This is a genomic window from Calditrichia bacterium (genome assembly GCA_020634975.1).
Lineage (GTDB): Bacteria > Calditrichota > Calditrichia > RBG-13-44-9 > J075 > JACKAQ01.
The window spans coordinates 230,686-346,028 of record JACKAQ010000001.1 but is presented as its reverse complement, the minus strand read 5'-3'; the positions used below and the strand labels follow the sequence as shown (position 1 = coordinate 346,028).

96 protein-coding genes and 1 pseudogene (2 of these 97 only partly in view) are annotated in these 115,343 nt (G+C 45.7%); 46 read left to right on the top strand and 51 right to left on the bottom strand.

Features of this window, described 5'->3' with window-relative positions; translation table 11 throughout:
- Positions 1-241, top strand: partial view of a hypothetical protein gene (locus H6629_01415; GenBank protein ID MCB9066456.1) — the 3' portion only. The gene continues 1,319 nt to the left of window position 1, outside the view; 241 of the gene's 1,560 nt are visible here — the last part of the coding sequence; the start codon falls outside the window, past its left edge; it ends in the stop codon at positions 239-241.
- A gap of 23 nt (positions 242-264) precedes the next feature.
- Complete coding sequence (locus H6629_01410) at positions 265-993, top strand: spheroidene monooxygenase (protein MCB9066455.1); 729 nt, start codon at positions 265-267, stop codon at positions 991-993.
- A 15-nt stretch (positions 994-1,008) separates the two neighbouring features.
- On the opposite strand, the gene nudC is transcribed toward H6629_01410, so the two are convergent.
- Entirely contained in the window at positions 1,009-1,839 is an 831-nt protein-coding gene (gene nudC, locus H6629_01405; GenBank protein ID MCB9066454.1) for an NAD(+) diphosphatase, read from the bottom strand.
- Between the two features lie 221 nt (positions 1,840-2,060).
- On the opposite strand from nudC, the gene rfbB reads away from it, so the two are divergent.
- The 4 genes from rfbB (at position 2,061) to rfbC (ending at position 7,363) form a co-directional block, all read left to right on the top strand.
- Positions 2,061-3,119, top strand: a complete 1,059-nt coding sequence (rfbB, locus tag H6629_01400; protein MCB9066453.1) for a dTDP-glucose 4,6-dehydratase — start codon at positions 2,061-2,063, stop codon at positions 3,117-3,119.
- Positions 3,120-3,239: 120 nt separating this feature from the next.
- The gene (locus H6629_01395; protein ID MCB9066452.1) at positions 3,240-5,147 is read left to right on the top strand and encodes a hypothetical protein; all 1,908 of its coding nucleotides are present in this window, start codon (positions 3,240-3,242) and stop codon (positions 5,145-5,147) included.
- Positions 5,148-5,407: 260 nt separating this feature from the next.
- Positions 5,408-6,799: a UDP-glucose/GDP-mannose dehydrogenase family protein gene (locus H6629_01390; GenBank protein ID MCB9066451.1), complete on the top strand. Its 1,392-nt coding sequence runs from the start codon at positions 5,408-5,410 to the stop codon at positions 6,797-6,799.
- A 3-nt stretch (positions 6,800-6,802) separates the two neighbouring features.
- Entirely contained in the window at positions 6,803-7,363 is a 561-nt protein-coding gene (gene rfbC / locus H6629_01385; protein ID MCB9066450.1) for a dTDP-4-dehydrorhamnose 3,5-epimerase, read from the top strand.
- A 117-nt stretch (positions 7,364-7,480) separates the two neighbouring features.
- Here rfbC and H6629_01380 read toward each other — a convergent pair whose 3' ends face one another.
- From H6629_01380 to H6629_01290, 19 genes are all read right to left on the bottom strand, one after another.
- Positions 7,481-8,200: a PspA/IM30 family protein gene (locus tag H6629_01380; GenBank protein MCB9066449.1), complete on the bottom strand. Its 720-nt coding sequence runs from the start codon at positions 8,198-8,200 to the stop codon at positions 7,481-7,483.
- A 63-nt stretch (positions 8,201-8,263) separates the two neighbouring features.
- Positions 8,264-8,659 carry a YbjN domain-containing protein gene (locus H6629_01375; protein MCB9066448.1) on the bottom strand — a complete coding sequence of 132 codons (396 nt, stop codon included), beginning with the start codon at positions 8,657-8,659 and terminating at the stop codon, positions 8,264-8,266.
- Between the two features lie 82 nt (positions 8,660-8,741).
- Positions 8,742-9,107: a J domain-containing protein gene (locus tag H6629_01370; GenBank protein ID MCB9066447.1), complete on the bottom strand. Its 366-nt coding sequence runs from the start codon at positions 9,105-9,107 to the stop codon at positions 8,742-8,744.
- 14 nt (positions 9,108-9,121) lie between these two features.
- The gene (locus H6629_01365; GenBank protein MCB9066446.1) at positions 9,122-10,132 is read right to left on the bottom strand and encodes an ion transporter; all 1,011 of its coding nucleotides are present in this window, start codon (positions 10,130-10,132) and stop codon (positions 9,122-9,124) included.
- A gap of 76 nt (positions 10,133-10,208) precedes the next feature.
- Positions 10,209-11,843, bottom strand: a complete 1,635-nt coding sequence (locus tag H6629_01360) for a polyamine aminopropyltransferase (GenBank protein MCB9066445.1) — start codon at positions 11,841-11,843, stop codon at positions 10,209-10,211.
- The gene (locus H6629_01355) at positions 11,827-12,270 is read right to left on the bottom strand and encodes a four helix bundle protein (GenBank protein ID MCB9066444.1); all 444 of its coding nucleotides are present in this window, start codon (positions 12,268-12,270) and stop codon (positions 11,827-11,829) included. Before H6629_01355 ends, H6629_01360 begins: the two co-directional genes overlap by 17 nt.
- An 85-nt stretch (positions 12,271-12,355) precedes the next feature.
- Positions 12,356-13,201, bottom strand: a complete 846-nt coding sequence (locus H6629_01350; protein MCB9066443.1) for a DUF350 domain-containing protein — start codon at positions 13,199-13,201, stop codon at positions 12,356-12,358.
- A 3-nt stretch (positions 13,202-13,204) separates the two neighbouring features.
- Positions 13,205-13,387: a hypothetical protein gene (locus H6629_01345; GenBank protein ID MCB9066442.1), complete on the bottom strand. Its 183-nt coding sequence runs from the start codon at positions 13,385-13,387 to the stop codon at positions 13,205-13,207.
- Positions 13,388-13,402: 15 nt separating this feature from the next.
- Positions 13,403-14,119, bottom strand: a complete 717-nt coding sequence (locus H6629_01340; protein MCB9066441.1) for a hypothetical protein — start codon at positions 14,117-14,119, stop codon at positions 13,403-13,405.
- 111 nt (positions 14,120-14,230) lie between these two features.
- Positions 14,231-14,794, bottom strand: a complete 564-nt coding sequence (locus H6629_01335) for a DUF4178 domain-containing protein (protein ID MCB9066440.1) — start codon at positions 14,792-14,794, stop codon at positions 14,231-14,233.
- Between the two features lie 32 nt (positions 14,795-14,826).
- A complete protein-coding gene (locus tag H6629_01330; GenBank protein ID MCB9066439.1) occupies positions 14,827-15,273 on the bottom strand; it encodes a hypothetical protein in 447 nt (148 codons plus the stop codon).
- A gap of 175 nt (positions 15,274-15,448) precedes the next feature.
- The gene (locus H6629_01325) at positions 15,449-16,993 is read right to left on the bottom strand and encodes a flotillin (protein ID MCB9066438.1); all 1,545 of its coding nucleotides are present in this window, start codon (positions 16,991-16,993) and stop codon (positions 15,449-15,451) included.
- Positions 16,994-17,048: 55 nt separating this feature from the next.
- Complete coding sequence (locus tag H6629_01320) at positions 17,049-17,228, bottom strand: hypothetical protein (protein ID MCB9066437.1); 180 nt, start codon at positions 17,226-17,228, stop codon at positions 17,049-17,051.
- Between the two features lie 11 nt (positions 17,229-17,239).
- On the bottom strand, positions 17,240-17,437 hold the full coding sequence (locus tag H6629_01315; protein MCB9066436.1) for a hypothetical protein: 198 nt from the start codon (positions 17,435-17,437) through the stop codon (positions 17,240-17,242).
- A 50-nt stretch (positions 17,438-17,487) separates the two neighbouring features.
- Complete coding sequence (locus H6629_01310; protein MCB9066435.1) at positions 17,488-18,108, bottom strand: hypothetical protein; 621 nt, start codon at positions 18,106-18,108, stop codon at positions 17,488-17,490.
- A 58-nt stretch (positions 18,109-18,166) separates the two neighbouring features.
- Entirely contained in the window at positions 18,167-18,889 is a 723-nt protein-coding gene (locus tag H6629_01305) for a PspA/IM30 family protein (protein ID MCB9066434.1), read from the bottom strand.
- Between the two features lie 50 nt (positions 18,890-18,939).
- Positions 18,940-19,473 carry a hypothetical protein gene (locus H6629_01300; GenBank protein MCB9066433.1) on the bottom strand — a complete coding sequence of 178 codons (534 nt, stop codon included), beginning with the start codon at positions 19,471-19,473 and terminating at the stop codon, positions 18,940-18,942.
- 16 nt (positions 19,474-19,489) lie between these two features.
- Positions 19,490-19,909, bottom strand: a complete 420-nt coding sequence (locus H6629_01295) for a hypothetical protein (GenBank protein MCB9066432.1) — start codon at positions 19,907-19,909, stop codon at positions 19,490-19,492.
- A 263-nt stretch (positions 19,910-20,172) separates the two neighbouring features.
- A complete protein-coding gene (locus H6629_01290) occupies positions 20,173-21,138 on the bottom strand; it encodes a sigma 54-interacting transcriptional regulator (protein ID MCB9066431.1) in 966 nt (321 codons plus the stop codon).
- 138 nt (positions 21,139-21,276) lie between these two features.
- Between H6629_01290 and H6629_01285 the strand changes: the two genes are divergently transcribed.
- Both H6629_01285 and H6629_01280 read left to right on the top strand, forming a co-directional pair.
- Positions 21,277-21,954: a phosphoribosylanthranilate isomerase gene (locus tag H6629_01285; protein ID MCB9066430.1), complete on the top strand. Its 678-nt coding sequence runs from the start codon at positions 21,277-21,279 to the stop codon at positions 21,952-21,954.
- 50 nt (positions 21,955-22,004) lie between these two features.
- Complete coding sequence (locus H6629_01280) at positions 22,005-23,045, top strand: peptidase M14 (GenBank protein ID MCB9066429.1); 1,041 nt, start codon at positions 22,005-22,007, stop codon at positions 23,043-23,045.
- A 22-nt stretch (positions 23,046-23,067) separates the two neighbouring features.
- On the opposite strand, the gene H6629_01275 is transcribed toward H6629_01280, so the two are convergent.
- On the bottom strand, positions 23,068-25,752 hold the full coding sequence (locus tag H6629_01275) for a DEAD/DEAH box helicase family protein (protein ID MCB9066428.1): 2,685 nt from the start codon (positions 25,750-25,752) through the stop codon (positions 23,068-23,070).
- 105 nt (positions 25,753-25,857) lie between these two features.
- Between H6629_01275 and H6629_01270 the strand changes: the two genes are divergently transcribed.
- Positions 25,858-26,604, top strand: a complete 747-nt coding sequence (locus H6629_01270; GenBank protein ID MCB9066427.1) for an HAD-IIA family hydrolase — start codon at positions 25,858-25,860, stop codon at positions 26,602-26,604.
- A gap of 67 nt (positions 26,605-26,671) precedes the next feature.
- Here the strand turns inward: H6629_01270 and H6629_01265 are convergent, their stop codons facing one another.
- From H6629_01265 to H6629_01250, 4 genes are all read right to left on the bottom strand, one after another.
- Positions 26,672-28,120, bottom strand: coding sequence for an alpha/beta fold hydrolase (locus H6629_01265; protein ID MCB9066426.1), 1,449 nt, complete (start codon positions 28,118-28,120; stop codon positions 26,672-26,674).
- A 71-nt stretch (positions 28,121-28,191) separates the two neighbouring features.
- Positions 28,192-28,509, bottom strand: coding sequence for a YbjQ family protein (locus H6629_01260; protein ID MCB9066425.1), 318 nt, complete (start codon positions 28,507-28,509; stop codon positions 28,192-28,194).
- The gene (locus H6629_01255; GenBank protein ID MCB9066424.1) at positions 28,506-28,958 is read right to left on the bottom strand and encodes a hypothetical protein; all 453 of its coding nucleotides are present in this window, start codon (positions 28,956-28,958) and stop codon (positions 28,506-28,508) included. Before H6629_01255 ends, H6629_01260 begins: the two co-directional genes overlap by 4 nt.
- Positions 28,951-29,544, bottom strand: coding sequence for a sigma-70 family RNA polymerase sigma factor (locus H6629_01250; GenBank protein ID MCB9066423.1), 594 nt, complete (start codon positions 29,542-29,544; stop codon positions 28,951-28,953). The genes H6629_01255 and H6629_01250 overlap by 8 nt, the downstream gene beginning before the upstream one ends.
- A gap of 237 nt (positions 29,545-29,781) precedes the next feature.
- On the opposite strand from H6629_01250, the gene H6629_01245 reads away from it, so the two are divergent.
- Entirely contained in the window at positions 29,782-32,604 is a 2,823-nt protein-coding gene (locus H6629_01245; GenBank protein MCB9066422.1) for a HEAT repeat domain-containing protein, read from the top strand.
- 99 nt (positions 32,605-32,703) lie between these two features.
- Positions 32,704-34,056, top strand: a complete 1,353-nt coding sequence (locus H6629_01240; GenBank protein MCB9066421.1) for an exo-alpha-sialidase — start codon at positions 32,704-32,706, stop codon at positions 34,054-34,056.
- Between the two features lie 114 nt (positions 34,057-34,170).
- On the opposite strand, the gene H6629_01235 is transcribed toward H6629_01240, so the two are convergent.
- From H6629_01235 to H6629_01225, 3 genes are all read right to left on the bottom strand, one after another.
- Entirely contained in the window at positions 34,171-34,518 is a 348-nt protein-coding gene (locus H6629_01235; GenBank protein MCB9066420.1) for a hypothetical protein, read from the bottom strand.
- Between the two features lie 180 nt (positions 34,519-34,698).
- A complete protein-coding gene (locus tag H6629_01230; GenBank protein MCB9066419.1) occupies positions 34,699-45,453 on the bottom strand; it encodes a tandem-95 repeat protein in 10,755 nt (3,584 codons plus the stop codon).
- Between the two features lie 596 nt (positions 45,454-46,049).
- On the bottom strand, positions 46,050-50,561 hold the full coding sequence (locus H6629_01225; protein MCB9066418.1) for a tandem-95 repeat protein: 4,512 nt from the start codon (positions 50,559-50,561) through the stop codon (positions 46,050-46,052).
- 389 nt (positions 50,562-50,950) lie between these two features.
- On the opposite strand from H6629_01225, the gene H6629_01220 reads away from it, so the two are divergent.
- The 29 genes from H6629_01220 (at position 50,951) to secA (ending at position 82,285) form a co-directional block, all read left to right on the top strand.
- Complete coding sequence (locus tag H6629_01220; GenBank protein MCB9066417.1) at positions 50,951-52,006, top strand: tetratricopeptide repeat protein; 1,056 nt, start codon at positions 50,951-50,953, stop codon at positions 52,004-52,006.
- Between the two features lie 385 nt (positions 52,007-52,391).
- On the top strand, positions 52,392-53,165 hold the full coding sequence (locus tag H6629_01215; GenBank protein MCB9066416.1) for a ParA family protein: 774 nt from the start codon (positions 52,392-52,394) through the stop codon (positions 53,163-53,165).
- Positions 53,162-53,515 (top strand): ParB/RepB/Spo0J family partition protein, encoded by a 354-nt coding sequence (locus H6629_01210; protein MCB9066415.1) that lies wholly within the window; start codon positions 53,162-53,164, stop codon positions 53,513-53,515. Before H6629_01215 ends, H6629_01210 begins: the two co-directional genes overlap by 4 nt.
- Positions 53,497-54,042, top strand: coding sequence for a ParB/RepB/Spo0J family partition protein (locus H6629_01205; protein MCB9066414.1), 546 nt, complete (start codon positions 53,497-53,499; stop codon positions 54,040-54,042). Before H6629_01210 ends, H6629_01205 begins: the two co-directional genes overlap by 19 nt.
- Positions 54,043-54,289: 247 nt before the next feature.
- Positions 54,290-55,069 carry a peptidoglycan DD-metalloendopeptidase family protein gene (locus H6629_01200; protein MCB9066413.1) on the top strand — a complete coding sequence of 260 codons (780 nt, stop codon included), beginning with the start codon at positions 54,290-54,292 and terminating at the stop codon, positions 55,067-55,069.
- Positions 55,070-55,071: 2 nt separating this feature from the next.
- The gene (locus H6629_01195; protein ID MCB9066412.1) at positions 55,072-55,524 is read left to right on the top strand and encodes a polymer-forming cytoskeletal protein; all 453 of its coding nucleotides are present in this window, start codon (positions 55,072-55,074) and stop codon (positions 55,522-55,524) included.
- Positions 55,508-55,804: an AtpZ/AtpI family protein gene (locus H6629_01190; protein ID MCB9066411.1), complete on the top strand. Its 297-nt coding sequence runs from the start codon at positions 55,508-55,510 to the stop codon at positions 55,802-55,804. The genes H6629_01195 and H6629_01190 overlap by 17 nt, the downstream gene beginning before the upstream one ends.
- Complete coding sequence (locus tag H6629_01185; protein MCB9066410.1) at positions 55,801-56,196, top strand: hypothetical protein; 396 nt, start codon at positions 55,801-55,803, stop codon at positions 56,194-56,196. Before H6629_01190 ends, H6629_01185 begins: the two co-directional genes overlap by 4 nt.
- Positions 56,196-57,029: a F0F1 ATP synthase subunit A gene (gene atpB, locus H6629_01180; protein ID MCB9066409.1), complete on the top strand. Its 834-nt coding sequence runs from the start codon at positions 56,196-56,198 to the stop codon at positions 57,027-57,029. The genes H6629_01185 and atpB overlap by 1 nt, the downstream gene beginning before the upstream one ends.
- Before the next feature lie 130 nt (positions 57,030-57,159).
- Entirely contained in the window at positions 57,160-57,390 is a 231-nt protein-coding gene (atpE, locus tag H6629_01175; GenBank protein ID MCB9066408.1) for an ATP synthase F0 subunit C, read from the top strand.
- Between the two features lie 12 nt (positions 57,391-57,402).
- Positions 57,403-57,903 carry a F0F1 ATP synthase subunit B gene (atpF, locus tag H6629_01170; protein ID MCB9066407.1) on the top strand — a complete coding sequence of 167 codons (501 nt, stop codon included), beginning with the start codon at positions 57,403-57,405 and terminating at the stop codon, positions 57,901-57,903.
- Positions 57,881-58,456 (top strand): ATP synthase F1 subunit delta, encoded by a 576-nt coding sequence (gene atpH / locus H6629_01165; GenBank protein MCB9066406.1) that lies wholly within the window; start codon positions 57,881-57,883, stop codon positions 58,454-58,456. Before atpF ends, atpH begins: the two co-directional genes overlap by 23 nt.
- 32 nt (positions 58,457-58,488) lie before the next feature.
- Positions 58,489-60,018, top strand: coding sequence for a F0F1 ATP synthase subunit alpha (locus H6629_01160; protein ID MCB9066405.1), 1,530 nt, complete (start codon positions 58,489-58,491; stop codon positions 60,016-60,018).
- Between the two features lie 15 nt (positions 60,019-60,033).
- Positions 60,034-60,894 (top strand): ATP synthase F1 subunit gamma, encoded by an 861-nt coding sequence (gene atpG / locus H6629_01155; GenBank protein ID MCB9066404.1) that lies wholly within the window; start codon positions 60,034-60,036, stop codon positions 60,892-60,894.
- Between the two features lie 202 nt (positions 60,895-61,096).
- Complete coding sequence (gene atpD, locus H6629_01150; protein MCB9066403.1) at positions 61,097-62,491, top strand: F0F1 ATP synthase subunit beta; 1,395 nt, start codon at positions 61,097-61,099, stop codon at positions 62,489-62,491.
- Positions 62,492-62,581: 90 nt separating this feature from the next.
- A complete protein-coding gene (locus H6629_01145; GenBank protein ID MCB9066402.1) occupies positions 62,582-62,995 on the top strand; it encodes a F0F1 ATP synthase subunit epsilon in 414 nt (137 codons plus the stop codon).
- A gap of 71 nt (positions 62,996-63,066) precedes the next feature.
- The gene (locus tag H6629_01140) at positions 63,067-65,673 is read left to right on the top strand and encodes a tetratricopeptide repeat protein (GenBank protein MCB9066401.1); all 2,607 of its coding nucleotides are present in this window, start codon (positions 63,067-63,069) and stop codon (positions 65,671-65,673) included.
- 241 nt (positions 65,674-65,914) lie between these two features.
- Positions 65,915-70,570, top strand: coding sequence for a tetratricopeptide repeat protein (locus H6629_01135; GenBank protein MCB9066400.1), 4,656 nt, complete (start codon positions 65,915-65,917; stop codon positions 70,568-70,570).
- Between the two features lie 14 nt (positions 70,571-70,584).
- Complete coding sequence (locus tag H6629_01130) at positions 70,585-70,944, top strand: hypothetical protein (GenBank protein ID MCB9066399.1); 360 nt, start codon at positions 70,585-70,587, stop codon at positions 70,942-70,944.
- Between the two features lie 96 nt (positions 70,945-71,040).
- Positions 71,041-71,706: a MotA/TolQ/ExbB proton channel family protein gene (locus H6629_01125; protein ID MCB9066398.1), complete on the top strand. Its 666-nt coding sequence runs from the start codon at positions 71,041-71,043 to the stop codon at positions 71,704-71,706.
- A 43-nt stretch (positions 71,707-71,749) separates the two neighbouring features.
- Positions 71,750-72,319, top strand: a complete 570-nt coding sequence (locus H6629_01120) for a biopolymer transporter ExbD (protein ID MCB9066397.1) — start codon at positions 71,750-71,752, stop codon at positions 72,317-72,319.
- 29 nt (positions 72,320-72,348) lie between these two features.
- Positions 72,349-72,834, top strand: coding sequence for a biopolymer transporter ExbD (locus H6629_01115; GenBank protein ID MCB9066396.1), 486 nt, complete (start codon positions 72,349-72,351; stop codon positions 72,832-72,834).
- A gap of 30 nt (positions 72,835-72,864) precedes the next feature.
- On the top strand, positions 72,865-73,914 hold the full coding sequence (locus tag H6629_01110; protein MCB9066395.1) for a TonB family protein: 1,050 nt from the start codon (positions 72,865-72,867) through the stop codon (positions 73,912-73,914).
- 127 nt (positions 73,915-74,041) lie between these two features.
- On the top strand, positions 74,042-75,820 hold the full coding sequence (gene aspS / locus H6629_01105) for an aspartate--tRNA ligase (protein ID MCB9066394.1): 1,779 nt from the start codon (positions 74,042-74,044) through the stop codon (positions 75,818-75,820).
- 96 nt (positions 75,821-75,916) lie between these two features.
- Positions 75,917-76,195, top strand: coding sequence for a hypothetical protein (locus H6629_01100; protein MCB9066393.1), 279 nt, complete (start codon positions 75,917-75,919; stop codon positions 76,193-76,195).
- Between the two features lie 52 nt (positions 76,196-76,247).
- Positions 76,248-77,087 (top strand): LysM peptidoglycan-binding domain-containing protein, encoded by an 840-nt coding sequence (locus H6629_01095; protein ID MCB9066392.1) that lies wholly within the window; start codon positions 76,248-76,250, stop codon positions 77,085-77,087.
- A gap of 175 nt (positions 77,088-77,262) precedes the next feature.
- Positions 77,263-78,294: a PhoH family protein gene (locus tag H6629_01090; GenBank protein MCB9066391.1), complete on the top strand. Its 1,032-nt coding sequence runs from the start codon at positions 77,263-77,265 to the stop codon at positions 78,292-78,294.
- A gap of 210 nt (positions 78,295-78,504) precedes the next feature.
- Positions 78,505-78,984: a transcription antitermination factor NusB gene (gene nusB / locus H6629_01085; GenBank protein MCB9066390.1), complete on the top strand. Its 480-nt coding sequence runs from the start codon at positions 78,505-78,507 to the stop codon at positions 78,982-78,984.
- Positions 78,985-79,315: 331 nt separating this feature from the next.
- Complete coding sequence (secA, locus tag H6629_01080) at positions 79,316-82,285, top strand: preprotein translocase subunit SecA (GenBank protein MCB9066389.1); 2,970 nt, start codon at positions 79,316-79,318, stop codon at positions 82,283-82,285.
- 77 nt (positions 82,286-82,362) lie between these two features.
- On the opposite strand, the gene add is transcribed toward secA, so the two are convergent.
- The 3 genes from add to hisD form a co-directional block, all read right to left on the bottom strand.
- The gene (gene add, locus H6629_01075; GenBank protein ID MCB9066388.1) at positions 82,363-83,391 is read right to left on the bottom strand and encodes an adenosine deaminase; all 1,029 of its coding nucleotides are present in this window, start codon (positions 83,389-83,391) and stop codon (positions 82,363-82,365) included.
- A 21-nt stretch (positions 83,392-83,412) separates the two neighbouring features.
- Positions 83,413-84,096, bottom strand: a complete 684-nt coding sequence (locus tag H6629_01070) for a tetratricopeptide repeat protein (GenBank protein MCB9066387.1) — start codon at positions 84,094-84,096, stop codon at positions 83,413-83,415.
- 547 nt (positions 84,097-84,643) lie between these two features.
- Complete coding sequence (gene hisD, locus H6629_01065) at positions 84,644-85,918, bottom strand: histidinol dehydrogenase (GenBank protein MCB9066386.1); 1,275 nt, start codon at positions 85,916-85,918, stop codon at positions 84,644-84,646.
- A 257-nt stretch (positions 85,919-86,175) separates the two neighbouring features.
- Between hisD and H6629_01060 the strand changes: the two genes are divergently transcribed.
- A complete protein-coding gene (locus tag H6629_01060) occupies positions 86,176-86,760 on the top strand; it encodes a hypothetical protein (GenBank protein ID MCB9066385.1) in 585 nt (194 codons plus the stop codon).
- 391 nt (positions 86,761-87,151) lie between these two features.
- Positions 87,152-89,428 carry a CHAT domain-containing protein gene (locus H6629_01055; GenBank protein ID MCB9066384.1) on the top strand — a complete coding sequence of 759 codons (2,277 nt, stop codon included), beginning with the start codon at positions 87,152-87,154 and terminating at the stop codon, positions 89,426-89,428.
- Here H6629_01055 and H6629_01050 read toward each other — a convergent pair.
- The 12 genes and pseudogenes from H6629_01050 to metH form a co-directional block, all read right to left on the bottom strand.
- The gene (locus H6629_01050; GenBank protein ID MCB9066383.1) at positions 89,425-90,114 is read right to left on the bottom strand and encodes a hypothetical protein; all 690 of its coding nucleotides are present in this window, start codon (positions 90,112-90,114) and stop codon (positions 89,425-89,427) included. The two genes, H6629_01055 and H6629_01050, sit on opposite strands and share 4 nt — an antisense overlap.
- A 132-nt stretch (positions 90,115-90,246) precedes the next feature.
- Positions 90,247-90,840: a sigma-70 family RNA polymerase sigma factor gene (locus H6629_01045; protein MCB9066382.1), complete on the bottom strand. Its 594-nt coding sequence runs from the start codon at positions 90,838-90,840 to the stop codon at positions 90,247-90,249.
- 236 nt (positions 90,841-91,076) lie between these two features.
- Entirely contained in the window at positions 91,077-92,327 is a 1,251-nt protein-coding gene (locus H6629_01040) for a bifunctional phosphoribosyl-AMP cyclohydrolase/phosphoribosyl-ATP diphosphatase HisIE (protein MCB9066381.1), read from the bottom strand.
- On the bottom strand, positions 92,321-93,082 hold the full coding sequence (gene hisF / locus H6629_01035) for an imidazole glycerol phosphate synthase subunit HisF (protein MCB9066380.1): 762 nt from the start codon (positions 93,080-93,082) through the stop codon (positions 92,321-92,323). Before hisF ends, H6629_01040 begins: the two co-directional genes overlap by 7 nt.
- A 35-nt stretch (positions 93,083-93,117) precedes the next feature.
- A complete protein-coding gene (locus H6629_01030) occupies positions 93,118-94,716 on the bottom strand; it encodes a T9SS type A sorting domain-containing protein (GenBank protein MCB9066379.1) in 1,599 nt (532 codons plus the stop codon).
- A gap of 100 nt (positions 94,717-94,816) precedes the next feature.
- Positions 94,817-95,413 carry an imidazole glycerol phosphate synthase subunit HisH gene (hisH, locus tag H6629_01025; GenBank protein MCB9066378.1) on the bottom strand — a complete coding sequence of 199 codons (597 nt, stop codon included), beginning with the start codon at positions 95,411-95,413 and terminating at the stop codon, positions 94,817-94,819.
- Positions 95,414-95,491: 78 nt separating this feature from the next.
- Positions 95,492-96,078, bottom strand: a pseudogene (gene hisB / locus H6629_01020) (imidazoleglycerol-phosphate dehydratase HisB).
- A gap of 238 nt (positions 96,079-96,316) precedes the next feature.
- Complete coding sequence (locus H6629_01015) at positions 96,317-97,699, bottom strand: SGNH/GDSL hydrolase family protein (GenBank protein ID MCB9066377.1); 1,383 nt, start codon at positions 97,697-97,699, stop codon at positions 96,317-96,319.
- A gap of 63 nt (positions 97,700-97,762) precedes the next feature.
- Positions 97,763-99,028, bottom strand: coding sequence for a GNAT family N-acetyltransferase (locus tag H6629_01010; protein ID MCB9066376.1), 1,266 nt, complete (start codon positions 99,026-99,028; stop codon positions 97,763-97,765).
- A gap of 107 nt (positions 99,029-99,135) precedes the next feature.
- Positions 99,136-99,669 carry an orotate phosphoribosyltransferase gene (gene pyrE, locus H6629_01005; GenBank protein ID MCB9066375.1) on the bottom strand — a complete coding sequence of 178 codons (534 nt, stop codon included), beginning with the start codon at positions 99,667-99,669 and terminating at the stop codon, positions 99,136-99,138.
- 28 nt (positions 99,670-99,697) lie between these two features.
- A complete protein-coding gene (locus tag H6629_01000) occupies positions 99,698-100,396 on the bottom strand; it encodes an HAD family hydrolase (GenBank protein ID MCB9066374.1) in 699 nt (232 codons plus the stop codon).
- A 19-nt stretch (positions 100,397-100,415) separates the two neighbouring features.
- Positions 100,416-104,108 (bottom strand): methionine synthase, encoded by a 3,693-nt coding sequence (metH, locus tag H6629_00995; protein ID MCB9066373.1) that lies wholly within the window; start codon positions 104,106-104,108, stop codon positions 100,416-100,418.
- A gap of 431 nt (positions 104,109-104,539) precedes the next feature.
- Here metH and H6629_00990 point away from each other — a divergent pair, with 431 nt between their 5' ends.
- From H6629_00990 to H6629_00975, 4 genes are all read left to right on the top strand, one after another.
- Entirely contained in the window at positions 104,540-105,892 is a 1,353-nt protein-coding gene (locus H6629_00990; GenBank protein MCB9066372.1) for a GWxTD domain-containing protein, read from the top strand.
- 206 nt (positions 105,893-106,098) lie between these two features.
- On the top strand, positions 106,099-107,622 hold the full coding sequence (locus H6629_00985; protein ID MCB9066371.1) for a choice-of-anchor B family protein: 1,524 nt from the start codon (positions 106,099-106,101) through the stop codon (positions 107,620-107,622).
- A gap of 13 nt (positions 107,623-107,635) precedes the next feature.
- Positions 107,636-107,782, top strand: coding sequence for a hypothetical protein (locus H6629_00980; protein ID MCB9066370.1), 147 nt, complete (start codon positions 107,636-107,638; stop codon positions 107,780-107,782).
- A complete protein-coding gene (locus H6629_00975; GenBank protein MCB9066369.1) occupies positions 107,779-108,273 on the top strand; it encodes a T9SS type A sorting domain-containing protein in 495 nt (164 codons plus the stop codon). The genes H6629_00980 and H6629_00975 overlap by 4 nt, the downstream gene beginning before the upstream one ends.
- Positions 108,274-108,361: 88 nt before the next feature.
- Here the strand turns inward: H6629_00975 and H6629_00970 are convergent, their stop codons facing one another.
- From H6629_00970 to H6629_00935, 8 genes are all read right to left on the bottom strand, one after another.
- The gene (locus H6629_00970; GenBank protein ID MCB9066368.1) at positions 108,362-108,904 is read right to left on the bottom strand and encodes a response regulator; all 543 of its coding nucleotides are present in this window, start codon (positions 108,902-108,904) and stop codon (positions 108,362-108,364) included.
- Between the two features lie 65 nt (positions 108,905-108,969).
- Complete coding sequence (locus H6629_00965; GenBank protein ID MCB9066367.1) at positions 108,970-109,425, bottom strand: FixH family protein; 456 nt, start codon at positions 109,423-109,425, stop codon at positions 108,970-108,972.
- 56 nt (positions 109,426-109,481) lie between these two features.
- A complete protein-coding gene (gene ccoG / locus H6629_00960; protein ID MCB9066366.1) occupies positions 109,482-110,930 on the bottom strand; it encodes a cytochrome c oxidase accessory protein CcoG in 1,449 nt (482 codons plus the stop codon).
- Between the two features lie 146 nt (positions 110,931-111,076).
- Positions 111,077-111,649: a c-type cytochrome gene (locus H6629_00955; protein ID MCB9066365.1), complete on the bottom strand. Its 573-nt coding sequence runs from the start codon at positions 111,647-111,649 to the stop codon at positions 111,077-111,079.
- On the bottom strand, positions 111,642-111,839 hold the full coding sequence (locus H6629_00950) for a CcoQ/FixQ family Cbb3-type cytochrome c oxidase assembly chaperone (GenBank protein ID MCB9066364.1): 198 nt from the start codon (positions 111,837-111,839) through the stop codon (positions 111,642-111,644). The genes H6629_00955 and H6629_00950 overlap by 8 nt, the downstream gene beginning before the upstream one ends.
- A 111-nt stretch (positions 111,840-111,950) precedes the next feature.
- Positions 111,951-114,092: a cytochrome-c oxidase, cbb3-type subunit I gene (gene ccoN / locus H6629_00945; protein ID MCB9066363.1), complete on the bottom strand. Its 2,142-nt coding sequence runs from the start codon at positions 114,090-114,092 to the stop codon at positions 111,951-111,953.
- Positions 114,092-114,343, bottom strand: coding sequence for a cbb3-type cytochrome oxidase assembly protein CcoS (gene ccoS, locus H6629_00940; GenBank protein MCB9066362.1), 252 nt, complete (start codon positions 114,341-114,343; stop codon positions 114,092-114,094). Before ccoS ends, ccoN begins: the two co-directional genes overlap by 1 nt.
- A 29-nt stretch (positions 114,344-114,372) precedes the next feature.
- Positions 114,373-115,343, bottom strand: the final stretch of a protein-coding gene (locus H6629_00935) for a heavy metal translocating P-type ATPase metal-binding domain-containing protein (protein MCB9066361.1). It continues 1,489 nt past the right edge of the window; 971 of the gene's 2,460 nt are visible here — the last part of the coding sequence; its start codon lies beyond the right edge, outside the window — the gene reads right to left on this strand; the stop codon is at positions 114,373-114,375.

Sequence of the window (115,343 nt, the reverse complement as noted above, 5' to 3'; positions counted from 1 at the left end):
CCCGCGCTCCACAGGTTCAGAAGTCCACGGATCACTGGAAAGCGGCAAAAAACTGGATTCGGAAATTGCGTTGGGCGGAAAATCCTTCAAAATGCGCCAGCTCTACGGCTACCGGTCGATGGGCAAAGGCGCGCTGCATTTCCGGTTCACCTTTTTTTGCCCGCACAGTGACAAATCCAAAATTTTTGATGATAATGTGAAAACCCTCGAATCACTCGCGAACACGATCGAATGGCTCTGACCGCACAATTGAACAATCCGAAAATCAGCTCGGCGATAGCTGGCGGAACACCGTTGGTGACCGTCACTTTTTGGGGATTCCCGAAAAGCCAGCGGTTTTGGGCGTTGGCGCAAATGGGTATTTCTCGATTGCATCTGTTGCGAATGCGTGATTTGCGCTTCTGGAAATTGATGGGCTGCGGACACGGCAGCGGTTTCAGCTTGCAGCCGGATTGGTCGCGATATGCTTTGCTGTGCGTTTGGGATTCCCCCGAAGCCGCCGAAAATTTCCTCAACAAATCCCGGTTGGTTGCCAAATACAATCGCCACGCAAGCGAAATGTGGACGATATTTTTACTGCCGGTTCAGGCTAACGGACAATGGAACGTACGCAATCCATTTCTGCCGATTGCAAAAATGTCGCCGGACGAGAACCCGGTTGCGGTGCTTACCCGGGCAACCATTCGCCCGTCGCGATTGCGGGCGTTTTGGCAAATGGTGCCAAAAACCAGCGCCGCGTTGGATGCCGCAAACGGTCGAATGCTGTCAATTGGCATCGGGGAAGCGCCGTTTATCCGGCAAGCTACATTGAGTGTTTGGGAAAACGCAGCCGCCATTCGCGAATACGCATACAAAAATCCCGATCACATAGATGCGATGCGCCGGACCCGTTCGGAAAATTGGTACAGCGAGGAATTGTTCGCACGATTTCTGCCCATCGGCAGCGCGGGCAAATGGAACGGCGTCGATCCGTTGGCAAAGCTTTTTCGCTGAGATCAGCTCCGCGATTCACACCACTCCATTTTCAGCCAAAAAATGATCGATCAATTTGCGGGCGATGCTCGGCGGTTGCGATAAATGCGGCATATTTTTCGCGGAAAACCAACCGGCTTCAACCAGTTCATCATCTGCAAGATCAATTTCACCGTCGGCGTAAGTGGCTGTAAAACCTATCATTAGCGCATTCGGAAACGGCCATGGCTGGCTGCCGAAATAACGGATGTTTTCCACGCTGATGCGTGTTTCCTCATAAACTTCGCGGGCAACGGCGGATTCCAGCGTTTCGCCGGGTTCCACAAATCCGGCCAACACGCTGAACATTTTGGCGTTGCGAAAGCGGGCGGATCGCGCCAGCAAAATTTCGTTGCCGCGCGTAACCGCGACAATCACCGCCGGTGACAATGTAGGGAAGTGGCTGGCGTCGCAGCGGCTGCAAATTTTCACATTTGTGGTCAGTTCCGCCGGAAACGGGGCGCCGCAACTGCCGCAAAACCGGTGGGTTCGATCCCAATGCTGCATGTGGTGGGCGCGTCCGGCAATCGAAAATGCGATTTCCCCTAACACAGCGAAAGACTGTCGCAACGGCAGCCATTGGAACGGCGCAGGAATTTCGGCGTCATCTGGTAATTCCGCTGCGACGCACGGGTTATTATTCCAGAATCCGATGCTCAATAATCGCTGTAAGTTTGTTTGATTAAAGGGGTTTATCGATATATCCGGTAACGGATTTTCCGGGTTTTCCGGTGCGAGCAAAATTTTTCCGTTCGAAAAAATAAAGCCGATCGACGGCGTTTTGGGGCGTTCAATTGAACGAAGTTCAGGGATAAATGTATTTTTCATATGCAACAATACTTTCGTGATTCTCGAAAATCAACTCATATTTTGCAACAGTTTACCGATGATAAACCCTTTGCAGCGACACAGATTACCAATCCCGGCGGGAAAAATTTCCCGATCATTGAACTGCCCGCCGAAATTTGAATTTTTAAATTGATCCGATTGTTCGTTTCCGTTATCTTCTGCACACAAAATCACTGAAAAATCAACACCGGGAAGCACCAATGAAAACAATTTTAGTTACCGGCGGATGTGGCTTTATCGGCGCTAATTTCATTCGCTATCTATTTGAAGAATCCGGATTTAGCGGTCGCGTTGTAAACGCGGACAAACTGACTTACGCCGGAAATCCGGAAAATTTGTCGGACATCGCCGAACAATTTGCCGGACGTTATTTTTTTGAACAAGTTGATATTTGCGATTACGCTGCCATCGAACGCGTTTTCGCCAAACATGATGTGGATACCATTTGTCATTTTGCAGCCGAATCGCATGTGGATCGCTCGATTGTCGGACCGGGAGAATTTATCCAAACCAACGTCATCGGGACATTTAACCTGTTGGAAGTAGCCCGCCACAACCGCGAAAAACTGGCGTTGTTCCACCACGTCAGCACGGATGAGGTGTTCGGCAGTCTCGGCGAAACCGGATTTTTCACGGAAACCACGCCGTATCAACCGCGAAGCCCATATTCGGCATCCAAAGCGTCATCCGATCATTTGGTGCGCGCCTACAATCATACGTATGGCATTCCGGTAACGATTTCCAATTGTTCGAACAATTACGGACCGTATCAATTTCCCGAAAAACTGATTCCGCTGATGATTTTGAACGCTGCCGAAGGCAAAGCACTGCCGGTTTACGGCGACGGTCAAAACGTGCGCGATTGGCTGTTTGTGCGCGATCACTGCACTGCGATCTGGCAAATTATGACATCCGGCAAACACGGGGAAACATACAATATTGGCGGCGATAACGAAATGCGCAACCTGGATGTGGTGCACACGATTTGCGATATTGTGGATGAACTGCTGCCGGAATCCGGTGGCAAATCGCGCCGCGAACTGATCACTTTTGTGAAAGATCGTCCCGGTCACGATTGGCGATATGCCATCGATTTCAGCAAAATCCGCACGGAACTCGGCTGGCAGCCGGAAGAATCGTTCGAGAGCGGTATTCGCAAAACCGTTCAGTGGTTTCTCGATCATTCGGAATGGGTGGCGCGAATCAAAAGCGGGCAATATCAGGAATGGATTTCGCAGCATTACGGAAACGACGCCTGATCAATTGCCAACCGGTTGAAAAGTAATGATTTTCGCACATTTCTCCGATAGTTTCGATTAACGGAGCGTGCGAAAATCGCACACGGAAGTTAAATAATTGCGGAAAGCAGGGATTCACCAATGCATTTTCAATCCAATTTTGAACATAGAAAACGCTTTGAAAACCAGTCCTCCCGGGCTTTTACCCGGCAGATTTCCTCGCCGCCAACGGCGAAGCACAGCTTTCCGGCAAGCTTTATTCCCGTTTTTGACCCCGTAATCCAGAATGCGCCAACCTTGGCAGTTGTGCCGCAATATTTGCAGGTGCACGCCTTTGCAAATTCGCTCTATTCCTTTGATAATATTAATATTACGACCAATAATGATGTCTCGGAAAGTTCGTGGCAGGTGGTCGATAATCCGGCGTTTGCCGTGCTGCTGGACGGCCATTTTTATCTCGACGATGTGAACACAATTGATGCCGAAGTGAACCTGCAGAAATTTCTTCACAAAATCAGCGTGAGCACGCTTGCCAAAGGACTGAAATCGATTGCCGGCGGGTTGTTCAATTTGGTGATTGTGGATAAAGAACGCCAGAAACTGCTGGTTACCGGCGATAAATATGGGGTTATGCCGCTGTATTATTGGGAATCCGAATCCGGATTTTTTTTGAGCGGAAACCCGTTTGCTTTCCGGAAAGTGGCTAAACTTTCCGAAGAATCGGTGGTGGAATTCCTGAAATACGGTTATTTACCGTTTGCGAAATCGCTGTTCCAGAATGTGGAGCGCCGGATGCCCGGGCAAACCCTGACGGTGGATTTGGAATCGCAGCGACTGGGCAAAACGCCGCCGGCAATTTTCGAATTCAAACCGCCGGTGTACCGGGAAAAAGAATTGCCCGCCGCCGGTGAAAAAGTCCACGATGCGCTGAGCAAATATTTCAGCAGATTTGACGACGCGGATTATCACATCGGGCTGCGCGACGATTACGCGAGCCAATTGCTGACAACCTGGTTGCAGCGCTTTCGCCCGAATTTATGGAATCGCGGCGCATCCAAATCCGCGTTGAAACTGGCGCGACACTATAATCTGCCGGTTCGCCCGGCGCCGGTCAATTGGGATTTGTTGCCCGATTTTTCGGACAATATTGCACGACATACGCGATTGGCGATCTCGCTGGAACACACAGATGTTTTCGATTGGCAGCATCGCGCATCGCACTCGCCGGACAGTTTTTTTATGGACGAATTGAGCGGCGATTGCATCATGGGCGGGCAGAGCTTTCTGGATTTGCCGAACGACGTTCGCGGAATGATCTCCCACATTCGCGGTGAGGATAAATTTAATACGCCCATCAAAAGCATCAATCATTACCAACGGTTGCTTTATAACGATGTGCATGCGTTGCCGGACGAGGAACTTGGCGGGATTCTCACGCTCGGTTACGAATGCTGGTTTTTAAACGCGGCGCGCGGCATTTTAGAAATCAACCGGCTGGCCGGACACACCCATGAGGATTTTCGGGAATCGTTGCACAATTTCACAATGGCGCGCAGTTTGTCTGTCGCGAAGGCGATCGGCGTTCAGCAGCACACCGCCTGCAGCAGCCCGTTTCTGGATTACGAAGTGCTGCAAAGCTGCCTCGATACCGACAAATCGCTTCGCGCCAGCGACCGGCTCTATAATTATTACTGGAACACTTATTTTCCGGAAGCCGCAATTTTACCGAACGAATTGTGGGGCAGAAATCCGCTGGATGCGCCGCAAATTTACCGGTTTAAAGAAGCCGCACGAATGATCACCCGCCAAAATCTGGTTGGCGGAAAAAATATGGCGACCGGCAAAACAGCCGTAAATCCCGATGCGGAAGCGCGAAAATTCCTTCAACACCCGGCAGTAAAACGCTGGGCCGCAGATGCGATTGACCGGCACGACCGGCGAATTCCGGATTTTATCGCCAACCAAATTCGCCGGAAAAATACAGAAAAACAATTGAATCCACGGTTGATGTTGCGCTACATTACATTATTGAGTTTTCTGAATGATTAATTTTAGCTTCAGTTAAATTCATCTTTTTGGATAAAATTTATAACTGCTTTAAATTGATGCACAATCTTTTCGCGACAATTGATTGTGCAAATCGCTCAATAAATGCTTATCGGTACGATGATCTTTTTTTCGCAATGCCTCTCAATTAATCACCCCGGCAATTTGATCGTATGATGTCAAAATTATTGATGCGCCATTATTTGGTGGTTTAGTCTAATGCGAAAAATGATTCTGCCACATGTTACAGCGAGGTCTTCGACATGAAAATTATTGTTGCCGGCACAGGTTATGTGGGGTTGGTGCACGCCGCAATCTGCTCGGAATACGGGCACGAGGTGCACGGATACGATACCAATCCAGCAAAAATTGATGCATACGCAACCGGAAATCCCGAACGGATTCACCAGTTTGTCAACGAGCCCGGACTGGCGGATATCATTAGTGATAACCTTGGCAAACATCTGTTTTTCACCCATAAAATTGATGAAATTATCGAAGGCACGGACGTTATTTTTCTGTGCCTGCCGGCACCGGCCAATGCGGATGGCTCCAGCAATCTGGAATTATATGATAGCGCCGTGCATAAAATTGCCGCGTTATTGGCAAAACGCAGCGATCTCCGGCGGGTGGTGATCACCGATAAAAGCACCGTGCCGATTGGCACGATCCGCCGGTTGCAGCGCATTTTACACGAACACGGCGCAAAAAACGTGGGCATCGCCACCAATCCGGAATTTCTGGCGGAGGGAACGGCGGTTTCGCAGGCGCGAAAACCATCGCGGGTGGTGGTCGGCTGCGACAGTAAAGATGATTTCAAAATTTTGCGGCGGGTGTATTCCCAATTTGTCAATCATGTGCGGATTAAATATATTGAAACCACGCCGGAAACCGCCGAGGCGATCAAATACGTTTCCAACACGTTGCTGCTCACTTACATTTCATTTTGGAATGGTGTTGGCGCACGCATCGGGGAAAAAATTGCCAACGTCCGGGTGGATGATTTGCGGCGCGGCGTAACCGCCGATGAGCGCATCAGCACCTGGGGATCGTACATGAGCAACGGCGCGGGCGGCAGTTGTTTTGGCAAAGATATTCAGTCGCTTATTTTTCAATTGAAAAAGCACGATGTGAACACCCGATTGTTGGAATCCACTTTCGAGATCAACGAATTCCAGAAAACCTATCTGGTGAAAAAAGCGATTCAGGAAGCTAATTTTAATTTTGAAGGTAAAGTTATATCAATATTAGGGTTAGCTTTCAAAAAACAGACAAATGATATCCGGGATGCGTCATCCCTAAAAGCTATCGAAACGCTGCTCGGATACGGCGTTCGCCGGATTCAGGCATACGATCCGCTGGCAATTGAGGAAGCAAAAAAATATTATGAACCCGAAAAATCACCGGATTATCAGAAAATTGTGTATAGCAAATCGGTCCGGGAGGCGCTGATCGACAGTGATGCGCTGTTTATTTCTACCGATTGGGAGGAATTTCGCGGGCTTTCATCGATTATCGAGAACACGGTTTCGCCGCCGTATCTCATCATCGACGGGCGGCGGATGATTCCCGATTACGAAGATCTGGTTGCGCACGGATACACATATCTGGCGGTCGGATCGCCAACGTTAAAACCCAAACAAAAGAGGCGTTAGTTCATGTCGATTACGGTTGAGCCAACGGAAATTCCGGAAGTTCTGGTTATCAAGCCGCGGGTGTTCCGCGATCCGCGCGGCTTTTTTATGGAAACATTTCATGCGGAAAAATACGCCGAAGCCGGTATTCGCGAAAATTTTGTGCAGGACAATCACTCGTTTTCCACAAAAGGCATTTTGAGGGGATTGCATTATCAATTGAAACGCCCGCAGGGCAAACTGGTTCAGGCGGTTTCCGGCGAAATTTTTGATGTGGCAGTGGACATCCGCAAAGGCTCGCCAACGTTTGGAAAATGGGTCGGTGTAACGCTTTCCGAACGCAACAAATGGCAAATTTATGTGCCGCCGGGATTCGCCCACGGATTTTACGTGGTCAGCGAAACCGCGAACGTGACCTATAAATGCACGGATTTTTACGACGGAAAAGATGAATACGGCATCCAATGGTCCGATCCGGAAATTGGCATCGACTGGCAACTGGATGTAAATCCGGTTTTATCGCCGAAAGACGAATTGCACCCGGCGTTGAAAAATGCGCCGAAAGATGTGTTGCCCGAATACTGAGTATTTTTGGCAAACGATTGTTTGTGGCTCGCAAAAAATCAATTTGGAATAAAAAAGGGGCGTGTGTTAAATACGCCCCTTTTTTTATTAAAAAAATTACAACTGATTAAAAAACAACTATTTGGCATCGCCTTCTTTTAAGCCCATTTTGGCTTTTAGCGCTGCCAGCGAATCTTTTGCGGCATCCACAGACGCACCCGCCAACGCTTTGTCAATTTCTTCGTCAACGGATTTGGTTGTGTCGGCCATTTCGCCGTAGGCTTCCGCCAGCGATTCTTCTTCGGTCACTTTGTCTTTCATTTTTTCGAGCATCGCAACGGTGCTGGATGCATCAACTTGCGCCATTTGTTTGTTGATTTTTTTCATCGATTCCGCAGTGCGGGCGCGGGCGCGAAGAGTGACCAACTCGTTTTCATATTTGGAAATCGCAGATTTCAGTTTGTTCACTTTGTTCTGCAACTGGTCAGCCATTTTCTGCTGCTGCTCGTGATTGGTCATAAATTCCTGTGCGCGGCGTGAGGAATCTTCTTTTTTGGTGAGCGCTTCGGTTGCCAAACGGTCAACTTCTGCGGCGTCCAGTTCGCCGCTTTGGGCGCGTTGGAGCAGCATCATGGCTTTGCGTTCGTAATCGGCAGCAAGCTTTTTCTGGTCTTCGCCGTCTTTGCGCATGCGGATGGACAACGATTTCACTTCCGCCAGGCTACGCATGGCTTGCGCCAAATCTTTTTTCAAATCGCGAATGCCCTGTTCGGTCAATTTGATCGGATCTTCCAGTTGATCCACAACTGAATGCGCCTCCGACTGGAAAATTTTGAATATGCGCGAAAAAATACCCATCTTTTTATCTCCTGAAGTTTGGTTTCAAATTAAATATTATCAAATAGTTAAGCGATAAAAAAATTAGCGTTTTGCGTATTTCAGCAACTCGCTGCCAAATTCTGCAATGCCCATGGAAAGCGCGACAATCGAGGCTTCCAGCTCATTTTTATCGAGATTTTCCAACTGCAGCGTATCGCGATAAATAACGCGTTTGCCTTCTTCATCCAGCACAAATGCGCCGTGAACCAGTGTGCGGTTCATTTTCAGCAATTTTTCATACAAATCACCGGGTTTTTCCGGCACTTCCATAATCAATTGCTCCATAATCACAATCGGGTCTTCGCAATCGATGACCATATTGTTGATGCCATTATCGGGATCATTTACAACCACGATCTCTTCATCCTCATCTTCGCGAATAATCGCAAAGCCGAGTTCCATTAAATAATCCTTAACCATTTCGAATTTGCTAAACATGGCCATACGTTAGCCTCCTGTTGTAATAGTGAATTAATTGTGTTGATTAATCCTAATGAAAACAATTATTTATGATCAATTTTTAGCGTAACTTTTTTTTCAACTCATTATAAGATTGGTTTAATTCCTGAACAAGTTGATTCGCAATTTTCTGTTTTTCGGGATCGCCGGAATGAATATCCGGGTGATATTTGCGCAGCAACGCTTTCCACGATTTGGTGACAGTTTCCAGATCCGAGCCGTACGGCACTTCAAGATTGGCGTAGTGTTTGGCCAACGGATCGTCATTCCGGTGATGATTGGCATCGTTGCGCTGCTGTTTTTGGCGTTGATATTCGCGCTGCGAATCACGAATTTCTTCGTAAACGCTATCGTCGATGTCAACATCATCGCGCCGGAAATTCAGGTTAGCGCGAATAATTCCTGCGATTCTCGAAAAAAGGGACATTTCATCACCTCAAATTACTGTTCGTTTTGCGAAACGATGACCAACTGGTCGTTCGCTGCTACTTTCAAATCCACATCCGGGTTGGAAATTACGATATCCTGATCCCGGCGATACACCGCCAGAACAATGCTGTTCCGGGTGCGTTTCATCTCCGAAAACACAACCAGAAATGATTGATCTGCCAGTTCGCGGGGCACCGGCACCTGATACAAATTGTTGCCGGTGCTGGCGCTGAGCAGTTCGCTCATCACTTTCGAAATACCGTGATCGAGCGCTGCGCGGGCAATTAGGCGGCTGCTAAACTCATTTAAAACAATAATTTCGTCCACATGCGCTTTACGGCAATGCGCCACGTTTTGTTCGTTCACCAATTCCACAATTGTGTAAGCGCTCGGGTTGATGGATTCGATAATCAGCGCAGCGAGCACCACTTGCGCATCGCGGGCGTTGTTATCCAATTTGTCATCGCCGAGAATGACGACCGTTTTTGCAGCCGCAATATTGGCGCGCTGCAAATTTGCTTCGTCCACTTCGCCTTTGATGAAATGGAGATTTTCGTCATTCACCGGTTTTTCGTCGATATCTGCGATCAAAATGATGGGTTGATCCAGCACGCGACTGTCTGAACGCAGCTCTCTCAAAATTTCTTTGGCGCGATAATTCCATTCACAAATAATCGTGTGATTGGTGAAATCGTAATTACTCATTCCGCGATTCACTTTCAGTTTTTGCTCCACAAATACGCTGGCGATGGTTGCCGTGAACATCCCCAAAATGCCGATACCCAAAATCATGATGATCGATCCAACGATGCGCCCGCCGAACGTAGTTGGCGCAATATCGCCATATCCGACAGTGGTCAACGTGACGATACTCCACCACAATGCGTTATCCCAATTGACATTCGGCTCAAAAATCGCCATGCCCACCGCACCGAAAACAATCAGCAACAACATGATCAGCAAAATGCGGTGCAGGTTTTCCTTGATGACAAATTTGATAATGTTATGGGCAATATTTTTCATTGGCTTTTGGCACTTGGCTTTTGGCTTCTATCTATTCGATTTTATTTTGCTGATCAGGTTGTTTATCAATCGGTTCTCAATAAAATTCCCACGACCCATTTTTGTAATAATCAAATAATGCGAGTTCCAGTTCAGAATTAACGCGAATGGCATCGATACCGGCCAGTTCGTTTTTGCCGAAAAGAAGCATCGCCGCCATTGCGTCCCGGTTTAAAAAACGTGTTTGCAAATCATCAAATGATAGTGATAGCAGGTGATTTTTCAAACGATTTTCGTCAATTTCCGCATTCATTGCCAGCACCCAGCCCCATTCGCCGAGTGTTGGAATGTGGTTGTGATAAGGAATCGCAGCCAATCCGGCAGTTCGCATCGTTTGCAATATGCAGAGATACGCTTCCCGTGAAAAAAACGGGCTGCCAGCTTGCGTAACCACAATCCCGCCTTTGGACAGTTGACGTTTCGCCAATTGATAAAATTCCCGGGTGTACAATCGCGCCAGCTCGATGGTTTTCGGGTCGGGCAAATCGATAATAATCACATCGAAAATTTCCCGGGTTTGCTGCAAAAATGTGTATGCGTCCTCGTTGCGAATGTGCACCCGGGGATCGCTGAGCGCATTTTGGTTGAGTTGGCGAAAAACCGGGTAATTCTTGCCGAGTTCCGTCATCGCCGGATCGAGATCGACCAACGTAATTTTTTCGACGTCGGGATATTTGAGGATTTCCCGCGCAGCCAATCCATCGCCGCCACCGAGAATCAGCACATTTTTATGCGCAACGCTCGCCAGCATTGCCGGATGCACCAGCGGTTCGTGATAGCGGTGTTCGTCGTAGCTGCTAAATTGTTCATTTCCATTGAGATACAGCCAGTAATCATTTTTGAATTGAGTGATCACAATTCGCTGATAGGGCGTTTGCTCCTGATAAACAACTTTATCCACATATTTTTGCTGCTCGCCATACAGCACAATCGGCTCCGCCGAAACGGCCAATGCGCCGAGCAAGGCGGGCACGATCAAAAATCCGGCAGTGAGTGTTTTCGGAAATTTTAGCGAATCGCGATGCTGCCAAAATAGCGCCGCCGCGACTGCAAAATTTACTGCGCCGAGCAAAATGGGCGTATAAGTTAAACCGAGGTAGGGGAGGGCGACAAACGCAAACAGCAAGCCGCCGAGCAACGCGCCGTAATAATCTTTTTCCATTACCGAACTGATGTTGATTTTCAAATCCTCAAAATAATCGTTGAGACGGGTTGCCAGCGGAATTTCCAGCCCGATCAGCAAACCGATTGCGAATGACAGCGTGTAAATCAGCGGTGTTATCGGATTCATGTAAGCCGATAAAAAATAGATAGTTGTAGCGCTGATCGCGCATAAAACGGAGAGCAGTAATTCCGTGAAAACGAAGGCATCCAGCAACGCGTCATCCACAAATTTGCTGAAACGGCTGCCAACGCCCATCGCAAACAGCATGATGGAAATAGTGAGTGTCCATTGCAAAACGGAGTTACCGAGCAGATAACTCGCCAGCGTGGACATCACGTATTCCGCCACAATTCCGGATAACCCGGTGGCGAAAATGCAGGCTTTCAGCAACCAGTTGCCGGAGAGATTCTGGATTCTGGATTCTGGATTCTGGACGCTTCGGCTGCGCTCAGCGCAAGTTCTGGATTCCGAATCTATATTTGCAAAAATTTTATTCTGTTTTGTCATCTTTTGTTTCCGGAAAATTCAGATAGTCTGGCATTTCTTCCTTTACATAAATCGATGGTGTCTGATGATTTTTTTGAACCGAGTTGATGAAATTGTTGAGCATTTTACCTAAAGAAATAAGCCGTTCGTGTATGTTTTCGTACAGAATTGAATCAGATAAAGACTTTGTTTCGAAAAGGGTTTCTAAATGATCAATTGTTTCATCGTTAGAGGCGAGCGCATTCAATAAATAACGTATGAAATCCTGTTTATAATAGCGCCTGCCGTATCCTTCCACAATCAAAGATTTGGTCGATTTGCTCGATCTGCGAATTTGTGATCCTGTTTCGAACATCTCAAATTTTGGTAACGTTTCCAGCGTCATTTTGTGAATATCAATCACAATTTCACGAGATAGCTGCCATATCTGCAATTTTTTGTAACTCATTTTCACATTCTGCACTTAAGTTTACATTTTTCAGAGCATCCAGAATCTTCAATCCAGAAACCAGAAACCAGAAACTAGAAACCAGCTATATAACCCAACCAATCAAAAACGACGCACCGATATAGGCAAACGCTTCCACCGCACCGGCACCGATATTCGGATTTGTCTGGTTCACCAGTTCATCGGTAAGTTTTTCGCCGGGGAGCAACACTTTGTCGGTCAGAAAGCGCAAAACCGGCAGCAGCACCAGTCCGAATATGACGAATCCGAAAAACGTGGTGAGATTCTGTTGCCACGAAATAAAATCGCCGGTGGAGCCGATGCGCAAGATGTTGCCGATGGCGATCAGCACACCCGCAAACGCAACGCCCACAGCAACGTTATCTTTTTCGATTTCCGCGTGCAGATCGAACGGCAGAATTTTGGCGTAAACAATGCCTGCGACAATCAGCACGGCTTGTCCCAAAATCCAGAATGTGAGCGCAGTTGCCCAGCCGCCGTAATCGCCGCTCATCGCGCCGGCGATAATCATGCCCACAGCAATGTGGTTGGCCGCTTCCACAACGCCCGTTCCGGCGTTCTGATCATCGATAATTTCTTTGATATTGTCAAATTTGCTGAGGATGATTTTGTCATTGATTTTAATCGAAAAATTCATCAGGACAATCGAAATAATGCCGTAAAAAAATATTTCGAACAGATCGATGAACAATCCTGCGGATTCGCTGGAAAGCACGCCACCCAACGCGATAATCAGCCCGAAATAGTAGCCGATCACTGCCAGCGCCATCGCCAGATTATCTTTTTTCACCAATTCATCGCGCAAATTGATGCGCGGATTGGTTATTCCATAAACCACTTTTCCCAGCCAAAAAAGTATAAACACTGCAATAAGGTAAATTAGTCCGGATATGGTTTGGTCTAAAGTCATTTTTTACTCCGTTTTATCATTTCGGGATTTTACTGTGCCGATTGCCAGACCGATCACAAGACCCAACGAGATGCCAAGCCCGATATTATCCATCGAAACGCCCATTGCCGTTCCGATAGCGATGCCAACGGCAACCCATTTTCCCATTTCTTTTTTATTGTCCTGATTTTGATCGTTATGTTTCATTATTTCCTCATTTGTTTATTTTCCAAAACCACCGCTGCGGCTTCGGGATTTACTCATATTACTGCGGCGTGTGCGTTGTTTCAGCTTATCCGTAAAGGATTGTTTGGACGCCTGCTCGCGCATTTGGCGGCGTTGGAAAAATGTTGGATTCGTTTTTTTCGTTGCGGTTCCGTCGGTGCCCCACTGGCGATTTTTGCCGAAATACGGCTGATTGTTGCGCCGGGAGGTGCGGTAATCGCGCCAGTCATCCTGATAAATCGGGCGATTCCAGCCGCCGAGCAGCGCCTGCAACATGGCATATTTTCCGTAAAATTCCCAAAAGCTGTTGCCGGAGTTATCGGTTCGCCATTGGCCGTAGCGTTCATCGCCAACATATTGGTAGCCCGGCGGTTGCGGAGAGTCGCTCACATCACCTTCAGCAGATTTGGATGCAATTGTCATTCCCAAATACCGTTGGTAATTGCTGAAAAAATCTTCATCTACCAAAATCCATTCTGTTTGATTGGTGAAATATGCCAGCGAATCACCGGCTTTTTCCGCATGAATAATTTTATATTGATGAAAGTAATCCTTAAAAAAAGTGCCTTCCATTTTCATATCTTCCAGAATAATGGAATATTCCGGATAATCGTCCAGCTCGCGTTGCATTTTCTCAACCGGATTCGATGCGCCGCAGCTCGACAGCAGCAACGCAACAATTCCGAAAAGTGCAAATGTAATTGTTTTTTTCAAAACAAACCCCTTTTTTAAGTGTTTGTATTTTATTGATTTAGAAATGTTGTTTTTTATTGTTTAATATTGAAAAAGTCAAAAAATTTACTTTATCCTTTATCCATGCTTCCGTCAAGCTTGTGCGTCCCCCGACGGCAGGATGTTGCTAAACATAAATTCTTCCACATAATAGCCTTGCGATGCTTCAAAATCATCCTCGCCCCATTGCTCGATGCTCACAAAATTTTCATCGTCATCATCAATATATTCCCATGCGATGATACCCTGACCCTGTTGTTGAGTGTTGCCACCGGGATAATAATAGACCGAACCGGATTCATCCAGATAAAACGTTTTTTCCTTCACGGAAATTTGCCCCGGCGGATCGTCGAAATCTTTGACGTGCTGGCGGACATCTTCCGCAATTGCGCCGATTGGCAGCTTTTTGCTGACGGTCCATTCCACTTCGTCATCTTCGCGTTTTTCCAGCCAGATTTTTTCGCGACCGGAGGTCAGTTCCCATTCCTCGCTCCATAAGCCGTCGCCAAAATCGTATTTATTGTATGCGGTAACCTGCCAGGTTTTCAGATCAAATTCAACAAAATACCCGACCTTCATTTTTGAAAGTGTCAAGTCCCGTAGTGGATCAAATTCTTCACCTTCTTTTTTTCCTTTGAAAAAATTTGTGAATCCCAATACTGTGCTCCTTTCAAATATTTTGAGTCTAATTATTTGTTTTTAAGATACTTATAATTGAACCAGCTTTTGTAAAACTCACCATAAGACTGAAAATCTGGTTTAATATAATCATGTCTCCCAATATAAATATCTATTACGAACATGAGTGAATAACCCAAAAGCATAATAATTGCTAATGCGATCGTATCATCTCTGAACCCATGTCGTCCGTAATAATTGAGTGTTAAGATACCTGACATACATGCGCCCCAAACCAAACCCCATAGAACAGCAGTTAGATAAAGTCGAACACGAATGTAATTTCTAATAAAATAGGAAGCCGTAAATGTTGCTATGAAAATTAAAACCGACCAGAATCCTATTTTAATATTATCTACAACTGCACCGTTAAACATCCCCAATAAAAGGCTGATGAATAGCTTTGATAAAATGAGTTTGATTAGTCTCTCTTTTTCGCCTTTTAGCTCTATCTTCACGGCTCAGTGTTTTAGGTTTTTTTCTGTTCATACTTTCATCAACCCGGCAGAAATAGTCTTGTTCTTTTTCATTTTTTGAAAAATTCGATGTATTTCTAAATATTTGTTTTCGTTTGTTTTAACACACCATCAGCGCGGAACAAGCGTTTCATGCTGATGGTGCGGTTTTTTTAACCTACTTCTCATCATCTTTCGCTTTGTCGTGCTCACCGTTGTGGTGGACAATCTGACCAATTTCCGGTTTCTGTTTGAACTGGTTGAGGATGTTCACACCGGTGGCGTTTTCGATCTGTTCCGCCAGCGAAACCACTGCTGCGGGCAACTGGTTGATGAAATTTGCCACGCCGTGGCTGCCGTTTCCGCCGCTGTCGATCACACTCACTTTGTCGATCGTGACCTTGTTCACCGTGTCGGACAGTTGTTTGATAATATCCGGCAACATGTTCAGCATGAATACTTTTTCGCCTTCACCTTTGGCGCTGAGGTAGGTTTTGATCATCTGATCCAGCACTTCGATGTTCGCTTTACCTTTCTCGAGAATCGGCGCAGCTTCGCCGCGTGCTTCCAGCTCCATCGCTTCTTTTTTGGCTTTTGCGGGTTCGATAACGTCTGCCATCAGGCGTTTTTGTTGCAGCAGAATGCGTTCTTCTTCCATATCCTGTTCGTATTTTGCCTGGGCTTTTTGTCCGGCAACTTCCGCTTCTTTTTCCATGATAATGGCTTCGCGTTCCAGTTCCGCTTTTTTCATACGCAGATTGTTGTTCTCAGTTTCGATCTGTTGATCTGCAATAGCGCGAGATACCTTAACCTCTTGATCTGCCTTAATTTGCGATGTGCGAATTTCCTGATCAGCCATTGCTTTTGCGACCTCAGCTTTCCGCAGTGATGTCGCTTCCGCTTCCTTTGCGACGGCTTCCTGCTCCGCTTCCGCCTGACGGGCTGCGGCATCGGCGCGGGCTTTGGCCATCTTCACTTCGCGATCCGCAGAAATTTGCGCCGCTTTAATTTCCTGATCTGCTTTGGCTTTGGCAATTTCCGCAAACTGGCGTGCTTCCGCTTCTGCCTGTTCCGCTTCGGCGGCTTTTGCGGCTTCTGCCATTCGTGCGGTTGAGAGCACTTCGGCGGTTTTGCGGCGACCGATCGAATCGAGATATCCCGCTTCGTCCGCGACATTCTGAATTTTCAGCGTATCGAGTTGCAAACCGAGTTGGTTCAAATCGTTATCCGCTTCTTCGATAAGGCTTTGGGCAAACTTCAGGCGGTCTTCGTTCACTTCTTCCGGCGTCAGCGATGCCAGCACGCCGCGCAGGTTACCTTCCAGCGTATCTTTCGCAATCTGGTGAATTTCCTGCATCGGTTTCATCAAAAAACGCTCGACCGCGTTGCCGAACGCCGGTTCTGTCGAATCAATTTTGATGTTGGCGATGGCATCCACATTCAACGGAATACCGCCTTTGGAATACGCGTTGCGCACCGAAAGCTCCAGGGGAATCGATTCCAGCGACATGCGGGCTGCTTTTTCCAGCACCGGCATGCGCACCGCGCGACCGCCGCGAATGAGCCGGTAACCGACAATCGATCCGTCCGGCAGTTTACGTTTGCGTCCGGAAAGTATCACAACTTCGTTGGGATGGCAGACAATCAGCAAGCGGCTGACCATCATCACCACAACAACCGCGAGGATAACAACGATAAATATGATAGCACTTATGAAATCCATATCACAACCCTCCTAAAAGTTAAGTTGGTTAAGTTGAATTGCAAACAAATGTTTATTATAGATTTATGTAGCCTGCGTAAATCATCATCAGCGCGACTACCGAATAAGTTCCGATACCAAACCAGTAAAAATAAGGACTGTTACTGCGGCGGGAAACGCCCAATTCCCAAATCAAATTTCCGCGATAGAGACAAACCGCCACATAAGCTAAAATCAGTAAACCAACGTATATCATAGCTAACCTTTCTATGATTTTGGGTGGTGATTTTTTTGTTCAAATTTTCTTCTTTTGGTCATTCCGATGATAAAAAATAAGCCGCCAACGGCGATCATCACCGTGCCAATGGTGCCCGAAGAATCCCCCATTGTGGTGGAAATCGACACACCGAGGGCGATCAAAATCATCGAAAGAAATAATGTGCGGTGGTAATCTTTGGTAATCATGTGACATCCTCCATTATTTTACATCTGCGAATTTATAAATAAACGGGTGATCAAATGGTTGCGGAGTTGATAAAGGCTTCTTCCACAACAAATGCAATACCGTTTTTTACGTGCAAAATGTAAACCGATTCACCAACACTGAACTCATCGCGTTCCGATTCTTCTGCCGTTTGGGCGAGGAGCTGCATGCGTTGTCCGACGGCTTCCAGCGATACTTTGCCGCGATGATCCCGGGAAACGTTGATCGTCACTTTTGCCGGCATGCCAACCAACCGGTCGAGATTCAGCGTTTCGCCCACTTCGGTTGCCGCCAGTTGTTTCATCACCCGATGCATAACGGTTGCCGCCACAAATCCCAGCGTAATGGCTGCGCCAAACGTCAACAAAAAGTTGCTGCCAATCCAGGTGAGCAGGCTGCCGGTGAGCCCGAAAAAGGCCACAAAAAACACAAAATTGCGAAAGCTGAGAAATTTAATGGCTTCCACAGTACCTTCGCCGGAAACTTCGACTTCTGCGGCGTCGGCGTCCATTTCCACATCCGTATCCACGTCGATGTCAGTGTCAACATCCACATCCACATCGGCTTCCGCGTCAGCATCCGCGCCAAAAAACAGGGAGATGATGATAAATAAGCCACCAAATAATAGGCAGGCGAGGTATAGTTTTAACATGGTGATTCTCCCATTGAATTAGCTACTCGAAATTGGTTTTATGATCTGTTTCAATTCGCTACTTTTTTTTGCCGTCACTGAGCATCTTTTTCAGCTTTGCCAATTCGTCTTCCACCGCTTTATTCTGGATCATTTTTTCCAGCTCTTTTTCGCTTTCGGCGTCTGCGGATTTCCCTTCCATCAATTCTTCCATCGCCTCGGCTTCGGCTTCCAATTGCAGAATTTTATCTTTTTGCGCTTCGATGGCGTTGATATTCGCGTCCGCACTATTGGTGGCACCGGTGAGCGCTTCCAACGCATCGCGGGTTTTGCGAATGGCGCCGGTGGCGTTCATTTTGCGTTCGGCGGCGAGTTTACGGCGAATCAATTCCTCTTTTTGGCGACGGGCAATTTGCACCTGGTCTTCCAGTTTTACCAAATCCTGTTTCATTTTTTCGGCAAGATAAGTTGCTGTTTCTACTTCATTTGCGAGTTGGCTGTTCTCTTTCTCGACATCGATTTTTTGTTCCAGCAATTTGCGCGCTAAATCTTCGTTTCCGTTTTCCAGCGCGAGTGTGGCTTTTTGCTGGAGATCAGCGGATTTTTCATTGAGCAGCTGCATTTTCTTTTCCAGCAATTTGCGGGCGCCAACGGCTTTTACGGTTTCGCGGCGCAATTCGATGATGCTTTCTTCCATTTCACGAATGATTTGGCGAACCATCACTTCCGGGTCTTCGGCTTTATCCAGCATCGAATTGACGTTGGCTTCGACCAATTTTGTGATTCTTTGAAAAATATTCATGATAAAATCCTCCGAAAAATGAGTGTTGTAAGTGTAATATTATTAAACATTTATTTGTCTATTTTTTCAGCGAGAGCGCTCCGCAGTGCAGCTTCAAATTCTGTCGCTTTTTGCGAGCCGATCAACAATTTTTCGCCATTACGAAACACAAATTGAACACCGTGATTTCCGCTGACCGTGTAGGCTTTGCCGCCTTTCCAGCCCAATCGTACGCCCCAACCACCGTATTCGCCGAGCGGATTGTATTTCCGCGCTTCAAATTCCCGGATTTTCGAGAGCGGTATTTCCCGTTTCGTGAATGGGAAAAAACGGATAAGCAGCATTTCCGAATCGATGCGAACGATTAATTTGCTTTTCCAAAACAACCAAATAATGCCGCTGCAAATCAACACCATCAACGGCATGAACCAGATGGCCATCGCGTTCGGCATCGGTTTGCTGCCAACCGGAATTCCGAAAACCAGTTGCGAAATCATCACATAAATCAAAAACAGTGTAATCGGCGCCACCGTAATGCCGAGCAGCGCCATCAGCCAGGGTTGGCGAAATTGCTGCTCTTCTTCAAATAGCGGTACTGTTTTCATGATGTGCTCCGTTTGCTCAGGATAAATTGTGTTTATTTGATTCTGTAACCGTCACCCGTTCAACGACAATGCCGTCATCCGAAAATCCTACGATCAGTCCGCATTGCAAGTTTAATCTTTTCAGCTCTTTACGAAAATTTAAAATATCGTTTTCGGGAATCACATTACCATTAATAGTTCGCACCAGCATGTTGCCAAAGCAGAGATAATCCTTTTTTAGCCTTCGCGAGGGCAGGTCTTCTTCCGGCTGCGGTTCTTCTTTCTTGAAGCGAATATGATCCGCTTCAAATTCGCGTTGTAATGCATCCAGATAATTTTTTTGATCGGAAACATTGCCCAACCGGTAGTGAACGCGCTTTGCAGCCCGCACAACCAGCAATGTTTTTGCTTCCAGAATGTTCTTCATTTCATATTGAAAACGGTCTTGCTGCACCATAACACACCCCAAAAAACTCAAGCTTGTTCGTTGAAAAAGATATTTCTCAGCAATTGCCGCGGATAAACCGGAAATCTTCCGGTGAGAAAATCTGCCCGACAATTTCTGGAAATCTGTTTCATATTGTCATTTATTTTGGTCATTTAACAGCCCCTTCACAGGCTTCATGCCATAATATTGCAATCTGAATGCCAAAATAAATCTATTGTTTTTATTGAACTTATGAAATCGGGTTGGTGTATTGCGCCAACGGTGTCGGTGTTTTACACCAGATAATCTTCCAACTTGTATTTTTTGTAGAAGTGGCGGAACTGGTCGTAAGACATCCCAAGATTTTCGGCTGCGGCGCGCTGGTTGCCATCAAAATCTTTCAGCGAGTTGAGCAACAGGTTGATTTCGTACGCGCGCACTTTTTCGTAGAAATTACCGCGGATCGGTTCCACAGATGTAATTTCGATCGGCAGTTCCGATGCGTTGATGGTACCGTCTTCGTCGGAAATATAAATGCGCTCGATGATGTTTTTGAGCTGCCGGATGTTCCCCGGCCAATGGTAATTCTGGAGTTCCTGAATCGCGGAAGGCGTAAACGATTTGTGTTCGAGGTTGGGAATTTCTTTGTGGAGTTGACAAATGAAGTGTTCGATCAGCGATGGGATATCTTCCCGTCGTTTTCGCAGCGGTGGCAAAGTGAGCACCGCAAACGATAACCGGTCATACAAATCCGGCAAAAATTCTGATTTTTCCATGAGTTGATCGAGATTGGCGTTGGTTGCGGCAATAATCCGCACATCCACCGAAATCGGTTTGCTGCCGCCGAGCCGTTCAAATTGTTGATATTCGATCACGCGAAGCAATTTTTCCTGAACCGCACGGCTCATATTCGCCACTTCGTCCAAAAACAGCGTGCCGCCGTCGGCCAGTTCCAGTCTGCCGGGACGCGAATCAACAGCGCCGGTGTACGCGCCTTTTTCCCGGCCAAACATTTCCGCAGCAAACAAATCTTCCTGAAACGCAGCACAATTGACCACAACATACGGTTGTTTTTTCCGGTCGCTTTCCAAATGAATGGCGCGCGCCAGCAATTCCTTGCCCGTTCCGCGTTCGCCCTGAATCATGATCGGGCGGGGAATTTTTGCCAGCATTCGCGCTTCTTCAATCACTTGTTTAAATGTGACGGCGCTGCCGATGCCAAATATTTCGTCCAGTTGTGTTTCGGAGATTGTTCTCATTTTCTTCGCTGCAGTTTGTTTTATCGTAATAAATTTAAAGATAAATGTTACTTAAGCGTTAGCAAAAAAGCAAACGGTTGCCGCATGCGAATGCGGAATCCCGGTTGTATTTTCTGCCGCAATGGTTTATCTTGCGAAATGAAACATATCATTCAAATTGCCGGCATCATTGATGCTGCGGAAGCGCAACTGCTGCTCGATTCGGGCGTGGATTGGCTCGGCTTTCCGCTGCGATTGACCGTAAATGCGGAAGATATCAACGATGCAGATGCAGCGGCGATTATCGCCAATCTACCGGAAAATCGTTCTGGCGTGTTGATTACCTATCTCAACACGGCGGCGGAAATTTTGGAATTGTGCAAAATGCTGCACGCCAAAACCGTGCAAATTCATGGAAATATTGAACTTGCAGAATTGCAACAATTGCGGAAATCCGCGCCGGATGTGTTTATTTTAAAAAGCCTCATCGTTCGCGGGGATAATTTGAGCGAGTTGGAAAACATGACCCAAACACTCGCGCCGTTGGTCGATGGTTTTATTACGGATACGCACGATCCGGCAACGGGCGCGGATGGTGCCACCGGGAAAACCCACGATTGGCAAATCAGCCGGAAACTCGTGGAGATTTCCCCAAAACCGCTGATGCTCGCCGGCGGACTGACACCCGAAAACGTGTTCGATGCGATTCGCATCGTTCGTCCGGCTGCGGTGGATGTGCACACCGGCGTCGAGGCTGAGGACGGTCGGAAATCTGCTGAAAAGGTGGCAACATTTGTCCGCGAAGCGAGACGCGGTTTTGCGTTGTTCGGCGGATAATTTTTTACAAAAATCGGAAACCAATAAACGGTCTATCACAAGGTGATTCAATGCTAAAACGTTTCAAATTACCGGAAAATTTTCGCGAAAGCGATGCCGTTCGCGATGAAATCAAACAGTCGTGCGCTGCAAATAGCGATATTGCCGAATATCGCGTTGCCGGAAAGAGCGAGGGCGGTCGTCCGGTTGACGCGGTAATTTTGGGCAACGGCGCCAAAACCGTCAGCCTGATTGCCGGATCGCATTCCGATGAGCCGGTTGGGCCGGAAACGCTGCGCATGTTTATTTGCGAAATACTGCGCCATCGCGAAGCGTTCGCCGATATTCTGGCGGATTTCCGGTTTGTAATTTTTCCGCATATCAACCCGGATGGCGAGGCAAAAAATCAATCTTGGATTCGCAAATGGCCGGATGTTTCTGAATTTATTCACCACGTTTTTCGGGAACAGCCCGGACAGGATATCGAGTTCGGCTATCCGGAAATGCGGTCGGAAAACCGGTTGGCAACGGAAATCTGGCGGGAATTTGGGCCGTTTGATTTGCACATCAGTCTGCACGGAATGGCGTTTTCGGAAGGCGCAATGTTGCTCATCGACCGCAACTGGATTGAGCGAACGGAACGCATTCAGCAAAAATTTGTGCTGCTCGCCAACGAACTCGGATTGCGGCGACACGATCACGACAGGGGCGGGGAGAAAGGGTTTGATTATATCGCTCCGGGATTTACCACCACACCGGAAGGCCGGGCGATGCAAGCGTATTTTCTGTCGCAAAACGATCCGCAAACTGCTGAAAAATTTCACCTTAGCTCGATGGAATTTATCCGCTCGCTCGGTGGCGATCTGCTGTGTTTGGTAACCGAACTGCCGTTGTTTATTGTAGAAAATCCTTCGCTGAAATATACCGGTACGCCGGAGCGATATCTTGCTTTCAAAGAAAAATTGCCGGCGTTGCGCCTCAAATTGGCAAATGGCGAATCCATTGCAAAAGAGATCAAAGAGTTCGGGCTGAAACCGCTGGATTTTCAAAATGCGGTGCGCTTTCAATTGAAAGTGATTCAGTGGGGATTGGATACGGTTCGGGTTTCATGATTGATGAACAACCGGCAATGTTTTATTTCCAAATCCGTTGCCGGTCTATCTTTTTCTGGCGTAACATTTTCAACGATTGAATTCTTGCCTGCAATAAATATTGGCGACCCTCAATTGTTCTTGTAAAAATCAACCTGGCTTTGCCAATTTCCTTTTCCCAATAAGCAATCAAATTTTCTGCAGATGATTTGTGTTTTGCCAATATTTTTGGGACGGTGTAAAATTCATTATTGCGTGGTTTTCTGTCATTTAACAACGCAATCAAATATCGCGGGTTATCAACAGGAGAAAGCATCTCGTGAACAGCATCCAGAAATGTAGCTTTTTCGTGGGAATTTCCACCAATCAGATAACAGGTTATTTCTTCTGAGTTTATGTATTTTATAACGATTTTTAGTTGCTCCAATGGCGTACGGATGAAACCGCTATCAAATAGCGATTTTAATAAAATATTTGCTATCAACTCAACACTTTTGGGTTCTGGTCCGGATGTAAAATAATGCCAAATTTGCCGGGCTGTTATCGGCAAAAGGTAGATGTTTGCCAATCCCGATCCCATTAAAAATACTACACTTAGCCCTTCAGCGGATGTGCCTCCCAAAGCCAGGTAAGCAAGAAAAGTTGTCAAAAAACTGCCCGCTGTGATACCCGCCAGCATTGCTTTTTTTCGCAAATAGCGTATACCAACACCGCTCCTTACAGACTGTTTTGGGGCGTTAATTTCTTCGACCATATTGGCTTTCATGTTACCGGTTGCGAGTGCGGCAGTCCATTTCTTGCGAATTTGGTGCCGCTGCGTTGCTATCGCGAGCATCTGTTGATTGATTTTTGCAACTGTATTTTCATTTAGGTTTAATTCACCCATTCGTTGAATACCGTTGGCAATTTCCGGATCATTATTTGAAATTCCCACAAACGCCTTAAACCGACGTTTGAGTATCATAAAATCGCTGCCGCCGTTGCTCAATTCTTTTTCCGCGCACACCAAATGCCAGATATTTGCAACTTTTTCCGGATCATTTTTTAATATGCGTATTGCCCTGCCACGCATTTGGTTGGAGAGCACGAATGATCCAACGGTGGTTGCTAAAATAAGTGTGTTGATTGCCGGTGCATCCCACCCTTCTCCGAGTAACGATTTCGTTCCGACAATAATGTTTAGTTGACCAGTTGCGAAAAGGTGAGTGATGATTCGGACGATGTGCTGTTGTTTGCCGGAAAACGATTCAATCCGCAAAAATCCCGGATCGTGTGCGAGCGGGAAAGTGCGGAAATCGTTTCTAGCGATTCCAAATTCAATGGCTGCAATTTCAAATTCGCCGAAAACGGTTTCCGGGATGATCACCAACGAACCACTGAGGGCGCAAATCTGAATATCGTCTATAAATTCCCGCCGTAACTGTTCAAAAATTGGTACAACACCCAAACGCTTCATTCCAATATCAGGGAATTCAAAAGTTGGCATATCCGATTTTCGGATAAAATCCGTTAAAATTACCAACCGCAGCCGCTGGCGCAACACCTTATATTCCTCTCGAAAAATTGATACAATGCTGTCCAGTTTGCTCACGCTGCTGTTTAACGCTTTCTGAATTATCTCAGAATCCTGCAATGTCACTTTGCGTCGATAAATTGCACCAGCTTGTTTAAGAAGCTTTTGCCATTTGCTCAACACAGCATCAACGGGTTGATAATGCTCATGATCGTTGTAAAAAATATGCGTTAGAAAAATTTCCAGCCATTCGAGGTCCAGCTTGGGAATATCTGAAATTTCAAATTGATAAATATCTATGTTCTCTTGATTTATGAGATGCCCGGTATGTTTCAGATAAATCAGCATACTGGAATAATAATCCGGTTTATCCAGAATGGCTTCGATATTTTTGAACGGAAATTGAATCCATGGATGAGCCAAAACGAGGTCACTTAATTCCGGCGACAGCTCAATCTCTTCCTGAATTTGCATGACTGCGTTCTGAAATTCCCGGATAGTTTGTGTCTCTGCCTCGCTGGGAGTCGAGAAATATATGAAATCCTGATGTGGTGATAAATCACCGGATATCATTAGTTCCGGCACAGAAATTTCAGCATCAACCTCGCCGCAAAGGTCTTGATAGCGTTGCCATTCCGCATAAGAAACATCGTATGGCGGTGTTGCGGTTAAGGCAACAATATGTGGTTGGGGAATATGTTCGACAAAACTCATCAGACTTTTCCACCACTCATTTTTGAGGTGATGCGCTTCATCGACAATGATTGTTGAAATCCCTAATTTCTCGATTGCGGTTAAAAACGTTTTTGTTTTGTTTGATCCGGAAATAGGCGGGTTATGATCAGATTCAATGGGTGCCGGATCCTTTTTCATTCCGGACATCACTGCGTGCAAGCCCTGATAAGTAGAAACAGTTACAAATTTGGGATTGTGAATAGAGTGCGAAATCCAGTCCGGGCGGTTGTTTGTTTGCAAAAAATCTGTCATCAGCCGTTCGATCCATTGATTGCGTATCGTGATTGTTGGAGAAAGAATCAGCGTTGGACGGCCAATGCGCAACATAGCCTCGATCCCCAAAACGGTTTTTCCCGAACCCGGTGGAGCAATCACATGCAATTTTCGATCATTAAGATGAGATGCGAGTTCATCCAAAACCCGTTGCTGGTAATTGCGCCACGGATGCCGGAACTGGATGCTTTTTGGAAAACAATCCATGATAAGTCTCATGTGAACAGATTATTATTGAGTTGTAGAATGCAAACATCTATTTGTAAGTTTAACGATTGAAACGAACAATTGCAATATTGATCTGGGAGCAAAATGAAAAACGTCATCTGCGACATTGACGGGGTGTTACTGCACAACAACGCACTGATTCCCGGTGCGGATAAATTTATTGCACGACTGTTGAAACAGGGCAACCCATTGGTGATTTTGACCAATTATCCGTCGCAAACGCAACAGGATTTGCAAAACCGGCTGGCGTCTGCGGGCATCAAAGTTCCGGCGGAAAATTTATACACATCGGCAATGGCAACTGCGGATTTTCTGGAAAAACAGGACGGGAGAAAAGCATATGTTATCGGTGAGGGCGCTTTAACGCATGAATTGTATAAAATCGGTTTTACGATTACGGATATCGATCCTGATTTTGTAATTGTCGGGGAAACGCGATCATACAATTGGGAAATGATCCGGAAGGCATCTTACCATATTATGGAAGGTGCACGGTTTATCGGCACCAATCCGGACGTTGCCGGACCGAAAGGCTATCCGGCTTGCGGCGCGTTATGTGCGCCGATTGAGCGAATCACCGGCAAAAAACCGCTGTATATGGGCAAACCGAGCGCATGGATTATGCGAGCGGCGCTCAATAATATTGATGCGCATTCGGAAAACACCGTGATTGTCGGGGACAATTTGCAGACAGACATTCTGGCAGGCATTCAAGCCGGACTGGAGACGATTCTGGTGCTCACCGGTGTCAGCACCCGCGAAGATATCGACACAGTTGCATGGCGTCCGCACCATATTTTTGCCTCCGCCGGTGAAATTGATGTGGTTTAGTTCAACAAAAAAGCGTGCAAAACTGCACGCTTTTTTGTAAACATTCATTTTATCCTGCCAAAAGAATCTATTTCACAAACCGTTCGACGATCCATTCTCCCATAAAATCCAGTGCAACCGGGGCAAATGTTTCCTCGATATTGCCATATTCATCCGGTCCGCCGGTGGTCGATGTCTGAAAAAGGTGGTTGAGTTTTAGAAATTCTTTTACGGTTACATCGCTGTTTTTACCGGATTTAAGCGCGGTTTCTATTGCTGCCAGATTTTCCTTTGGTGGCACTTGCAAATCCAGCTCTCCGTTAATTGCCAAAACCGGGCACTGTACTTTTGCAAGCGTCGGTCGCGGATCGTAACTCAAAAAAAAGCGAAACCAGGGATTGGTCAAAATTTGAATGTTTTGCTCGAGCTGCTGTTTGGGATCACCGGATTTTTGCGCTTCAGCTTTTAAAGAATCGCTCATTTTTTCCCAATTTTCATCGAACAAATCGCGCAGTTTTTGGGCTGCTTTTTGATTGTCCGGCTCGGTCTTGATAATTTCATAGGTTTTATGGCTATTTTCTTTGGTAAACGTCAATAATTCTTCACTGAGCCCTGATTGTTTTCCAATAAGTTGATATTGCATTTCCAAAATCTGGTCGCCGGGCAGCCCCGGACCGGCCAGCATTACGATAAACGCGATTGCGTCCGGATGATCGACTGCGACAATCGGCGCGATCAATCCGCCTTCGCTATGCCCGATCAGCCCGATTTTCCCGCGATCAATTTCCCCGCGCGATTGCAAAAATTTCACCGCGGCAAAGGCATCCGTTGCAAAATCTTGGCTGGTTGCTGCGCCAAAATCGCCGGTGGATTTGCCGACACCGCGATCGTCATATCGCAAAACAGCAATGCCGCGCCGTACCAAATCATCGGCAATCACCCAAAACGGTTTGTGCCCGAGCAAAAATTCATCGCGATCTTGCGGGCCGGAGCCGGAAATGAGCACTGCCGCCGGAAAAGGGCCGTCGCCGGTGGGAATGCACAGCGTTCCGGCAAGTTCGATTTTCGCTGGATCATTTTTGAATGTCACATCTTCCGTTTGGTAGGGAAATGGTGGCTGCGGTTCCTGCGGCCGGTTGAGTTTGGTTAGTTCGCTCACTCGCTTCATTTCCAACGGAAATTCCATCCCGCTCTGCTTCCATTTGCCGTCCACTGTGTTGCCGTCCGGCGATAGTGTGCCGCTGTAAGTGCCATTAATTGTTGATACTTCGATAGCCAATTGATCGCCATTCACACTCACATTGCTCACCGGAATGCCGGTTGTCCCCTGATCCGGGCTGTCCATTTCGGCAGTCACTTTTTCGGCGGTTTTCGCGAAACGGAACACCAGCCGCAGCTCCATCGCCTGCACTTTCAATTTGCCTTCCCAGTTGCCTAAAACGGCGTCCGGCACATCCTGCGCGTTGCCGTTTGTGCCGCAGGCAATCACGCCGGCGAGAATTCCGATTGCCAGCAAGGTTGTGATTAACGGTTTCATTTTTTTCTCCGAAGCGTAAAAAAGTTGTGTGTTGCGTATTGCCGGGAACGATCGCAGCCGTTCCGCAATGATTATTCGACAAAAACGGCGGTACCGTACGCCAAAATTTCCGACGCAGAACCCATTACGTAAGATGTTGAAAATCTGACATTTACAATTGCATTTGCGCCGAGTGAACGGGCATCTTCGATCATCCGGTCAAGTGCTTGCTCCCGTGCTTCCGCAATGAGTTTGGTGTATTCCTCAATTTCACCGCCGATAATTGTTTTCAATCCTGCCAGAATATCTTTGCCGATATGCCGCGCCCGGATCGTGTTGCCTTTGGCAATGCCCAAAGATTTTGTAATGGTTTTTCCGGGAATGTTATCCATTGAACTTAGCTCGATCATCGTTGAATCTCCTTATATTTATCGTGTTTTCGCAGCAAAATTTTCTCGCGGAAAACCGAGAAAATCAGAATAAGTGCGCCAAAAAACAGGGCGAAAATGCCAAATCGGAGCGCAACAGGCATTGTTGAATCTGCCATAAGTTGCGACAAAAATTCCCACAGTGCATAGCCCAAAACAAGAATTGCACCGATGGAAACGAGAATCCAGGCGATGCCGCGTTCCATCCGGTTGTATAATTTTCCCCAATAATCTTCCCACACCAGCTCCGGCAAGTGATGCGATTTCATAGTTTGTGCTTTCTCTTTTGCCGTTTTTAGCATGTTGTATTCCGATTGCAGCTCCGGATTTTCCGACAATATTTCAGCCAGTTCCTGTGCTTCGCCGGGTGAAATTTCTCCGTCGATCTGTTTCATCATCAATTCTTTGTGGCGATCGATCGATCTATTCATCCTTTACCTCCTTTTCCACCAATTTTGCCAGCTTTTTGCGGGCATAAAACAGACGGGACATCACCGATCCGGCAGGAATATTAAGCATTTCGCTGATGTCTTTGTATGTGTAATCCTGCACATCTTTTAGCAAAATAATTTCGCGGTCCGGTTCAGAAAGCTGTTGCATCGCCCGGCGAATCTGGGCTTTTTGCTCGTCGATTTCCAAATCGGCTTCGCCGGAATTCGTATCGCTGCCGCCAAAATTTTCCACAAATGTGCTGTTTCTGTTCACCAAAAAATCCGTGAACACCAGCCAGCGGCTTTTCTTTCGGGAATTGTGGTTCCAGCTCAAATGTTTCACAATCGTGTACAGCCACGCGGCGAACGATTTTTCAATGTCAAAAGTGGCAATATTGCGAAAGATACGTACAAATGCATCCTGCGAAATATCCATTGCCGCATCGCTGTTGCCCGTCCAGTAAGTTGCCAGTGAAATTGCCTGTTGGTAGTGCAACTGCACCAATTGCGAAAAAGCCAGCTCATCGCCTTGTTGGCTGAGTAAAATGAGCTCGCGTTCTGCGATGTCTGTTGGTTTTGTTTCCATGACATCTAATATTACCCGTGCCCGGATGAATTATTCAAATTTATTTTTTTTAAAAAGTGCCGGTGTTGCCAGTCGTTGCATCCTGAGCTGTTTTAAAGAGGCGCATTGAAGGATGTAATCCGGGATTCCGGATTTTTCATCTTTTATCCTTTCTTCATCCATCTTGCAATATTCAATGGCGCTTCGTATGTTTGTCAGTCACCAAAACAGACCACAGAGCGGGAAATCGCGCATCAAATGAAAACGCTGTTCCAAAAATTGTTCGATATTCGCGATGGTGAGTTAAAACGTGCATTACTGATGTTTGCATACGTTTTCTTGATCATCTCATCGTTGCTGATGCTCAAACCGGTGCGCAACTCGCTGTTTCTGGACCGGTTCAACGCCAGCCAGTTGCCGTATGTTTTTATTCTGGTGGCGATTGCGGCGGCGGTTGTCTCGACTTATTACACCCGTTTTTCGAACCAGTTGCGGTTGAATAAATTGATTCGCGGCACGCTGGTTATCGTGCTGGTTTGTTTGCTGGCGTTTTGGGCGTTGCTCAAATTTGATGTTCAGCAAAGCTGGTTTGTGTATGTGTTTTATGTGTGGGTGGCGATTTTCGGGGCGATCACCACATCGCAATTTTGGGTGATGGCGAACTACGTTTTTAACGCTCGCGAGGCGCGGCGATTGTTCAGTTTCATCGGCGCGGGTGCCATTTCCGGTGGGATTTTCGGGGGATATTTAACCAACCTTGCGCTGGTGATCGGCACGGAAAACCTGCTGCTGATTTGTTTCGGATTCGTGAGCATTTGTTTGTTCATTTTGCGCATTGTCTGGCGGGAACGCCCCACCGATCAACGGGTTGAAAAAAATTATCAGCAACGGCAATTTCAGCAAAAGTCTGCCGGAAACCCGCTCACTATCTTCAAAAATTCCAACCACTTAACGGTGTTGGCATCGATTGTCGGTGTCAGCGTAATTGTGGCGAATTTGGTGGATTACCAATTTAACGCAGTTGTGGAAGCGAGCATCGGCAGCAAAGATGGACGAACGGCATTTTTCGGGGTTTGGCTCTCTAATTTGAGTATCGTTTCGCTGGGCATCCAACTGTTTCTCACCCGGCGAATGTTGAGCAAATTGGGTGTGGTCGCTTCGCTGCTGTTGCTGCCGCTCGGGATTTTTGTGGGTGCGGTTTCCATCCTCATTTTCCCGGAATTGTGGGCGGCGGTGCTCATCAAAGTAGCGGATGGCAGTTTCAAACAATCGATCAATAAAGCCAGTTTCGAGTTGCTGTATTTGCCGGTGCCGTCGTCGGTTAAAACGCAGGCAAAATCGTTTATCGATGTTTTTGTGGATAGTCTGGCGACCGGCGTTGGCGGCGTTATGCTCATTATTTTTAACGTGTGGTTGGGATTTTCCACCGGACAGGTCAGTTTGCTGATCATCGGATTGATTGTTATTTGGGGTGCGCTGATTTGGCAGGTACGCCGCGAATACATCAATGCGTTCCGGCTGGCGATTGAAAAACGAACCATCGATTTGGAGGATTTTTCAGTGAACCCGGAAGAAGCGGCGCTGTTCGACAGTCTGTTGAAAATTCTCGAAGGTGATAATTCGCGGCAAATTTTGTATGCGTTGAAATTGCTGGAAAACGTTAAAAATCAACAATTTGTCGAACATTTGAAACGATTGCTGGATCACCATTCTGCAGAAATTCGGGAACAGGCGTTGCGTTTGTTGAGCAAATACGAAACGGTCGATATTTCCGAAGCGGCAAACCAACTGCTTTCTGATGAAAGCCAGAGTGTCCGTTTGGAGGCGGTTGGTTATCTGGTGCAAAAAGCTGTGGGGAAACAAAAAGTTGCTGTTCTGCAAAATTTTTTACAGTCGGATGAATACCGCGTAAACGCCGCAGCGCTGATGTTTGCGGCTCGGGAATACGGCGAAAATCCGGATATTCGCGAAGCGTTTGATTTGCCGAAATTGATCGAAAAAATGTTGTCCGGAACGGAAACGCTGGCAGATCCCGAAGCGAAATCATACATCCGCGTGAGCGTTGCCAAAGCAATTGGTGAAGCGCGATTGCCGGCACTGCAACCGTTTTTGCGGCAGTTGATTGCGGATCAACATGTCGAAGTGATCCAGATGGCGGCAACCAGTATCGGCATTTTGCACGAAAAGGCGTTTGTTCCCAAACTGATCGATCTCATCGGCGATAAATCTGTCCGGAAATTTGCCCGCGAAGCGCTGGCGGAATTCGGCGAACAGGTGTTGCCGGAATTGAGCGCGCGGCTGACGCATCCCGAAACAAAACGGAGCATCCGGATGAATTTGCCACGGGTGATCAGCATGATTGGTGTGCAGGAATCAGTGGAAATTCTGGTGAACCAGCTCGATCACGATAAGCAGCTGATGCGCTACGAAGTGCTGCGGGCGCTCAATAAAATGCGTCGCGATTTCCCGATGCTGAAATTCCCGGAAAAAACCATCGAATCGATTATTTTGAACGAAACGCACGATTACATGGATACGCTTTCCGTGCTGAATGTGCAGCAGCACAGCGCCATCGCCGATGGCGAACAGAGCGTTGCAGCCTCGCGGGTGTTGCAGGCGCGGCGGCTGCTCATCAAAGCGCTGGAGGAAAAACTGGACGCAAATCTGGAACGTATTTTCCGGCTGCTGGGGCTGCGCTATCGCCCGCGCGATATGTATAACGCCTATTTGGGTGTGGTCAGCAATCGGCAGGATATTCGCGCGAACGCGGTTGAATTTCTGGACAATGTGCTGGATACCTCGCTAAAACGGCTGATTATCCCGATTGTCGAAAATAATTCGCTGGACGCACTGATCGAAATGAGCCGCCGCGAATTTGCCATCAGCGAACTTACCGAAGATGAGTGTTTCGAGAAAATGCTCGCATCACCCGATGAGTGGCTGAAGGCCTGCACGCTGTATCTGATCGCGGAATTGAACGAAACGCGTTTTCACGAACAGGTGGAAGCGCTGCTCACCAGTTCCGACCCGATTGTCCGGGAAACCGCAAATTATGCGATGGTTCGGATAAAAAATCCGTAGTGGCAATTCACGAATCGCCGTAATTCACGAAATGCCGTAATTCACAAATCGCCAAAAAATCACAAATCGCCGAAAATTAATAACAGTCGGAGAATCCCAATGAAACATCTGTTTTTTGTTATGTTGCTCAGCCTGTCGGTTGTTGCGCAGAATTATCACATCGCAACGCTTTCTGAGGATTGGTTCAAACGTCCGGTGGAGCCGTCCATCGCCATCAACCCGACCAATCCGGATAATATTATTGGCGCGTCCATCCGCTATGGCGACACAGACGCGGGCGAAACCCGGGTAGTGAACATGCGCTATCACTCCAGCGACGGCGGCAAAACCTGGAAAATTATCACCGAAATGAACCCGGAACAGCGCGTTCAGGGCGACGATGTGATGACCTTCAACGCGGATGGGATTGCCTATCACTGCTTTATCGCGTTTCGCGGATTGCGCACCAATCTGCGCAAAGCCAGCGGTATTTGGGTGACCTATTCTGACAAAAATACCGAAAATTGGAACGGTCCGGTGAAAGTGGTGGATCACGATAATTCGCTGCGGCCGCACGAGGACAAACCGTGGATGATTACGGACAACGCCGCGACATCGCCAAACAAAGGGAATGTGTACATCGCGTGGACGCGATTTGATGCCTATTACGGCGCAACGCCGTACGATTCCACCCAGATTTTCTTTTCGCGATCCACCGACGGCGGGAAAACATTTGATTCGCCGTATCGCATTTCGGACATCGGCGGCGACTGCAAAGATGACGATTACACCGTGGAAGGCGCGGTTCCGGCAACCGGTCCGAATGGGGAAGTGTATATCGCCTGGAGTGGTCCGCGCGGGCTGGTGTTCAAAAAATCGTTGGATGCGGGCGTCACTTTCACCAAAGAAAAAGTGCTCACTGAACTGGTTGGCGGCTGGAATATTGACATCGAAGGGATTTCCCGCTGCAACGGATTCCCGGTGACCAAAACGGATTTGAGCGACGGGCCGCATCGCGGCAGCGTTTACGTCAACTGGATCGACGAGCGCAACGGCGATCCGGACGTGTTCCTCAAATATTCCCGCGATGGCGGCGAAACCTGGTCAAAACACATTCGCGTGAACGACGACCCGATTTTCAACGGCAAAGCGCAGTTTTTTACGTGGATGGCGGTTGATCCGGTGGATGGCTCGGTTAATATCGCGTATTACGATCGCCGCAACTCCAACGATACAACCACCGAAATTTATCTCGCCCGCAGCCTCGACGGCGGGCAAACGTTCACAAATCATAAGCTCAGTAAAATCAAGCCTTTCCAGTGTAATAAAGAGGTGTTTTTCGGGGATTATCTGAATGTGGATGCGTTTGGCGGACGAGTGGCAGCCATTTTTGCGGTATTCACCGGCGAGGAAACAACCGCCATCCAAACCGCGGTTTTCGATTTCGTTCCTGGAACGCAGAAAACGAAATGATTTCGTAATATTTTATGCTTTATCCTTTATCCTTTATCCTTGCCTGATAACAAACATAAAAAAAAGGGACACGGCATGCCATGTCCCTTAAAATATTGAATCCGATACTGATGTCTAAAACGGTTTATAAATTGCCATAAATGCGGCAATCGCAGCAACTGCGAATGATGCGTACCAGAGCAACATCGCTTTATCCGGCATCTTTTTGATGAGCGTCAGCATTCCGCCGAGAACCACCCACAGCACAATTTTGGTGATCACCCACCCGGAAAAATTCATTCCCAATTTGGCGAGCGCGCCAAATCCTGCGACCAGCATTATCAAAATGCCAATACCGTGCAACATCCCGTAGAGCTTTTGACCGGCAGCTTTTACGGCGCTATTGGCAGCGGCAGAGCCCAACGCCATCAACACTAAAATCGCGCTGATGATATGCAAAAATTTGTAAAATTCTAATGGCATTATCTTCTCCTCATATTTTTTGCAGAAAATACCGCATAAACGATTCCCGGTCAACCGATTTGGAAATTGACACAAAAAAAGCCCTGCAAATGGTTAAATTTGCAGGGCTTTTTGTAAAAACTCAGATGTTGCAATCACAGAACTTGCAGTGTTTTAATTCTGCAAGTTCCATAAAATCAGTTACTTCATCAAGGTCATCTTCATCACTTTCACGAACTTGCCGGCTTCGAAGCGATAGATGTAAACGCCGGTTGCAGCGCGCACACCGTAATCGTTCATACCGTCCCATTTCACTTCGTGATAGCCCGCCTGGAATTGCTGGTTAGCCAGCGTGCGGACTTTCTGACCGAGCACGTTATAAATCACCAGTCGCACATCCGTTGCGGTCGGCAACTGGAATTTGAGCGAGGTGCTCGGGTTGAACGGGTTCGGATAGTTTTGGGTGATGTCGAACGATGTCGGCAGCGCCGTCGGGTCGTCGAAAATACCTACCGTCGGTTCAACAACTACCGTAAGTGTTTGAGATGCACTCAGTTCGCCGTCGCTGACGGTGAATTCCAGCGCAACCGTTCCGGTAAATCCGGATACCGGCGTGATGGTTACATCACCGGTATTTTCGTCGTAAGTGACGAGCAACGAATCGGGATTGCCGCTGAAGGTATAGGTCAGAAGTGCATCCTCTGTTTCCGGATCTTCGACGATTTCCCAGATATTGCCACCGATGGTGGAATCCTGTTTGACAGTGTCCGATTCAAATTCAACCAGGAAGTAGGGCGCATCGTTTACCGGCAGGATGTTGAAGTCCAGCGTGTCGCTGTCGCTCAATCCGCCGATATCTGTTGCGGTAACATATACCTGACCACCGAGGTAGTTGAAGTTTTCATTCGGAACCAGTGTGATGGTGCGGGCAACCGGATCCAGAACCAGATCCACATTATCCGAAATAACCGGATCAGACGGTGCGAGACTGAACACAATTTCCTGAATCGTGTTGTCCACATCCGTGACCAGCGTATCGAGGAAGAATGTGATGCTGTCATCTTCCGCAAACTCGATAGCTGCGGGCAGATTGACCAGCACCGGTGCGTCGTTCACCGGATTGATGGTGACATCAAACGTATCATCCACGGCAAAGGTGCCGTCGTCTGCGCTTACAACCACGCTGATAGCGCCGAAGTAGTTCAGCGAGGAGGTAACATACAGGCTGTCGTTGGAAATCGATACCTGAATATCCGGATCATTTGATGCTGCAAAGAAGGTCAGCACGGTACCCGGATCGGGATCGCTGAATACTGTATTCAGGTTTCCGGCTGCGACAACCGGTCCGCTGTCTTCGTCGAAGGTTACATCGGCGATGGCATTGGCAACTGCCGGCGGATCGTTTTCACCGGAGATGGTTACGGTAATTGTATCCGTATCGGTGAGGTTGCCCGGATCGCTGACGGTGAACTTCACGGTGAAGATACCGCTGGTATCCGAAGTTGCGCTGAAGGTTGCCACGCGGGTTGCCGGATCGATCGTCACATCCAGATCGGTCGGGTCAACAGAAACGCCGCGGGTAACGCCGGTTGCTGTGAGCACTTCAGCGGTCCAGAGCATTGCGCTGGCTGCGTTGTCCACGTCGGCAACGTAATCATCGAGGTTCAGCGTTGTGCTTTCGTCTTCACCGAATGCCACATCCGGCATCGCCGGGGTGATTTCCGGTGCGTCGTTCACGCCAACCACGGTTACGCCTACTGTGTCTGTAACGCTGGCAATGCCGTCACTTGCGGATACAAAAACCTGTGCGTTTCCGAAGTAGTTCGCAGCTGCGCCGACGATCAAACTATCGTTCGAGATCGTTGCAGTCACGTTTGCATCGCTGGTTGTGGCGGTAATTTCCAGTGTTGTTCCCGGGTCAGCATCGCTGAACACAGCGCTGAGGTTAGCTGTCGCGGTTACCGGCGCTGCATCTTCGTTGAAGGCAACATTGGCAATCGGGTTGACAACCACCGGCGCGTCGTTCACACTTTCCACGGTTACGGTGATGGTATCCGTATCGGTCAAATTACCCGGATCGGATACGGTGAATTTCACGGTGAACACGCCGCCGCTGTCCGCTGTTGCGGAGAAGGTGGCAACGTTGTTTCCGTCGATCGCTACGCTCAGGTCGGACGGATCGATCTGCACGGCTGTGCTGCCGCCCGTAGCGGTGAGCACCTGTGCTGTCCAGGTCAGTTGAGCGTCGCTGTGATCCGCATCGCTAACATAATCGTTGAGCGCCACGGTGGTGCTGCCATCTTCGGGGAAGCTGACATCCGGGATTGCCGGAGCGATCACCGGTGCATCGTTGATGCTGGCGATGGTCACTGCGATCGTATCCGTATCGGACAAGTTGCCCGGATCGGTTACGGTGAATTTCACGGTGAACACGCCGTTGGAATCCGCGGTTGCGGAGATGGTTGCGACATTGTTCGCATCGATGGCGACCGAGAGGTCTGCCGGGGTCACTTCGCGGGTGCGTCCGTCTTTGGTGAACGTTCCCGATGCAGTGAGCACTTCGGCTGTCCAGCTCAGTTCGCTGTCGAGGTTATCGATGTCATTCACATAATCATTCAGCGCGACCGTTGTGCTGCCATCTTCGGGGAAGCTGACATCCGGCATCGCCGGGGCAATCACCGGTGCGTCGTTCACATCCGCGATGGTCACGGAAATCGTGTCCGTATCGGACAGATCGCCCGGGTCGGTTACGGTCAGCTTCACAGTGAACACGCCGCCGCTGTCTGCCGAGGAGGAGAAAGTCGCCGAATTATTGGCATCGATCGCGATGGTCAACTGGTTAACATTGCCGGTGAGCACTTCGGCTGTCCAGTTCAGTTCGCTGTCATTGTGATCGATATCGGTGACGTAATCGTTCAGCGAAAGGGTGGACGAACCGTTTTCCGGGAAGCTGATATCCGGAATTGCCGGAGCAATCACCGGTGCGTCGTTGACGCTGTTTGCTGTCACCAGAATGGTGTCCGTATCGCTGAGTGCGCCCGGGTCGGTCACGGTAAATTTGACGGTGAACACGCCGTTGGAATCCGCCGATGCGGCGAACGATGCGACGTTGTTTCCATCAATTGAAACGGTGAGATCCGACGGTGTAATCTCGCGGGTAACGCCGTTTTTGGTAACCGTACCGGCAGCTGAGAGCACTTCGGCTGTCCAGCTCAGTTCGCTGTCGAGGTTATCGATGTCGTTGACATATTCGTTCAGACCGAGCGTTGTGGAGCCATCTTCCGGGAAGCTGATATCCGGGATCGCCGGGGCAATCACCGGTGCATCGTTCACGTTGGCGATGGTCACGGTGATCGTGTCCGTATCGCTGAGCGCGCTCGGGTCGCTGACGTCGAATTTAACGGTGAACACGCCGCCGCTGTCCGCACCGGATGCGGAGAAGGTGGCAACGTTGCTGCCGTCGATATCAACAGTCAATGTTCCGGAAGTTGCGGAGAGCACCGTTGCTGTCCAGCTCAGTTCGCTGTCCAGGTTGTCCGGGTCGGTGCCGTAATCGTTAAGTGCCAGCGTGGTGGATTCACCCTCTGGGAAGGAGATGTCGGGCATTGCCGGAGCAATTGCCGGCGGATCGTTGACCGGGCTGACGGTTACGCTGAACGTATCGGTAACGGATGCGCTGCCATCGCTGGCGCGAACCACCACGTTGCCGGTACCTGTGTAGTTAAGTTGCGTGTTTACAGTCAGTTGACCGTTGCTGATGCTCGGCAGAATGCCGGCATCCGCGGTTGCGGTAAAGATCAACGTTGTGCCCGGATCGGGATCGGCAAAGTTGCTGTTCAGATCCGCCGATGCAACCACCGGACCCAAATCTTCAACAAAAGATACATCACCGATAGCCGATGTCACAAACGGCGCATCGTTGACCGAACTGATGGTCACGGTAACGGTGTCCGTATCTGACAGGTCACCCGGATCAGTTGCGGTCAATTTAACGGTGAACACACCGTTGGAATCCGCAGAGGCGGAGAAAGTCGCGACGTTGTTGCCATCGATTCCTACGGTCAGGTCTGCGGGTGTGATTGCCCGGGTTCTGCCGTTTTTGGTGACTGTGCCGGAAGCGGAAAGCACTTCAGCAACCCACCCGATTTCGGAATCGAGGTTATCCACGTCTGCAACATAATCGTTGAGCGCAACGGTGGAGCTGCCATCTTCGGGGAAAGAAACATCCGGGATGGTGGCAATTACCGGTGCATCGTTGATTGCATTTACGGTGACAGCAAACGTATCGGTGACGCTCAGTGCGCCGTCGCTGGCGGTGACGACTACGTTTCCGGTGCCGAAATAATTGGCGGAAGCGTTGACGGTCAACTGGCTGCCGGTGACGGTGGCAGTGATGTTTGCGTTATCCGAACTTGCTGTGTAATTCAGGGTTGTGCCCGGATCGGGATCGCTGAAGTTTGAGCTCAGTGTGGTTGTTGCGGTTACCGGACCTTCATCTTCGTTGAAGGTTACATCGGAGATCGGCGTTACAACAAACGGCGCATCGTTCACCGAACTGACGGTAACAGTGACGGTATCGGTATCGCTGAGCAGACCCGGATCGGTTGCGGTAAATTTCACGGTGAATACACCGTTGGAATCCGCAGTCGCAGAGAGGGTTGCCACGTTGCCGCCGTCTATCGAAACGGTCAGGTCTGCGGGCGTAACTTCGCGGGTAACGCCGCCTTTGGTGACGGTACCGGAAGCGGAAAGCACTTCAGCCGCCCACGAAATTTCGCTATCGAGGTTGTCCACGTCACTCACATAATTGTTCAGTGCGACGGTTGTGCTGCCATCTTCGGAAAAGGAAACATCCGGGATGGTTGCAACCACCGGTGCATCGTTCACCGCGTTAACGGTGACGGCAAAGGTGTCGCTAACGGTCAGCGAACCGTCTGAGGCGATGACAATCACGTTGCCGCTGCCGGAGAAGTCGGTTGAAGCATTAACGTTCAACTGACTGCCGGAAAGCGCCGCGGTGATGTTCGCGTTATCCGAGCTGACCGAATACAACAGGGTCGTTCCCGGATCGGGATCGCTGAAATTGTTGTTCAGGTTTGCTGATGCAATTGCCGGGCCTTCATCTTCGTTAAACGCGAGATCGGGAATGGCAACTGCCACAAACGGTGCATCGTTCACCGAGCTGATGGTCACGGTCATCGTGTCAGTATCGCTGAGCAGCCCGGGGTCGGTTGCGGTAAATTTCACGGTGAACACACCGTTGGAATCCGCGGTCGCGGAGAAGGTCGCCACGTTGCTGCCGTCGATCGAAACAGTCAGGTCTGCGGGTGTGATCGCCCGGGTTCTGCCGTTTTTGGTGACGGTGCCGGAAGCGGAAAGCACTTCAGCCGCCCACGAAATTTCGGAATCGAGGTTGTCCACGTCGTTCACATAATTGTTCAGCGCAACGGTTGTGCTGCCATCTTCCGTAAATGAAACATCCGGAATATTGGCAACGACCGGTGCGTCGTTCACTGCGCTAACGGTGACGGCAAATGTATCGGTCACGGAAAGCGAACCATCGGAAGCAGTGACAATCACATTGCCGGCGCCAAAAAAGTTGGCTGCGGCGTTGACGCTCAATTGGCTGCCGGAGAGCGACGCAGAGATGTTCGCGTTATCCGAACTTGCCGAGAAGAGCAGGGTTGTGCCCGGATCGGGATCAGCAAAGTTGCTGTTCAGGTTTGCGGCTGCGGTTACCGGACCACCATCTTCGTTAAACGATACATCGGCGATAGCAGATGCCACAAATGGCGCATCGTTCACCGAATTAACCGTTACAGTGATGGTATCGGTATCGCTGAGCAGACCCGGATCGGTTGCGGTAAATTTCACGGTGAACACACCGTTGGAATCCGCGGTCGCGGAAAGGGTCGCCACATTGTTACCGTCGATGGAGACGGTCAGATCTGCGGGCGTAACTTCGCGGGTGACGCCGCCTTTGGTGACGGTGCCGGAAGCGGAAAGCACTTCGGCTGCCCACGAAATTTCGGAGTCGAGATTATCTACGTCTGTAACGTAATCGTTCAGCGCAACGGTTGTGCTGCCATCTTCGGAGAAAGTGACATCCGGAATATTGGCAACCACCGGCGCATCGTTCACAGCGTTAACAGTGACAGCCACAGTATCAGTAACCGTCAGCGAACCGTCGGAAGCAGTCACCAAAACGTTGCCCGTGCCGGAGAAATTTGCGGCGGCGTTAACGTCCAGCGCATTGCCATTGACGGTGGCGGTAATATTTACGTTGTCTGAACTTGCTGAGAAAATCAGAGTTGTGCCCGGATCGGGATCGCTGAAGTTTGAGCTCAGTGTGGTTGTTGCGGTTACCGGACCTTCATCTTCGTTGAAGGTTACATCGGAGATCGGCGTTACAACAAACGGCGCATCGTTCACCGAACTGATGGTTACGGTAACGGTGTCCGTATCGCTGAGCAGACCCGGATCGGTTGCGGTAAATTTCACGGTGAACACACCGTTGGAATCCGCAGTTGCGGAATATGTCGCAACATTGTTACCGTCGATAGTAACGCTCAAATCTGCCGGGGTCACTTGACGGACAAATCCGTTTTTGGTTACCGTTCCGGAAGCGGTGAGCACTTCTGCAACCCATGTAATTTCTGAGTCGCTGTTGTCCACATCAGAAACATAATCGTTCAGTGCAACGGTTTCGCTGCCATCTTCGGGGAAGGAAGCATCCGGAATGGCGGAAATAACCGGCGCGTTGTTTACCGGCGTAACCGTTACCGTAATGGTGTCGGTATCGGCGAGTGTGCCGGGGTCGGTTGCGGTAAATTTCACGGTGAACACACCGTTGGAATCCGCGGTCGCGGAGAAGGTCGCCACGTTGCTGCCGTCGATGGTGACGGTCAGATCCGCCGGGGTCACTTCGCGGGAAACGCCGCCTTTGGTGACAGTGCCGGAAGCGCTGAGCACTTCAGCAGCCCAGCTCATATCTGCTGGCAGGTTGTCCACATCGGTTACATAATCATCGAGAGAAACCGTTTGCGAACCGTTTTCGGAGAAACCGACATCCGGAATGCCGGCAACTACCGGCGCATCGTTTACCGCGTTTACGGTAACGGCGAATGTATCGGTTGCGGCAAGCGAACCGTCCGAAGCGGTGACGACAACATTTCCGGTGCCGAAGAAATCGGCTGCGGCGTTGACGGTCAATTGGCTACCGGATACGGTTGCCGTGATATTTGCATTATCCGAAACCGCCGAGAAAACCAGCGTTGTTCCCGGATCGGGATCGCTGAAATTGCTGTTCAGATTTGCCGAAGCCGTTACCGGACCAGCATCTTCGTTGAATGCAACATCGGCGATGGTTGCTGTGCGGAACGGTGCGTCGTTCACCGAGCTGACGGTGACGGAAACAGTATCCGTATCGCTGAGCAAACCCGGATCGGTTGCGGTAAACTTCACGGTGAACACACCGTTGGAATCCGCGGTCGCGGCGAAAGTTGCCACGTTGCTGCCGTCGATGGTGACGGTCAGATCCGCCGGGGTCACTTCGCGGGTTACGCCGTTTTTGGTGACGGTGCCGGAAGCGGAAAGCACTTCGGCTGCCCACGAAATTTCGGAATCGAGGTTGTCCACATCTGCAACATAATCGTTGAGCGCAACGGTGGTGCTGCCATCTTCGGTGAAATTCACATCCGGAATGGTGGCAATTACCGGCGCATCGTTAACGGCGTTGATGGTTACGGCAAACGTATCGGTGACGGACAATCCGCCATCGGATGCCGTAACGACCACGGTTCCCGAGCCGCTATAATTGAGTGTGGAGCTGATGAGCAGGCTGTCGTTGCTGACGGTTGCGGAGATGTCCGCGTTATCAGAAACAGCCGAGAAATTGAGGGTTGTTCCCGGATCGGGATCGGCAAAATTGTTGTTCAGATTTGCCGAAGCGGTCGCCGGAACATCATCTTCATTATACACCAAATCTGCAATTGCGGAAGCGACATACGGTGCATCAGCCGTTTGGTTAACCGTAACGGTAACCGTATCGTTGCTGCTGAGTGCGCCCGGATCGCTGACGGTAAACACAACGGTGAACACGCCGCCGCTGTCTGCCGTAGCGGAGAAATTCGCCAGCGTGTCGCCGGTGACGTTTACAGTCAGATCCGCAGGTGTAATCTGGTAGCTGCTGCCGCGTTTGCTCGGCGGCGCCTGTGCAGCGATAACCGTTGCGGTCCAGCTCAGTTCGCCAACCAGGTTGTCGATGTCGCTGCCATACGGTTTCAGATTTAATGTTGTGGATGCATCTTCGTTGAAATTGACATCCGGTACATTTGCCGCAACCGGTGCATCATTGACCGGATCGATAGTGACCAAAAATGTATCGCTGACGGTATCCGCATCGTCATCTGCGGTGACGATTACGTTGCCGGAGCCGACAAAATCTGCGGTCGATGTTACTGAAAGCTCGTTGCCATTCACGGAAACCTGGATATCCGGGTTTTCGGATACCGCGGTAAATGTGAAAATGGTGCCGATGTCGCCATCACTGAACACATTGTTCAGGTCAGATTCGACAACCACCGGACCGGAATCTTCATCAAAATTGAAATCCGGAATAGGTGCGGAAACCACTGGCGGGAAGTTGCCGATGTTCAGCGTTACCACCATTGTATCGGTATCGCTGCCGGTCAACGGGTCGGTTACGGAGAACACTACCGTGTAAATGCCACCGCTATCTGCATTGGCTGTAAAGGTTGCAATCGAATCCGTAATCGCAACATTCAGTTGAGAAACATCAACTAACAATGCCGGATTGCTCACTTTTGAAGTGGGTAACGGCTGTGCGTCAATCACCGTTGCTGCCCAGACCAACGTATTTTTGTCGTGATCGACATCGTTGGTGTAGGTTCCCAAATTCAGCACTTCTGTGCTATCGTTGTCAAAAACAAGATCGGGTAGACCGGTGATAACCGGATTATCGTTGATGCTGTTTACAGTAACGCGAACCGTACCAACGGTGCTTCCGTTGAAACCGTCAGCTACTGTGTAGGTAAAGCTGTCTGCGCCGAAGAAATTTGCATTTGGCGTGTAGGTAAATGAGCTATCGCCAAGTTGGGCAACAACGCCGCCGGTCGGCTGCGTGAAGCTGGCGATGGTCATCGGATCGGCATCGCCATCGCTGTCGTTGGCGAGCACGTTAACGCTGGCGGCAACTTCTTCATCGGTGGTGATGCTGTCTACTACAGCAACCGGTGCAAAGTTGTCGCGCTGGATTTCGGTCAACATCACACTGCTGTCCGTGTAAGCCAGATTGTAGGTGTGACCGGGAAAATCAACTGAGCTGAATGTTCCGGTACGGCTGCCGTATTTAACAACGTGGAACGTATCCGTCGGGACGGGATGAAACCCGTTCACCCGCGACAGAGACAGAACGCCGCCCAGTTGGGCGCTGCCGTTGACCAACAATTGGTCGTATGCGCCCGGCGTGTTGCCGCCAATCTGGATATCCAGATCAGTTGTGGATGTTGTGTTTACATAATTGCCCACAAAATTTAAAGCACCGAGCGTATCGCCGGGATGGAAAGCGCCACGATTGGTGAAGCCTGCACCGGCAGATACATCCAGAAATCCGACACCGGAAACGGCGCCGCTGTCGTTGTTGGTCAGTGATTTGGTAAATCTCAAAGAGTCACTTAATAATGAAATTTCACCATTGTTGACAAAGGGAACATTCCAGTTCGTTTTGCCGCCACCGTTTTTAACGACGGTGCCGTAGTTGGTGAACAATCCTGTTCCGCCAACCAGTGAAAACGTTCCGGCACCGGTAATCAGCATTGTGCCGGTTGTATCGTTGATGATATCGCCGCCGGCTTCGAGGTCAACTATCGAGCTGTCATCCCAGGTGATTGTGCCTTTGTTGCGAATCAACCGTGCGATATTTTTTGGTTGCGGCGAAACGAGACCGAACGAACCGCCCGGGTTAATCAAAACTTCGCCGGTACCGCCGATCCGGGTTCTGTCAAATTGAAACGTACCGTCAACAACCACATTGGCTGCGCCGGTTATTTCGGATGACTGCAAATAGGTGGTTGCCCCACTTTGCGTAACCAAATCGTTGTTTAATGTAATTGTTGCGTCTTCGATTAAGGAAACACCGGAGCCGCTGGTTACAAGGCTGTCCACTGTGAAACCGGCACGCCGGATCCAGATGACTGCACCACTGGCAAGATTATGGGTGGCTTTTGTGAATACCCCGCCAACGCGAACATCTAATGTACCTGCATTCACATTAACAGTCCCCTGATCGTTAAAAAACAGGCTGAACTGCGTAATCGGCGATGCCGCCGTATTTGAGAAATTGATTGTGCCCAGGTTCTCAAAAATTGTGAATTCGCCGCCGAGCAAGTTCCTGTCTGTGGTCATCGTAATATTAACGATGCTGTTATTCAGGAAATAGCTTTCTCGGGTTGAGGTTAGGTAGGTTAAATCGAAGTTTCCGGCTGTCCAGTTGAAGGCGCCGTTGTTGACAATGGCAATATTGTCTGCATTCTTTTTGCTGCCGGTGTTCATTTCCAACGCAGCACCGACTGCAATTGTCAGCGTATCGTCGATGCCTGTGGTTAATGTATCACCTAAAATGTAACCATTATCCCAGGTCATCGTACCGTTGATCGTCAAATTACCGGTCATTTCGATACGCGTATCCCCTCCGGATACTTGCGAGATGTTGATGTTGTTTATCGTACGATCAACACCGTTCATCCGGAGAATACCATTGGAAATGATGACATTATCCGTTGTGCCGGGAATACCGTTGGGCGACCAGTTCGTAGCGGTATCCCATGTGCCGTCTAACACATTCCACGTATATGTGGTTTGTGCAGCAGCAGTCATCCCGACTAGCAACAGGAAAAACAGCGTGAGAATCACACCGAATCCTTTGTCTCGTTGCATCATTGCGTCCTTTCAGTTGATTAATCTTATGAGATAGGTTGTAGTTTTAAATAACATTTGAAATCTCTGGTTTTATCGATCATTTCATCTATCGGACAAATATTTTAAAAATTGACTGAAAATTCATTTTTTTGAATCTTTAGTTAAACTGTAACACCTTTGCAAATACTGTTGAATCGGCGTTACCGGAAAAGTTTTAGTAGTAATGGTAGTGATGTGATTATTGCCCATACAATTCACCAAAAAACCCACTCCAAATCAACACGCCTGTTGATATCGTAAACCAATTCCGGTTTAATGCCTTTTAACCTGCCAAATATCCCGATTGTTGAATTTGCACGATCTAAGTAGAATAACCACTATGTTTTTGTAAATATTAATCTACAACAATGTAGGTATTGAGGTTAGGGGTGGAATGACAGACAGCACAAACTCTTAATTTGAGAAAATGAATTCTGTTGGGGCGATTGAAGGTGAATAAAAAATGTGCAAAATGTGTGATTTGGCAACGCATCGATAAACATAATTTCACAAACAAACCGAATAAAAAGCCGGCGATTGTTAAAACCACCGGCTCAGAAATTTGTCGGTTCAATTTATTTCATCAGGATCATCTTACGGATGAGGTGTTGACCTGTAACAGTTTCGTTAAGCCCCGCGATTTCCATCCGGTAAAAATAAATGCCGCTGGTTACGGGATTGCCGCGATCATCAAATCCATTCCAGCGAGCACTGTGGTAACCGGCTGCCAACGCCGTATTCAGCAATTCGCGAACTTGCTGACCGAGCATATTGTAAATGACCAACCGAACAGTTGTCGCTACCGGTAACTGAAATTTTATGGTAGTTTCCGGGTTAAATGGATTGGGATAATTTTGATGTAACGCAATACTTTGAGGAATCGATACAACATCATCGATGCCCGAAACCGGTTGAACCGTAACGCTGATCGTATCGCTGGCGGAGGCGTTTTGCGAATCGCTAACGGTTACGAACAAATTCGCGGTTCCGCCGAATGCCGGGTGTGCAGAAAGTGTTAAATCGCCATTTGCTGCGTTAAAGCTGAACAGCACTGAATCATTCGTTGAAGAAAAGGAATAGCTTAAAAGCGAATCTGCTGTTTCGGGATCAGACACTGCGATCCACAAATTGATCGTCACAAATGCGTTTGCCGGGAAAGTGAGTTGCTGTGCCAATCCGCTAATTTGCGGTGGATCGTTGACCGGCAGAATTGTTACCTGCACCGTATCGCTGGCGGTAGCGCTGCTGTCGTCCGTTGCAGTGATAAACACCGAGCCGCTCCCGTTGAAATCGGGCGGATAGCTGATTTGCACGCTGTCGCCCAGCACAATTGCCACAATATCCGAACGGTTCGAACTCACCGAAAATGTCAGTGTCTGGTTGATATCGGGATCAAAAAATACGTCGCTCAGTTTTGCCGGCAGCCGTTTTGGCGATGCATCTTCCGGGAATTGCGCATCGGGAACCGGGTTGACAACCATCGGCGCAGTGTTCACAAAAAATTCTGTGACGCTGACAGTGATAGTATCCGCAGCGCTCAAACCGCCGGGATCCATTACGTTAAATCTGGCGCTGTAAGTGCCAAAATTACCTGATGTTACAGAAAATGCCGCAACGTGTGAAACCGGATCGATTGATATCGTGAGATCGTTGGGATTTCCGGTGGTCGAGGTGAGTACTTGCGCTGTCCAAAGCAGCACTGCGTCCGGATTATCTACATCAATCACAAAATTGTCGAGATCGAGTTGGTAAATATCATCCGCCGGAAACGCGACATTTGGCAAATTGACCACCGGACGATCGTTCACCGATAAAACAGTCACCAAAAAAGTATCCGATGTGCTGATCGTGTTATTGGCGGAAACGATAACAGTGCCGTTGCCATTGTAATTTTGCGATGCCACTACCGACAGCTGATCGCCCTGCAAAATTGTCTGAATATTGCTGTTTAATGACACCGCGCTGAAAACGAGCGGCGTCGTTTCCGGGTTGCTGAACACCGTGTTCAAATCGTTAGCAACCACAACCGGTCCGCTGTCTTCGTTAAATACCGCGTCGCTGATGGGATTGACCAGCACCGGCGGCGACAGCGTACCGGTGACCGTCACAGAAATGGTGTCCGTATCGCTGAACCCGACCGGATCGGATACTGCGAATCTAACAGTAAATACGTTCAGCCCTACAGAACTGCCCGTAAAACTGGCGATATGTGTTGCCGGATCGATGCTGATTTGCAAATCCGATGTATCGACATTCACCAATTCAATGGTTGCAACTTCCGGTTCCATCGCTTCCGATTTTGTTACTGGCTTCCCGTCCTGTTTTTGGGCTGTGAGAACAGTTGCAGACCAGCTCAGCTCGTTGTCGCCGTGATCGGCGTCGCTCACAAAATCATCCAAATCGATGGTGTAAGTTTCTGTTTCATCAAAAGTTATGTCGGGTAGTGTTGTAATCACCGGCGGATCGTTTGCTGGTTGAACCGTGATGTAAACGGTTGCGATATTTGTTGCGTTATCCGGATCGCTCACTTCGTAATCGAACGAATCCGCGCCAAAAAAATTTGCCGCAGGCGTATATAAAAATGATGTATCGGCGACGACGCTGACAGTGCCATGCGCCGGGGAGGTTACCACGGAAACGCTCAACGGGTCGTTATCCGGGTCGCTGTCGTTCGCCAAAACATTCAGCAGCGATGGGTGATCTTCCAAAATGGTGAATGCATCATCGAGCGCCACTGGCGCAGCATTCAGCAAATTGATGTTGGTGATGTAAAACCGGTTATTTTTGTATCCCGAAGAAAATGTGCTGCCGCCCGGACCGGTAACATTGGCGAAAGCACCGCTGTAGCTGGCATAAGTCATCACAAAAAACGTATCCGTCAGTGCCGGCGTAAATCCGCTTTTAACGGAGAATTTCAGTGTTCCGCCCAAAAATGCGGTGCTGTTTATCTGCAACTGATCGTAAGTAAAACCGGGTGTAACACCCTGTATTTCCAAATCGATAACGCTGCTGATGGATGTCGGTAAATCGTTAACGACTCGCAAACTGCCGACCGGATGGCCCGGACGAACCACGCCATTATTGGTGAATGTTGCGTTTTGCACATTCAGCGTATCCGTTCCGGAAATGATGCCGCTGCCCGCGTTGACAATTTGCTGATTGAAACGGAGCGTTCCGCTGCGAATGGCCATTTCACCAGAATTTTGCAAATCCGCTTCTATCGTTGTGGTGCCTTCGCTGAGTGATTTGATGAGCGTACCGCGATTGGTAATGAGCCCGCCCAACGGCGCGCCGAATTCTTTGAGCACATCTGCGTCCGTCTGAACGGTCAGTGTTGCGCCGGTTTCGTTGATAATTTCCGCATCGCGGTTCAACCGCAAATCGGCGTTACCGCTCCAAACCAGGCTGCCTTCGTTGATGACAGTGCGATCGCGAATATATTTGACATTCGATGAAGTGCCGATCATCGCGGTAGTGGATTTCAGCCGGATGTCGCTATCGCCTTCGATATCACCGTCCAGCCAATTGAACGCACCGGCAACAACCAACGCGCCGTTGCCGTTTAACGTGCCGCCGTTCATCGATAATTGTTGCACCGTATCCGGCTGATCAAATGTGACCACGCCGCCGTCGATGCGAAATTCTCCGGTGCCGTGATATGTTCCGTCAAATAAAACGGAATCTCCCGAAATTACCAACAATCCGGGACCACTGATTCGGGCGTTTTCGAGAAATTTGTGACTGCCGTCCAGCAATTCCAGGGTTGTTCCGCTGTCAATTTGGATGGTTCCCGTTGAGTCGCGGGTTTCTGTCAACTGGATGCTGCCGCTGTTGATATTGAACGCGCCGCGATTGTGCAACTCGAGCCCGATGGTGGTGTTTCCGGTTGTCTGCGTTTTGCTGACCGTTCCGTTGTTGATCAACTTACTGCCGGTGCCGCTGCTCAGCAAAATGTTCCCATCGCCAATAATATTGAAAGATGCGGCTGGCGCGTTGGTCAGCGAAGCGCCGTTTTCAAAATTGAGACCGCCGCCCTCCGTCCAATCGATGATGCCGTTGTTGACCAGATTTTTACCAATGGTTTTGCTCCGGTCGCCGGTAATTTGAATGAGATTATTGTTGATGATCGCACCGTTTCCGGTGATTTTTCCACGATTCCAGTTGAGAACGCCATCGATAACCAGATCGGCATCGCCGGTCAATGCCGTGCCGCTGCTGAGCAGCGATAATGTAATGCCACTGCCAATGGAAATGTCGCCGGTGCCGAGGGTAATTGGTGCATCGTTGATCGTTACTGTGCCGTTGCCGGAAAAAACGGCGCTATCCAGCGAAAATGGCTCATCGCGGATGAGCAACTCACTGCCGGAAACAACAGTTGCCGATAGATTAGCGAGGCTTCCGCCGCCGTCCAGTTGCAGGCTTCCTGCGTTGAGATCGATATTTCCGCTAATTTCCATCAATACTTCGATGAAACTACGGCTGCTACCCGCCGATTTAACGAGTGTCCCGTGCGAAATAAACATTCCCGGATCAGGTTGCACTCCCTTTATCCGGCGATCGCTCTGCATCTCAAACGTTGCCGTTGGTGTATTTTCGAAAATGGAACCACGGGCGAGTTCCAGCGAGTTTGATGTGTTCCAGGTGGTGTATCCGTAGCTACGGATGTAAAATTTGGCAACGTTGCGTGCACCCGAACCCTGAATGATAAAATCTGCATTTTCTCCGACCTCCACAGTATCCGTTAGTGTAGCAGAAAGAGTATCGCCGAGCATATTGCCGTTCAGCCAACTGAACCGTTCGGTAACAGTCAGTTTTGCGCCGGCTGCGGTTAACGTTCCGCCGGAAAGCGTAATTTCCCTGATGGTTATCGTGGCGTTTTCCATCGAAACAATGCCGGAACCGATGATCACACCATCGTTGCTACCGGGAATGCCTGTGGGAATCCACATGTCGGCATTTTGCCAACTACCGATGCTGTCGCTTTTCCAGGTGTAGGTTGTTTGGGCAAATAATTTGCTACCGGAAGAACAAGTCAGAAATAGCAAAAATATCAGCCATTTTGCAACCAATCGTGGTTTCTGCCACATAGATGCTCCCTTCAATGACGCATTTTATAGTATATGATTTTGTTCTATATCTTTGTTTTTTAATGAGATAACGAAAATGAAAAATATAAAAAACGATAATCTCCAATTATCGAAATAATTTTGGAAATCGTGACTCAAAAATGCAGGTTTATGTAAATGACCGGGAAGTTGTGCTGCAGGAAGCGTGACTGCCAACTATAAAACAGACAAATAGTTATCGCAAATTGCACTGCATTTGCTCAAGCTTAAAACTTACGCAGAAAACGGTTAGGGACATTGACTCATTGCACAATCGCGGAAAATCTAAAATTTTTCATTTTGAATTTTGAGGGATTCACAGTAAAATGAGTATCTGTTTTACCAACGCATAACATCGCACGGATGCCTTAATGTCATATATCAAATCTCTGAAGTTTTTCTGTTTTTTTACATGGTGGATAACGTTTTTTGTCGCTTTCTCCGCGACAAATGCACAAACGCTGACGGACTCACTCCGGAAAGAGATTCATTTGGGAATTGATGAAACGATCAACAACCAATTTAGCAAAGCGGAAATCCGCTTTCGCAGGCTGATCGCGAGATACCCGGAGCATCCGGCTGGATATTTTTACACCGGCGCCACCATTCAGGCAGAAATTCTGGATCGGGAAGATTACGCCCGTCAACAGGAATTTGATGATCTGATGGAAAAAACCGTGCAAACTGCGGAAGCGTTATACGACTCGCTGCAAAACGATCCCTGGTTGTTTTTTTTGGAGGGGAGCGCCCATTTGTATCGCAGTTTTATGAGCAGCAAACGCGGCAAATCCTGGGCAGCTTACCGGAACGCAACCCGTGGCGTGAATCGTTTGGAAAAAAGTTTGGCCATCGATTCCACCTTTTTTGATGCCTACATGGGTGTCGGCAGTTATAAGTACTGGAAAAGCAGTAAAACCAAAGGGTTAAGCTGGTTACCTTTTGTATCGGATGATCGTGAAAAGGGCATTCGAATGGTTAATACTTCCATCGAAAATGGTGAATTTGTCAGCTCGTTCGGAAAGGATCAACTGGCGTGGATTTATATCGATGCCGGACGGATGGAAGATGCCGAAGAATTGGCGTTACAAAATTGTCATCGCTATCCCGAAAGCCGTTTTTTCAAATGGACATTGGTGGAAATTTATTTTCGCAGCAAACAATTTGACCGGGCGTATCAATTATATCAGGAATTGCTGGATACCGTGCGATCGATCGATGGCAACAATCATTACAACGAAACAGATTGTCTGCTGAAAATGGCAGAAATTGACGTGCAGCGCGGGGATTTTTTGCTTGCCGAAAAAAAGCTGGATGAATTACTGGCAATCACAGTTCCGGAAGCCATGCAACAACGACTTGAAAAACGTTATAAACGGGCCCGGGAATTAAAAAAACATTGCCGAAATGAACTTGCAAAATCGGAATAAAAAACGTAAGTCAGAAATACCGATTCTGATCACAATAATATTCCCGATTTTGAAAGATTATGCTATATCATTGTCTGCATCCGCAGCAGGGACACATGTTCAGCCAGGATGGTAAAATCAACGCTAACGTTTTGTTAAAGCAAGTGCTTACCTGTAAAAAAGGTTTAGCACCCCGGGATTATCGAGTTGCCGGGACCGTATGGATTGTTGCTTCCCAGCTACCCGAATTCTGGCTAGGGCAGAATATTTTTTCAAAATGTCGTCTTTGAGTAAATCGATAAAAAACAAAAGCTTGCACTGCCTTTAACGATCAGGTTTTAAGCTTGTATTTCAGAGGGCAGACCTTTATATTTTCGACGTTAAATAATAAGAATGAGTGAGTACTATGGGGATCATTGTAGCAGTTGCAAATCAAAAAGGCGGCGTAGGTAAAACAACCACCGCAGTTAACCTGGCTTCCTGTCTTGCTGTCGCAGAAAAAAATGTTCTGTTGATAGATGTGGATCCTCAGGCTAACGCAACTTCCGGCTTGGGTATCGATAGCCGGGGGTTGGAGAAGAGCGTTTACGACGTATTTGTCAATAACGAAGACATTTCGAAAATTGTTATGTCTACCAAAGTGCCCAATTTATCGTTGATACCATCCCACATTAACCTTGTGGGCACAGAAGTGGAATTGGTGCAGGTTATTGCGCGTGAGAAAATCCTCAAAGAACAGATACGCACTATTCAGCAGGATTATGACTACATCATAATAGATTGTCCGCCCTCGCTGGGAATCCTCACCTTGAACTCATTAACCGCAGCAGATAGCGTACTCATTCCCATTCAATGTGAATATTATGCATTAGAAGGATTGAGCAAACTGCTGAATACCATTCGTTTGGTTCAACGGCACCTCAACCGGAAATTGGGAATTTATGGTGTATTGCTTACGATGTATGATCGACGGTTGAATCTTTGCAATCAGGTTGAAAAAGAGGTTCGTGATTATTTCAAAGAGAAGGTGTTTCAAACAGCAATTATGCGAAATGTACGATTGAGCGAAGCACCCAGCTTTGGCTTGCCGATTGTGATGTTTGACGCAACATCCAGCGGTGCGGAAAATTATATGAAATTAGCAGAGGAAGTTTTAGCCAAAGAAAGTGTTATTCAATGAGAGGTAAAGCGCATCTCGGCAAGGGGCTTCACGCACTTATTCCAACCGACATCGAAACAGTGCCGGCCGTTACCGGCGAAGCCATTCAGGAATTGGAAGTTGCACTTATTACAGCCAACCCGTTTCAACCACGAATCAATTTTGATGATGCCGCATTTGAAGATCTGAAACGCTCCATTCGGGAAAAAGGTGTGATTCAGCCTGTATTGGTTCGTCCGATGGGTGATGGGAATTTTCAGCTGGTTGCCGGGGAACGGCGGCTGCGTGCAACAATCGATCTTGGTATCAAAAAATTCCGGCTTTCGTCAAAGAAATTACTTCGGATGAGGAAATGCTGGAAATCGCATTGATCGAAAATGTGCAGCGGGAGCAATTAAATCCCATCGAATTAGGCAAAGGTTACCAACAATTAATCGATGAATGCGGCTTGACCCAGGAAGAAGTCGCCAAAAAAATAGGCAAAGACCGGACGACAGTTTCCAATGTTATTCGCTTATTAAAATTGCCATCGAAAATTCAGGAAAGCTTGCAAAAAGGCAGTTTGCGGGAAGGTCATGCCCGGGCATTGTTGAGCGTTGCCGATGAAAAAGAGCAGGAAAAAATCTGGAAAAAAGCGGTCAACGAAAATCTATCCGTTCGTTCGGTTGAACAGCTTGCCCGAAAAGCCCAGGAAAAAGTAAAAAGCAAATCGCCGGAAAAAACCGCACAGCAACGAAAATCCGCTTACAATAATCGAATTGAAAGTAAATTGCGTGAAAAATTTGGCACGCAGGTAAAATTGCGCACCAAAAAAGAAGGCGGCTCCATCGAGATCGTGTATTATTCGAGTGAAGATTTGGAGCGTTTGATGGATATTCTGGATCAAATTAAGTTTTAGCCTTTAAATTTGTATAGAGTATGTTAATCTCATCACGTAATCCTATCACAAATCATGGTATTATTCCCGCCTGTCTAATCCGGAATAGACTTTTCCGGCATTGATAAATCAAGAAAAATTTGGAAGATTTCAGCAATCCTTTGATCGGGCTCTGCAAAAATTATGTGAAAATGTATTAGGAAAAATTGTATCTTCAATATTACTTTTCTTACTATGATTTTCGTTGACTTAACTATTTGGGTTTGTTGTGCATAAGAAAGACAAAAAAAAGTATTTAAACATATTGTTGGTGCCGGATAATCAGGAAGCGCCGCCTAAAAGTTTCCGTCTGAAATACTCGACGCTCAATTTTATTGTTGTGTTTTTGGCTGTTGCTTTGGTTAGTGTTGTGTTCGGTATCGTCACGTATAGTCGCGTTTTACAAGCTGCACTCGAAAAAGCAGAACGTGAAAATGAACTTACTCAGCTTCGTGAGCAGTTGAAAGTTGGGTATGAATTGCAGGCTCAGCTCGATACAATCAAAGCATATAAAGATAAGGTTCGCAATAGTTTACAAGGTTACATAAAATTTGCCGAGCGTGCCCGGGAACAATCTTATGATCCTGAAACGCTGGTTGAAACGCAAGCAAAAGCTACGCTTTTAACCACACTTCCGCTAAAATCGCCGGTTGTCGGATTTGTATCTCAAGAGTTTCGCTGGCCAGAACATCCCGGATTAGATATTGTTGCCAAAGAGGGAGTGCCTATTCAGGCTGCAGGTGATGGAAAAGTGCTGTTTAGTGGGTGGACAAATGATTTTGGATACTCGATAATTTTATACCATCCGGGCGGGTATTTAACGTATTATAGTCACAATTCGCAAAATTTGGTTAGTATTCACCAGGAAGTGAGCCAGGGTGATGTGATTGGTTTAGTGGGTAATTCCGGAATTTCTTCGGGTCCCCACTTGCATTTCGAAATTTGGAAAAATGGTAAACCGCAGAATCCTCGGTTATATCTCATGGATTTGAACAATTTAGGAGAATAAGTATGGCATTTCAGAAAATCGGTAAAAGCAATACGGAATATACCGGTCAAAACGAATTGAACATCATTAACGCAGGCACCTTCCTCGAAGGTACGATTGAAACCAAAGGCAGTGTGCAGATTAATGGAAAACTTAAAGGACTTATCAAAGCCGGAGATGAAGTCCGGGTTGGTCGTTCCGGCGAAATTTTTGGCGAAATTTATGCGAAAAATGCCCGGATTGCCGGTAAAGTTGAAGGCAATATATATATTGAAGAACGGTTAACGTTGGAAGATACATCTTCGCTGAACGGTAATTTGTCGGCGGGTAAATTGATTATTGATGAAGGCGCATTTTTCAACGGGCACGCCGATATGTCCGGAAACAAACTGAAAGCGCTGACAAATGGTAAAGGCGATTACGAGAAAACCGGTGCTGGCAACAAAGAGCAAGCCCGTGATGATGTCCGCAAATAACGACGGTGGCGCTCCGGTCAAAAATACGGACAAGTCGTATCGAAAAAGAGGGAAGAAATCGTTTGTCGAAGTGCTGCGAGAGGCTGCGCCGTTGCTGCATTTCGGATGGACATTGGTTACTTTGATCGTTGTTTTCGCCTACCTTGGAAATTATCTGGATGGAAAATGGGAAACCGGCCCGTGGATGATGTTGGCCGGTTTAATTTTTGCTATCATTGCCGGGTTTTACATTTTTTTTAAACTGGTTTCTAAATTCAATCAAAACACTTCCAAGAGATGAAATTCACGACATTTTTGGTAGCGAGTTTAGCTGTATTGTTATTGTGCGTGTTAGCGGCAATTGGTATTGTTGCTGATTCTGTGGATCGTGAAACAAGCCAGGCAGTTGCAACCGGAATCGGTTTGGCTTACCTGAATGCAATATTGGGATACGCCATAATAAGCTGGGGTTTTGAAAAACCGCCACGCCAATTTATGGTATCTTTTTTTGGCGGTATGATTTTTAGATTTTTGTTGATTTTTTTAACATTATTTGTTTTAATTAGGGCTTTAAAAATGCTAATGGTACCACTAACAGCATCTCTCGTTTCAGCGTATTTTGCATTTCTTTGTCTGGAAGTAATGGTGGTTTACTGGAACGCAAATAAAAATGAGGCACAGAGGGGTATTTAATGAGTGCGGCTTTCCTCTTGAGTGGCGGCGAAAGCAGTCACGCTGAAAATATGACGCTTGGCGATTGGATTATGCATCACCTGCAGGATAGTAACACTGTTTGGGGGATTCACCTTCCCACATTTCCGCCGGTTGATATTTTTGGTGTTAAGGTTGACCTTTCTATTACATCTAATATAGTAATGATGTGGCTGGCGCTACTGGTTTTAGTTGTTGTATTCAAGCTTGCTTACAGGCGAAAAGATGTTGTGCCAAAAGGTATGTCCGGTGCATTGGAGGCAATGGTGCTTTTTGTGCGTGATGAAATTGCCATTCCGAATATGGGTAAATCACTCGGACGAAGCTTAACTCCCTTTTTATGTAGTCTTTTCTTTTTTATTCTCACCTGCAATCTACTCGGATTAATCCCCGGAAATTCAACAGCCACAGGCAATATCGCGTTAACTGCGGCGCTGGCTACTGTTTCGTTTGTGATGACTCAATTCTATGGAATTAAAGAAAACGGAATTGGTGGTTATTTGAAACACCTCGCTCCAAGTGGTTTGCCTTTACCGATGTATTTGATCATAGTTCCGATCGAAATTTTGGGACTTTTTACAAAACCGTTTGCATTAGCAATGCGACTTTTTGCTAATATGGTAGCGGGTCACACGGTAATTTTTGCGTTGTTGGGATTAATCATCGTTTTGGGCAATGTCGCAATTGCGGCAGTTTCTGTGCCTTTGGCAGTGGCTATTAATATGCTGGAGCTTTTTGTAGCTTTTTTGCAAGCCTTTATTTTCGTTATGCTTACGGCATTGTTTATCGGGATGTCTGCTCACCCCGACCACTAATTTGATTTATAGTTGTATTATTTGTGAAAAATCTTACGACATTAGGGTTTTGGGGTGTAAGTTACCCACAAATAAACTCATTAATAAAAACCGTAAAACACACACAAACTATTAAAAAGGAGTGACAAAAATGACAAGTGTCGCTTTAGCATGGTTGGCAGCAGGTCTTGGAGCCGGATTGGCTGTAATTGGCGCTGCAATTGGTATCGGACGTATTGGTGGTCAGGCAGTTGAAGGAATGGCACGTCAACCGGAAGCCGGTGGCGATATTCGTACTGCAATGATTATTGCTGCAGCGTTGATTGAAGGTGCTGCATTCTTTGGATTGGTTATCTGCTTCTTGCTCGGAACCAAAGTCTGATAGGGGTTAGCTATGGAATTATTAAGCTTAAATCCCGGTATGTTCATTTGGTCGGTTATTACGTTTGTTGCTGTCGTTATTGTTTTGCGGGCAGTGGCGTGGAAGCCGATTTTGGACGCCGTGGAAAGCCGTGAGAAAACTATCAGTGATGCTTTGCAGCGAGCGGAACAAGCTCGAACTGAATCTGAAAAGTTGCTTGCGGAACAACAGCGTCAGTTAAATGCTGTTCAGGATGAAATTAAGGCAATGCGCGATGAAAGCAAAAAAGTGGCTGAAAAAACAGCCCAAAGTATTGTTTCTGAAGCGCAGGCCGAAGCTACAAAGCTCATGCAGCGTGCAAAGGAAGATATTGACAAAGAACGTCAGTCGGCTGTTGCATCGTTGCGGCAGGAAGTAGCGGACATTGTGGTTGATGCCACATCCAAATTGATCGGTGTGGTCGTCGATAAATCACAACATCAAAAACTGATCGACGATTCTATCTCGTCGTTTGGTAAGAAAAACGTTAATTAGAAGGAAGTTCGCAGTGAAAGGGTCCCGTGTAGGCAACCGGTATGCAAAGGCTTTGTTTGAGCTGGCAGTTGAAAAAAAACTGCTGTCATCTATTGAAGCTGATTTGAAACTATTGGCAAATGATTATCAACAAAGTGCGGAATTTCGTACAATGATGTCTTCGCCTGTGATCCCGAGCAGCTTAAAACGCAAAACCTTTGCCGAGCTTTATAAAAAACGCCTGCAGCTACTCACTTTTAACTTTGTTCAATTATTGTTCCAAAAAAACCGGGAAGCAAATTTGCCGGATATTATTGGTTCATTTGATCAATTAATGGATGAACACAAAGGCATTATTCGTGGTGAAGTGCGTAGTGTAGCTACACTTTCGCCGGCACAAATTAAAGCCCTGAAAGCACATCTGGACAAATTGTATGGGAAAGATGTGCAGTTGGAACAGCATACCGACCCGACCCTGTTGGGTGGTTTTATTGTAAAAGTGCAAGAGCGAGTATTCGACTCAAGTTTGCGCAATCAACTCAAAACATTGCGAACTTCGTTGGCTGAGTCGTAGTTAAGTAACGCTTTTTAAAAGAGGAATACTATATGGCCGTTGATGTAAAACCGGAAGAAATATCTGCAATTATCAAAAAGCAGCTGGAAAGCTTTGATAAGCAGTCAGATACCTATGAAGTTGGTACGGTATTGCAGGTTGGCGACGGCATCGCGCGTATTCATGGTTTGGATAAGGTGATGGCCGGGGAACTGGTTACCTTTGAAGATGGCGTAAACGGAATGGTGTTAAACCTGGAAGAAGACAGCGTTGGCGTTGTTATTTTGGGTGAAGATAAAAACATCAAAGAAGGCGCAACCGTGAAACGCACCAAGCGAATTGCATCGGTGCCGGTAGGCAAGGAATTGCTCGGTAGGGTTGTCAATCCGCTCGGAGAACCGATGGACGGTCGCGGCCCGATCAATACCACTCAATTTATTGAAGTAGAACGCAAAGCACCGGGTGTAATTTATCGGCAATCAGTGTTTGAACCGTTGCAAACCGGTCTGAAAGCCATCGACTCGATGATTCCGATTGGTCGTGGACAGCGGGAGTTGATTATCGGCGATCGCCAAACCGGTAAAACGGCTATCGCAATCGATACGATTATCAACCAGAAAGATTACCAAAATTCTGATAAGCCCGTTTATTGCATTTATGTAGCTATCGGGCAAAAAGCATCTACCGTTGCTAAAGTTGTTAAAATACTTGAAGATAACGGCGCAATGGAATACACCATCGTCGTTGCCGCAAATGCTTCAGAATCTGCAGCGTTGCAGTATATCGCACCATATACGGGTGCCGCAATGGGCGAATATTTCCGCGATAATGGCATGCACGCCCTTGCCGTTTATGACGATCTTTCCAAACACGCAGTTGCATATCGTCAAATGGCATTGTTGCTCCGCCGTCCGCCCGGACGTGAAGCATACCCCGGCGACGTTTTCTACCTGCACAGCCGTTTACTGGAGCGCGCGGCAAAACTCAGTGAATCGCAAGGTGGTGGTTCATTAACAGCATTACCGGTGATCGAAACTCAGGCTGGTGACGTATCCGCATATATCCCGACAAACGTGATCTCTATTACAGATGGTCAGATTTATCTTGAACCGAACTTGTTTTATTCCGGCGTTCGCCCTGCGGTAAACGTGGGTATTTCGGTCAGTCGTGTTGGCGGTTCGGCTCAAATTAAGGCTATGAAACAAGTTGCCGGGAGCTTGCGTTTGAACCTTGCGCAATACCGATCTTTAGAGGCGTTTGCAAAGTTCGGTTCGGATTTGGATAAAGCAACCCAGGCGCAGTTAACGCGCGGTCAACGACTTGTTGAATTGTTGAAGCAGGGGCAATACGTACCAATGTCGGTTGAAAAACAGGTTGCGATTATCTTTGCCGCAAACGCCGGTGAACTGGATAAATTGCCGGTAGACAGCATGGGCAAATTCCAGACTGAATACATCGAATTTTTGGAAGCACAGCGTCCTGCCATTTTGGAAAATCTGCGCTCCAAACAAAAAATCGATGATGATCTTGATCAGGAAATGCGGAAAGCACTCAGCGATTTTCTGAAAATGTTCAAACCGTGATACAGAGGCGAGTAAATGGCAACCCTGAGAGAAATAAAAACGCGCATCAAAAGCGTTAAAAATACCCAGCAGATCACAAAAGCCATGAAGATGGTAGCTGCCGCAAAGATGCGCAGAGCCCAGGATCGCATGTTTTCCGCCCGTCCATATGCTGAAAAAATACGGGAATTAATCCAGAACCTGACTGCCAGTGTGGAAAATCCACAACTGGAATTGTTAAAAAGCAGACCCGTTCAGAACGTAACGTTGGTTGTTATTACATCTGACCGGGGATTATGCGGTTCTTTTAATACCAATGTTATCAAAAAAGCGGTTATGGAGGCGGATGCGCATCGCGATCTGAACCTCTCGATCGTTACGCTCGGTAAAAAGGGATATGATTTTTTTCGCAAACGCGGATATAATATTGTTGACCGAAAAGTGGATTTTTATAATGATCTGCAATTTGCACATGCAAATGAAATTGCAAATTCACTGATCAAACGCTTTATAACCGGCGAAACAGATGCTGTTAAAATTATTTACAATGAGTTCAAATCGGTCGCCAGGCAAAACTTGGTAGTCGACAAGTTGTTGCCGATCAGTCTGGAAGATTTCGAAACCCAGCAAACGGGCGATTATATTTACGAACCCGATCAGGCGGCTATTTTGGAAGCGTTGCTTCCACGGCATATCCGGACCCAGGTCTGGCGTGCATTGCTGGAATCATTTGCATCCGAACAGGCTGCCCGAATGATTGCAATGGAGAATGCAACAGATAATGCCAATGAAATTATCCGGCAACTGACGTTGCAGTACAACAAAGCAAGGCAAGCAGCGATTACGAAAGAAATTTTGGAAATTGTCGGCGGTGCCGAAGCATTGAAATCATCTTAAATCACATTTCGTTTTTGATTTGAGAAGCAAGAATGCAAAAACGCAAAGCATGTTATCATTTTAGTTACATGACTTTTGTGTTTCACGGCGGATTTTTTAAACTATCAACAGTGTGACAATCTGATGTCGCAAAACCGCCAAAATTTATCAATATGTAAAATTGGAAAATCAAGCGGTTGTTTAAACAGAAGGACCAATTATTATGAGTAAAGGTGTGGTAAAACGGATTATTGGACCAGTTGTGGACGTAGAGTTCCCGGAAGAACACCTGCCCAAAATCTACAATTCGCTGAAAATTGAACGCGAAGACGGTTCGGTTTTGGTTCTTGAAGTGCAGCAGCATCTGGGCGAAAATATGGTTCGCACCGTTGCAATGGACAGCACAGACGGGTTGGTTCGTGGAACCGAAGCCAATGACACAGGTCTGCCAATTACCGTTCCCAGCGGACCGGGCGTATTAGGTCGTTTGATAAACGTCGTTGGCGAACCAATTGATGAAAAAGGCGAAATTGAAGCAAAAAAATATTTACCCATTCACCGTTCTGCACCTGATTTTGATCAGCTTAGCACGGAAACGGAAATTCTTGAAACCGGTATTAAAGTGATCGACCTTCTTGAACCGTATATGAAAGGTGGTAAAACCGGTTTGTTTGGCGGCGCTGGCGTCGGTAAAACAGTGTTGATTCAGGAATTGATTCGTAACATTGCCACAGAACACGGTGGTTATTCGGTGTTCGCTGGCGTAGGTGAACGTACCCGCGAAGGAAACGACCTCTATATGGAAATGAAAGATAGTGGTGTGTTGGATAAAACCGCCCTCATCTTCGGTCAGATGAACGAACCGCCGGGTGCACGTCAGCGGGTTGCGCTGACAGCCCTAACCGCCGCAGAGTATTTCCGGGATGAAGAAGGAAAAGATGTTCTTCTGTTCGTTGATAATATTTTCCGCTTTACTCAGGCAGGCTCAGAAGTATCCGCATTGTTAGGTCGGATGCCTTCAGCAGTCGGTTATCAGCCAACGCTGGCAACAGAAATGGGTGAGTTGCAGGAACGTATTGCTTCTACCAAAAAAGGTTCGATTACTTCTGTACAGGCTGTTTACGTACCTGCAGACGACTTGACAGACCCTGCACCCGCAACAACATTTTCGCACCTTGATGCAACTACTGTGCTTTCTCGCCAGATTTCTGAAATGGGAATTTACCCTGCTGTAGATCCGCTGGATTCGACATCTCGAATCCTCGATCCTAATATTGTTGGAAATGAACACTATGCCGTTGCCAAAACAGTTCAGGAAACATTGCAGAAGTATAAGGATTTACAGGACATTATCGCCATTTTAGGTATGGACGAATTGTCTGACGAAGATAAGTTAGTCGTTCAACGGGCTCGAAAAATTCAACGTTTCCTTTCCCAACCGTTCTTTGTAGCTGAAACGTTTACCGGAACCCCGGGAAAATATGTTCCTTTGAAAGAAACCATTCGTGGTTTTAAAATGATTGTAGATGGTGAGTTGGATGATTTACCCGAACAGGCCTTTTATATGGTCGGCGACATCAATGATGCCATCGAAAAAGCTAAAAAAATGCAAGAATAATCAGTTTTATTGATATTCTTCACAAATTTTATTTAGAAATACTTTTAATTAAAGTTCGTCACAATAACAACGATAATTGTGAATAGTGTTATGGCTGAAAAGTTTATCAATATCGAATTAGCCACGCCAAGTCACAAGGAGAATATCGGGCAGGCAAAAAGCTGCTCTGCTCCTGGGGTGATGGGGCGTTTCCAGGTTTTGCCGAACCATTCATCTATGGTCAGCGAACTTGGAGTCGGTGAAGTGAAAATAGATTTACCGGATAAAACTCAATACTACGCAGTTAGCGGTGGTTTTTTAGAGGTGCTAAATAATCGGTTGCTACTTTTGCTGGAAACAGCGGAAGAGGCACAGAGCATTGACATCAGTCGTGCTGAACGTTCGAGAGACAGGGCACGGCAGCGGTTGCAAAACCGGAAAGAAAAAATTGATGTTCATCGTGCCGAGACAGCCCTTGCCAGGGCACTCAACCGATTACGAATCGCCGAAAAAGTCCGCCACTAAAGCCTAACTGACGTAGTTACAAAATTCGTAACTAATAACGTCTGTTGCATAATAAATAGTGGAAGCTCGACATGAGGCGAATGGTTCTTCTAATCGTAGTAATTTGTTTCCAATTCTCCACTATCCTCGCCCAAGATACTCAAACAGACCCCGCAGCATTGAAAGAGTTAATTAATAAAACGGCAGATCTGGAACTCCAGGCTGCCGTTACTAATTATACGTACGATCTCTTTCTGCAGCAGGGTGAAGGGCGGATAGGTGATGAAAAATTTCTGATTAGCCTGATGGAGCTAATCAACCAGGAAATGGCATTCCGTCTGAAAGATCCTAAAGAAGCTCGACAGCGCTATTTTGATAGCCTTGAACAAAAACTGAACGATCTTTATGAGTTTCAGCAGCGCTTGCATCGTGCCGGAATACGGGATTTGGATAACTTTTCCAATGAGTTGTCTTCTCGAATCAAACAAACCATTGAAGATGGTGTTATTGATTTCGAGAAGAAAAAAGTATTTGAGGATGCGCTTCAAATGCTTTATGTCTCTGAGGAAATGATCAAGCTGGATCAATTGCAGTCAAATCCCCAACTGGTTCAACAATTGAATCAATCGCGGGATGAATTAATGGCTGCTTTTGGTGATGTAGCTGCGGGTGATACGCAAAATCTACCCATCAATAAAATGCCGACGATTTATGATCTTTTTGTATCTTGGAAACAAACGGAAGAAGTGCAGTATGAACGCCGTTTGGTAGACGTAAAGCTGATCCGGCAGAATTTTATCAATAATTCCACGAGAGAAGATATCTTGCGTATGTTCAATCGGGAATTGGATTTAGCATACACAATGTTCAATTACGGCGACTTTGTTTTAGCTGATCTGTTGTTGAGCGATATTCTTGAAACATATCCACAACACGGATTTGAAAATTTGGATGATTTGTATTACTACCTCGCTGAAAGCCGGTTTGCAAATGACCAGCTTTTGCATGCCCGTGATGCTTATTTAACCTTGATTAAAGAATATCCAGGATCTGCCTTTGCTCCGAATGCTTATCACAGACTGGTTCAACTCAGCTACAGCCTGAAGAACTTTGCCGATGTAATCGAATATGGCTCATTTAGCCAAACCGTTTCATCAATCGACGACCCATCTTTTGTTGATGTGCCATTTTTGTTAGCGATGTCCTATTACGAGCTAAACGAAAATAACAAAGCCATTGACATTTGGATGAATATGCCGGTCACCAGCCCTTATTTTCAGATTTCCCGTTATTTTATGGGAAATGCATCTATAGAAGCCGGGCAAATTGAGCAAGGGATCCAGACATTTCAGAGTATTGTTAATGATAACAGCAGCCCGGCACATTTGCGGAATCGCGCATATTACAAACTCGGATTAACTGAATATCAGCAAAAAAATTACGATGCTGCGATAAACTACCTTAATTTGGTTGCCTTGAATTTTGAGCGGTATGATAAAATTTTAAATGCGTTGGCCTGGAGCTATCTTGAAAAAGAACGTTCCAAAAATATAGGTGAAACGCGTGATTTCAGTCAAGCACGTGCTTATGCGAATCGCTTACTTGCTGAATATTACGCATCACCCTATCGCATGGAAGCAACCGGATTATTGGCTTACATCAATCAAATCATGGAAGAGCCGACAACTGCGATCAGTATGTATCGCGAAATGTATCAGGAAAAACAGAATAAACGCCCGATTGATGAGTATCTGAATGAGCAGGAACAGTTGCAGGCATTGCTGCTTCAGGCCGAAGGCATGAAAGAAAAAGCACTGCGTCATAATGATAGAGAAGCTTATCTGAAAGCCTCAACAGTCGCGGATCGACTACAAAAAGAAATACAGGATCAGGATCTGGCGGAATCCAGCCCTGCGGGTACAGCGATGTATCGTGAGGCTGAAACAGTTGTTCGCCAAATCAAAGAAGCTAACCAGCTTCGGTTGATGGCAGAAGAGTCCGGCAATACTGCTGTTGTTGAAAGATTGGACAGTCTGCAGGTGCGTTTAACAGCTGTGCTCGAATCTTTCCCGCCGGAAATTTACAACCCGAGTGGTTTTGTGAATTATTTTGATGATTTTCCGGTCGGAAAATATGTTGCTGAAAAGCAGCATCAATATGATCTGATGCTGGAGCAATATGACGCAATCAACAGTGAATTGGGTCGAATCGATAGTTTGGTGAGCGTTACGGATAATCGTATCGCAACCGCAAAATCCGAACGGAACTTCGCGAAGGTTAGTCAACTGGAAATGAAGCGTCGCAATTTGGTTCAGTTACGCAAAAGGTATGACGAGTTATTCGTTGCAGTAAATGAATCTGACGTTGCACCAAATCCTTATCCCGAATTTGATCGCTGGGGCGATTTGGGTGCCTTTGGTATTATCAGTGTTTACTTCGATCAAAAACGGGCTATGCAGGGTGAATTGACTCAAGTATCATCCGTATTGGACGAGGTTAACCAGTCGATCGATCAGAGAAAACAGGTTATCGAAGATAAAATTAAGAAAATTGAAGCTGAAATCCGATTAATGACCATGCGTGCCCGTATGGAAGAACGTGCCCGGCTTCGTGCAGAGCGCGAGCGTGCATTCAAGGAAAGTTATTTCGATACCAGAGAATCTGAAGCATCAGAAGATGAGAACAACCCACAGCAGTAGTAAAAAAATGCTGTTTGTCGGTTGAATTAAACTTGAACTCTTAAAATGAAGAGCAACCAAAATGGAGTTGACTTCTTTGAAAACCAGACTTTTTCAACATATTTGGCTAAGCCTGTTGCTCATAGCCTTACCAATTTCAATTTTTGCCAAAGATGAAACAAAAGCGGACTCTCTTTTAAGCAGCCGCTCTGTTGAAACACTCGTTCGGATGCGAAAAGCACTCGCAAAAGAGAGAGACCGTTTGTTGCGTTCTCAAGAACGAATTCGGGACAGGGGCATTGATGTAACGCAAGAATTTCTTGATGTTACGGCTGAAGAAAACAGTAATCAGGATAAAATTCTAGTCCGGATCGCTGAATATTATATTGAGGAAGCCCAGCTTGATCTCGAACGGCGAATTGAAAACGATTTTGAGCCTGCGTTAAAGGAATATGAAACGCAGTTAGCCGCATTTGAGCGCGGTGATATTCCGGTTGAGCCAACAGTTCCTCAGGAACCACGAATCGACTATTCTCGGGCGATTGAGCTTTATGACTTGGTTATCAATAATTTTCCCAACTCGGAATTGATTGATGACAGTTATTACAACAAAGCATTTCTGCTGAAGAAAATGGGAGAAGAAGACACTGCCGGACAAATATTTCAGCGTGTTATCGATGAATATCCCGAAAGCGAATTTGCTCCCGAAGCTTACATGAATTTGGCTGAACGGTTTTTCGCACCGCAGCCGGACGATTCAAAGGCAGAAACGGTTGTTAAACTGAACAAAGCCATTCAGCTCTATAAAAATGTGCTTCAGTACAAAGATTCACCGAGATACGATGAAGCGCTTTATAAGCTTGGATGGAGTTATTATCGTTTAGCCGGAGAAAACCCGGAAAATTATACCGATGCAATTGTTTATTTTACGGCAGTTGTTCAGGATATTCAGAAATTTAAAGAGATTGACAAAACCGGCGAGTTAATCCGCGCGAATGTTGAACCCGAAGCGCTGGAGTTTGTTGCAGCATCTTTTGTGGATCAACAATATGCTAATAATGGTGTTAATAACGCTCGCAAGTTTGTCGAAAGACTCGGCACGCCTGAATACGGCATCAAAGTCATGGAAAATCTCGGTGACAGGTATGCGAAAATTACCCGCTGGGATGAATCAATCAATGCATATAATTCGCTGTTGGATATGTATCCCAGCTATAAATTTGCGCCAAGTATACAAAAAAAGGTAGCTGATGCCTATGTTGCCTCAACAGAGCCGATCGCAGCATTTGATGAACGCGCAAAATTGTTTGATACTTATGGTCCGAATACAGCATGGTACAAACAGCTTGAAAGCACCGATTCGCCGGATCGCATCGACGCACTTGATGAGGCGTATAGCATTACTGAAGAAGCGCTGAGAACAAATATCACATTTTTGTATGGTATTGCGGAATTGTCCGATGGAGATTCATTGACTACCTCAAGCGATTCACGGCAAAAATATGCGCAATTTGTTGATTTGTGCCAGACCTATCTCCAAAATTATCCGACAGACGAAAATGCCTACGACATAAATTGGTCTATGGCTTTCGTAATGGATACAAAACTGGGACGATTGGAAGAATCATTCACAGAATATATTCGTGTCAGTAACGATTATCTGGAAACTGATCACCAATTGGATGCAGCGATTAACGCAATAACCGTCGCAGATTCGTTGGTAACACTTAGCCGGGCAATTCAAACGATGTCCGACAATAATGATGAGCAGCTTGCCAACCGCCAGGTTCAGGATTTGAGCAAAGAAGAAAAAATGCTGGCGGAAGCATTTGACAACTACATCAAATTGTTCCCGGATTCTCCGCGAACCCCGGAAATTTTGGCATCTGCCGGTCAGCTATACTATGCCCATAAAAAATATGCACTTGCGCGTAAATATTACAAGACAATGGTCACCAAATTTCCGGAATCCCAACAGAAGAATATTGGTCTCGTTTCGCTGATGAACAGCTACTTTTTCCTGGGGCAATATCAGGATGCCGAAATTGTTGCGAAGAAAATTCTGGTGACGGAAGAAATCCCGGAAAGCCAGGTTGAACTGGCCAAAAGCCGTATCGGTGAATCGATATTTAAAAATGGTGAACGGTTAGAGCAGGAAAACAGCTATCTGGAAGCGGCGAAAGAATATCGCCGGGTTTTTGAAGATGCGGCAGCATATGTGGATTTTGTTGATAATGCATTGTTCCGCAGCGCCCGCAATTTCGAGCAGGTAGGGGAGTGGCAACAAGCCATTGAAACCTACAATCTGTTAATTGAAAATTATCCGAATTCCAAACAGGTGTTGGCATCGTTGGGTAATATTGCGGCTGATTATAAAGAAATTGAAGATTTTTCAAATGTTGCCCGGACCAATGAACGGGTATTTCAAACGTTCCCGGGTACACCGGAAGCAGAAAATGCTTTGTTTAATGCGAGCATTTTTTACGCAAAAGCGGAAGCGTGGGCAGATGGTGTTCGGACGAACAATCTGTATATTCAAACGTATCCGAGCAACCCGGAATCCAAAGATTTATTATTTGAAAACGCTAGATTTTATCTGAAAATGGATGATCTGGAAAATGCAAATAGCATTTATGAAGAATTTGCGACGCGTTACCCGAATGACCCAAAAACCATCGAAGCTTATTACAATCGTGGTGAATATTACTTCGATCAAAATCAGATTGAATTGGCTAAAATTGAATTTAACAAAGCGATTCAGCGCAGTGAAGAATTGAAGCGGACGGGTCAAGATCCCAACTTATATTTTGCTGCAGAATCCAATTATAAATTGGGACAAATTCTGAACACGGAATATAGAGCGATCAAGTTGGGTTATCCGCAAGAACAGCTTCGGGCGCAATTACAACAAAAACGGGATCGTCTTGGAGAAGTTGAACAGGCATTTGCGAAAGTTGTTCAATCCGGCTCGATTCGCGGTTTTGAAGCGATGTATCGAATTGCAGAAGCATATGAAGAACTGGCGAATTCTATCACAGAACAAGAATTTCCGCCAAACATGACGACAGAAGAACGACTGGTTCAGGAAACCCAGGTATTTCGGGCTGCTGTTCCGGCATATGAAGAATCTGTCAATCGCTATAAAAATGTAATGGTTAATATCCCAGTGCTTGCAGAAAAGCTCGATATTTCACTGGATAGCTTGCCTGCCGAACCTGTATTGCCAGAACCTGTTGTTGAAGATACTTCAGTTGTGGTACAGAAGGAAGTTGAAGTTGATAGCAGCCGCCAGGTCGCGCTTCGCTGGTATGGTAAAACCAAAGAAAAAATATCGTCGATTCAATTTACCGTTGCCGAACGTGCAGCAGATTTTATTGACGAATATCTCCGTGTTGAAAATCCCAATCAGGGCATGTTGTCCTTGGTTTACGATGATCAGGTGTTGAAAACGCTTGTCGCGCCGCAAGTTCAGGTTACAATCGATGCGCATTTGAAAAATATTGCAGTAGCAAATGAATTAGGGCTTGAAAACCAATATGTAAAAGAATCTCGTCGGAAGGTGTTGTTAACCCGCGGGGTTTTGGGTGATCAATATGGCGATCTGACATTCGAAGCATTGGAAATGTATAAGAGCTCGCTGCCAAACCTGGAAAATCTGATTGAACAAGGTGAATCGGCTGTTGACGATCAAGGTCGTGATTATTACGCATATCAAGATGAATATTTGATGCAAATCATATATAATTCAATAGATTATGCTAAAATTGCTCTTGCACAATATCGCAATACCATAACCCTTGCGGAAGAAAATCAGATTAACAACGACACTCGGGCAACAATCGAACAGGATATGTTTAACTTTGCATATGAAGCTGGTCAAACCATGCTAGATTTAGCCGAAAGTGCTCAACAAAAAGGTGATGTTTTTCTGGAACGATTTGACTCTACTTCAAACGCTAATTTTCAACTCGGTAGCATCTTTTACGGTGATCAGTATTATGAACTTTCCGGAAATGCTAGAAATATTTTTGCAGCAGCATATGATATCAGCAAAGAAACAGGAACGGAAAATATCTGGACGCAGTTGATTTTGGCGAACTTGGTTAAACTCGATCCTGGAACTTATCTTGCGGATATGCCCAGAGAGGAAAAAACACTTTCCAGCGATGTCAGTTGGAAAGCTTCTTCCCGATATACAACGGGTTGGAACCTGTTAAACTTCGACGACTCCGGCTGGAATTCTGCAAAAGATAACGGCTTACCGCCGACAATGATTTTCCAGAAATTTGACTCGCTGGGCGTCTCGCCTACGGCAATTTGGGTTGCATCCATAGAAAGCGGCGCCGGAACCGGAGCATTACAAAATCCGCTGAATATGCAGGACCGCTCGATGGACGATGCAATGGAAGAAGTGCTCATCGATACATCCGGTGAGCGCCAACATTCACCCGATTCTCTGGCAAAATCTGCAATTTCGAACATGGAAAATTTGGCGATCGATGCTGGTGTTTCGATAGAACCTGACACACTAACGGCCTATTTCCGTAAAAAAATCAACTTTGGTTCCAAACCGGTTGGCGGATTTATCGCTATCACCGGGGACAATGGTTATCGTTTATATCTTAACGATGTCTACATCACCGGGGTCGATTCATCCGGTTTCCAAAAGGTCGAAATTGTTAACTTTGATACCTATTCTGAATTTTTACAAGATGGTACAAACTTGTTTGCCGTATCTGTGACAGATGTTGACGGACCACCTCGCCGGGGATTACGTCTTTACTTTGTTGCAGAAATGTTACCCGGTGAAATTTCCAACGTTCTGGAAAATATCCGTTCTAAAATGGGTGAGCAGGATGTTCCTGCTGAGCAGTTGAAAAAAGTAAATACATTGAACAAAAACCGAATTACGAATTGATAAGCGAGGAAAATATGCTAAAATATTTGTTCTGCTGTTCGTTTGTGGTAATGCTTTTGGGCACCTTCTCGGCTACATTTGCCCAAACTGGTGCCGGTGAAGAAGGCCAGCAGCAACCACAACAAAATCAGCAGCAAAGCACAGGTGGGACACTTGAGCTGGGAGGTTTTAATCTCGAACGAAGCCAGGAATTACCACAGGTTCAAATCCTGGATCGTCGGAAGGCTGTTAAATTTGATGAAGTTCGGGTTGCAAAAGATTTTCAATCTGAACTATCAGGTAAATCTGAGGAATTGCAGTTGGCTTCGCGAGCACAACAAACTGTGAAACCGATCAAAAATATCAAAACTTTGCTCAACAAAAGCAGGTTTTGACCGATAATAGTTAATCTGTAATTAAATTTATTTTCAATCCGATAAAAATTGATATACGGTATTAATATCCAACATTACATTTAGGAGAAAATTCTTATGGGTAGCCAGTTTTGGAGTGAATTTTTTCGATCCTTCAACCCCGGTTCCGAGGGCTTTGTTTTCATGTGGTTGATTCTGGTCTTTCTTATAATTGCCATATCCATCGCAGTTGAACGTATTTATTATGTGATGGTAAGATCGAATGTGAATTCCGACAAATTTATGATGGAAATTCGCAAATATGTAACCAGTGGCAATATCAAGCGCGCAATTGAACTTTGCGAAGCAGGTAAACAAAAAGCATTGCCTTATGTAGTTTTGGCAGGGTTAAAGAAAGTTGCAGAAAGCGACAGTCTGGATTTTCGTTCTATCCAGAATGCTGTAGACGAAGGTACTTTAGAAGTGATTCCGCGCCTGCAAAGACGCACCAATTATCTGTCGATGATTGCAAACGTTGCGACTTTGACGGGTTTGATGGGTACGATCTACGGTCTGATCATTGCATTTGCCTCTGTCGGTAATGCTGATATTCCGGAAGATCAAAAAACAAGATTGTTGGCAGCTGGTATTTCTACGGCTATGAATACCACAATCTTTGGTCTGGCAGTTGCCATTCCTACAATCGTGCTGTATAATGTTATTCAGAACAAAACAGCACAGATTATCGACGATATGGACGAGCATCTGGTAAAATTGATCAACCTGATTACTGGCAGTCGCTAATCGTCGCAGAAATTGAATAATTAAAAAATGGAACTGTTAAGCTATGGCTTATAAACCATCGTTACGATCGCATAACAAAATCTCGGAAATTCCACTGGACATTCGTCCGGTTATGAACCTGATGGTTGTGTTGATTCCAATTTTGCTATACAGTGCGGAATTTGTTAAGCTCTCAATTCGGGAGCTTAATTTACCGCCGGCAGCATCCGCTGATCAAAACGGAAACAATCAGCAAAACGCAAACACCGAACAGGAACAGCGTTTTAGCCTGACGGTCATCATTTCCAAAAAGGGATTTTATATCGGTAACAGCGCAGGCTACCTCACAGGAGATGCCGCTACCCAAACAGAAGGTGACAACCGGGAACCTACCATTCCTTTGAAGGAAGACGGCAGTTACGATTATGGTTTGCTGTTGAGTAAGCTTAAGGAAATAAAAGAGAAAATAAATGGTCAGGGATTTATTGATGAAAAAAGCGTCATAATTTCTGCGGAAGCGGATGTCGCTTATAAACACATCATCAAAATTATTGACTACGTTACGGTTTATGTTGATGCGGAAGGCAATCAGCAGGAGCTTTTTCCGCAAATCAATATAGGTCAGGTTATTTAGAATTAACAATTTAACTAAGGAATAAACGAATGGCATTTGCACCATCGCGTTCCAAAAAGCACAAAACTATTGTGCATGAAGAACTGAACCTTACATCCATGATGGATGCCATGACCATCATCCTTTTGTTTTTGCTAAAGACATTTTCAACGTCTGAGGCGATTGTTACACCGTCTAGCGATATGCGTTTACCATACTCTTTAAGTGTGGAAGAGCCGCATGACGAACTAACTGTTTCGGTAACCAGAGAAAATATTTTGGTTGCCAATCAGCGAGTGATGACAATCTCAGACTTAAGCCCGGAAGAAACACGAATTGAGCCTTTGTTCAAAGAATTGATGCGTCGGGCAAATGAAGCAAAAAGAAATGAACGCGATTTTGGCATTCGCTTCACCAATGAAGTGATAGTAATGGCAGATCAGGATGTTTCCTTTCAGACGTTGTTTAAGGTGATTTACACATGTGGATCATCCGAATTCAACAAGTTGCGGTTATTAACAATACGCGAAAAATAACCAAATAGAATTGTATACAGAGGCGTTGATATGAATGCAAGAAATCCAATGTCCCCCGCCGGCCCCGGTTTTCGGTTAGCGGGCTTCCCAAAAGAGTTTGAACGCAGTTTTTGGGATTCAATGGACAAACGCTATTACAGCATTTTACTAGTAACATTTATTGTGCTGTATGGTATTGCGTTTTATGCGGCTTTTCGAGACTGGAGTTTGAGTCAGGATCAATTGGATGCTATCAAACGTCGGGTAATCGAAAAGGTTTATGACGTTCAATTGATTGTAGAAGAGCCACTTGCTAACCAAAGTATTATAAGTGGTGGCAGTGAAGCTTCCCGTCAGGAAGAGCCTGTAGAAGAAGTTAGCGAAAAAGGGCGTGAACGGGTTGAACAATCTCAAACCGAACGTCGTGAACGTCGTCGCGGCACCCAGCAAGATGCTGCTCGCCGTGCCCGGGAAATGCAACAACAAGCCGGTGGAACCGGTATTCTTGCAATCGCAACAGGTGCCGGTGGTTCCGGTTCCGGTCAATTGGCTTACCAAGATGTGTTAGGCGATCTTTCCGGAGGTGCTGGCGGGGTTTCGGATATCGGTGATGTCGTCGAAGGAACATCAGGAATTCGCCCAGCAGCAGGCAGTGGGGAACGATCCCAGCGTGGTGGTAAAGGATCTGGACGATTCGACGGAGAAGGTACCGGGATTGATGACATGCTCGCAACAGGTGGTGCTGGCGGTGGCGGTAATTTCGAAAGACGTGGTGATGTTTCGCTTTCGGCAGAAAACCTGAATATTACCAGCGGTTCGGGATCACGCGACGCAGAGAGCATTACTGCGGCAATCAATCGTCAAAAGAATTCTGTTGAATATTGCTATCAAAAAAGTGCGCGTTTAAATCCGAACATCCGTGGACGAATCGATATCGAAATCAGTATCGCAGAAAATGGAAGGGTAATACGTGCCACCGTTATCAATACAACACTTGGCGACGCAGATCTTGAGAAATGTATAACTCGTGCCATCCGGATTTGGCGTTTCGATTCCGGGGCAAGTGGTCCTGTTAACGTAAGAGTGCCATTTATTTTCTAAATTATTGGTATATTCTGCCAAACTTATTAAGCCTGCCAATTCGGCAGGCTTTTTTATTTGCCCACCTTACTTTCAGCTTGCTTGGACTATCATCCCGACTTAAATTTGCTCCCTTTCATATGAAAACCTGGGGAATGAAATGAGATTTAAACGAACACACTATTGTGGACAAGTTAACGTCGAAAATGCCAATCAAGAAATCGTTGTAAGTGGTTGGGTAGATAACTGGCGTGATCACGGAGGCTTGTTTTTTATAGACTTACGAGATCGAACGGGAAAAGTTCAACTTGTATTTTATCCGGATAACGAAGCTAGTTATCAAATCAGCAAAAAACTTCGGACTGAGTTTGTTATTTCTGCAAAAGGCTTGGTCGAAAAAAGACCGGACGAAGCAATAAATCCTGAACTATCGACGGGCGCTATTGAAGTTCATGTTACGGATGTCGAAATTTTGAATCCAAGCAAAACTACGCCGTTCGAAATTAAAGATTATGTCGAAGTTTCGGAAGATTTGCGGTTGAAATATCGTTATTTGGATTTAAGACGAAAAAAACTGCAAGATTTGTTAATCATGCGGCACAACATCGCTCAGGCAACAAGAAAATTTTTTGCAAATGAAGGATTTATTGAAGTTGAAACACCAATCCTGACCAAAAGCACACCGGAAGGTGCGCGTGATTTTCTGGTGCCATCACGTTTTCAGGGTGGTAAATTTTATGCTTTACCACAATCTCCGCAAACCTATAAACAAATTTTAATGATCTCAGGGTTAGACCGGTATTTTCAGATTGTCAAATGTTTTCGTGATGAAGATTTGCGAAAAGATCGACAGCCGGAATTTACTCAGGTTGATATCGAAATGTCCTTTGTCGATGAAGAAGATGTAATGGGCATGATGGAAAAGTATATGAAATTTCTTTTCCGGGAAACGCTAAATTTAGATATTAGCATTCCTTTTCAACGGCTGACTTATCAGGAATCAATGGAGCGTTTTGGCAGTGATAAACCGGACACACGTTTCGGGTTGGAGTTAAACAAAATTACAGAAATTTTTGAAGAATCTGAATTTAATGTATTCCAAAGTGTTGCGGCCCAAAATGGTTATATTGGTGCTTTAATAATTGAAGAATCAATGGCTAATCTCAGCCGGAAACAAATTGACGATTTAATAAAATGGACACGCAGTATTGGTGCAAGTGGTTTGGCATATGCACGATTTACGGGTGGGGCTTTCGAAGGTGGAATCAGTAAATTTTTGAGCGAAGTTGAACAAAAACAGATGATTAACAAGCTTAAGCTAAAAGAAGACACCCTCCTTCTTGTTGTTGCAGACAAAAGAACGGAATTTGCACAAACGATTTTAGGTTTTCTGCGCAACAAATTGGCGGAAGATTTAAAATTAATTAATAAAGATGCCCACAACCTTCACTGGACAGTTGATTTTCCAATGCTTGAGTATAATGATGAAGAATCCAGATATGTTGCGCGTCACCATCCTTTTACTGCACCAAAGCCGGAAGATGCACATTTGCTCGAAACCGCTCCTGAAAAAGCACGTGCCAGAGCATATGACTTGATTTATAATGGAAACGAAATTTCCGGTGGAAGTATCCGTATCCATACGCGCGAGTTGCAGGAACAAGTTTTTAGCGCATTAAACCTAACACCAGAGGAAGCAGAGTTAAAATTTGGATTCCTTTTGGAAGCATTAAGCTTTGGAGCACCGCCTCACGGTGGCATTGCCTTCGGTTTTGATCGAATGGTAATGCTTTTTGGAAAAGCCCAATCAATCCGTGATGTCATTGCATTTCCCAAAACAGCAAGCGCGGTTGGATTAATGGAACAGACACCGTCCGAAGTTGCTGCAGAACAGCTTAAAGAGTTACACATAAATACAATAAAATAATTACTTTATTTAAATTACTTACTAATCGCTTGACAAAAATTTTTATTTTTAGTACAATTAGAAAGTACGCTAAACATTAATGAGGAGGCTATATCAATGTTCAATGCCAAACGACTTAAAAATGCCATCTTGACAGCTGCGATAGGCGGCTCGCTTTTGCTGGCTGTGGGTTGTACGAAACATCCAAACGATGATCAAATTCGTGTGATGGAAGAAACCCGCCAGGCTGCATTATCAGCCGAGCAAAAATTAAAGGACTTACAGGATAAACAGCGTGAAGTTCAGAATAAGCTTAGCCAAGCTGAAAATGAACTGCAGGACTGTAATGCCAAATCCGCCGCAACCGCCGAACGGTTAAAGCAATTTAATGAATAATTAACGCAATATCGCAGATTTCAAAACAGAATATTCTGGAGGCAATATACCCATGAAAAAAGTATACATATCGTTCATCAGCTTGCTGTTGCTGATGTTCACACTTGGTGTCTTTGCTCAGCAGTATAGTTACGACTATAAAAACATGAAAATGGATGAATACAATGTTGAGTTGAGTAAATGGCAATCACGCGAAGCAGATGCAAAAGCTGCTATTGCAGATTTAGAAGCAAAAATTGCTGACATGGAACAAAAAATAACCGCGACCAATGCTCAAAAAGATGAATGTTGGGCAGGTGTTTACGACATGTTGGGAACTGACAAAGCTGGATATGATGATTTTGTTGCACAATGCAAAGCCCTTGAAAACGATCTCAGTGGTTTTGTGAACCTTTCTCCTCAGGATATCTATGCGCGTCAAGATGAGTTAGAAGCATACAAAGCCCGTTTGGCAGAACTTCGCAAAGACAAACGGAGTGCAGGTCCGGATCCGTTTGAAATTTTAAATCGCTGCGATAGCCTGATTCGCCAGGCTGAAGGCAAGTTGAACTCGGTCGGTTCTAAAAGATATACCGTTTTAAATGGTGATTATCTTTGGAAAATTGCCAAAAAACCTGAAACATACAGTGATCCTTATGCTTGGATCCGTATCTATACAGCTAACCGTACCCAAATCAAAAATCCGGATCTGATTTATCCGAATCAAGTTTTTGAAATCCCACTACTCCGCAAAGCAGGAGAGCATTGGGTAACACGTGGAGAAAGCCTTACTTCTATAGCTAATTCCATGGGTAACGCGTTTACTTGGCAAAAAATTTATGAAGCAAACCGTGATGTCATCGGTGAAGATCCGGCACGCATTTATCCGCATATGATTTTGCGTTTACCGTAATCGAAGACTAAAGCATATTTTTTATGCTTGTGGGTTTGTTATCTTTCTGTAAATATGATTCTATGTATGTTGTTTAAGGAATTTAATTATCAAATTTAGAGAATTGCTAAAGGCTCTTGGGTTTGCCTGAGAGCCTTTATATTTTTAGGATAACAAACTTTTTTGAAAGGGTGGTATGCAGGAAGAGAATGGGGTTTTTGAAATTTTATTCGAAGTCAATAAAATTAATCCCTTAATTCTTTACGGCGTTGGTGACAAAAACCTGCGCTTAATCGAGAAAAATTTTGACGTTCAGTTGATTGCCCGAGGAAACCAACTCAAAGTACGCGGTGCACAACGTGAAGAAGTAGAGCAAGTCGAAAATATTTTGAGCGAAATTGTTTTTACTGCGAATCGAAACAAACATCTATCTATTGAAGATGTTGAAACAATAATCCACATAAATAAAGCTGAGTTTAGTTCCGCAACTGCATTATCTGATGAAAACAGGTTTGCTGCATCTGATGAGCTTGACGAGGTTGTCCTATTCACAAAAACCGGATATATAAAAGCTCGAACAAAAGGGCAACAAAAAATTGTCGGGACTGTAAAACGTAACGATTTGGTTATTGTTGTCGGACCTGCTGGTACGGGAAAAACTTATATGGCTGTTGCACTTGCAGTTGCAGCTTTAAAAGAAAAACGTGTAAAAAAAATAGTACTCGCCAGACCAGCAGTAGAAGCAGGTGAAAGCCTTGGTTTTTTACCGGGCGATTTTAAAGAGAAAATTGATCCCTATTTACGACCTCTTTATGACTCACTTGAGGACATGTTACCCCGAGATTTAATAAAGAAGTATCTAGAGCAAGGTATTATTGAAGTTATCCCATTGGCATATATGCGCGGTAGAACATTAAACAATGCATTTGTTATTTTAGATGAAGCTCAGAATGCTACTGCGACTCAAATGAAGATGTTTCTCACTCGATTGGGGGCTAACTCAAAAGCTATAGTAAATGGGGATGATACGCAAATTGATTTACCCGGAAACCAACGTTCTGGGTTAACCGAAATTCAAATTGTACTTAAGAATGTTGACGGCATTGAATTCATTTATTTAGAAAAAGCCGATGTAGTTCGCCATAAATTGGTTCGAGATATTATTCAAGCATATGGTGAATTCAACAATAAAGCTTCAGATGATGTAACGCAACAACCTGAGAAATAAGTTGTAATCGATCTTTGGAAATAGGAAAAATTTTGTTGCCCAAATTTATTTTTTGAACGAAAGTGGCGAACAGCATGATCTCAGCTCAATTAGGAAACATAATTATTAACGAAATAAATTGTATACCGTTGATTAAGCGCACGATTGAAGAGCATAGTTATGTGTATTCTTACACGTCCGCTTTCTACACAAATGATCAGGGATTGAGATATGCAGTCTAGACGATTGGCGCGAAGGATAGCATTACAAGTGCTTTTTGCAAATGAATTTTTGCGTGAAGATATTGATTCTGTTGCAGAGAGAGTTGGTGAAAGTCTTGAAGAACCCATTTCTTCATTTTCTTTTGACCTGATACGCAAAACAACAGAATTTGAAAATGATCTGAACGACCTTATTCGGAATCATCTACGTAATTGGGATTTCAATCGAATTGCGGTGCTGGATCGTGTGCTCATCCGAATTGCACTGTGTGAAATTATCTATTTCCCGGATATCCCCGTCGAGGTTTCCATCAACGAAGCATTAGAAATCAGTAAAGATTTTTGTAGCCTCAAAAGTCGTCGCTTTGTAAATGGAATTCTTGATTCTATTTTTAAAGAACTCAAAGAAACGAATCAATTGGTAAAATACAATCACATTAAAATTCCGCTGAAACGTGATAAAATTGTTAAAGATCAAGATACGATTTAGAAGTGTTAACCAATTGAAACGATTTTAAAATTCACTTTTTATTTTGAGATTTAATTTGTTTGAATCTTTCTTAATCGAAGTCCTTTCTCAAAACAAAGCATTTGTTTTCCATTCCCCCAAATTATTATAAGCCACTCAATGTATTCATTAATATTTTCTGAAAAGTGATTGCAAAAAAAGCATTCAGATTATAATTTAATCAGTTCAATATTATTATTTACTGAACATGGTATGCTTATTGCAGTTTCTTTGCTTCTATTGGTTGTTGCTATTTATTGACTGTCAAAACGTCGTTTTGGCAGTAATTCTGACATAGAAAACGGGGTTATATATGTTAAGTAATGTCCTCAAAAAGGTTTTTGGTAGTAAAAATGATAGAGAAATAAAAAAAATCCAGCCGGTTCTCGAAGAAATTAACCAAAATTTTGAACAATTTGAAAAGCTTAGTGATGAACAACTTCAAGCTAAAACTCAAGAGTTTAAAGATCGAATTGAAAAGGGTGAAACGCTAGACGAACTGTTACCTGAAGCCTTTGCTGTGGTAAAGCAAGCGTGTAAACGTATGGTCGGTAAAAAATGGATGGCGGCTGGTAACGAGATTGTGTGGGATATGGTTCCTTTCGATGTTCAGTTGATCGGTGGTATTGTGCAGCATCAAGGCAAAATATCTGAAATGGCAACGGGTGAAGGTAAAACTTTGGTCGCAACCATGCCGCTGTATTTGAACGCACTGGAAGGAAAAGGCGCACATTTGGTGACCGTTAATGATTATCTTGCGCAACGTGATGCGGAATGGATGGGCGAGATATTCAAATTCCTCGGGTTGACAGTTGGTGTGATTCTTAACCAAATGACACCCGCCCAGCGCCGTGAGGCTTACAACTGCGATATAACCTATGGCACTAACAATGAGTTTGGTTTTGATTATTTGAGAGACAATATGTCTGGCGCTCCCGAAGATATCGTTCAGGTGCGCGGGCACCATTATGCCATCGTTGACGAAGTGGACAGTGTGTTGATCGATGAAGCACGTACGCCTCTAATTATTTCTGGTCCGGTTGAACATGCAACGCACAATTATGATGAAGTAAAACCTCTCGTTGACGATCTGGTTCGCAAACAAACCCGGTATGTAAATGCTTTGATTGCCGAAGCTGAAAAGTTGATGGAAAATGACGAAAATAACTCAGAGGCCGGACTAAAGCTTTTGATTGCGCAGCGCGGAGCGCCAAAAAATAAACGGCTGGAAAAGCTATATCAGCGTCAGGGCATCAAAAAGTTGGTTTTTGATATCGAAAGCGAATTTATCCGTGATAAACGTATTCATGAAGTCGATGAAGAATTGTACTATAGCATCGAAGAAAAACATCATTCGATCAATCTTACCGAAAAGGGTCGTCACGACTTGTCCCCAAACAATCCGGATGAATTTGTATTGCCGGATCTTGCTGAAGAATTTAGTAAAATTGAGGGCGACGATTCTATCAAGCCGGAAGATAAACAAATTCAAAAAAATGAAATTCAGATCGAATATGCCCGAAAAAATGAGAAATTGCACAATATTTCGCAATTGTTGAAAGCATATAGCCTTTTTGAAAAAGATCACGAATACGTTGTTCAGGAAGGTAAAGTTCTAATTGTTGACGAATTCACCGGCCGAATCATGTATGGACGCCGTTACAGCGATGGCTTGCACCAGGCGTTGGAAGCAAAAGAAAATGTAAAAATTGAGGGTGAAACACAGACATTGGCAACCATCACCCTTCAAAATTATTTCCGTTTATATGACAAGCTGGCTGGAATGACAGGAACAGCTGAGACTGAAGCCAATGAATTCTGGGATATTTACAAATTAGATGTGGTTGTAATTCCCACCAATAAGCCTATTTCCCGGCAGGATAATGAAGATTATATTTATCGAACAAAACGCGAAAAATTAAATTCGGTGATTGAAGAAATTTCTCGATTGCATCATTTGGGTCGCCCTGTTCTGGTTGGTACGGTTTCTGTTGATGTTTCCGAGACGTTGAGCCGGATGTTGAAACGCCAGAAAATCCCACATAGTGTGTTAAACGCGAAGTATCACAAACAGGAAGCGGAAATTATCTCCAAAGCCGGTCAGCCTGGAGCGGTTACAATTGCAACAAACATGGCGGGACGTGGAACGGACATTAAACTTTCGCCACAGGTTCGCGGAAACGGCAAATTTGCCGGCGAAGACGGCACACCCTACGGTTTGCATATTATCGGAACCGAGCGCCACGAATCCCGACGAATTGACCGGCAGTTGCGTGGGCGTTCTGGTCGTCAGGGGGATCCCGGGGCAACGCGGTTTTATTTGTCTCTCGAAGATGAATTGATGCGTCTTTTCGGCTCGGACAGGCTCATCAAAGTGATGGATCGTTTGGGGGCCGAAGAAGGTGAGGTAATCACCCACTCAATGGTTACCAAAGCCATCGAAAAAGCCCAGAAACGCGTTGAAGAGCAAAATTTTTCAATCCGGAAGCGGTTGTTGGATTATGACGATGTTATGAATAAACAACGTGAAGTTGTTTACAAAAAACGCCGTAAAGCGCTTCTCGAACCAGTTTCAGAAGATGATTTGAAGGAAATGATCGACGAGTTTCTCGAAACTCAGTTTGAAATTCATGCAGATGAGAAAAAAGATATTGAAGATTGGGATATTGACGAGCTGAACGACATCATTTTACGGACGTTAACCGTTGATTTCAAAAGCATCGGGGATGAAAAATTGCACAGCATGCAAGCTGAGGATATCCGCGAATATGTGAAAGAAGAAGCATGGCGGTTATATGAATACAAACGCAGCAAGGTTGGCGATGAGTTGTTGCACGATTTCCAAAAATATATCACGTTGCGGATCATCGATGAAAACTGGAAAGATCACCTGCATCAGATGGATTTGTTGAAAGAAGGGATCGGGTTGCGTGCTTACGGGCAAAAAGATCCGCTGATCGAATACAAACGGGAAGCCTTTGAAATGTTTATGGATATGATGGAGGCAATTAACCAGCGGGTGCTCGAAATGATTTGGCGAACCCGGTTTGTGGAAGCGCCGTCGCCGCGTCGCGGATTACCAAGCCGAATCCAACTGGTGCATCAGGATTCAACCAACATGGGCTTGACACAGGGGAAATCTGATATTCAGAAAGCCGGTGAGCAACGCAGCGACAAACCGTCACCGGTTCGTGTGGAAAATAAGGTCGGACGCAATGACCCATGCCCCTGCGGAAGTGGGAAAAAATACAAAAAATGTCACGGTGCAAATGTTGATGAGTGACATCAAGAATTGACTATAAAAAAAGCCCCGCAGAATTATATTTGCGGGGCTTTTTTTGTTTTCAAGACATTGTAAAATTAGTATTTAGCTAACTCTTCATTAACCATGTTCAGCATGATAGATTTTGCCCGGTTTGGCAAAAATGCGCTTTTGAAGCCATCAACAATGATACTTTTGATATCTTCGAGATCCAAATCCAGATGCTTTGCAGCCAGATAAAGCTCGTTGGTCACAGTTGTATCGGAGATCATTCGGTTGTCTGTGTTGATGCATAGCCGCAAGCCGTAATCATAATAAAACCGCAAAGGATGCTTCTCTAAAGTTGCAGCTGCGCCAGTCTGGATGTTACTCAACAGGCAAATTTCCAGCGGAATTCTGTGGTCATTTACATAATTTAGCAGATCGCCGTTTTCAAAAAGACGGGTTCCGTGACCGATCCGGTGAGCGCCGCAATAATGAATAGCCTGGTGAATACTTTCCCAGCCATACGCTTCGCCGGCGTGTATCGTTGTGTTAATATTATTGTTACGGATTAGGTAGAATGCTTCGCGGTGATGTTTCGCAGGATTGTTTTCTTCCTGACCGGCTAAATCGAATGCGACAACGCCTTTGTTTTTGTAGGCTACAGCCAATTCTGCCAGTTTGATGGACGTCTCCGGGTTGATATTTCGCATTCCGCAAATAATAACACCGGTTTTAATATTGAATTTTTTCTCGGCTGCCCGTAAACCTTCATTGACAGCATCAACGATCTCGGTTAATTTCAGGCCTTTTTGGGTATGAAGAATGGGAGAGTAGCGCACTTCCATATACCACACATTCTCTTCAGCCGCATCTTCCGCCAACTCGTACGCGATGCGATAGAGCGCATCGGGTTCTTGCATGACAGATAGCGTAATGTCAAATCCGCGCAAATATTCGCCCAGATTTTTGCATTTTTTGCCACTCATAACAATTTCTGCAAGCGCTTTTTCTTCAGTTGTGGGTAATTCTACGCCTTGCTTTTTTGCCAAATCGATGAGCGTCGGGATCCGCAATGAACCGTCGAGGTGGATGTGTAAATCGGTTTTTGGTAATTTGTGCAGTAAATCTACTGGAATTTCCATTTTATTTCTCGTCTGATGCTTTTATTGAGGTGTCGCACCCGTTGAATCCGGAAGCAAGCCACTTTGTTGATACTCATTTCGCCGCTGAATCCTTTGATTGAGGGCAATAATGCTTTCTTCCGCCCGTGTCGCCCATTCGGTGCCGGTGTAATTATCTCTGGTTGTTTCGTATGCCTTCAACGCTTTCGTGAAATCGGTCATGGATTCATAAAGGGAGCCAATCCGATACTGGGCAAATCCTTTTGCAGACATATTTTCACTGTTGGGATATTCGATGGATTTTTTGTAATAATCAATAGCTGTGTGAAAATCTTTTTCACCGGCTCCGGATAATTCTTCGGAAATGCCGGCGCTTCTTTCATAAAATTCTGCAATTGCGTTGTAAATATCTGGCACTTTTGTGGGAATCAGGTTGTTTTGAAGCAATTCATGCAAAATTGAGAACGCTTTATCATAATTCTCCAAAGCGCCGTAACAACGGCTCAATCCAATTGCCGCGTCGATATATTCCCGGCTAGTTGGGTGATTGTAGTATATAAATCCGTATGCGCGAAAAGCGTTTTCGTAATCTTTATCCTGATAAAACTGGTTGCCAAATTTCAAAAATTCGGCTGGACGTTCTTCTTCGCTGATTTCTACACGCGTCTCTTTTTTTCCACAACCGATCATCAAAACGGCTAAGGTCAAGAAAAGCAAATATCGCATATCCCATTCTCCTGAAATTGTTGAATATTTTCAATCAAAATTTTAACGTTTAATTGAAAGGGTTAATTTGCAACCACTTTCGTTTGTAAACAATTACATTTTACAGAATGATGGTTCTCTTATTGAGATTGCCGCATCATGCAGTTTCTATACATTCTTTTAACAACATATTTTTATCGATCTGAAAGTTAAAATTATCGACAAAAACAGGTTTAACTTGATCGCATTTATGATTTTAACATTGGGTTCAAAATCGACAGAATTGAGCTATAACATGACCAGTTGAAGCTCGTTTATTATAGTTTCACCCTTTTGATAACCTATTAAAAACAATTATTAAGTATCAATCACATTTTTGAAATATTTCGTACAAATATTTTGGAAGACAGGTTAGGGAAAACGCTATAAATTTTTTTTAACGGTGATAATATCGTTAGAATGCCGGGAGTAAATACAGTTACAGGTCACAATTGTAAAAAATCGGGCTTGAAAAACGAGTTAGAATAATCATCCGTTATTTTGAATTTATTTCGTTTGTGAAACTGGTTCAGGCTAATTTGTCCAGTCGAATCCGAACCGATCGGGCATGACCGGCTAAGCCTTCAGCATTTCCCATTGTTTCGGCAACAGGACCAATTTTTTTTAATCCGGTTTCGGTTGTCCGCAAGGTTGTGCAAATTTTTAAAAAATCGTAGACGCTTAATCCACCGCGATATCGTGCGGTAGTGTTTGTTGGTAATGTGTGATTGAGTCCGCTGGAGTAATCACCTAATACCTCAGCACTATTTTGACCGATAAACAGCGAACCAAAATTGGTTAATTGTTTGGAAAAATTGATGGGTTCGTTCACCTGAATCTCGAGATGTTCCGGGGCTTTCCGATTGGAAATTTTGGCAGCTTCGGAAAGGTTCTCTACCAAAATGATGATTCCATTATTTTCAATGGATTGTTCCGCTGTTGCACGAGTGCTGAGCGTTTGCAGTTGCTTTTTGACTGCTAAAACGACGGCGTTTGCAAGATTTTCTGATGTTGTGATCAACACCGGTCGCGCGTCTACATCGTGTTCGGCCTGAGCGAGCAAATCTGCTGCGATAATTTCCGGGTCGGCGCTATCATCCGCGATAATTAAAATTTCGGTCGGTCCGGCAATCATATCAATACTGACAGCACCAAACACTTCTCTTTTTGCCTGTGCGACATATTTATTTCCCGGTCCGACAATTTTATCGACCCGTTTTATACTTTCCGTTCCGTAAGCCAATGCGGCAATCGCCTGCACACCACCGATTTTGTAAATTTCGGTGATTCCTGCGATATCTGCTGCAACCAAAATTGCAGGATGGATTTCGCCATGCCAGGTTGGTGGTGAAACGACACAAATTTCCGGAACTCCGGCCACAGTTGCAGGAATAGCGCCCATTAACAATGTTGAGATGAGTGGAAAATTGCCTCCGGGAACGTAAACACCCACTCTCTCCAACGGGGTAACGCGTTGTCCGGTAAATACGCCTGGCTCAATTTCATATTCAAAATCTGTGATTTGAGTGCGTTGTTTTTCGGCAAATTTTCGAATGTTTTCTGTAATTTGTTGCATCGCTTTTACGGTGGCAGCGTCCACTTCTTTGTATGCCAGCTCAATTTCAGAGGATAACACCGAAAGCGTTAGCAAATCGGTTTTATCAAATTGACGGGTGTATTTTTTGACAGCGACATCGCCATGTTGCCGCACATCATCTAATATGGGCGAAACGGCGTCCAGTTTTTCATCCTTGCCAAATTCAAAAAAATGCCCGGGGATCGATTTAGATTGAATGATCTTCATTACTCTTCAATTTTATGTATCTAATATTTTGTTTATTCAGCTATTAATTTAAATAATAACAGGGCGGAATCAAGAAAGTTTAATAGTTGATGTTTTCGAAGTATTACAGGTTTTGAATCAGTAAATTTTGAAATTTATCTCAAAATAGTGAGCTTTACCTTGAATATTAACAATGTATTGATTATTATTTTATTGAGGTTTGGGTTAAAATCGTATGCTTTTTGCTGAACTGCTTCTGATGATGATTGGGGGAATAGATGAGATTTGAATTCAGCTATTATTTTCTTTCTGCAATCCTAAAATTAAAATTGCTCCCGGTAAAAAAAACAGTTGCTACCATTCTATGGTGTACGGCTTTTTGTAATTTGTATTATTCAACAGTTTTTGCCCAACATTCGGTTGAAAGCCTTGAGATGATCGCCATGCCTTCCATTGAGTTAGCCCGTGAATTTGAACAACACAGCCGATACCGGTTCCATGGCAATGATATCGATAAAGCGATTGAATATATCGAATCCGCTGCGTCTATTTATAAATCAGAGAAACAGTGGACGAGCTATGTAAGTATGAAATACAAACTCGCAATCATCTGGAGGGAGCTTGCGTGGAACAAACCTATTAATTTTAATATTGCCCTAAACCATTTGGTGGAAGCAGAATATTATACTCGCAATATATTGCATAGCCAAAATCTCTTGTTGCGTAAAATTCATTCAAAAAAAATCCATATACTTGTTGATCAAAATGATTTTGATGCAGCCTTTAAAGCATCAAGAGCTTTTAAAGGAAAAAAAAAAGACGGACGAGTATTTATTAGCATTTTTATACTATCAGCGAGGTAGAAGTTTTTAGCTGATCGTATGAGCTAAGTATGAAGAGTCTATATCAATGATTAGTAGTGCCCAACAATTGTTCCTAAGTCAAAATGCTTTGTTTAAGGCGATTCAGTCATATAAGAGAATTGCATGTAACTTACGCATTAAGGGAAAATATGAAGAAGCTATTGAGCAGCTTTTTCGAAGGATTGAAACTTTGCCGCGAAAAAAAACTATTAAATACAGCAAATAAACAGATCGTGGGAGAATTGCTTCTCAGAGTTAGGTAGAGTCTATGGGAGTAAAGGCGATTTTGAAAACTCTATCGATTACACTCAACAAGCTTTAACTCTTTGGGAAACAACGTTGAATCAACTTGAAGGATATGAAGCATATCTTGCTATTTGTAATATAAATATTGGAAATATTTTATATCGAAATTGGTGAATTTGACAAAGCCTTTCAGTTTCTCAAAAATGCTGAAGTCCATATTCTGAATGCATATGGTACATCCGACCCTATTTTAATTGATTGCTACACAAAACTCGGTAAATATTATGCAGCCACAGGTAAACACGATCTTGCCATGAATTATTATTATAAAAACATAGATTGGCTCAAGAAAAACATCAGTGTGCGAACGGATATTAAAAGGCTGATTGCTGAAAACTACATTTTGATCGGAAAAGAAAAACTAACCGATTACACATCAACATCGGCTTTGGATGCGTTTGAAAACGCGTTTTATTATTTTCAGGAAGTTTCTCATCCACTTGGGGCTGCAGAAAGTTGCCAATTAATGGCACGTTATTATTCCGAAAAGAAATTGTTTGACAAAGCGCTGGAATACCACCAAAAAGCATTTACAATTTTATCGAAAGATACAATTGATTACACAATTTCCGGTGAAAATCCTGAAGCCACAGACGTTCCAATGGATATGATTGTCGTGAACATCTTAAAAGAAAAATCTGATGTTTATTTAGCGAAATATTGTAACAGCGGTAATCTTGATGATCTAGTAAAATGCTTCGAAACGTTGGAAGCAGCATCGGAATTTGTTGAAAAATATCGCACAAGTTATCTATCTTCCGAAACAATCTACCAACTCGTTCAGAATACATATTCTATTCTGGAAAAAGGGGTTATGACTGCATACAGTTTGTTTGAAGAAACTAAAAACCCGGTATATCTGGAAAAAGCCTTTCAGATGACTGATAAATCCAAATATGCCATCTTAAAAGATGCAATGAATGCATCAAAATTCAGAGATCAAATAGGGTTGCCGGATTCACTGTTGATAAAAGAGAAGAAACTGCGCTATGAATTAACATCAACGAATATCTTGCTACGAAAGCAATTACAGAAACATAAATTTGCCGACTCGCTGGACAATAAGTTAACAAATCTATACGAAACAATCAGATTTAACTTGCAAAGTGAGTTGGATGGATTGAAAACCAACTTCAGTAAATATCCTGGATTAGAGGATATTTTGAAATTATACTCAACACCGCCAAGATTCAGTGAAATACAAAAGCACCTTAATCCGGAAACATTATTTTTGGAATATTTTATCAGCAAAGATCACTTGTTGATTTTTGTAATCTCTGATTCTAAAGTCTCGATAAAATCGATACCAATTGATGAGAATTTTGCAGCACTTTGCCAATCCTTTATGCAGTCGCTTCGAAAAGATAGCGCGAGAAGCCAGTTTCCGGAATTGAGCTACGAACTCTATCAAAAATTGATTGAACCAATTCTCGGTTCACTTGAGGGAAAGACAGATTTAATTATCATTCCGGATGAAGGATTGATTCAAATTCCTTTCGAATGCTTATTAACCGAAAAACCAGATACGCAACGTGTGAGTGATCTTGATTACAAAAAATTGCCATATTTCCTTTATAAACAAAATATTAGCTATTATTTTTCGAGTGGATTGTTTTTGCGTTCGAACACTGAAAAACAATCACAACAGTTGGTCGAGAACTCCTTTTTGGGAATTGCGCCAATGTTTGATCATGCTAGTTTCGATTCAGATTCACCGTTAGACCTGTCATTTATTTCATCGTTAATCTCAGAAGAAAAAAATGCAACTGACGATCAAAACAATATGTTTTATAAAGCATTGCCAAATTCGAGAAAAGAGGTCAGTGAGATAATCCGTTCATTCAAAAATAAAAACTATGACACAAAGGGATTGTTTTCACAACAAGCTACGGAAGATAATTTCAAAAAACTGGCTGGAAAATATAAATATATTCATTTGGCAACTCACAGTTTTGTTGATATGGATGAGCCTGACTTGTCCGGTATTGCATATTATCACCCATTTTTCTCTGAATCAGAAAATGACGGTGTCTTGTATGCCGGAGAAATATATAATATGGAATTAAACGCAGATTTGTTAGTGTTAAGCAGTTGCGAAAGCGGTAGCGGTTTAATTATGAAAGGCGAGGGAGTGTTGGCTGTTTCACGGGGATTTTTGTTGGCAGGTGCCAAAAATCTTGTCGTGTCCCAATGGAAAGTAGCGGATACGCCCACAAGTGAATTGATGATACATTTTTATAACAATATTTTGGAAGGGCAATCTTATCGTAAAGCGCTGAAAAATGCAAAGATAAAATTATTGGAAAATACAGATACCGCATTCCCCCGATTCTGGAGCGCTTTTATGTTAATTGGCAATTAATTACCAATTGTTGTTTCAACATCCGCAGGTAAAACGACAAATCGTCCAACCAGTTCTGTCTCTAACTCAGATTCAAGAAGCCAGTAATACAAGCCTGGTTCCAATGGTTCAGTTATCATTATTGATGGACTATCCAGCCTTCTTTCGATAATCTTTTCTTCCAACGAATTCAATACAAAAAATGTAAGATATCCCCACTTAAATGCGGATTCGGATAAAGATGTTCTCCATTCAAATTGAATAGTGCTGTTTTTTTGAAACTCGGTGTTTTGGGTAACAAGATGTATCAGGTTTTGCTCTCGATTCTGAAGTCGTATTTGGGATTCAAAATATTCCGAAGTTCTAAAATTGTTGCCATATGCTTCAGCCAATTGCTCATAGTTCACTTTGTTTGTTGGATTGAATAGATTATCCTGATCGAAATACAAAAAAACAGCGAGAAAAACGGCAGCAACAGAGGCAGCATAAGAAAAATATTTTTTCCACACATTTTTTTCGGATGACTGGATTGGCATGGATAAAGAATTTACAGGTCGATAAGCATTTTCACGGATTGGCAGTGTGGATTCTGATCGAATATCCGAGTGCAAAACTTCCCGAAGCGAGATTCGAAAATCCAATTCATCGCAGCAAGATTTACAGGAAAAAAAATGTTCTTCAAAAATAATCATATCTTCATCAGCCATTTTGTGCATGAGATACAAATCAATTAATTCTTCCCGATGAACTGTGCACGTCTTTAATTTATTCTGTAAATTGTTGATTATATTCACTATATGCCTACTTTCTATTTGATTAAATCGTTAAATAATACCCCATTATTCCCGGAGCCCATTACTAAATACAAAGTCCCGTACGAGCCTCAGCGAATAATTAAGTTTGTTGTGGACCTGTTTACTTTCCAGATTAAGCATCTCTGCGATTTCGTCAACACCTTTGTCATGCAAATATCTCAAAACGATTATCTGTCGTTGATCCGGCTTCAGGTTGTTTAGCGCTTTGCCTAATAAATCCTTCAACTCAAAATCTTCGATCGGTGATTTGAACAAATTTGTATTGTTATCATCGATTGAGTAGGATTGCCGGTTTTTCTTGAAATCCTGAGAAAAATTGTAAATTTTATTCCGAATGATACCTTGTAAATAGGCACTTAAACTACCACGCTTCGGATCAAAATGTCCTGAGCGCAAATTATTGACAATGGCTTCGAATACCTCAGAAATCAAATCCCGCAATTCGCTGTGCAGGATTCCGTTGCTTCTACCGTAAACCATGTACTTAATTTTGCGAAATAAATCATGTTCTGAAAAAAAATCCTCGACGGCTTGTTGGTCGCCGGATTTTATTTTTTCGACTAATTCTAAATCTCGATTTTCAAACAAAATGAGGGTCCCGCTTTCTTGGTGCATCATATTTTTTACGGGATATTAGCAAAAATAAATTATAACACCAATTTCAATATTTTCGTAAAGACATAGAAACGTGTAGCCAAAATCAATAAATGCCCTTTATATATATTTCTGAAATTAGCCCAAAATTCTGAATTATTTTTTTTAAATCGTGTATTTTTTTTGACGCAATAAAAAAGCCATCGCATTAATTTGCAGATGGCTTTTTGTAAACTATTGTAATAATTGATTTTACAAAATTATTTTTTTCGCCGGCGCCGAAGTTCGTGTAAAACCTCCTCGGTACCAATATTATGCCGGACAAGTTTCGCGGTAAGGAAAAATAACAGGTCCGCAGCTTCCCAAATCAGGTGATCGCGTTCTTCCGCTTCCACAACTTCCTGCGCTTCTTCAAGAATTTTTTCTGATAGCAAATCACCGGATTTCAATTTAGCAGTGTATGAACCTTCGGGTGAATTTTCGAAACGATCAGCGATGACGGTATATAATTCCAGCCATGAAAAATTCCGGTCACCAAAACAGGAATAATCACCGCGATGGCAGGCAACATTTGTTTGGTCAACAATCGCGAGGAGCGTATCCTGATCGCAATCCGTCCGCAGGCTGTGGAGTCGCTGAAAATGTCCGGATGTTTCGCCCTTTTGCCAGAGTTGATTTCGTGATCGCGAAAAATAATGCATGTTACCAGTGGCAAAAGTTTGCCGCAGCGATTCGCGATTGCTGTATGCCAGCATCAGGACTTGTCCGGCGCGATCCTGCACGATGGTTGGCAGCAGTTCGCTTTTCCGCCAGTTCAGCGATTCGATGAAACTGTCCGCCAGATCGATTTTTCCGGTATATAGCGCCATGCCGAGCTGTTGATCCGTGCCGAGCATCGCCAGTTCGCGAACCTCGTTGAGCGTGCTAACGCCACCGGCGACAGTGACGCGGCGGGTGGTTTTCGCCAGCAGCTTGCGGATCAATTCGTGATCGCTGCCCTGCATCATGCCTTCGCGTTCGACGCAGGTGAATAGAAATTCGGTGCAATAGTTATCGAGTTGTGGAACCGTTTCGAGAAGATCGAGTCCGGTGCGATGTTTCCATCCCTTTGTGACGATTTCGCCGTTGCGGGCATCGATGGCGATGATGATGTGCTGTGGCGAAACCGCATCTGCTAATTCCTGCAAAAACTTATGATTAACTGCATCGTTTTCAAACGCTTTGGAGCCGATGATCACTTTTCGGGCACCCAGACTGATCCACTCTTTCGCCTGCTCAACCGTTTTGATACCGCCGCCAACACGGCATTCTGCAGCTTTCAAAATCGGTTTTATCACATCTTTATTATTACCGTTGCCGAGCGCCGCATCCAGATCGATAATCGCAACTTCGCCGTAGCGGTTGAATCTTTTTGCCAAATCGAGCGGATTTTCCACCTCGAGTACTTTTTCAGCACCCTGTTTTAGCTGCACTGCTTTGCCGTCCATCAAATCAATCGAAGCGATTACCATCGCACAGACACTCCTCTCTGTTCCATCACTGATTTAAAATCGTTAACCGTGTAATCCCCGAAATGCAGCAGAGATGCCAGTAAAACTGCACTGGCTTTGCCTTCGATTGCCGCCTCTGCCACGTGTTCCGGATTTCCCGCGCCGCCGGAGGCGATCACCGGAATGCGCACACTTTCCGACACTTTGCGAGTGAGTTCCAGATCGTAACCCGCTTTCGTGCCGTCCGCATCGATAGAATTGAGCAAAATTTCGCCGGCGCCGAGCGCCTCGCCGCGCTGTGCCCATTCAATCACGTCGATGCCGGTGTCCTGCCGCGCGCCGTGGCTGTAAGCGTGCCATCCCGACCCGTCGGGACTGCGTTTCGCATCGATGGAAAGCACAATGCATTGCGCGCCGAAACGTTCTGCGCCCTCGCTGAGCAGCGCCGGATTTTTGAGTGCAGATGTGCACATTGCCACTTTGTCTGCGCCGGCTTGCAGCGTTTCGCGCATATCCGCCACCGTGCGAATGCCGCCACCGACCGTCAGCGGAATGAACACCTGCCGGGAAACCTGCTCGACCACATCCAGCATAGTTTGGCGGCTTTTGTGCGATGCGCCGATATCCAGAAAGACCAGCTCATCAGCTTTCTGGTCGTTGTAAAGTTTGGCGAGTTCAACCGGATCACCTGCGTCACGGATTTCCGTGAATTTCACGCCTTTGACCACGCGACCGTCGTCCACGTCCAGACAGGGAATTAAACGGGTAGCTAACATATTGTTTATACTTTGTTTCTGTTGATTATGGTTACTTATTTTATCAAAATCATTTTACGGATTTCGGAAAATGGTTTGCCCGAAACGCTGTTGGGATTCGCTGTTAATTGATAAAAATACATCCCGCTGGGCAAATTTTCCGCAACAAATGATTGCTCAAAAACTCCTGCGGGTAACGATTTCTGCAAAATCGTTTGCACTTTTTTGCCGGTCAGATCGAACACTACCAGCGAAACATCCGCTGCTTCCGGCAGGGCGAAGCGAATTGTCGTTTGCGGGTTGAACGGGTTCGGATAGTTCTGCGAAAGCGCGAATGCTGCAGGAAAGCCATCGCTATCTGGCATGCCGATACCGGTAGAAATATTGCCGATGGCTTTCGCGTAAGCATTTAAATATGTTGAATTTAAGCGATTATCCAGCCAGGAAATAAAATAGGTGCTGCCATTTGTTGCGATGTTCACATAACCGGAGCCGGTATTTTGCACATCGGGGATTACGAACACATCACCGAGCGGCGTGCCGTTTGCGGCAAACTGCCGCCCGCGGGCGCGAAACGCGTCCACACCGGAAACGCCGGGCAAACTGTCTGTCCAAACCACCATAAAGCTGCCGTCGGTGCGCACTGCGATTTCCGGGCGATCCCAAATGATGCCGCTACTTTGCGATATCTGGAAATTCGAGCCGACCGGCTGTGCCGACGAATTATACAACTGCCCGAAAATTTCGGGGCTGCCCGTACGCGCATCCGCCCAAACCACCACGCTGTTTCCTGTCGGCGTCATTCCAACAGCAGGGCGCAGGTTTAGCGTTCCGGCTGCATCGCCAGTATTTATTTTGAAATTTGAACCCACCGCGCCAACTGAGTTGTAAAATTGTCCGCTGATATCATAATTATTGTCCTGCCGCCCGTCTTCCCAAACGATCAGTGCGAGGTTATCCGCCAGTGCCAGATCTGAATAAACATGGTTGGCGTTCGGACCCGGATCGGTAAAATGCGGGTTGAAAAAATTGCCGACGGTGTTTCCGGCAGCGTCGAACAACTGCACGGCAACCGCGCTAAAACCGGTATCAAATGTGCGCCCATTCAGCGAAACGGCGAACGAACCGGACGGTGCAACAGCAATTCGTGGATTTTCTTCGCGTTCGTTTTCCACGTTGATCAGCCAATACACCACGCCAATCGTATTGTTGAGATCGAGCAAATTGCCGTTGGCATCCACACCGCCAATGCCCACTTCTGAAGAAAAGCCAAATGTGTCATCGCCGTAGTGCTCCATTGCGATGAGCGCGGTGTTTCCGGGAACCATTGCAATATCAGGATTTCCGATCATGTAATCTTGAATCCAGGCGTTTTCACCGCTGAAAAAATGGGTTTGTCCCACACGTTGCGCGGCTACGTTGAATCGCTGCACCGCAATTCGCGGTAACTGCGCAAACTGGTCGTCATATGGATTGTAATCCAGCCAGGCAATTGCCATGCTGCCGTCCGATCCGGCGGCGATGGCGGTTCTGCCCAAACCGTTTAAATTTGATGCGGGAATATTTACGGAAAAATCCGGGACCAGCACTTGCGAAAATGCGGTGCTGCAAATGAACAATAAAATTATCAACAATTCAATCGCAATTCGTTTCATAATTTTCTCCCAAAATTGATGGAAATTAGGCGTAAATGGCAATAAGATTGCGCATGATCCCCAAAATATGAGAAAATGATGTCGGATTTGAATTGACCAATCACAATTCGATCCAGTTTTTGAGCAATTTCAACCCGTTTTCTGCACTTTTTTCCGGATGAAACTGCACCGCGAAAACGTTGCCGCGCTGAACGATTGCAGTATAAGTGATACCGTAATCCGTTTCCGCAATAATGACATCTGGATCTGCAGGTTTACAGTAGAAACTGTGCAAAAAATAAAAATAAGAACCATCCGGAATGCCGTTGAGCAGGGGAGAGGCTTTGCGAATATTCAGCCGGTTCCAGCCGATTTGCGGCACTTTGTGATGGTCAAATTTGGGCACTTCACCGGCAAAAACGCCCAATCCTTTCGCGCCCGGCGATTCCGCACCGCTGTCGAACAGCACTTGCATGCCCACGCAAATGCCCAAAAACGGCTTGTCCGCAGCGATCCAGTCTAAAACGGGTTGTTCCATGCCGTATTCGCGGAGCTTGTCCACAGCCGCCTGAAACGCGCCAACGCCAGGCAAAATGACTTTTTCCAGCCCGGAAAAATCGGCTGCGCTGTGCAAAATGCGACTTTCAACTTCCAGAAAATCCAGTGCTTTGCGCACGGAACGTAAATTCCCCGCGCCGTAATCGATAATACCAATCATGTTATTTTCAAAGGATAAAGGATAATTGATAAAGGATAAATTTAATAAAAATAACAGGTTCTGAATTCAGTCTCAATCTCAAAGTTTCCCTTTGGTGCTGGGAATATCATTTTTGATGCGCGGTTCAATTTCGCAGGCGGTTTTCAGCGATTTTGCCAGCGCTTTAAACACTGCCTCAATTTTGTGGTGATCCGACCGACCGTAGTGCACTTTTACATGCACATTTGCGGCGAGCGCGTTGGTAAATCCCAAAAAGAAATCTTCGAACAATTCCGTCGGAAAATCGCCGATTGCGGGCGTTGAAAATCCACATCCCATACCAAAAACGGGCGACCGGATAAATCCAGCGCAACACTGGCCAGCGCTTCGTCCATCGGATACATCCAGAATCCGGCGCGTTTGATGCCGCGTTTATCGCCGAGCGCTGCTTTGAGCACTTCGCCCAAAACGATACCTGTATCTTCGATGGTGTGATGGGCATCCACATGCATATCGCCGGAAATTTTTGCCGTAAAGTCAAAAATACCGTGCTTTGCGAACGCGTCGAGCATGTGGGTCAGAAATCCCACCGGCGTTTCAATCTGATTTTTTCCGCTGCCATCGATATTCAGCGTCATCGAAATTTGGGTTTCGCTGGTGTTGCGTTCAATCGTTGCTTTTCGCATGAATCCCTCAGAAAAAGAAAAACCCGCTCACCAATCTGGCAGCGGGTTTTGAAATTGTTGTGGACTTTATTTTGTCAACCACAAACGCTGCCGGTTACTGATCCGTCAGGTGATGATGATGCAAATTGTGGTTAATTGTAAACATACGCTTCTATTTTCTGTTTTGTTAACGCCCAAAGTTAGATAAAAATTCCGTTTTTGCAAACACATTTTGTTTCGGTCGCGAATTTTCCGGTGATCACTGCTCCGGCGTTTCGGCGATGTGAAACGCCTGCTTTCGCCGAAAGTGAAACTGCAGCCGTTCACCAATAAATTTGGCAAACAGCGCATGACCTTTTGGCGTGAGATGTCCCGATCCATCCAGAAAATACAGCGATTGAACGTCTTCAACCGTCATTCCGGATTCTTGCAGCCACGCTCCGGTTTTCCAAAATGTGAGTTGCTGACTGGCGGCGAATTCGCTCAACCTGTTTTCCGGCGATAAAAAATCGTAATTGTTGTAAACCATAGACCAGTTGGCACCGGTTTGGTTTCGGAAAAACACTTCCGGGAAATGGGGAATCGTCACGAAGATCAAATCGATTCCTTTTTGTTCGGAAAATCGCTGCATTTTTAACATTAGTTTTTCGACGATAGCGTATGCTTTTTCCCCGGTCGAATCGACCGGTTGACGAAAAATAAAGGCATCGAAAGCCAGCCCGATGCGGTTGAAATCTTGTTCAACTTCGTCGGCTGATTCTTGCAAGTGTTTGTTTTTTTTCAGCATAAAACGTATTTTTTGAAACACATTTCCAACAATCTGCGGTAGTAAAATGTATCCAAATCCGGTTTTGACCAACTGTCCCGGGCTCAGCGAATAGTTGCTCTCCATTGCGTCAAACAGATCTTCGCGGGCTTTTTCGCTACCGGGCAACAATGCCAGCTCTCCGGAATCATCGAGCGTATAATAAATGTATTCGACCGGTGGTTTGCGCATGTTGGACTCCGCTTCGTGCAGCGAATTACTGAAATCGTTGCCCAAAAACAGGAATACAATTGCTGTTTCCGGCTTCAAATGGCGATATCCGAATTTCAAAATTTCCAGATATTGGGCAGGACCAGCGCCGGTAATTCCCAACGCAGACACCCGGTAAAACGGGTCATCCGGGTTTTTGGAATTGAATGTCGATTCAAGCCGAACGCCGAGGTGTTTTTTCGTGGGAATTTCGTGTGCTTCGATAAAGCTATCGCCGATCAGCGCGATGCGGTGCGCGGTGGAATCTGCATCAAAATTGGCGTAATGCCAGCCCTGGCGATTCATAAATCCATTGCTGAATCCTTCCGCGCTGTGATAGCTGCGCCCAAACGGCGTTCGCCACATGATGCGCATTCCGGGAATAATTCCCGCCAAAGCAGCAATTTGCAACAGAATTTCAATTGCCAAAATGTTGGCGATAAGTATGATTATATATTTGGACTTACGCCTAACCCATTGAAGGTTGAGAAAATAAATGCTCGTAATAGCAATCACGATAAACAGATATTCTTTGTTACCCAAATCCGGAATCAGGCTGATGTGCTCACAAATAAAAACTGTAGACAAAATGGAAATCAGAAAAAATAGTGGGAATATTACGAACATTAAAAATCTATCTTTCACCAAATTTTTCCTCCGAAAATGAACGGTCAATAATATATCATTTTTTTATTCGCTCAGGTTACGCAGCTTTTGAAAAACGGCGAAATTTCCACCCACAACATTGGAAATCCGCAACAGTTGGTGCTGCGTTTTTTTGTGATCCCTGATTTTTTTCAATCGCGTAAGTAATTGAAATTCCATTAAATACAGCAACTGGCTTTTAATATAATCAGAAAAAATAAACACGGTTTTGTGGTGGCGATTTTCTTTTGTCCAATGTTTTTTGTATGCATCATCGCCGCCGCAAAAATCGAATTCCTGACCTTGATTGCGGAAAAAGTTTTCGATAACGATTGTCTGCAACGTGCTGCCAGGCGACAAATCGCGATAATTTTCATCAAATTCCGAGCGCAGTAAATAACTGATATTATTGTAGTTGAGGATGTAGTGAAATGCCACGGGTTTATTATCAACCCGAAGAATCCATATTTTCAGCCACCCGTGAAAGCTGCTGATCCGGCTCAGTTCTGCAAAAAATTTGCGCCGGTTTTGCCCGCTGCCTATATCCGAGTTGATCGGATTTTTCCAACTGTGGCTGCCAATTGATGACAGTGTGTTCATCAACAGCACCGCATTTGCGGGTGAGACATTAATTTCTTCGTAGGTTACGTTGCCATTGGCAAAGGCTTTACGCCGGAACTGGCGGATACTGCGCCGGAATCGTTTGGACAACGTTCCGAGAAAATCATCCCAATTTCCGCTAAATTGGATAAACGGCGAAACGAGCGCATCCTGAAAACCGTGAGCAAATTTTCGTTTGGAAAGGAAGTGCTTTAATGCGATAAATGTGGGGCTAAACGATGAAATATTGCGAAATAAAACCAAATCCCATGACCGGGAATGTCGGCTGATAAAATTGAGTAATCGCGACAAAACAAAAAAATATTTCGGGTGAAAAATAAATTCACAGCGCGGCGATTCGTCATTTTCCATGAACTTGAGGCAGCGAACACTGACAAATCGCAATCGCCATTTGCCGATCATCAGCGGTGCGATGGCAACGAGCTGTTCATCGACATAAACCATCACCACAAAAAGCTGGCTACCGTTACCAAAGTTATTCCACCAGACATCGAACCATTCATGCCGCAAAAAAACGTAATCGTTGAGCGATTGTTCAACCAACGCGTTCCATTCATCCCGGCGTTGCTGAAAATCCTGATAATTGTTGATAATTTGAAATCGGAGGTTTTGGCACTTTTTGTTGAGAAATCCGTCAACAAGAGAAGCGTAATCCGCTTTAGGAATGCTGTATGTGTAGGTTTCGCTCATCACTTCCCTGTGATTTTATCTTACAGATTGATTATCGAACTGAGTCCGTAATCTATTAGCAATTACTGTAGTTTACGCCCGCTTCGGATAAATGATACGCTACAGGATCACAAAACACCGGCAGCCGTTTTGATTTCGCTCATTGTCAGCAATGGCAGGAGTTGCAAATTGGCTTTCGCCAGATTTTCCCGCCCGCCGGATTGCCGGTCGATGACGCAGACAACCGATTCAATTTTCGCGCCGAGCTTGCGCAAATCTTCTGCCGACAGCAAAATTTGCCCGCCGGATGTGACCACATCTTCCACGATCAGCAATTTTTTTCCGGCGATGTCGCCGCCTTCTGCCAGTTTGCAAGTGCCGTAAGTTTTGGCTTCTTTACGCACGAACAGCGCCGGAATGCCGCTCAATTGCGACAGCATCGTCACTACCGGAATGCCGCCCATTTCCAGTCCGGCGAGCAAATCCGTGTCTTTAGGGATCAGTGGCAACAGGTGTTCTGCAACGGCCTTCAGAATTTCTGGCTGTGCTTCGAACAAATATTTGTCAAAATATTCGTTGCTGATCGCGCCGGAGCGCAGCAAAAATTCGCCGGTGATGTGGCAGGTATCGTATATTGCTTTGGCTAATTCTGTTTTGGTCATCGGGTAACCTTTTGATATTGCAAGTTGTTCAAAAATCTGAATTTGGATTGAAAATTTCCGTCAATTTCCTGATACCGGTGACAGTCGTAAAATGGTAATTTGCCAAAATTTCGGGATCGACATGTTCGTGAACCCAGGTAGTGTGAAAAGGAATGTGCACCGCGTTTCCGCCGATTTCCAGCACCGGCAAAATATCCGATTTCAGCGAATTACCGATCATGCAAAACTCCTCCGGTGCTATGTCGTATTGTTCCAAAATTCGCCGGTACACCTCCGGCGTTTTTTCACTAACAATTTCCACATGTTTAAACAGCGGTGCAATGCCGGAGCGGGCAACCTTGCTTTCCTGATCGAACAGATCGCCTTTGGTGATGATCATCAGCGGAAAATCCGCCGACAATTTTTTGATCGTGCTTTCGGCATCCGGTAAAAATTCAATCGGCTTGGTGAGAAGCGATTTGCCCATCTCGATAATTTTTTGGATGTGAACGGTGGTCACGCGATAGTCGGTCAGTTCAATCACTGTTTCGATCAGCGAAAGGGTAAAGCCTTTTGCACCGTACCCAAACACTCGCAAATTTGCCAACTCGCGTTCGTAGAGCAAATCCAGAAATTTTTCGGGATCCACGTAATTGCTTAACATATCTTCAATTGCAGCCTCCACTTCGCGATAAAACGGCTCATTCACCCAAAGTGTGTCGTCTGCGTCGAATGCAATCATCCGGATCTGTTTTCCCACAATCATTTTATACCTCGTATCCTAAAATAGGTGCCAGCCAACGTTCGGCTTCGGTGATGCTCATGCCTTTTCGACGGGCGTAATCTGCAACCTGGTCTTTCCCGATGCGCCCGATGCCGAAATAACGCGATTCGGGATGCGCAAAATAATAGCCGCTCACCGATGCCGCCGGCAGCATTGCAAAATTTTCTGTGAGGGAAATACCGGTTGTGGCGGTCGCTGCGAGCAGTTCGAACAACGCCGGTTTTTCGGTGTGATCCGGGCAAGCCGGATAACCGGGTGCCGGGCGAATACCGCGATATTTTTCGTGAATCAACGCATCATTGTCGAGGGTTTCGTCGGGTGAGTATCCCCATAATTCCTTTCGGACGCGCTCGTGCATCAATTCTGCGAACGCTTCTGCCAGCCGATCTGCCAACGCTTTGGCGAGAATCGCGTTGTAATCGTCATTCTCCGCCTCGAAACGGGCGACCAATTGTTCGATGCCGATGCCTGCGGTGACGGCAAATCCGCCGATGTAATCGGCAACGCCACTGTCCGCCGGGGCAACAAAATCCGCCAGCGACATATTGGATCGATCATCGTTGCGCTGCATTTGCTGCCGTAATGTATGAACCACGGTCTGCTCGTGTTTCCGCGATTCGTCGGTATAAATTTCGATATCGTCGCCAACCGAATTTGCCGGGAAAAAGCCGATCACCGCGTTGGCGGTGAGCAATTGTTTATCGACAATTTCATTCAGCAGTTGCTGCGCATCGTCGAACAATTTCTGCGCTTCGGGACCGTATGTTTCGTGTTCGAGAATTTTCGGGTAGCTGCCTTTCATTTCCCAAGTCTGGAAAAACGGCGTCCAGTCGATGCGCTCGCGAATTTCCGCAAGTGGATAATTTTCAAATACTTTGGTGCCCAAAAATTCCGGTTTTGTGATCTCTTTTTCGCTAAAATTCAGCTTCAGCGAATTGTCCCGGGCTGCGGCGATGGTCGCCAGTTGTTTGTCGCCGTGCTTCCGGCGATGTGCCTCGCGAACCTCAACATATTCGTTTTTCAGCGATTTCACAAAATCTTCGCGCTGGGTTTTGCTGAGCAAATTGCTCACCACGCCAACCGCCCGCGATGCGTCCAACACATAGACCACTGGTTGTTCGTACGCCGGATCGATTTTCACCGCCGTGTGCGCTTTCGAGGTGGTTGCGCCGCCGATCAGCAGCGGCAGCGTAAATTTTTCGCGTTGCATTTCGCGGGCAACGTGCACCATTTCGTCCAGCGATGGCGTAATCAATCCGCTGATGCCGATCACATCCACGTTGTGTTCTTTGGCTGCTTTGAGAATTTTATCCGCCGGAACCATCACGCCGAGATCGATAATTTCGTAATTATTACACGCCAGAACGATGCCCACAATATTTTTGCCGATGTCGTGCACATCGCCTTTGGCGGTTGCCAGCAACACTTTTCCGGCGGTTTTGGCGGCGTTTTCCGCTTTTTCTGCTTCCATGTATGGCTGCAAATACGCCACCGCGCGTTTCATCACCCGGGCGCTTTTGACCACCTGCGGCAGAAACATTTTTCCCGCGCCAAACAGATCGCCAACCACGTTCATTCCGTCCATCAACGGACCTTCAATCACTTTTAGCGGTCGCTCCAGTTTTTGGCGGGCTTCCTCTGTATCGGATTCGATAAATTCCACGATGCCTTTGATCAGCGCGTGTTTCAATCGCTCCTCAACCGGCAATTTGCGCCATTCCGCATCCGCTACGGTTTTTTTGCCCTGCGATTTCACAGTTTCAGCGAAATCCACCAGTTTTTCTGTGGCTTCGTTGTTGCGATTGAGCAGCACATCTTCCACCAATTTGAGCAAGTTTTTGTCGATGTCTTCATATACCGTAATTTGTCCGGCGTTGACGATACCCATATCCATCCCTGCTTTGATGGCGTGATACAAAAATGCCGAGTGCATCGCTTCGCGAACCGGATCGTTACCGCGAAACGAAAATGAAATATTGCTGACGCCGCCGCTGATCAGTGCGCCTTTCAAATGCGTTTTGATGTGGCGCGTCGCTTCGATGAACTCCACGGCGTAATCGTTGTGTTCTTCGATGCCGGTTGCGACCGCGAAAATATTCGGGTCAAAAATAATGTCCTGCGGGGGAAAACCGATTTCCTCGGTGAGCAGACGAAAAGCGCGGGTGCAAATTTCCGTTTTCCGCTCAACCGTTTCTGCCTGACCTTTTTCGTCAAAAGCCATCACGATCACCGCTGCGCCGTAGCGCCGCGCCAGTTTGGCGTGTTGCAGAAAAACGTCCTCACCTTCCTTCATGCTGATCGAATTGACGATGCATTTGCCCTGCGCGCATTGCAGTCCGGCTTCGATTACTTCCCATTTTGAGGAATCAATCATAATCGGCAGTTTGGCAATATCCGGTTCAGAAGCGATGAGGTTGAGAAAATGCACCATCGCGGCTTTGGAATCGAGCATGCCTTCGTCCATGTTGATATCGAGAATTTGCGCGCCGTTTTCCACCTGTTTTTGCGCGACATCCAGTGCTTCGTCGAACTGATTGTTTAATATGAGTTTAGCGAAACGGCGACTGCCGGTAACGTTGCAGCGTTCGCCCACGTTCAGAAAATTGCTGTCCGGGCGAACGACCAACGGCTCCATCCCGGAAAAACGCGGGTAGGGGGGAAGTTCGGGAATCTGGCGGGGCGATCGGTTTTTCATCGCCTCGGCGATGGCGCGGGTAAACGCCGGTGTGCTGCCGCAGCAACTACCGACGATATTCAAAAATCCGCTGTCCGCGAAATCTGCCAGCAGTGCCGCCATTTCTGCAGGTGTTTGGTCGTATCCGCCAAATTCATTCGGCAAACCGGCGTTCGGGTAGCAGCTTACAAACACATTCGCCATGCCGGAAAGCTCCTCGATATACGGGCGCATTTCCTGCGCACCGAGCGCGCAGTTGATGCCGACGCTCAGCAAATCCGCGTGATTGATCGATGTCCAGAATGCTTCCAGCGTTTGCCCGGAAAGCGTGCGACCGCTGGCATCCACAATTGTAACGGACGCCATAATTGGCAGGCGTTTGCCGGTTGCCTCAAAATATTCGTCGATGGCGAACAGCGCGGCTTTGGCGTTCAGCGTATCGAAAATGGTTTCCACCATCAGCAAATCCACGCCGCCTTCCACCAATCCGCGAACCTGCTCGTAATATGCGTTGCGCATGTCCGCGAATGTGGCGTTGCGAAATGCCGGGCGATTCACATCCGGCGACATCGACGCCGTGCGGTTTGTCGGGCCGAGCGCACCGGCAACCCAGCGCACCGCACCGGGATTTTCCGCAACGAATTCATCGCGCGCTGCGCAGGCAACTTTCGCAGATTCGTAGTTTATCTCATAAACAAGATCGACCATATTATAATCGATCATCGAAATACCGTTGGCGCTAAAGGTGTTTGTTTCAACAATATCTGCCCCGGCATCGAAATATTGGCGATGGATTTCTTTGATAATCTGCGGTTGGGTGATGCTCAGCAGATCGTTATTGCCTTTCAAATCGGAGGGATAATCAGCAAACCGCTCACCTCGAAAATCGGATTCCTGCAATTTGTAACCCTGGATCATCGTTCCCATCGCGCCGTCCAAAATCAAAATACGGCGCTGTAAATCACGGTAAATCGGATGTTCGCTAAAACCATGCCTTTTCATAACATATCCTTTATTGCCAACAGTTTCTGTTTTGATATAATGCCAAAATTATACACAAAATTCGATCCGGTCACAAATAATATCTTCATTATTGAGAATCAACGGAACTGCTTGCGTATTGGATATCGTCATCAGCTGCATAAAATCTCGTCGACTGCACGAAACGCCGGATAACACATCTAAAACCAATCACAGAAATTAAATTTATTAACTCAAAGAATACAATTGTTTACAGTCGATTTTTTTATTCAATAACACCAAGAGACGCTAAAATTAATTGATGGCATGAAATTCGTATGATCAGTTGTGTCGGCTGTATTTCTGAAAGATTGCAACTTCTGTTTCCTCCCGTCCGGTTTGTCAGCCGAGGAAAATCAAACGCTTGGGTTAATATAAGCTGCAATTTTGGCAGCTTGTTTTGGGGTGCAATTATGAAAAATTTTTGGGAATTGGGTAAAATTGCGGTTCGGAAAATCGGTTTGGCATTAGGGGTTGGGACGGTATTTTTCGCATTTCCGCAATCGGTATCGGGAAACGGATACATCATTCATAACGAATGGCGGAATCCGGCACCGGCGGTTTACATGGATGTCTGGAGTGGGATTGATGCAAAATCGGGAAAATTGCAAACATCTGTTATTATTGAAGTTGCACCTACAGATTTGGTGTTTGAAAATACCGGAAACGGTTTTTTGGCAACATATGAAATTGATCTGGCGATCATCAGGGAAGATGGGCAGCGCATCGAAAGCAATCAGCTTTCGGATACGGTTTGGGTAAGGGAATATGACGACATCGCTGCATACAAATGGAATCGTTATTTCCGGATCAATTTCGGGTTGCCGAATGGCTACTATCGCGCAGAGGCGGCGGTTACCGATAAAAATATCAACAAAGCGCTGGTGAAAGGAATTCAGTTTAATGTTGATCTGGAAAAACCGTACGCGGTTGATATCAGCGATCTGATGTTGGGCAAAAAGGATGTTATCCAACTGCAAGGCAAAGGACGGATAGCGAGTGTGTTACCGGATGCGCATCGGGTTTATGGGTTGAACCGCGATCGCATGTATTATTATTTCGAAATTTACACTCAAAATCCATCTCCGAACGATTCAGCAGAATATGTAGTGCAGATCATCCGCGATGATCGGGTTGAGGAAATTTCCCGGAATGTGCTGCCGCTGAAACGCGCCCGGATTCCGGTAATGGGAACGGTGTACACCTCGGATTTCGATCCCGGTAATTGCCGGTTGGCAGTAGCTGTTTATCCGCGAAAAGGGCAAGTGCATCTGGAACGCCAGAAACCGTATGCGATTTTCCAAAGCCCCACAGATTTGCGCTTTCGCGATGCGGATGAAATTTTGCAGGAAATTCGCCTCATCGCCAGCCACGATGAATGGGAATATCTGAATTCACTCGCCAAAACCGAACCCGGTGCTGCAGTACTGCAAGCTGCCATCGATGCATTTTGGCTGGATCGCGATCCCACACCGAAAACGCAATTCAACGAATTGATGGCGGAATTTTATGAACGCGCCATAACGGCCAAAATCCTGTTTCAGCAAGGCTCGAACACACCGTTCAATTTGAACGACCGCAGCAAAGTTTATGTGATGTTGGGGCAACCGGATAATATCGCCCGCCAATCGGATGGTTCGATGATGGGTTATTACGAAATTTGGCAATATCGCAGCCACAAGTTGCAGGTAATTTTTCAGGATGATATGGGTTACGGCAATTTCCGGTTGATCAACCCGGGCAATTTGCTTAGCGAAGCGTATTAAAAACAGATAGTTACCATTCGCATAAATTTTAGTGCCATCAACCATTCAACGTTGATGGCACTTTTTTTGACCAAGCTGTTCCTCCCAAAATATCCACAAAAAAAATCATTTGATAAACCTGAATCATTTGTTAAATATGATTCTGACTCATTCGCTCTACTGTAACTGTTATTTTGTATCAATTTAAAAATTTCCGGGGATTTTTCATGAAAAGAGTATCGAAAAGCGTTGTGAGAACGCTGATTTTTTTTGCCACTGTGTTTATCGGAAGTGCATTTGCGCAAGGCAGTCCAAATGTGCCGCTGCTCAAACAATTGAACAGCTACGCCGGCACCGGTTACAACGATTGTTGGGGATATATTGATGCACAGGGGCGCGAATATGCACTGTTGGGTGTCAGAAGCGGCACCAGCATTGTTGATATCACGGATGCCGCCAATGCTGCAGAAGTGGCGTTTATCGGCAGCGCTTTTTCAACCTGGAAGGATATCAAAACTTACCAGCACTATGCCTACACGATGACAGAAGCTAATAAAATATTGCAAATTATAGATTTATCGAACCTGCCGACATCCGCAACTTTGGTGAATTCGTTTACGCTGAACACCTCCGGAAATCCACACAACATCTATATTGATACGGATGCTGCAATTCTTTATGTATCCGATGATTTCCGGTTTAACACCTCCGTTCATGTGTACAGTTTGGCCGATCCGCTAAATCCGGTTGCGCTAACCCAATTTGGCCCGGACAGCCACGATATGTATGCAAAAAACGGCGTGCTGTATATCGCTGAAGGCAGCCAACCGAGCATTGGTATTTATGATGTGACCAATCCTGCCAGCCCATCGCTGATCCACCGGATCACAATTCCATCTGCCGGATATGTGCACAATGTGTGGCCAACGGAAGATCAGAATTTTGTGATGTCCACCGAGGAAACAGTTGGCAAAACCGTGAAATTTTGGGATATTTCAACGCCCACAAATCCAATATTAAGAGATACTTACCTTGCGCCGAACCAGTTGGCACACAACACGCATATCAAAGGAAATTACGCCTATATTTCTCATTACGAATCTGGATTGAGAATTGTTGATATTTCTGATCCGGACAACATTTTTGAAGCCGGATTTTACGACACACCTGATGCATGGGGTGCATATCCGTTTTTTCCATCCGGAAAAGTGCTCATTTCCGATATCTCTGCCGGATTATACATCGTTTATTTTGAAGGCTCTGTTGAACAATCCAGTTTCACCGCAAACATCCGCGAAGGCTGGAATATGATCGGACTACCATTTCACGCTTCCGATAGCTCCGTTTCAACTCTTTTTCCCAACCATATTCCCGGAACGTTGTTTTCGTTTGATGGAAATTACCAAACCGAATCCGAATTGACACCGGGCGTTGGATATTGGTTGAAATTTCCGACTGCCGAAGCGGTTTCTATCGCCGGGGATGCGATTGAAACGTTGAGTATCTCGCTAAACGAAGGCTGGAATATGATTAGCGGAATTTCTTGCGATGTATCGTTGAGCAATGTCAGTGATCCCGGCAACATCATCATTCCCGGAACGCTATATGAATTCGACGGCTCGTATCAACTGACCGACACGATCGGGGAGGGAGCGGTCACTGGATTCGCGCATCGGGTGCCGGAACGATTGAGCTTTCCTGCGCATCCGGCGATTTGCCGAAAATCGTTGCCGACCCAAATGCCGAATTAGCCGGATTGCAAAAATGACCTTTTCTGAAATTGGCGGCGTCCATTCGCAGGAATTGTTTTTGGTGAAAATCTTCCTGAAACAGCAGATATCCGCAGCTATTCTTTACCACCGCAATTTGTTGATAATAATGGATTTGACGTCCGTTTCACCGGTGATATGAGAATCGCCGCCGGCGAAAATGCCGAAATTACCGTAACGAGCAAACGCGCTGTTTCTGTACAAATTTCCGATTGGCAAATGGATGGCGTTGTTGTTCAAATTAACCGCAATGGCGAGCAAATTCAGGAATTACCGCTACAAAACGGACAGCAGTTGCAACTTGGTGCCGGCGTCAGCCAATTACGGATTTTCAAAAATTCAACGGCCGTGCCCAACCAATTTGAGGTGTTCCAAAATTACCCGAATCCGTTCAATCCGGTAACGGAAATCCGTTATCAACTGCCGGAACGCTCAACGGTGGAAATTGCTATTTACAACGCGTTGGGTCAAAAAATCAAAACGCTGTTATCGCAAACGCAAGAAGCCGGAAGCCATCGAATTGTGTGGGATGCGACAAATAATAGTGGTGAGGTTGTTTCCAGCGGAATCTATTTTTACCGCGTTTCCGCAGGTTCGGTAAGCGAAATGAAACGAATGGTGTTGTTACGCTAAGCTGTGAACGCAAATTTTTTCAAAAAAAAACACTCTGTCAAATGCCAGAGTGTTTTTTTTTGAATCAAATGGATGGTCTGATATCAAATCAGTGTCCAATTATGTTTTCGATAGCTCGCAACAAATCGTCATCGTTGACCGGTTTATCCAGAAAAAAATCACAACCTTTCTGTTTCAACTGTAATTTCATACTGCGATTTCCGTGATTGGACATAACCATCACCGGAATTTGCAAGCCCAATTGTTTTATACGTTCAATCAGCTCGATACCGCTGAGACGTGGCATTCGGATGTCGGTTATCAGCAAATCCACCTGAATGTTATTTTTCTGATAATCGAGTAATTTAGCCAAACCTTTTTGCCCATCTGCAGCGGTTGAAACACGGTAGTTCGCTGCTTCCAAAATAAATTCGATCGTGTTTAGCAAATTTGGTTCGTCATCGACCAACAATATATGCTTTTGGGTAACAGCAATCGCCCCTAATTCCTCGGTAGCGGTCATCAGAAACGATGCAGATCGAAATTTTGGCGATACAACCGTGTTTTCATAACCAAATTCTTCAGTTAGCGTAGTTATGCTTGCTGAAGATATTAGTTGATCTGGTTGATCTGTTGAATATGATTTCTTCAATGAAATTTCCACCACTCATACGATAAAACATTTTACAGCATGCTTACAAATTTAAAAAATACGATCTATTGAATTACCAGAACTTCTTCCGTGTAAAAACTGGTTTTATTCACATTCCAGGATAGTCTGACACGCCACAATCCTTTGTCAAAATCGGCGAGGCTTAGCAGTTGTTGACCCCCATCATCAACTGCCAGGGCAATCCGCCGGTCTTTTCGCGAGTCAGATGGGCGGAAAAAATAAACCTCTCCGTCCACAATTGAATTATCGGCCAAATTAGGGATCAGGATGTTCAATGATTGTTGCTGTAAATCATATTGCATCGTCATGTCATTTTTAACTTCGGATGCACGTTGCGATTCGTCGATCTGCTGCTGGTAATTCAGGCTGTTTTCGTAATAATTTTCACTTACCAGATTTACCGGTACCGTTTTCGAAAAAATCACAAATCCAATAAGACCCGCAACAAACAAAATCAATGTTACGCTGATGCCTATCGGCCAATATAAATCCTTGTTCATTCTATATTTATCCTGTCTTAAGTTCAACCTGATTCAACAATTAATTAAAGGTGTCATCATTTTTCCGGACCAAAGAAAGCTGTTTTTACAACCTCCAGCTCCTGCCCGTCTGCAATTACAGAAATTTCGATGGGCGTTTTTTGATGCAAAATTTGTTCTTTGGGAATCCGGACAAAAAATGCGGATTCACCGAATCCTTCGTTTGGCACGTTGAGTTTATCGCCACTGACCATAAAAATAGATCCGGCAATGTTGTTCAATTTCAACGTGATTACTTTTTCATCCGCTGTTTTGTTGACCACTTTAATATTGTACAGGTTTTGATATTGGCCATCCGGCGTTTCCTGGAATAATGTTCCGGGTGTGCGCAAGATAGACGTTTCCACAGGAACCCGGTTTGTGAGCAAATAACCGGTTAAGCTCAACAGAATTGTCAGGATGAGGGTATAACCGACGATTCGCGGTGTCAGTTTTAATTTCTGACCTTCGACAATGCCGTTGTATGATGAATAGCGAATCAAACCGCGCGGTTTTTCCACTTTATCCATAATTTCGTCGCAAGCGTCGATGCAGGCGGTGCAGTTGACGCATTCCAACTGCGTACCGTTGCGGATGTCGATACCCGTCGGGCAAACCTGAACGCACATTGTGCAATCGATGCAATCGCCCAGATTCGCTTCCGTAACATTACGGCGACGTTTGCCACGTGGCTCACCGCGATTAAAATCATATGAAACGACGATTGAATTTTGATCCAGCAAAACGCCTTGCAGGCGGCCGTACGGGCATACCATTACGCAGGCTTGCTCCCGAAACCAGGAAAATACCCAAAAGAAAACAGTGGAGAAGAAAATCATCGCAGTTAATCCTGCCAAATGCTGGCTCGGTGGATCGGTAATAATTTTAAATAACTCATCCACGCCAATAATATAGGCCAGGAAAGTGTTGCCGATAAGGAATGAGAGCGCATAAAAGATGCTGAGCTTTGTTCCTTTTTTCCAGATTTTTTCCCAATTCCAGGGTGCTTTGTTCAGTTTGCGTTGCTGGTTTGAATCACCTTCGATAAAATATTCGATTTTGCGGAAAACCATCTCCAGAAAAATGGTTTGCGGGCAAGCCCAGCCGCAAAATAACCTGCCAAACACAACCGTAAACAAGATAACAAATACGATAAATGTCAGCAGGGAAAGGGCGAACAGGTGAAAATCCTGCGGCCAGAATTTCACACCGAAAATGATAAATTTACGTTCCAGAATATTGAACAGCAACAGCGGCTGTCCACCAATTTTGATAAACGGTGCACCAAACAGAAATGCGAGCAGCACCCAGCTTACATAAGTGCGTGCTTTGTAGAAATTTCCGGAAGGTTTTTTGGGATAAACCCAAATTCGTTTACCCTCGTCATCAACAGTCGCAACGTGATCCCGATATTTTTCGGAATCTTTTTGCGGCTTTCCGTTGTCGTCCGGTTGTTGTTGCTGTTGTAATTCTTTTATAACGTCCATTTTATTAACCGTTCTTTATACTGCCGATACCTCAGAGGTTTGTTTATCAACAGCACACCGGCTGGTATCGTCACCGGTGTGCGATTGAAATTTCCCCAAATAAAACCCACCTCTGTGGAATAGTTTGGTTTTTTTACAACTCGACCTCAGCTGCCGGAATATTTTTCACCTTGCGGTTCTTTTCCGTTTGGCGGATTTGTGCCTTGCAAAGTGGTAAGGTAGCTGGCAACCTGCTGAATTTGGGTTGGTGATAAAATCGGTTTCCAGGAGATCATTCCTTTTGCCGGTACACCGACCACAATTGTGTTCACAATATCGCTGAAAGCACCGCCGTGAATCCAATATTCATCCGTCATGTTGGGTCCTACACCACCTTCGCCGTTTGCGCCGTGGCAGGCCATACAGTTGGTCATGAAGATTTCTTTACCGGCTGCGAGATTTTCGCTGTCCGTTAACACCGTCATCTCTTGAGGCGATTGTGCCTGATTTTCTGCATTGTTTTTCGCGAGCATTGTTTCTGCTGCCTGCATTTCTTTCTGATATTCGGCAGCTTGCAAATCACCGATATCAAGTACGTGAAAATAAAGCAGATACGCGAATCCAAATACAATGGTGAAATAGAACATGTACAACCACCATGGTGGCAAATCGTTATCCAATTCCTGAATGCCATCATAATCGTGGTCTAGAAGTTCATCTTTTATTTTTTTTCTAGCCATTGGATAAATCTCCGTTTTTAAAATGTTCATCCCCATCTTCCAACGGAATGTTGGCCATGTGGTCTACTTCTTCTTTTTTTAACCTGAATGCCCAAATCAGCACTCCAACGAAAAAAACAAAGAAAATAACCAGCCCGATAACCGGCCAAATTTCCACACCGTTGATGTTTTCCAAAATTGCTTTATACATTAGTACCTCTATTCGGCTGTTACTGAGGTGATGCGTTAAGGCGCCAACAACCCCCACAGTTGCCCCCAATGCGCCTTAGCGCTCACACTCAATATATGCCTCTAATTTCACTTATTTTGTCTCCACTCGGGCAGTCCGTTCCATTTTGATATCGGTACCCAATCGTTGCAGATAGCCAATCAGCGCGACAATTTCTTTATCTTTTTCAACTGTAATGCCGTTTTGGCTTAAACCGTCTGCAATTTGCTGGGCTTGCGTATCGTAATCTTTTAGCGCGAACTGATCGTAACCATCCGGATACGGTACACCGAGCGTTGTCATTGCGGAAATTTTGCCGGGTGTCATTTCTTTATTAACATCTTGTTCGCTTAACCACGGGTAACGCGGCATGATCGATCCCGGCGACATGGAACGCGGATCCATCATGTGGTTGTAATGCCATGCATCCGGGTATTTTTGACCGACACGGTGCAAATCCGGTCCGAGGCGTTTGGATCCCCATTGGAATGGGTGATCGTAAACAAATTCGCCCGGTTTGGAGTATTCGCCGTAGCGTTCTGTTTCGCTGCGGAATGGACGAACTTGCTGTGAGTGGCATGTGTAACAGCCTTCGCGGATGTAAATATCGCGTCCCTCTAATTCCAGCGGCGTATAAGGTTTAACGCTGGCAATGGTCGGGATGTTCGATTCTACCAAAGCTGTCGGGATGAACTCGACGGCACCGCCAATCGCAACGGCAATGACAGCAAGTACTGAAAACTGAATCGGACGGCTTTCCAGAAAACGGTGTCCGTAAACGTTTTTGCCATGATCAACATATGGTCCAGCTTCCAATGCGGGTGCGGAATCTGCTTCGTCCGCTAACAAATTGCCGGCCATTGCTGTTTTCATCAGGTTATACACACCAACGATGGTTCCACCGAGGAATAACACGCCGCCAAAGGCGCGTAACATATACATCGGGATAAGCTGGAGCACCGTTTCCAAAAAGATCGGGTATTGCAAATAGCCATCGGCATTAAATTGTTTCCACATCAAGCCCTGGGTAATGCCTGCCCAATACATCGGGATTGCGTAAAATAAAATCCCCAAAGTGCCAATCCAGAAATGGAAGTTGGCCAATTTGATAGAATGCAATTTTGTTCTGAAAATTTTTGGGAAAATCCAGTAAAGCACACCAAAGGTAAGGAAACCGTTCCAGCCAAGTGCGCCAATATGAACGTGGGCAATTGTCCAGTCTGTGAAGTGCGAAAGCGCGTTTACGCTTTTGATGGAAAGCATTGGGCCTTCAAATGTTGCCATACCATATGCGGTTACCGCAACAACCATAAATTTCAGAATTGGGTCCTGGCGAACCCGGTCCCATGCGCCGCGCAACGTTAACAGACCGTTCAGCATACCGCCCCAAGATGGCGCGATTAGCATCAACGAGAAAACCATACCGAGCGATTGTGCCCAGTCCGGTAATGCGTTATACAACAAGTGGTGCGGGCCAGCCCAAATGTAAATAAAAATCAACGCCCAAAAGTGGATGATTGACAACCGGTAGGAATAAACCGGGCGGTTAGCGGCTTTGGGCAGGAAGTAATACATCAAACCCAGATACGGTGTGGTTAAAAAGAATGCCACAGCATTGTGACCATACCACCACTGGATCAGTGCATCCTGCACACCTGCGAATACAGAATAACTTTTGAATAAACTGACCGGAATTGCCAGCGAGTTAACAACGTGAAGCATCGCAACGGTAAAAAATGTGGCGATGTAAAACCAAATGGCAACATACATATGCCGTTCACGGCGTTTGATAATGGTTGCCATCATGTTGACACCGAAAATAATCCAGACGACTGCGATCAAAATGTCAATCGGCCATTCCAGTTCGGCATATTCTTTGGATGTGGTGATTCCTAACGGCAAGGTTACTGCCGCCAAAACGATGATAATTTGCCAGCCCCAGAAGTGCAATTTGCCTAAAAGATCACTAAACATTCGTGCTTTGCACAGGCGCTGTAAAGAGTAATAAACCCCCATAAAAATGCCGTTACCGACAAATGCAAAAATTACGGCATTGGTGTGGAGCGGACGGATACGCCCGAAAGTGGTGAACTGCAATCCCAGGTTGGCTTCTGGCCAAAAAACCTGAAGTGCTGCAATCACACCGACGAGCATTCCCACGACTCCCCAAAGCATCGTTGCGTATGCAAAATTACGCACGATCTTGTTGTCGTAGTAAAAATTCTCTACGGCCATTAAACATTCCTCCGTTTTTGTGTTAAAAACCTGCTGTCAGATGTAAAGTGCGATGATGTATATTGATGTATGTTGAGTTTCCCGCTATTAGATTTCTTCTGATCGTTTGACGGTTGATCATCCAATAAAATGCGCATGGATGGCGTATAGCGGTCATCAAACTGACCCGTTTTTACAGCCCACAAAAACGCCAGCAAAAAGCCACCGGCAAAAACAACACATGCAACGATTAATAAAATGATTACACCCATTTGATTATAACCTCTGTTTTATCAATGGTTTATTGCCATAATCCGTAACGGCGTCCCAACAATCCGGTGGCACCGCTGGCAATCGCGATGACCGAAATTGAGCTGATGGGCATCAGGATTGCGCATATCAGCGGCGAGAGCGTTCCGGAAACTGCAAAGGATAATCCGACGATATTGTACAACAGTGAAAGCAGCAAATTGAACCGGATGACATTCATCCCGGTTCGCGAAAAACGCATGAAATCGCCCAGCCGTTCGAAAGCATTCGCGTTTAAAATGGCATCACACGCAGGGGAAAAACTGTTGAGATCTTCCGAAATCGAAATGCCGACATCGCTTTGTTTCAATGCACCGGCGTCGTTTAAGCCATCGCCGATCATCAGCACTTTTGCGCCGGAATGTTGCAGACTGCTGATGTATTCCAGCTTTTGCTGAGGCGACTGGCTGAACCGCAATTCAGCGGTTTCGCCGAAAAATTGTTGCAGGTTTTCGCGTTCGCGATCGTTATCGCCGGAAATCAACGACAGCCGGAAAGTTGCGCTCAATCTATCGATTAAATCGCGCAATCCGGTGCGATAGCTGTTGGATATGTTGAAATATCCTTTAACCTGTCCGTCAATCGACACAAACACCTGCGACGCATTGTCCCGCTGAGCCTCAATATTGCCCCCAATAAACACCTTTGAACCCACTTTTAATTCATGGCCATTTACCGTACCGGTTATCCCCAGACCTGGTTTTTCCAGGTACCCCTCTACGGAACCGGTTGCGGTTGCCTGAATTGAGTGGAAGATGTTGAAGCTCAGCGGATGCGTCGAATGTTTAACCAACGATTTTACTAAATTTTGATTCTCATTGCTCAAATCCGGACGACCGTTCAGCGAAACGAACTGCACATCGGCGCTGCGCGGCTGGGTAATGGTTCCGGTTTTATCGAAAACGATGCTGTTGATTTTGGCGAGATTTTCCACCACCTGCGTATTTTTCAAATAAAATTGGT

Excerpts from the sequence above, each read along its gene's own strand:
- nudC (MCB9066454.1), bottom strand. The coding sequence starts at position 1,839 with ATGAAAAATACATTTATCCCTGAACTTCGTTCAATTGAACGCCCCAAA.
- rfbB (MCB9066453.1), top strand. The coding sequence starts at position 2,061 with ATGAAAACAATTTTAGTTACCGGCGGATGTGGCTTTATCGGCGCTAAT.
- H6629_01395 (MCB9066452.1), top strand. The coding sequence starts at position 3,240 with ATGCATTTTCAATCCAATTTTGAACATAGAAAACGCTTTGAAAACCAG.
- H6629_01390 (MCB9066451.1), top strand. The coding sequence starts at position 5,408 with ATGAAAATTATTGTTGCCGGCACAGGTTATGTGGGGTTGGTGCACGCC.
- rfbC (MCB9066450.1), top strand. The coding sequence starts at position 6,803 with ATGTCGATTACGGTTGAGCCAACGGAAATTCCGGAAGTTCTGGTTATC.
- H6629_01380 (MCB9066449.1), bottom strand. The coding sequence starts at position 8,200 with ATGGGTATTTTTTCGCGCATATTCAAAATTTTCCAGTCGGAGGCGCAT.
- H6629_01375 (MCB9066448.1), bottom strand. The coding sequence starts at position 8,659 with ATGTTTAGCAAATTCGAAATGGTTAAGGATTATTTAATGGAACTCGGC.
- H6629_01370 (MCB9066447.1), bottom strand. The coding sequence starts at position 9,107 with ATGTCCCTTTTTTCGAGAATCGCAGGAATTATTCGCGCTAACCTGAAT.
- H6629_01365 (MCB9066446.1), bottom strand. The coding sequence starts at position 10,132 with ATGAAAAATATTGCCCATAACATTATCAAATTTGTCATCAAGGAAAAC.
- H6629_01360 (MCB9066445.1), bottom strand. The coding sequence starts at position 11,843 with ATGACAAAACAGAATAAAATTTTTGCAAATATAGATTCGGAATCCAGA.
- H6629_01355 (MCB9066444.1), bottom strand. The coding sequence starts at position 12,270 with ATGAGTTACAAAAAATTGCAGATATGGCAGCTATCTCGTGAAATTGTG.
- H6629_01350 (MCB9066443.1), bottom strand. The coding sequence starts at position 13,201 with ATGACTTTAGACCAAACCATATCCGGACTAATTTACCTTATTGCAGTG.
- H6629_01345 (MCB9066442.1), bottom strand. The coding sequence starts at position 13,387 with ATGAAACATAACGATCAAAATCAGGACAATAAAAAAGAAATGGGAAAA.
- H6629_01325 (MCB9066438.1), bottom strand. The coding sequence starts at position 16,993 with ATGGATTTCATAAGTGCTATCATATTTATCGTTGTTATCCTCGCGGTT.
- H6629_01320 (MCB9066437.1), bottom strand. The coding sequence starts at position 17,228 with ATGATATACGTTGGTTTACTGATTTTAGCTTATGTGGCGGTTTGTCTC.
- H6629_01315 (MCB9066436.1), bottom strand. The coding sequence starts at position 17,437 with ATGATTACCAAAGATTACCACCGCACATTATTTCTTTCGATGATTTTG.
- H6629_01310 (MCB9066435.1), bottom strand. The coding sequence starts at position 18,108 with ATGTTAAAACTATACCTCGCCTGCCTATTATTTGGTGGCTTATTTATC.
- H6629_01305 (MCB9066434.1), bottom strand. The coding sequence starts at position 18,889 with ATGAATATTTTTCAAAGAATCACAAAATTGGTCGAAGCCAACGTCAAT.
- H6629_01300 (MCB9066433.1), bottom strand. The coding sequence starts at position 19,473 with ATGAAAACAGTACCGCTATTTGAAGAAGAGCAGCAATTTCGCCAACCC.
- H6629_01295 (MCB9066432.1), bottom strand. The coding sequence starts at position 19,909 with ATGGTGCAGCAAGACCGTTTTCAATATGAAATGAAGAACATTCTGGAA.
- H6629_01290 (MCB9066431.1), bottom strand. The coding sequence starts at position 21,138 with ATGAGAACAATCTCCGAAACACAACTGGACGAAATATTTGGCATCGGC.
- H6629_01285 (MCB9066430.1), top strand. The coding sequence starts at position 21,277 with ATGAAACATATCATTCAAATTGCCGGCATCATTGATGCTGCGGAAGCG.
- H6629_01280 (MCB9066429.1), top strand. The coding sequence starts at position 22,005 with ATGCTAAAACGTTTCAAATTACCGGAAAATTTTCGCGAAAGCGATGCC.
- H6629_01275 (MCB9066428.1), bottom strand. The coding sequence starts at position 25,752 with ATGGATTGTTTTCCAAAAAGCATCCAGTTCCGGCATCCGTGGCGCAAT.
- H6629_01270 (MCB9066427.1), top strand. The coding sequence starts at position 25,858 with ATGAAAAACGTCATCTGCGACATTGACGGGGTGTTACTGCACAACAAC.
- H6629_01265 (MCB9066426.1), bottom strand. The coding sequence starts at position 28,120 with ATGAAACCGTTAATCACAACCTTGCTGGCAATCGGAATTCTCGCCGGC.
- H6629_01260 (MCB9066425.1), bottom strand. The coding sequence starts at position 28,509 with ATGATCGAGCTAAGTTCAATGGATAACATTCCCGGAAAAACCATTACA.
- H6629_01255 (MCB9066424.1), bottom strand. The coding sequence starts at position 28,958 with ATGAATAGATCGATCGATCGCCACAAAGAATTGATGATGAAACAGATC.
- H6629_01250 (MCB9066423.1), bottom strand. The coding sequence starts at position 29,544 with ATGGAAACAAAACCAACAGACATCGCAGAACGCGAGCTCATTTTACTC.
- H6629_01245 (MCB9066422.1), top strand. The coding sequence starts at position 29,782 with ATGAAAACGCTGTTCCAAAAATTGTTCGATATTCGCGATGGTGAGTTA.
- H6629_01240 (MCB9066421.1), top strand. The coding sequence starts at position 32,704 with ATGAAACATCTGTTTTTTGTTATGTTGCTCAGCCTGTCGGTTGTTGCG.
- H6629_01235 (MCB9066420.1), bottom strand. The coding sequence starts at position 34,518 with ATGCCATTAGAATTTTACAAATTTTTGCATATCATCAGCGCGATTTTA.
- H6629_01230 (MCB9066419.1), bottom strand. The coding sequence starts at position 45,453 with ATGCAACGAGACAAAGGATTCGGTGTGATTCTCACGCTGTTTTTCCTG.
- H6629_01225 (MCB9066418.1), bottom strand. The coding sequence starts at position 50,561 with ATGTGGCAGAAACCACGATTGGTTGCAAAATGGCTGATATTTTTGCTA.
- H6629_01220 (MCB9066417.1), top strand. The coding sequence starts at position 50,951 with ATGTCATATATCAAATCTCTGAAGTTTTTCTGTTTTTTTACATGGTGG.
- H6629_01215 (MCB9066416.1), top strand. The coding sequence starts at position 52,392 with ATGGGGATCATTGTAGCAGTTGCAAATCAAAAAGGCGGCGTAGGTAAA.
- H6629_01210 (MCB9066415.1), top strand. The coding sequence starts at position 53,162 with ATGAGAGGTAAAGCGCATCTCGGCAAGGGGCTTCACGCACTTATTCCA.
- H6629_01205 (MCB9066414.1), top strand. The coding sequence starts at position 53,497 with ATGCTGGAAATCGCATTGATCGAAAATGTGCAGCGGGAGCAATTAAAT.
- H6629_01195 (MCB9066412.1), top strand. The coding sequence starts at position 55,072 with ATGGCATTTCAGAAAATCGGTAAAAGCAATACGGAATATACCGGTCAA.
- H6629_01190 (MCB9066411.1), top strand. The coding sequence starts at position 55,508 with ATGATGTCCGCAAATAACGACGGTGGCGCTCCGGTCAAAAATACGGAC.
- H6629_01185 (MCB9066410.1), top strand. The coding sequence starts at position 55,801 with ATGAAATTCACGACATTTTTGGTAGCGAGTTTAGCTGTATTGTTATTG.
- atpB (MCB9066409.1), top strand. The coding sequence starts at position 56,196 with ATGAGTGCGGCTTTCCTCTTGAGTGGCGGCGAAAGCAGTCACGCTGAA.
- atpE (MCB9066408.1), top strand. The coding sequence starts at position 57,160 with ATGACAAGTGTCGCTTTAGCATGGTTGGCAGCAGGTCTTGGAGCCGGA.
- atpF (MCB9066407.1), top strand. The coding sequence starts at position 57,403 with ATGGAATTATTAAGCTTAAATCCCGGTATGTTCATTTGGTCGGTTATT.
- H6629_01160 (MCB9066405.1), top strand. The coding sequence starts at position 58,489 with ATGGCCGTTGATGTAAAACCGGAAGAAATATCTGCAATTATCAAAAAG.
- atpG (MCB9066404.1), top strand. The coding sequence starts at position 60,034 with ATGGCAACCCTGAGAGAAATAAAAACGCGCATCAAAAGCGTTAAAAAT.
- atpD (MCB9066403.1), top strand. The coding sequence starts at position 61,097 with ATGAGTAAAGGTGTGGTAAAACGGATTATTGGACCAGTTGTGGACGTA.
- H6629_01145 (MCB9066402.1), top strand. The coding sequence starts at position 62,582 with ATGGCTGAAAAGTTTATCAATATCGAATTAGCCACGCCAAGTCACAAG.
- H6629_01140 (MCB9066401.1), top strand. The coding sequence starts at position 63,067 with ATGAGGCGAATGGTTCTTCTAATCGTAGTAATTTGTTTCCAATTCTCC.
- H6629_01130 (MCB9066399.1), top strand. The coding sequence starts at position 70,585 with ATGCTAAAATATTTGTTCTGCTGTTCGTTTGTGGTAATGCTTTTGGGC.
- H6629_01125 (MCB9066398.1), top strand. The coding sequence starts at position 71,041 with ATGGGTAGCCAGTTTTGGAGTGAATTTTTTCGATCCTTCAACCCCGGT.
- H6629_01120 (MCB9066397.1), top strand. The coding sequence starts at position 71,750 with ATGGCTTATAAACCATCGTTACGATCGCATAACAAAATCTCGGAAATT.
- H6629_01115 (MCB9066396.1), top strand. The coding sequence starts at position 72,349 with ATGGCATTTGCACCATCGCGTTCCAAAAAGCACAAAACTATTGTGCAT.
- H6629_01110 (MCB9066395.1), top strand. The coding sequence starts at position 72,865 with ATGAATGCAAGAAATCCAATGTCCCCCGCCGGCCCCGGTTTTCGGTTA.
- H6629_01100 (MCB9066393.1), top strand. The coding sequence starts at position 75,917 with ATGTTCAATGCCAAACGACTTAAAAATGCCATCTTGACAGCTGCGATA.
- H6629_01095 (MCB9066392.1), top strand. The coding sequence starts at position 76,248 with ATGAAAAAAGTATACATATCGTTCATCAGCTTGCTGTTGCTGATGTTC.
- H6629_01090 (MCB9066391.1), top strand. The coding sequence starts at position 77,263 with ATGCAGGAAGAGAATGGGGTTTTTGAAATTTTATTCGAAGTCAATAAA.
- nusB (MCB9066390.1), top strand. The coding sequence starts at position 78,505 with ATGCAGTCTAGACGATTGGCGCGAAGGATAGCATTACAAGTGCTTTTT.
- secA (MCB9066389.1), top strand. The coding sequence starts at position 79,316 with ATGTTAAGTAATGTCCTCAAAAAGGTTTTTGGTAGTAAAAATGATAGA.
- add (MCB9066388.1), bottom strand. The coding sequence starts at position 83,391 with ATGGAAATTCCAGTAGATTTACTGCACAAATTACCAAAAACCGATTTA.
- H6629_01070 (MCB9066387.1), bottom strand. The coding sequence starts at position 84,096 with ATGCGATATTTGCTTTTCTTGACCTTAGCCGTTTTGATGATCGGTTGT.
- hisD (MCB9066386.1), bottom strand. The coding sequence starts at position 85,918 with ATGAAGATCATTCAATCTAAATCGATCCCCGGGCATTTTTTTGAATTT.
- H6629_01060 (MCB9066385.1), top strand. The coding sequence starts at position 86,176 with ATGAGATTTGAATTCAGCTATTATTTTCTTTCTGCAATCCTAAAATTA.
- H6629_01050 (MCB9066383.1), bottom strand. The coding sequence starts at position 90,114 with ATGGCTGATGAAGATATGATTATTTTTGAAGAACATTTTTTTTCCTGT.
- H6629_01045 (MCB9066382.1), bottom strand. The coding sequence starts at position 90,840 with ATGATGCACCAAGAAAGCGGGACCCTCATTTTGTTTGAAAATCGAGAT.
- H6629_01040 (MCB9066381.1), bottom strand. The coding sequence starts at position 92,327 with ATGGTAATCGCTTCGATTGATTTGATGGACGGCAAAGCAGTGCAGCTA.
- hisF (MCB9066380.1), bottom strand. The coding sequence starts at position 93,082 with ATGTTAGCTACCCGTTTAATTCCCTGTCTGGACGTGGACGACGGTCGC.
- H6629_01030 (MCB9066379.1), bottom strand. The coding sequence starts at position 94,716 with ATGAAACGAATTGCGATTGAATTGTTGATAATTTTATTGTTCATTTGC.
- hisH (MCB9066378.1), bottom strand. The coding sequence starts at position 95,413 with ATGATTGGTATTATCGATTACGGCGCGGGGAATTTACGTTCCGTGCGC.
- H6629_01015 (MCB9066377.1), bottom strand. The coding sequence starts at position 97,699 with ATGTTCGTAATATTCCCACTATTTTTTCTGATTTCCATTTTGTCTACA.
- H6629_01010 (MCB9066376.1), bottom strand. The coding sequence starts at position 99,028 with ATGAGCGAAACCTACACATACAGCATTCCTAAAGCGGATTACGCTTCT.
- pyrE (MCB9066375.1), bottom strand. The coding sequence starts at position 99,669 with ATGACCAAAACAGAATTAGCCAAAGCAATATACGATACCTGCCACATC.
- metH (MCB9066373.1), bottom strand. The coding sequence starts at position 104,108 with ATGAAAAGGCATGGTTTTAGCGAACATCCGATTTACCGTGATTTACAG.
- H6629_00990 (MCB9066372.1), top strand. The coding sequence starts at position 104,540 with ATGAAAAATTTTTGGGAATTGGGTAAAATTGCGGTTCGGAAAATCGGT.
- H6629_00985 (MCB9066371.1), top strand. The coding sequence starts at position 106,099 with ATGAAAAGAGTATCGAAAAGCGTTGTGAGAACGCTGATTTTTTTTGCC.
- H6629_00980 (MCB9066370.1), top strand. The coding sequence starts at position 107,636 with ATGACCTTTTCTGAAATTGGCGGCGTCCATTCGCAGGAATTGTTTTTG.
- H6629_00975 (MCB9066369.1), top strand. The coding sequence starts at position 107,779 with ATGAGAATCGCCGCCGGCGAAAATGCCGAAATTACCGTAACGAGCAAA.
- H6629_00965 (MCB9066367.1), bottom strand. The coding sequence starts at position 109,425 with ATGAACAAGGATTTATATTGGCCGATAGGCATCAGCGTAACATTGATT.
- ccoG (MCB9066366.1), bottom strand. The coding sequence starts at position 110,930 with ATGGACGTTATAAAAGAATTACAACAGCAACAACAACCGGACGACAAC.
- H6629_00955 (MCB9066365.1), bottom strand. The coding sequence starts at position 111,649 with ATGGCTAGAAAAAAAATAAAAGATGAACTTCTAGACCACGATTATGAT.
- H6629_00950 (MCB9066364.1), bottom strand. The coding sequence starts at position 111,839 with ATGTATAAAGCAATTTTGGAAAACATCAACGGTGTGGAAATTTGGCCG.
- ccoN (MCB9066363.1), bottom strand. The coding sequence starts at position 114,092 with ATGGCCGTAGAGAATTTTTACTACGACAACAAGATCGTGCGTAATTTT.
- ccoS (MCB9066362.1), bottom strand. The coding sequence starts at position 114,343 with ATGGGTGTAATCATTTTATTAATCGTTGCATGTGTTGTTTTTGCCGGT.